Origin of the sequence: Streptomyces sp. Da 82-17, from assembly GCF_046098215.1 — a bacterium.
Lineage (GTDB): Bacteria > Actinomycetota > Actinomycetes > Streptomycetales > Streptomycetaceae > Streptomyces.
Genome location: NZ_JBJURH010000005.1, coordinates 279,549 through 388,335, shown reverse-complemented (window position 1 = coordinate 388,335; position 108,787 = coordinate 279,549). Strand labels below are relative to the sequence as shown.

Here is a 108,787-nt window from a genome sequence, read left to right as displayed (position 1 = left end):
CCTGCGGGTCGTCCTTCAGGAAGCGCACGGCGGCGCTGGTCGCCTCGGGTTCCCAGATGACGGAGTAGGTCACGGACGCAGCCCCAGCATGCGGCCGACTTCCTCGTGCGGGACCCCCTCGCCCAGCGTTCCCTCAGCCTTGCGCCGCTCGTACTCGGCGACTGCGAGTGCGTCCTCGAGATCCTCGATGACCTGGGGCGACACCAGGAGTGCGGCGACATGGCCGTGGTCCGTGAGCGCGATGCTCTCCCGGTTGTGCGCGGCACGACGTACGAGATCGCCGAGCTCGGAGCGTGCTCTGCTGATGGAGATCTGAGTCATGCCCACACGATGGCACAAGATTAACCTTCTGTCATCATGTGGCTCCCTGTCGCCCGGCGCGGGACGGGGTGACGGTACGCCGATCAGCCGGCCGACTGCTCGATGGCCTCGAAGACGTCCGCGTCGGTCTCCTGCTGCCACTTCGGCAGATCGGCCCAGTCGGCTACGTAACGGGCTTCGGGTCCTCGAAGTGGTGGTACATCTGCGCGGTCCAACACGTTGCGACGAAGCGGCTCTTCTGCTCGCGTGACAGTCGTGAGGCGTGACCACCACTCAACTCCAGGAACTGCCGCACCTGTTCGTACACCGCGCCCGCGGCCCGCCGCTCCCACTCGGGGGTGTCCTCCCACGGCGTCACGTAGCCGGCCTTCGGTTCGCCGGGGAAGTGCTCATGTACTCCTGCGATCCACGCCTCGCGGAAGAGCCGGGCGCCTTCGGCGACGCGGCCCTACGTGCCGCGCGCGGGCCCGTCTGCCGAACGACAGGGCCTAGACCGGTCGGCCGCGGCTCCACAGCTCTTCGGAGGACTCCGTGAAGCGGTCGAACATGCCGCCTGCGTCCGCCCTGCGCAGGTGCAGCAGCGGGGAGTCGTGGCCCACCAGACGTGCCAGATGAGGCGTCACCAGGGCGTCGTTGTCGAAACGGAACGTCGACAGGCTCACGTGGTTCACGGCGTCTTCTGCGGCGCTGAACCGCACCTCGAGGTTGGCCAACGGACCGATCCGCGCCACTTCGTCCAGCGTCATGCGGATGCGTGTGGAGACGGTCAGCGCCACGGCTTCGATGGTTTCCCGGTCCCGCGTGGTCTGACTACTCCGGGTCGCCCAGCAGGAGACGGATGCGGCAGCCTGCCGCGGATTTCTCGCGAAGTGTGTCGTTGAAGTGGGGCTGTTGGGTCCAGAAGAAATAGTTCGTGTACCCCGCCAAGAAGAGGTCGGACTGTGCGCCGGCCACCAGCTCGCCCCATAGCGTCGAGGGTGCCGCCGATCGGTACGGGTAGGTCCGGATGATCTCCCGGTCTGCCCCCGTCTTGATGCGGTCGGTCACCGCTTGAGGCCACAACATCTCTTCGTCCACTCCCAGTGCCCGCGCGGCGTCTACTCGGCTCTGGCGGTGTGGCTGAGCTTCGTCGTCCAGCCAACGCTTGACCGTCTTCGGGGAAACCCCGATTCTCCGAGCCAGGCGCTGAGGAGTCATCCGGGCTTCCGCCATAGCCGACTCTAGTCGCTCATTCAAGACAACCCCCGTGGACACTTTGGACATTGTCAGCCGAGCGCGTGTCCGTCCCAACTACCCCTGAATGGTGGGCGCTTGTGGCCTTTGTGCTGGGCCAGTATCCAGCAGCATGGACAGCGAGCGAGAGGGGCAGCGCGATGCGTTACGGGCTGGATGACGTGGTCATGGACGTGGAGCGCTGCCTGGTGGGTCAGGTCAAGGGCTTCGACAACGACGAAGTGATGTTGGAGCGTCCGAGCGGGATCCGCTGGTTCCAGCTGAGAGGGCATGTGCGGACAGCGAGCCGTGAAGAGGCCCAGACACTCAGCGTTCGCACTGCGCTTCAGACTCTGAGTGCCTGGTGCGACTCGTGAAGCCCGCGTGTAAAGACGGCACGGCAGCCGGCGCGGTACTGGGCTTCATCCCCAAGACACCCTGAGCGCTGGGCTTCGAGCCAGGCGCTGAGGGTGAACCAAGAGCCCCACCCCGAACGGTGACTCCTTGCCCGGAACACTCCGGTTCGTCGCTGCCTGCTCCCGCAACCCCGGCGTGGGGCTCGCCCCGTCGCGAATCGTGGATGAGGGGTGGCACGCCTTACTCCTGCACAGCGCGGTGTACGCGGACTTGTGCGCCTCTCTCGGCGGGGCGTTCGTCCACCACCACCCGGGGTACGACCCGACGAACTACGACCCGGAGATCCTGAACCGCACTCGCGCCGCCATCACTGCCATGGGATGGGACCCGGAGGAATGGACCAACCCGCGCTACGCGGAACTGGTCGCAGCCTGGAGGCGCGCGCAGCGTCCGGAATCGCGTGACCCCGAGCCCAAGCCGGTACGAGGATTCGTCGTCCCGTCCAAGGGCTGAGTAGCGCGACCCCTGAGGCCCCGTTCGGATCTGATCCGGGCAGGGCTTCTGCATGGGCCTCCGGTCCGCCCACCGTCAGCCGCGACTCCCCAAAACCCGCCCCATCCGCCCCAAAGCCTCCCGCAGGATGCGTGGGGACGTTGCGAAGGAGAGGCGTACGTGGCCTTCGCCGCCGGGGCCGAAGGCGGGGCCCGGCATCAGGGCCACGGCTGTCTCGTCGAGGAGCCACTGCGTGAACGCCGTCGCGTCGGGGAAGTCCGTTCCGGTGATGTCGGCGAAGGCGTAGAACGCGCCGTCCGGGGGTGAACAGGTCACTCCGGCAAGGGAGTTGAGGCCGTCCACCACCAGGTCGCGGCGGGCCGCGTAGGCGCGGGTCATCTCCTGGACCGGTTCCTGCGGGCCCGTGAGGGCCGCGACGCCGGCGCGCTGCACGAACGAGCCCGCGCAGCCGACCGTGTGCTGCGCCACCTTGAGGAGCTCGGCCATCAGGTCGGTGGGGCCGGCCGCGTAGCCGAGGCGCCAGCCGGTCATCGCGTAGCCCTTGGAGAAGCCGTTGACCGTGATCGTGCGGTCGGCGCAGGACGGAAGGGAGGCCAGGCTGAGGTGTTCTGCGCCGTCGTACAGGATCTTCTCGTAGATCTCGTCGGCGACGAGGAGGACGTCGTGCTCGGCGGCGAACTGGCTGACGGCGCGGGCCTCTTCACGGGTGAGGGCCCGGCCGGTGGGGTTGTTCGGGGAGTTCACCAGGAGGGCCTTGGTGCGCGGCGACACGTGCCGTTCGAGCAGTTCCCGGGTGATCCGGAAGCCGTTCGCGCCGTCGAGGGCGACCTGCACGGGCCGGGCGCCGATCAGCCGGGCCATCGCGGTGTAGCTGACCCAGCTCGGCGTCGGCACGAGGAGTTCGTCGCCGGGGTCGAGGACCGTCAGCAGGGCGGCGTACAGGGCGTGCTTCGCGGACGGCGTGACCACGATGTCGCTCGCCGGGTCGACCAGCACGCCGTTGTCCTTGGCGAGCTTGTCGGCGACGGCCCGGAGCAGCTCGGGCACGCCGCGGCTCGGGGTGTAGTGCGTGAACCCGTCGTGCAGCGCGCCCACGGCCGCGTCCACGATGTGCTCGGGGGTGTCGAAGTCGGGTTCGCCGCCGCCCAGGTCGAGTACGTCCACGCCCTGTGCGCGCAGTTCGGCGACCCGGTCGAAGACGGCGTACGTCGCGGACGCGCCGACGGCGCCGAAGCGGGATGCGGCCCGGTTGGCCATGAGGGTTCAACTTCCTTTTTGGATAGGGGAGTTATGGCGTGGGAGGGGGCGTGGTCAGTGGGGCTTCGGCAGCGCGTCCTCGACCGTCGTCACCGTGGCGATCCGCGCCAGCACCTTCAGCGCCGCCTCGTGGATCTCCGCGTCCCCCGCGAGCGTCGCGTCCTGAAGGACCTGCACCCGGAAGTCCAGGTCGTGCCCGGCCTGCGCGGTCGTCAGGACCACCAGCTCGGTCGAGACGCCGGTGAGCAGCAGCGTGTCGATCTCCCGCGTACGCAGCAGGAGTTCGAGGTTCGTGCCGTGGAACGGGCTGATGCGGTGCTTGGCGACCACCGGCTCCCCGGGCTCGGGCGCCAGCGCGTCGTGCACCTGCGTCGCCCACGTGCCGAGTTGCAGCCGACCGTCGGGCCTGGCCTTCTCGAAGACCGGGGAACCGGCGGGCCACTCGGCGTAGTTCGCGCTGAAGCCGACGACGACGTAGATCACCGGGATGTCCGCCGCGCGGGCCCGGGCGATCGCCTCGGCGGTCCGCTCCAGGACGCCCCGGTCGCGGGCCTGCGCGAAGTAGCCGTCCGCCGCGTACTTTCCGTCGGGGTGCACGATCTCGTTGATGAGGTCCAGGACCAGAAGCGCCGGGCGCCGGCTGCCGTTCCCGGTGACGCTGCCACTGTTCGTGCTCATTTCTTCTTACCTCTTCCTGCGCTCGCGGAAATTGCATGAAGAACACTCATGCAATGCATCAATAAAGCTGTCTTGAACTGCAGATACAGCGATCCGTATCTTTCTGGTGCGGTGAGACGGATACCGCCTACCGAAAGGTGCAGATAAATGAAGGTGGCAATAGTCGGCAGTGGCCCCAGGGGACTTTCCGTCCTGGAGCGCATGGCCGCCCGCCTCGCCGAGAGCCCGGTCGACGAGGGCCTGGAGATCTATCTCATCGACTCCCACCAGGTCGGCAGCGGCCGTATCTGGCGCACCGACCAGCCGTCCTGGTTCCTGATGAACACGGTCGCCGACGAGGTGTCCGCGTTCTCCGGGCAGCCCGACGGCGGCCCGGCGCGACCGGGCGCGGGCCCCTCGCTCGCGCAGTGGTGGAGCAGTGTCGACCCGCACTATCCGGGGCCCAACAGCTATGCGCCGCGCGCCCTGCACGGACGCTACATGCAGTTCATTCTGCGGACCGTCGAGGAAAACCTCCCCGAGAAAGTCAGACTCATTCCGCTCAAGGCGACCGTGCATGCGCTGGAGCGCACCGGCGACGGATATCTGCTCGCCCTCGAAGAAGGCGCCCACCTCACCGTCGACAAGGTCGTCCTGACCACCGGGCACACCACGCCCGAACTCACCGGAACGCAGGCCCGCCTCGCCGCCTTCGCCGAGGAGCACCCGCACCTGCGCCACATCGCGGGCGACTCGGCGGCCGACATGCCGCTCGACGCCGTACCGGCCGGGTCGCCCGTCGGCGTCCTCGGGCTCGGCCTCTCCTTCTACGACGTGCTCGCCGCGTTCACCGAGGGCCGCGGCGGCGTCTTCGAGGACGACGGCGACGGCGGCCTCCGCTACCGGCCCAGCGGTCGCGAACCCGTGATCGTCGCCGGTTCGCGCAGCGGTATGCCGCTCCCGGCGCGCGGCCGCAACCAGAAGCACCACGACCACCGCTACGACCATGTGCTGTTCACGACCGAGCGCGTCCTCGCGCACAGCCGCCACGGTGCGATCTCCTTCGCCGACGACGCCCTGCCCTGGCTCCTCGCCGAGGTCGAACTCGTCTACTACGCCACGACCTTGACGCACCGTCACAGCCCGGGCCGGGCCGCCGCGTTCGAGGCCGAGGTGGTCGCCGCCGCCGAGGCCGGTGTGCCCGACGTGGTCGCGATCGCCGCCGGGTACGGGCTCGGCGACGTGCCGCGGATCGACCTGGACGAGCAGGCCCGCCCGTTCGCCGACCGGCACTTCGACAGCCCCGAGGAGTTCCGCCGGGCGCTGAGCGCGGCGATCGCCGACGACCTGGCGCACGCCGCGGCCGGAAACGTCGACGACCCGCTGAAGGCCGCGCTCGACGTCATCCGCGACTCCCGCGCCGTGATCCGGTCGCTCGTCGACTTCGGCGGCCTCACCCCGGACTCGCACCGCGAGGACTTCCTCGGCTGGTACGTGCAGCGCAGCTCGTTCCTCGCCGCCGGGCCGCCCCGCACCCGCCTGCGGCAGGTCCGCGCGCTCCTCGACTGCGGTGTGCTGCGCATCGCCGGCCCCGGCACCCGCTTCCTGCCGGACCCCGCATCGGGCCGCTTCGCCGTGCACTCGCCGTACGTGGCGGGCTCCCGGGTCCTCGTCGACACCGTCGTCGACGCCCGCGTGCCCACGCCCGACGTGCGCCTCGACCCGCACCCGCTGACCCGCAGCCTGCGCGAGCAGGGCATCTGGACCTCGTACGTCAACCACGGGGCGGACGGCGGCCGTTTCGACACCGGCGGGGTCGCCGTCACCGAGGCGCCCTTCCACCCGCTGGACCGCGCGGGACGGCCCGACAAGGGGCTGTACGTCCTCGGCATCCCCACCGAGCACACCCGCTGGTTCATGCAGGGCGGCAGCAGCAGGCCCGGGTTCTGGACGGACTTCGTGCAGAACGCGGACGCCATCGCCGCCGACGTGACCGCACCCGTCCTCGCCCGGACCTCCGAACTCGCCGCCTAGCAGCCCCAGTCGACCGAAGGCAGCCCCGCCGCTGTCGCCTCCCGCCGAAGCCTTCGACACAGGAAAGCGAGACCGCCCATGTCCGTCGTCACGAGACCGGCCGCCCCCGAGGCCGAGCCGCAGCAGCGCCATGTCACCGTCGTACGCGACATCTTCGACCCCGTCGGCCTGGACGCGCTGCGCTGGGAGCGCTGGCAGGAGCCCGGCCGCGCCGGCGTCGACGTGCACCGCCTGTACGTCACCGACGACGACGCCTCCGGCGCCGCGATGATCACGCGGATGGCCCCCGGCGCCCACGGCGACCTGCACGAACACCTCGGCTACGAGCTGATCCTCGTACTGGAGGGGGAGCTGTGCAACGACAACGGGGACCGGTACCGGGCCGGTGACCTCGTCGTCGAGGAGCCCGGCAGCGTGCACCGGGTCAGCACCGAGACCGGCTGCACGGTCCTCGGCGTGCGGCACGCGCCGACCCGCCCCGTCGTCTGACCCCCGCCCGGCGCCGTACGACCGCCGGGGGCCCGCGCAGCAGGACCGGCGGAGCCGCACCCCGCACGACGGACGGAGGAGCTGCCTAGCTCGCAACGGGCAGCCTCCTCCAGTCGTCGCGCAGCGCCAGCGACCGCGCCACGTCGATGAACGCCGCCACCACCGGGGAGTCCTGCGCCCCCGGGCGGGTGCCGATCCCCAGGTGCCGGACGACCGGCGGGGACAGCGGCACCAGGCGCACCTCGGGCAGCGCCGCCGGGAGCGCGAGGCGCGGCAGCACCGTCGTGCCGAGCCCGGCGGCGACCATGGCGAGCAGCGCGTTGACGTCCCGTACGTGATGGCTGATCGCCGGTTCCAGGCCCGCCGTGCGGAACGTCGCGCGGACCAGCGCCTCGATGCCGCCGACCGGCATCAGGAACGGCTCCCCGGCCAACTCGCCCACTTTCAGGGCCTGTTGGGCGGCCAGGGCGTGGCCGAGGGGCAGCACCGCGAACATCTCGTCCTGCAGCAGCGGCGCCGTGGCCAGGCCCCGCTTGGGCAGGCCCACGATGCCGATGTCGATGGCGCGGCCGTGCAGCCACCGGGCGATCTGGGTGTCGCTGCCCTCGCGCAGCTCGATCTCCAACAGCGGGTAGCGGGCCTGCAGTTCGGACATCAGGCCGGGCAGCAGCCGCGCCGCGAAGCTCTGACTGGTGCCGATGCGCACGGTCCCCTCGGGCTCCGAGCCCGCCCCGCGAGCCGCCTGCCGTACCCGTTCCGCCTCGGCCACCGTGGCGCGGGCCGGGTCGAGGGCGCGGCGCCCCGCGTCGGTGAGCTGCACGCCCGAGCGGTCCCGCACCATAAGCGTCACGCCCAGCTCCGCCTCAAGTCCTGCGATGGCGTGGCTCACGGCGGACTGGCTGATGCCGAGCGCGCGGGCGGCGTTGGTGAAGCTGCCGGTGTCCGCGATGGCGACGAACGCCGCGCACTGCGACAGCTTCATCGCACGGCCACCGGCGGCGCGGCCCGGTCGGCGGGCCGGGGGCTCGTACGGTCCCGGGTGACCGGCAGTGCGGGCCGCCGGGTCGCCTCGTACGCCGCGATGTCCGCCTCGAAGTGCAGGGTGTCGGCGATGGCGTCCAGGCCGCCGAGGAGGCGGCGCCGGGCGTCCTCGTCGAGGGTGAAGTCCTGCACGAGGCCGGCGCACCGCACCTGCAGCCGCTCCAGGTCGACGGTGACGGCCGCCGCCGGGTCGGCTTCCGTGAGCTCCCACAGGCGCTCCACCACGTCCTGCGGGACCACGACCGTGAGCAGGCCGTTCATCAGCGAGTTGCCGCGGAAGATGTCGCCGAAGCGGGGTGCGATCACGACCCGGAAGCCGTAGTCCTGCAGCGCCCACACCGCGTACTCGCGGGACGAGCCGGTGCCGAAGTCCTGGCCCGCGACCAGCACGGACGCGCCGCGCCGCTCCGGCCGCTCCAGGACGAAGCCGTCCTCGGCGCGCCAGTCGGCGAACAGGGCGTCGGCGTGGCCGCTGCGGCTCGTGCTGGCGCAGAACCGGACGGGGATGATCTGGTCGGTGTCGACGTCGGTGCGGCGCAGCGGGACGGCGGTCCCGGTGTGGACGGTGAACTTCTCCATGACGGGTCTCCGGTCTCCGGCTCACGGATCGGCGGTTCGGTGGTTCGGTGGTTCGGTGGGCGGCGGTTCGGTGTGCGGCGGTGCGGCGGGCGGCGGTCGCGGCGGGCGGCGGGCGCAGGCCCGGCGGTCACAGGGCGCTGCGGTTCACAGGTCCGCGGGCGAGGACAGCCGTCCGGTGACGGCCGTGGCCGCGGCGACCGCGGGCGACACGATGTGGGTGCGCGAGCCGCGGCCCTGCCGGCCCTCGAAGTTGCGGTTGTTGGTGGACGCGGCGCGCTGCCCGGGCAGCAGCCGGTCCTCGTTGAGCGCCGCGCACATCGAACAGCCCGCGCCCGCCCGGAAGTCGGCCCCGGCCTCGGCGAAGACCCGGTCGAGGCCCTCCTCGACGGCCTGCAGGCGGACGCGGGCGGAGCCGGGCACGATCATCAGGTGCAGCCCGTCGGCGACCTTGCGTCCGCGCAGCACGTCGGCGGCGGCCCGCAGGTCCTCGATCCGGCTGTTGGTGCAGGAGCCGAGGAACACGGTGTCGACGGCGACGTCCCGCAGCGGCGTGCCGGGCTTCAGGTCCATGTAGTCCAGGGCCCGTTCGGCCGCGGCCCGCTCGGCGGCGGTCGCGAAGTCGTCGGCGGCGGGCACCCGCCCGTCGAGCGGAACGCTCTGCGCCGGGTTGGTGCCCCAGGACACGTACGGGCTCAACTCCCGCGCGTCCAGGGTGACTTCGCGGTCGAAGCAGGCGTCGGCGTCGCTCGTGAGGCCGCGCCAGTACGCGACCTCCGCGTCCCACGCCGCGCCCTGCGGCATGCCGGGGCACCGGGCGAGATACGCGTACGTCGTCTCGTCCGGGGCGACCATCCCGGCCCGCGAACCGGCCTCGACGGTCATGTTGCAGAGCGTCATCCGGGCCTCCATCGACAGCGCCCGCACGCCCTCGCCGCGGTACTCGACGATGTGCCCCTGGCCGCCCGCCGTGCCGATCTTCGCGATCAGGGCGAGCACCAGGTCCTTGGCGCTGACGCCCGCCGGCAGGGTGCCGTCCACGTGCACGGCCATCGTCCGCAGCGGCCGCATCGGCAGGGTCTGGGTGGCGAGGACGTGCTCGACCTGGCTCGCGCCGATGCCGAAGGCGAGCGCGCCGAACGCGCCGAGGGTCGTGGTGTGCGAGTCGCAGCACACGATCGTCATCCCCGGCCGCACCAGGCCGAGTTCGGGGGCGATGACGTGCACGATGCCCTGCCCGGGATCGCCGAAGCGGTGCAGCGGGATGCCGAACTCGGCGCAGTTGGAGCGCATCAGCTCGGCCTGCCGGCGGCCCTCGCGGTCCTTGATGACCCGGTCGAGCGCCAGGGTGGGCGTGTTGTGGTCCTCGGTGCCGACGGTGAGGTCGGGGCGGCGCACCGTGCGGCCCGCGGCCCGCAGCCGGTCGAAGGCCTGCGGGGTGTTCACCTCGTGCAGCAGCTGCAGGTCGATGTAGAGCAGGTCGTCGCCGCCGTCCGTGCGCCGCACGACATGGGCGTCCCAGGTCTTCTGCGCCAGTGTCGTCCCCATGATCTCCCTCGACTCGCCGAGTACCGCTGCCCGTTGGGTACGTCGATCATCGACCGCTCGGGGCCCAGCTGCGGTGCTCGGCGGATGGCCTCGGCGGGCATGACCGGTCGCGGCCAGGCCGGGTGCGCGGGGCGGATGGGGAGCGGATCCGGAGTGGATCGGGAGCGGTTTACCGCGGTAAAACGCCGCCGCATAACGGGATTTGAGGGGACGAAACGCCGAAAAGAGGAAAGCCCCGCACGGCGCCGGGGTCTCTCGGCGCGGTGCGGGGCGGAACGGAAGGGCGGCCGCCAGGGGTCTCGGCGGGGCCCGGATCACCGGGTCGGTGACAGACCCGGTTCAGTGGGCCACGGTGGGCCCGGTTCAGCGGGCCGTGGTGGGCCCGGATCGGCGGGTCAGTGGTGGACCCGGCGGTTCTCCTCGGTCACGCGGTAGCGCACGTTCCACAGGCTGCGGCGCACGTACGTCCGCTGGAGCCAGCGGTCCTTGCCGTCGTAGCGCGCGGTGAACGTGGACCGGGCGTGCACGCCCTTGCGGTTGTTGATCAACAGGGCCTGGCCGGGCCGGAGTTCGACGCGGTGGGCGACCGCGCGGCACACCTCCTGCAGGATGTCCAGGGCCGCGCGGGCGCCGCTGGTCAGCGGATGCACACCGTTCGCGGAGATGGCGATCTCCGGGTAGTCGGCGTGCCCGTTGATCATCGGCACCGGCTCCGAGAGCACCTCCTGCCCGCCGGCCACGTCACGGACATAACTGCCCGGCGCGTTCAGGCGGAACAGCGGGCTGCGCAGCAGCTCCAGGGTCTCCGGCGGCAGCGCGGCCGAAATGTCCCGGGCGTCCGCGTAGAACGTGGAGGCGATGCCCTCGTGGTCCGGGCGCAGGCAGCTGAGCACCAGGAAGTCGGGGTTCGCCACGTCGTAGCGGCCGATGACGTCGTGCATGATGTCGCTGTGGAAGTTGAGGAAGACCTCTGACCCCTGGTTCGTCTGGGTCATCGAGCCGCCCTCGACCGGAATGACGTCGTGCACCAACTGCCCGGCCTTCTCGGTGAGGACGCCCATCGGCTCGCCGAGGAGACCGCTGAGCCCGAGCAGCACCCCCTCGGCGACGAAGGTCTTCTTGTCGGTGCTCGGCCCGCCGTCGGACGGGGTGTCCGGCAGCTGGGCGTCGACCGGCAGGTTGCTGACCAGGCTGACGCCGGGGGTGTCGATGTGCCGGCCGAAGTCCAGTATCTGCTGGAGCAGTTCGGTCGGCAGCTCCGCGAACAGCTGCAGCAGCCGGGTCGTCGAACGGTCGATGTCGATGTTGGGGTCGGGCAGCTGTGCCAGCTGGGCGCCGAGGGCGTCCCGCACGGCGTCGGGCAGGGCGATCTCGCGGAAGGTCTCCACGCCCGCCGCGGCGGGCACGGTGTGGTCGGTGGTCGCGGTCATCGCTGTCAGGCTCCTTGCATCTCTAGCAGTGGCGCGTTCGGGTCCACGTCCGCGCCGGGACGGTTCACGTAGTCGTGCAGACGCTGCGAGACGTGCAGCGCGTCCTCCTCGTCGGCCGCCAGCTGGGTCGCCACCTGGCTGCCGCGCACCGCGGTCACCGGCACGCCCGCGTACTCGCCCGGGGTGATGCCGTTGCGGCGCTGGAACTCCGGCAGGTCCACGAAGCCGCCCGTGATCGCCACCAGCGGGCCCGAGGTGAGGCGTACGACGTCGATGTTGGCGGCGTGGAACACCGCGAAGGCCTGGTCGGCGAGCTCGTCCGTCGGATAGCGCAACGCCGTGGAGCGCTGGTTGAGCACCACCGCGGCCACCGACGAACCCGCGCTGCCGATCACCGAACCGGTCGGGAACGGCGCCCTGTTGTAGCGGCACACGATCTCGATCCGGTTGCGCTGGGCGAGCCGCACCGCCCTTCGGTGCAGCACCTTCGCCCCGTACAGCGACATCAACGCGGCCGTGTTGTACGACACTTCGGTCAGCAGCTGGGCGCCCGTGATCAGGTGCGGGTCGGAGCTGTAGATGCCGTCGACGTCGGAGTGGATCTCGCAGGCGTCCGCGCCCACGGCCGCCGCGACCGCCACCGCCGACAGGTCCGAGCTGTTCTTGCCCAGCCACGTCGGCCGGCCCTGCTTGTCGGCCGCCTGCCCGCCCGGCACCACCACGACCTCGTTGTCGTGCAGTGCGGCGCGCAGCGGCTCCGGGTCGGTGTGCTCCAACCGGGCCCACATGAACGCCGAGTCGGTGACCAGGCCCAGCTGGTGCCCGGCGAGGACCGTCGCGGTGCGGCCCTCCCGGTGCAGTGCCGTCGCCAGGAGCTGCGCGCCGACCGTGTCGGCCAGGGTCAGCAGGCCCGCGACGGTCTCGTCCTCCGGGTGCCGGTTGACCTGGTTCAGGCGCTCCCGGAACTGCTCGGTCTCGCCCGGCTGGCCGCTCACCACGACCACCAGGCGCGTGCCGTCCTCGGCCACCCGCCGGCTCAGCGCCTCGGCCAACTGCCCGTACGAGGCCAGCGTGCGGAAGCTGGAACCGCCGAACTTCAGGACCGCGACCGGCCGCCGGTCCGCCGTCGGCGGGGAGCCCGTCACAGGGTCTCCCGGGCGATGAGCTCCTCGGCGATCTGGATCGCGTTGAGGGCGGCGCCGATGGTGAGGTTGTCGGCGACCAGCCACAGCCAGAAGGCGCGCGGGTTGTTGGGGTTCACCCGGACCCGGCCGACGTGCACCCGGTTCGGGTCGTCGATGGTGGCGGGCGTCGGGAACTCCCGTACGGCCTCACGGTCGTGGACCGTGACCTCGGGCAGCGCGGCGAGGACCTCGACGAGCTCCGTGCGGTCCACGACGCCCTGCGTCTCGATCCACACGGCCTCCGAGTGGCCGTTGACGACCGGCACGCGGACACAGGTGGTGGTGACGTCCAGGTGCGGGATGCCGAGGATCTTCCGGGACTCCTGGAGCATCTTCTGCTCCTCCAGGGTGAAGCCGGTGTCCAGGAAGCGGTCGATCTTCGGGATCACGTTGAACGCGAGGGACGGCGTGAACTCCTTGTTCGGGTACGCCTCCCCGGGGTGCTCCAGGGCCGCGCGGCTCGCGTCCTGCAGCTCCTCCACGCCGGGGTGGCCGAGGCCGGACGCGGCCTGGTAGGTGGAGACGACGGCCTGCCGCACGCCCCACCTCTCCTCGACGCCCTTGAGGAGACGGACCAGCGGGATGGTCGAGCAGTTGGGGTTGGCGATCACGCCGGACTTCGGGCGCCGGTCCAGCTCGTGCGCGTTGACCTGCGGCACGACCAGCGGGGTGTCCGGGTCCATGCGGAACGCGATGGTGTTGTCGATGACGACGGCCCCCGCCGCCGTGGCCACCGGCACCCACCGCTCGCTTGCCTCGGTGCCGGCGGAGAAGAACGCCAGGTCGACGGTGGAGAAGTCGAACTCGTCGACGGCGTGCACCGGGTGGGCCACTCCGTCCACGGTCAGCTCGGTGCCCGCGGAGCGGGCCGAGGCGACCAGCTTGACGTCGCGGTAGCGCAGTCCGCGCTGCTCGATCAGGTTGATCAGGGTGTTGCCGACGGCGCCGGTCGCACCGACGATGGCGATGCGCGGGGCCTTGGGGTCGGTGACGAGGGTCATCGGGTGCCTCCGGACTTGATCTCGATCTTGGTTTCGGCCGCGGCGACGGGCTCACGGTCGGCGGACTCGGTCGACTCGGCGGCCGCCGGGTCCTTCGCCGCGGGCGCGGCGGGCGCGACCGCAGCCTTGCCCTTGCCCTTGAACGACCAGCCCAGGTTGATGCCCAGGCTCGCAGCCACGATCAGCGGGATGCCGAGCGCCTGCAGCAGGCTCACGCTGTGCCCGTACACGGCCCAGTCCATGAGCATCGCGACCGCCGGGTAGACGAACGCCAGCACGGCGATCTTCGGGGTCGGCAGCTTCTGGTACGCGGAGTACATCAGGACGTACATCACGCAGGTGTGGATCAGGCCGAGGCCCACCAGCCAGCCCCAGTCGGCGCCGAGGCCCTTGGTCTCGCTCAGCGCGGTGAACGGCAGCAGCAGGAAGATGCCGAGGACCAGCTGCACCAGCGCCACCAGGTGCGGCTTCACGCCCGTGACCCGCTTGGTGATGACGGTCGAGGCGCCGTAGAACACCGCGGCAAGGAGGGCGTAGCCGAGGCCCGCCAGGTAGGCGCTGTCACCGCCGCCGGTCAGGTCGGACGCGGACACCCCGGCGACCAGGATCAGGCCGACGAAGGCCACACCGAGCCAGCCGAACTTGGTGGCGGTGAGCTTGTCGCGGAACAGCAGGGCGCCGAGCAGCATCACGTAGAACGGCTGCGTGTGGTAGACGACCGTCGCCACCGAGATGGACGTGCCCTCGTACGACTCGAAGAGGAACGCCCAGTTGAACACGATGAACGCACCGCCGAGCGCGGCCAGGCCCAGCTTCTTCGGCGTGAAGCCGTGGTTCTTGAAGAACCCGCGCACCAGGCAGTAGAGGCCGAGGGCGGCGGCGCCGAACAGGCAGCGGAAGAACACCACGTTGAAGGGCGAGGTGCCGGACTCGATGACGAAGACGCCGAGCGTGCCGGAGAGCACCATGGCGGCGGTCAGCTCCACCGCGCCCTTCGTCTCACCGGCCGCGCGTGTGTCGGAACTCATGAGGAGGGGCCTTTCTCAGAAGGAGGGAAACAGATGTGACGGGGGATCAGTGCAGGGGCACGGCGTACTGCAGGCCGCCGCGGGTGAACAGCTCGTTGAGCCCCCGCGGCACGTTCAGTCCGGTGGCGGGGCCGAGGTTGCGCTCGTAGACGTCCGCGTACGTGCCGACCGCGGCGAGGACACGGGCCGCCCAGTCCTCGTCGAGGCCGATCGCCGGGCCGTGCGGGCCCGCCGCCTCGGCGGCCTGGGCGAGCGCCTTCTCCCGCTCGCCGACCTCCTCGACCTGGTGCTCGGCGGAGACGAGGAGTTGCAGCACCCAGCGGCACAGCCGGAACCAGGCCGCGTCGTCGTCGCGCACCGCGGCGGCCATCGGCTCCCGCGAGATGGCCGTGTCGAGGATCCGGTGCGCGCCCGGGTCCGCGAGCGCCGCCCGCTCCCCGGCGAGCGCCACCCGGTCCAGGACGTACGCGGCACACGCCCCGTCGGCGTACGCGGCGAGCGTCTCGGCCGGCGTGGGGAAGGCGACCGGCTCCACGGCGAGGCCCCGCTTGCCGTACCAGGACGCGAGGTTGGCGGCGCTGGTCGTGCCCGCCTGCACCGCGACCCGCTGCCCGGCGAGCTGCTCGGGCCCGGTGATGCCGCTGTCCGCGCGGACCAGGAAGCCCTCGCCGTCGTAGCAGGTCACACCGGCGAACAGCACCGGCACGGACGCCTCGCGGCCGAGCGTCCAGCTCACGTTGGACACCGTCAGCTCGGCCTCGCCGGCGACGAGCCGGGTGAGCCGGTCGGCCGGGTCGGCGGAGACCCACTCGACGGCCTCGCCGTCGCCGACGGCCGCGGCGGCCACCGCGCGGGCGACGTCGGTGTCGAGCCCGACCCAGCGGCCGTCGTCGCCGCGCAGCGACAGGCCGCGGATGCCGCGGCTGACGACGGCCCGCAGGGCGCCGCGGCCGCGCACGGCGTCGAGGGTGGGAGTGCTGGTCACGGAATGCTCCTCGGGTCGGAACGGAAGCTCTGGCAGAGGCTGTTGACGGCGCGGATGCGCAGGACGCGGATCCGGCGCAGGCTCAGCGACGGCACCGAGACGGGCGGCTGCACCGCCCCGTGCCGGCGCAGCCCGCTCACGGGCCGCCGTGCGCCCGGCCCGTGCGGGGACCGGGACGGCCTGCGCGGACGCCGGGTGTTCACGACAGGCCCCGGCGCGAGGCGCGCCCCGGGTACTGCAGGCCGCGCAGGTGGCCGTGGGTCAACTGCTCGCGGTCGAAGCGCTGTTCGTTGAAGCCGAGCATCGTAAGCAGGCCCTTCGCGCTGACCGGCCGCCGCGCCGCGCCCCGCTCGACCCGCAGCGGCATCCGCCCGGCCTCGGCCCACTGCAGCATCCCGGCCGGGTCGACGTACGCCCGCGACCGGTTGGCGTTGTCCTGGTGCAGGCAGTACGGCACGTCCAGGTGGCCGCGCTCGAACGCCCGGATCAGCGCCTCGCCGACGGTCGGCGCCAACTCCAGGGTGCTGTCCACGAGCAGGCGCGCCTCCTCGTAGATCCCGGACTCGGTGATCCCGAATTCGGCGGGCGTCGCCTCGGAGCCGCGGGCCGCCTCGTCGCGGGCGATGGACGCGGCGAACTCCAGGGCGTCCACGTTCTCGGCGATCGTCGGGATCCGGTGGGCCTCCGCCGGCGTCTTCACGATCAGCCGCTCGCTGCCGCTGCGCACCGCGAGCCGCACGCTCTCCTCGAGGATGCGGTACGACCCCACGGACGTACGTGGGAACACCCCCATGAACGTGTAGAGCACGATGTGCCAGTCGGCCTCCGCGAGCCGCTCGCCCGCGAGCCGCCGCAGCGCCGCGACCGCCTCCAGGTCCTGGCCCGGATGGGTCTGTTGGGCGTAGCTCAGCGAGATGTCGCTCAGCCCGTGCTCACGGAAGAACAGCCCCTCCAGGACGCTCAGGGCGACCAGCAGGCTCGGCGGGCACAACTGCCCGAGCATGCAGCCGCCGAAGCTCTCCAGATGCATCGGGTCGGGCTGCGCGGCGATCAGTTCGCAGCACTGCGCCCACGCCTTCACCGCCTCGCTGATCGGGGCCCGGCTGTACGGCAGGCAGTACGAGACGGGACCGCCCTCGGTCGCGTCGACGCCCGCCGCGGTCATCGCCTCGAACAGCGGGTACGGCAGCGCCGAACCGTGGCGCACCTGCACCGGGAAGCCGGGGCCCGACACCGAGTCGAGCAACTCCCTGGTGGCGCCGGGCCCGTGGGCCACCAGCGGGAACCCGTTCAGCTCGGCGCCCGTGCGCAGCGCCTGCCGGGCGGAGTCGTGGTCGTTGACGCGGGTGTAGCTGTCCAGGGTGATGGTCCCGGTCGCGGTGGCGTCGGCGCCCCGTACCGCGAGCAGGCCCTCGCGCATCGTCGCCAGGTCGGCGAAGCCCATGCGCGGCTGGACCACGAGCCGGCCCTCGGCGTGCGCCTGGTGCACATGGCGGGAGAACCGCCCCCGGGTGCGGGCGGCCACCGCGGCGCCCGACGTGCGTATCGGCGTATTCACGCGGCCACCCCCGCAGGGGCGAGCGCGGGCCGCTCGGACGAGCCGTCGAGCGTGCCCAGGAATTCCTGGAAACCCTCGATTCCGCCGTCCGCCTCGAACACCGCGTCATAACCGCTGAGCGCCAATTCCTCGGCGAACACGATGTTCTCCGCGCCGCGCACGCCGAGCTTTCCGCCGATCACCACGCGGAGATCGGCGAGTTCCGGGTCGTTGCGAATGCGGCGGATCAGCCGCAGGCCGTCCAGATGGCCGTGCCCGTTGACCGTGCTGATGACCAGCGCATCGGGCCGGGAACGCCGGCACTCCTCGATGATGAGGTCGTCGGGCACGCAGGCGCCCAGGTTGGTGACGTGTGCGCCCTGCTCCTCCAGGAGCAGCTGAAGAAAGACGAGATTCCACATATGGGCATCGGAAGACACGCTCGACACGACAAATCTTTTTGCCGGGAGCATGACCTGGGACATGGGGTTCTCCTTGTTCCTTTAACTGGGACTCCAAAAGTCTCCGCTGGAGTCGGGAGCGAAGTCCAGGAGATGCGTTCGGCTTGCCAGATGGGCGATATCGGAGCTGCCGATGGATGCGATGAATCCATTCATGCGCAGCATGCGGACCGCTCATGTGAACGTGTTTTCCGGGGTGGTGCGCGGTGGAGTTTCCGGATTCCAGGGCGATATCAGAGTTCCTGATACTCGTGGCTGAGGAAATCGATGACCTGCTCCACGAAGACCTGGCGCTCCCGGGACAGCGTGGAGCCCTTGCGCCACGCCAGCTGCGTGTAGAGCTCGAACGGCGGCTCCCAGGCGAGCGGCACGAGCGAGCCCGCGGCCAGCTCGTCGGTGACGGTCATCCGCGGCAGCAGGCTGATGCCGAGGCCCGCGCCGACGCCGCGCTTGATGGCCTCGATGTTGCCGAACTCCAGGAACGGCACCGGCTCGCCCGTACCGTCGTTCAACTCGGCCTCGAGCAGCTCCCGATAGGCGCAGCCGGCCTCGGGCGCGAGCACCGACTCCGAGCGCAGCTCGTCGGTGTCGACCTTGGCCGCGTCGGCCAGCCGGTGCCCCGGCGTCGCGACGATCACCAGGGGCTCCACGCCGAGGACTTCGCTGTGCACGCCGGAGTGCTGCGTCTCGGCCTCCATCAGGAAGCCCGCGTCGAACACGCCCTGCCGCAGCGCGTGCAGCGTCTCCGCGCACAGGCTCGGCCGCAGCGAGATCTGCAGGCGCGGGTAGCGGTGGTGGAAGTACTCCAGGACGGTCGGCATCCGGTACGAGGTGATGCTCTCCATCGTGCCGATCGTCAGCAGCCCCTCGGGCTGCGCGTCCGGCGAGGCCACCCCGCGTGCCTCGGTCGCGAGCGACAGCAGCTGCCCGGCGTACGGGAGCAGCCGGGTGCCGGCCGGGGTGAGCTTCACCTTCCCGGCGACCCGCTCGAACAACTCGCTGCCGAGGGACGCCTCCAGGCTCTTGATCTGCGCGGTCACGCTGGACTGCGCGTAGTTCAGCTCGGTGGCCGCCCGGGTGAAGCTCCCCAGCGATGCCACTCGGTGAAAGGTTCGAAGCTGCCGAATATCCATGGTTCTCTCTCCCGGTGGGGTGCGGGACGACGAAGCCCCGCAGAGGGGTCGGGCCATCGAGCCTGCCGACCCCACACCCCCCGACGGAACAGCAGAGGGCTGGCACACAGTGCCCGCGACCGGAATGTGCCGGGGGGTGTGGGGGGCCGGGGCGGGGCGCCCGTGGGAGGGTCCGGGCGGGGCAGTACGGGGTGACGCCGTGCGACGGGGACGACGCGGTACGGTCGCCCGTATGACGCGCCCGCCCTCACCAACTCGCGCCGCCGACCTGCGGGTTGACCCGGTGGACGCGGTCCTGCGCCGGGCGGGGGCCGCGCTGGGGGCGAAGCTGGACCGGTCGTCCGTCGTACGCAAGCGCCGCACGGTCGGCGCGCGGACGGACCGGGGCACGTGGGTGCGCGTGGAGCGGCGCGGCCTGGACAGGATCGGCGCGCAGGGGTGGAACGGGACCGAGTGCGCCGCGCTCCTGAAGGGGGTCTCTCAACCCGAGTGGCACGGCTGCGTCGTCTGGCAGGACCCGGACGAGCCGGTGATGTGGCGGGCCGACGAGACGTCCCTGCTGCCGGCGCCGCCGATCGGCACGGCCGTGCTGGGCGAGGCACCGACGTGCCTGACCGACGTGTGGTGGCGTGCGCTCAACGCCACCCTCGACGCGCTTGCGGGGCAGACCACCCGGCGCATCGCGACGCCGGACACGGCCACGATCACGCAGGCCGTCGTCACGGACACCCTCCGCAGCGTGTTCCCGGGCGACTTCGACACGACCGTCGAGTCCTGGCTTCCCGCCCACGCGGACCTGAACTGGGCCAACGTCACCGGCCCGGGGTTCTGCCTCTTCGACTGGGAGGACTGGGGCAACGCGCCCCGCGGCCTCGACTCGGCCTCACTTTGGGCGAGTTCGCTCGCGGTCCCGGCCTTGGCCGACCGTGTACTGCAAGAGCGGCAGCACGACTTCGAGAGCCGGGACGGCAAGCTGATGACGCTTTTCGCGGCGTCGAAGATCCTGGGACCGCACGCGCATCCAGGGGACCCGGGGGTCGGGCCGGCCCGGCGGGCAGCGGAGCGGGTCTTGGCGGAGCTTCAGGCCGACGGCGGTACGGTCAGGTCCTGTACTCCAACTCCGTCTGGGCGTCCTTGATGATGTCCGGGGCCATCTCGTACAGGTCGAGACCCTGCACGTACTGCACCAACGCCTCGCGCACGTAGGCGAGTTGCTGCACCAGGCTCTCGCCGCAGAGCTGGTACGGGCGGACGATGCGACGGAATGCCTCCTGCTCGATGGCTCCGGCGAGGAGCTTCTCGGCGAGCCACATCCGCGTGCGCTCGCGGATCGCGAAGGTCAGGTGGATGCTGTGTTGTCCGGATGCGAGTACGTGAGGGTTGTGAACCCACCCGCGCGGGAGCAGGAGCGACTGGCCGGCCTTGAGGTCGATCTCCATGTCCGGGCCGACCGCTTCCCACGTGGGGATGTACTCGTCCTTCCAGACGCGGAAGCTCTCGTTGTACTCGCGCATCGGTGCTGTGACCGGTGGCCGCCAGAGCTGCCAGCGTTTCGTCCCGGCGATCTGGACGATCACGGCCATCTGCTGGTCCCAGTGGTGGCGGAGTCCTTGGTGGCCGGGCGGGGTCAGGAAGGCGTGGATGTAGTTCGAGTAGCCGGTCTCGGTCTGGATCGCCTCGGAGATTCCGGCCAGGGCGGGGACGACGCGTTGGAGGTTGCCGAGGCGGATGGTGTAGCCCTGCTCGTACAGGCGCACCAGCTTCGCGCGGTCGGTCCGACCGTCCGTCATGTATGCGTTCTGGCTCAGCGACGGGTTCGGCGCCTTAACGGCTGCGATCTCGTGGGCCGGGGCGGTGCCCATGTAGAGGTAGCCCCGGACGGATTCCGCGGAAACGACCTCGTCGAGTGCCGGCTGGCCACGGTCGTACACACGGGGCTCGTCCGGCCAGGAGGTCAGCAGTTCGGTGACGCCTTCCTCTGGCAGCAACAGGCGCAGCGACATGGCGTCGACTCCTTATGACGGCGGGAGCGGGCAGGCGATCTCGGGGTGGAACCGGTTGGGGCAGCACACGATGGAGAACGAGATGAGGCGTTCCGACGGCGTGTAGTACACCCAGCTCACGTCAACACCACGTGGCAGGACGTCAGTTGCGTAGTCGAGCTTGGTGTCCAGGGTGCTGTACGCCTGGCGCCCGTCCGGCCTCTCGAAAGGCAGGTTGGCTTCGTACTGCTTCGTCAGCCAGGCAAGGACGATGCCGAGGTCCGACCAGGTGCGGTCGCTGGCGACCTGGTTCTTCTTCTGGAGCCAGTAGCCGGTCATCGTGGGCGGCACGTTGCCGGTGGTGAACTCGGATGCGGCTTCGCGGTACCGGTCGAGGACGGCCTGCTGCTTCTTGTCCTCAGGATCGAGCACGGAAGGCGGGCCGTTGGGGTGGGCAGGCCGTCGGCCTCCCTCTTTTCCGTACACCGCTGACGGTCCGATCCACGGACCGTATCCATGCCAGTGCCCTGACCAGCTCATTTGGGTGCCCTTCTGGAGGTGCAGGGCCGCCCCGCCGAAGCAGGGTGGCCCATTTTTTCCTGGATGAGGGAGCGTCAGGCTAGAGCGTCAAGCCCCGCTTCCTGGCCCAGCCACGGGCGAAGTCGTCGACCTCGGCGCCGGTGACGCGGAGCTTCTCGCCGGTGCCCTCGGGCTTCGAGTCCCGCAGCTCGAACGCCTCCACGGCGCCGGGGATGGCGGCGACGTCGATGCACGACTCGTGCTCGCCGCCCAGGTTGCCGCCGCAGAAGTTCTCGAACGCGCCGTCGTCGACAGCGGGGAGGGTGTAGAGGTTCTGCACGGGGTGTTCCTCCTTGCGTGTGTGCTGTGCGGAGATTCGGTCTCCGCGCCGTTCTGCAGGTCGCGGCGGAAGCAGGAGAGGCGTGCCGCGGCCGCGAAGCTCGTCACCCGGCGTGCTGGGGTGTCTCGCCGGGGGCGCCGGACGGCCGCGTGAAATGGTTGCGCCTGCCGTGGTGGGAGCGGATCTCCGCAGCGGCGGCGCACATCGCCCTCTGGTCGCCGCGCTTCTCGGATTCCTTGAACTGCTTGTCGAGCGCGACGCAGACCTCACAGCCCTGGCGGAGTTGATACCCGTACAGCCAGGGCTCAATGGGAAGTTCGACGGGTTCCGTGAGGTATCGCTGCGTGTCGGCCACGGGACAAGCGTCGTCCCGAGGGCGACGCGTCTCTAGCCTGTTTCCTGTTGCCGCAAAAGCTGATTCCGGATGCCCACAAGAAAGGGCGTCAACTCGTCTCCGGAAACGGAGTGCTGGGCGAAACCGTCGTACTTCTCCACGTACAGAGTGACGTCACGGGGGTCGGTCACAACGATCTCGGCGTGCGTGGTCTCCACTCGTGCCGCGGTGTGGTCGTGGACGACGAACGGATGGTTGGGGATGTCGTGCTTGGGCCCAGCTTGCGGGACGACGCGTATCTCAACGTTGGGAAGCCGTGCCATGGAAACGAGTTGGTCGATCTGGCCGGCGAGCACGAGCGGGGGAACGATCTCCCAGGTGAGGACCTTTTCCGTGATGACGAACCCGAACGATCGGGACGGGTCGTAGAGAGCCTCCTGTCGTTCCAGGCGAGCGCTCACGGTGCGGCGGACGGTCTCGTCCGAGAGGTCCTTGTGTCGGGACAGGACGGCGCGTGCGTACTGGTGTGTCTGCAAGAGGCCTGGAATCAGAGACGGCTGAAAGACTCGTAGCTTCTGCGTGCGGGCCTCGAGCTCCCGCAGACGAGCCTGGGCCTTGTCGAGGCCTGCACGCTGGACGAGCCGCCACGCCGTGGCCTCTGTGGCAACGGCCCTTGCAACGGCCATGTACTCGGCCGCGACCTTCTCGGAGACGCCGATGGCGGTGAGGATGCGGTGCACGTCGTCGGCATTGGGGGCGAGTTTCCCAGTCTCGATCTTGCTCAGCTTGCTGGGAGACATGACCGCGCTGCGGGCCACTGCTTTGGCCTCCTTCCCGGAGGTGTCCCGCAGTGCCCGCAGCGCAGCCCCGAGTTGCGAACGGTTCACGTGCTGTGCTTCGCCCACCAATCAGCGAACGGCACGGCGCGCGCCAGGGCTGTGTCGCGGTACGCGACGTACTCCGCCCGCTGCTCGTCGGGCAGCACGTCGGCGCCGATGAACCTGCCGTCGGGGCTGTAGTGCATCGGCGCGGCCGTGGTGGAGTCGAAGAGCCAGAAGTCCCCGACTCCGTGGGGCAGTGGGCTCGGCTGGTCTGTCACGTCGAGGATGAAGAACTCCTCGCCGGCGGTGGCGTTGGTGACGTACCCCCAGCCCAACTCGAAGCGCAGGTACGGGGTGAGAGGCCGGGAGAGTATGTGGACGCGGTACATGCGCCGACCGGCCTCGACGTGTGCGCGTACGTCGGCCAGCCAGTCGGCGTTGTAGTCGGCGGGCTTGTCGAGCCCGTCGAGGAACAGCCGGTAGGCGTCGACGCTGCCGGACCTGCTGTAGTCGTCCAGGGTCTCCAGCCGGAACGCCTCGTGCTCAAAGGCGTCGAACATGCTCCCCAAAGTGCGGTCAGGCACGGGCCGAGTCTCCGAACGCCTTCTGGATCAGCTCGATCGGGATCTCGACGAGGGATTCGTGAGCGGGAAGGTCGAGCCCGTGACCGGTGGGTGTCTCGCCCTGGACGAGGATCGTGCCCCGATCCGTCTTGTAGATCGTGGGGCAGTCCGACTTGTCGCATGTGGTGGCGAGCATCTCTACCTTCATGAGCGTTCCCCTTCCGCGGCCTCGGGCGTCCACCCGATCATCCTGGCAGGCCGCGGAGGAGGGCAAGGTGCGTCAGTTTCCGGAACGGGAAACCGGCTTCCCACCGAGACGGAGCGCGCGCTCGGCTCCGCTGCGTCCGCCTTGCCGAGGCCGGTGACACTCCGCAGCAGGAAGTCCCGGCTCTGACACCTATTCCGCGGCAGTCGGTCCGGCGGTCGCGGTGACCCAACGAAGGTACGCATCCGAACCGGCCACGATCGGGACAGCCGACACTTCTGGGTTGTTCCACGAGTGGTGTTCCAGGAGGTGTGCTTCCAATGCTGCGTAGCCATCGGCGCGGCTCATGAAGAGGAGCTGCCACTCCTCGCCGGTCCCGAACTCGCCGTCGTGCCAGAACGCGGAGAGTACGGGGCCGATGATCTGCGCCCCGGCTGCAAGGCGGCCTGTCACCACGGATCGGGCCAGTTCTACGGCTTGCTCGCGCGTCTCCGTAGCCGTGGAGACCTGAAGGAAGTCAGCCATGCGGGCGAGCGTAACCGCTACTCGGCTTGGCGTGTCCGGTGGGCCGTGACGGTTCGATCCTGCTGGTCGGACAGGAGCCGGGATGAGGAGGAGGACAAGGCCTACGCCGCCGACGCCACCGAGCTCTCCACAGGCGTTACCCCCACCCGATTCACCGCATCCGCCACCGGAAGCCCCCTCAACGCCAGGCGGACGGACTCTGCCGCCTGGACGCCGGCGCGTTCCTGGGCCTCGGTCGTGGAGGCGCCGAGGTGGGGGGTGCAGACGACCTGGGGGAGGGTGAACAGGGGGGAGTCCGTGCAGGGTTCGTGGGCGTAGACGTCGAGGCCCGCGCCCGCGACCCGGCCGGAGGTGAGGGCCGCGTACAGGGCCTGCTCGTCGACGATGCCGCCGCGGGCCGCGTTCACGATCCGCACTCCCGGCTTGACGCGGCGCAGCGCCTCCGCGCCGATGAGGCCGACGGTCTCCGGCGTGCGCGGCAGGTGCACCGTGATGACGTCCGACACCGCCAACAGGTCGTCCAGGGACAGGAGTTGCACGCCGTCCGTGCCGCGCACGTAGGGGTCGTGGGCCACCACGTGCATCCCGAACGCCGTCATGCGGTCCGCGACCAGCGTGCCGATGCGGCCGAGGCCCAGCACGCCGAGTGTCTTCCCGCTCAGCTCCGTGCCGGTGTGCTTGGACCGCTGCCACGCGCCGTTGCGCAGCGCGGCGTCCGCCTGCGGGATGTGGCGTGCGGTCGCGAGGATCAGGCCGCAGGCCAGCTCGGCGGCGCTGACGATGTTCGACGTCGGCGCGTTCGCCACCAGGACGCCCGCCCGGGCGGCCGCGGGCACGTCCACGTTGTCGAGGCCGACGCCCGCACGGGCCACCACCTTCAGGCGGGGCGCCGCGGCGAGCGCCTCGGCGTCGATGCGGGTCGCGGAGCGGATCAGCAGGGCGTCGGCGTCCGCCAGCGCCGCCGTCAGCGCACCGCGGTCCGCCCCGTCGCAGTGCCGTACGTCGAAGTCGGGGCCCAGGGTGTCGACGGCGGCGGGGGAGAGGGGTTCGGCGATCAGGACGACCGGCCTGGTGCCGAGTCTGCTCGGAGGCGTCGACATCAGGCGCCCACCCGGTACGTGCCCTCGCCGTGCAGCACCGTCGCGGCCCGGTCGTCCGCGCGGGTCCAGCGGACGGCGCCGGCGAGCAGGGTGTGGTCGTACAGCCGAACCGTGTCCGCCACCTCGCACACCATGCCCGCCGCGGCCGCGGAGAGGACGGGCACGCCGTGCTGCGGCTCCCAGCTGACTCCGGCGAACCGCTGGGCCGCGGTGCCGACCGCGAACTGCCCGGCCAACTGCCGCGCGGACCACGGCAGTACGTTCACGCCGAAGGCCCCGCTCGCCAGGATCTGCCGGAGCGTACGGCTGGCCGTGGACAGCGAGACCAGCAGCGACGGCGGGCGCAGGGACAGCGACATGACCGCGTTCGCCGTGCAGCCGACCGGGCCGTCCGGGCCGGTCGTCGTCACCACGCACACCCCCGTGGGGAGCCGCGCCATCGCGTGCCGGAAGCGATCCTCCGACACCACGGGTGGGGGCGGTGCGGGCAGCAGGCTTTCAGGGGACATGGGGCTCGCGGGAAACACAGGACTCATCAGGCTCACCTTCCGGCGTACTCGGCGGAGATCTTCGCGGTCACGGACTTGCGGTCGACCTTTCCGTTGGCGTTCAGCGGCAGCTCCTCGTACCGGCTGATGCCGCGCGGCACCATGTACGCGGGCAGGCGCAGCCGCAGTGCGGTGAGCAGCTCCTGCGGGTCGCCGCCCGGGCCGGTGCACACCGCCTCCAGGTCGCTCTCGCCGTCCGCGCCCGGCACGGCCACGACCAACGCGTCCCGCACGCCCGGCAGTTCGCGCAGCGCGGCCTCGATCTCGCCGAGCTCCACGCGGTAGCCGCGCACCTTGACCTGCTGGTCGAGGCGGCCCAGGTGGACGAGGCGGCCGTCCTGGCGGGCGACGCGGTCGCCGGTGCGGTACCAGAGGTCCTCGGGCACGGGCCCGGTGCCGGTGCTCTCGGCGTCCTCGGCGGGCCCGCCGCCCTCCTCGTACGCGACGAACCGGCCCGCGTTGTCCGCCGGGTCGAGGTAGCCGGGGAAGCGCTGCGGGCCGCGGACGCACAGTTCGCCGTCGTCGGCGGGGCGGCCGTCGGCGTCGAGGACGACGTGCTCAAGGCCCGGGTACAGCTCGCCGATCGGCACCGTCCCGTTGGCGGGGCGCGGCCAGTCCGCGCTGTCGGCCGGGAGCTCGAACTCGGCGCAGCTGATGGTGAGTTCGGTGGGGCCGTACAGGTTCTCGACGCGGCCGGCGGGGGCCGCGCGGCGCCACGCCTCGGCCTGCTGCAGGGTCAGCGGCTCGCCGCAGAACAGGCTCCACCGCAGCGTCGGCATGCATCCGGCCGTCAGGCTGCGCAGGCGCCGGGCCACCGACACCACGGACGGCACCGAGAACCAGTGCGTCAGCCGCTTCGCCGCCACGAACCGGGTGGGCGCCATCAGGTCCGCGCGGCCCGGCACGACGAGCGCGGCGCCGCTGCCCCAGGCGGCGAACATGTCGAACACCGACAGGTCGAAGGTCAGGTCGAAGGTCTGCGACACCCGGCTGCCGGGGCCCATGTCGTAGCGGGGTACGACGTGCCGCAGATACGCGTCGACGTTCCGGTGCCGGATCGGCACCCCCTTCGGCGTCCCGGTCGAGCCCGACGTGAACAGTACGTACGCGACCGCGTCCATCTCGCCCTCGTACGGGGGGAGTTGAGCGGCGGACGCAGACTCCGACGGGCGGGTGAGGGGGTGCACCGGAACCGGCAGTTCGGCAGCGGCGGACGCGTCCTCGGCGAGGACCAGGCCGAGCCCGCCCGCGCGGGCGACGGCCGCGTTGCGGGCCGCGGGGAACGCCGGGTTCAGCGGCACCACCGTCGCGCCCAGACGCTGCACCGCCAGATACCCGGCGAACCCGAGCACGCCGCGCTCGGCGAGCAGCCCCACCCGGCGCGGCAACTCCCCGCTCGCGGCGAGGAGTTCACCGGCCAGCCGGTCGACGAGCGCACCGAGCTCGCGGTACGTCAGCTGCTCCTCGCCCACCTCCAGGGCGAGGGCGTCGCCGTGCGCGGCGACGGAGGCGGCGAACCATTCGTACAAGGTCCAGCCGGTTCGGTCCGTGGTCATCCGTGGTCATCCTTCCTGCGGTGCGTCGGGTCCAAGTCGGCCTGGGCGGTGCGGAGTTGGTCGAGGGCGCGGTCGACCACCGTGGGCCGGGGCCGGCCGCGGGCCGCCGACTGGGCGGCGAACCGCAGGGCCTTCGGCAGCTCGCCCCACGCCGCCGCCGAGGCCGCCGCCCGCTCGGGGTTCAGGGCCCCGTCGTCGACCGCGCAGGCGAGGCGGTACGTGTGGTGCCGGGCGGCGGCCCACAGGTCGTCGACGTACCGGGGCAGGGCCTCGGGGTGGTCGCGGAAGACGGCCGCGATGTGCGTCAGGGAGTCGGCGAGGTCGTGGCTCCACGTGCCGGGGCCCGGGTCGTCGGTGGGCTCGCCCGGCCGGGTGTCCGCCGTCGGCTGCGTCGGCTGCGTCGGCTGCCAGGCGAGCCAGCGGTACGGGCCGGTGTCCGGGAGCGGGATCTCGCCGCCGAGGGCGAGCCGGTCGCGGCGGGAGACCTCCGGCGGCGGGTCCTCGACGAGAGTGAGGGCCGCGGCAAGGTCGGTGTCGGTGAGCCACCCGCGGTGGGGCCGCTGCTCGCCGTGCGGGGTGAGGGCGGCGAAGTGGTCGGCGACGAGCCACTGCCCGTCCCGGTGCCCGTGCAGGAGCAGCCAGTGCGGGGCATCGGACAGGCCGTACCCGGGCGCCCACGGCAGATGCCGCACGTTCCCCGCGGCCAACACCCGTCCGTCGTAGGCGAGTTGGTCGAGGAGCGCGGCGCGGGCGGTGGGCCAGTCGGCCGCGCCCCGGTAGGCCAGCTCGCGGCCGTCGGGGGTGCGGTCCAGGCGCGGGTGGTGCGAGAACGCCAGCTCGCCGGCGGGCAGGTCGAGCCGCACGGCCAGCCGTACGGACGCGCCGAGCCGTCGCCGTACGCCGGGCACTTCCGGGGCGAGGTGGGCAAGGAGGTTGGTGGTGTAGCAGCTGAGGTCGGGCCATGCGGCCGGGGGCCCGGTTGCTGCCCCTGCGTCGGTCGCCTCGGTCGGTGCTGTCGCTTCGGTCAGGGACACGGGGCCTCCAGAGCTGCGCCGCGTACGGGAAGATGCAGGTCACGGGGACGGGTGGCGGTGAACGCGCAGCTCAACGGCGTGCGGGAGCGGCCGCGCAGGCTGACCCAGGTGAACTCGCCCCAGCGGCCCAGGAGTTGGTGGGGCGGTACGTCGATCTGCCAGGGCCGGCCGGCCAGGCCCGTGCCCGCGGCCTTGACGCAGGCCTCCTGGGCGGTCCACACCCAGGCCAGCTCGGCGGCCCGCTGCCGCTCGGGCAGGTGCAGCACGGCGTCGGCGTGCCCGCCCAGGCAGCGGCGGAGCAGGCTCTCCGGGGCGCGGTCCTGGGGGAGTTGGACGTCGACGCCGACCGTGCGGTGCGGGGCGACGGCGACGGCGACGGCCTCGCCGTCGTGCGAGATGCTGATGCCCGTGTCCGGGTGCCCGTCGAGCACCGGGCGGCCGTCCGCGTCCGCGGTCACCGGCGCGTCGGCGAGGGCGGGCAGCGTGGTGGCGAGCAGCGCGCGCAGCAGGGCCCGGCTGGCGAGGAACTCCGCGGCCCGCCACGGCGGCAGGCCGTCCGCGGACTCCCGGTCGAGCGGATGCGGCGCGACCGCGGCCCAGCGCCGCCGCCCGCCGCGCGCCACCCACACGTCGGGGGCCACCTGCGTGACCAGCGGCGACGGCAGCGGAACCGTACGTCCCGCCGGACGCGGGGCGGCGAGCGTGGTCGTACGCGCGGCCGTGGGCGGAGCCGTACGCGAGGAGCGGGGCGGAGTGGGACTCGTACGCGCGGGCGCGTGAGGACTCGTACGCGCGGTCATGAGCGCAGCTCCTTCAGGACCTTGTCGGCGTGGTCGGCGACCGCGCCGAGGACCAGTTCGGTGACCCCGCCGCCGATGCCGAACACGGCGGCCTCGCTGCGCGTCTGCTGCACACCGCCGCGGCGGAACCCGTCGGCGCCCTGGAGTTGGGCGCAGGTCGCCAGAACCGGCTCGGCGGTCAGAGCAGCGGCGGACTTCAGCAGGGCGGCAGCCGCGAGGTCCTGGTGGTGGGCGACGCGTTCGCCGAGGCTGTCGCAGAGGGCGCGCAACTGGCGTACCTGCACGAGGCAGTCGGCGAAGCGGCGGCGCACCGAGGCGTCCTGCCACAGCGGCCGGCCGTCGATCTCGCGGAGGGCGAGCCGCATCTTCGTGTCGCTGAGGACCCGGCCGGTGAGGGCCACCGCCCACAGCGCGCCCGCGAGCCGCTCCGTGCCCATGTGCTGCGCGAAGCTCACCATGCCGCGGCCGGGCCGGCCCACGACGTGCGCGGCGGGCAGCCGGACGCCGGTGAACCGCACGTGCCCGACGCCGCCGCCCGTGAGCAGACCGCTGTCGGCGGCCTCGACGTCCACGCCGGGAGCGTCGGCCGGTACGAGGACCCAGGTGAAGCTGGTGAAGTGCCGGCCGGCCTTGTGCCGGGCCAGGACGAGGAAGTGGTCGGCGGCGCATGCCGTGGTGATCCAGCGCTTGCCGCCGTCCACCACCACCTCGTCCGGGCCGAGCGACACCTCGGTGCCGAGGCCGGCCAGGTCGGAGCCCGCGGCGGCCGCGTCGGTCGCGGCGAGCGCCACCGTGGCCGCGCCGCCGAGGACCTGCTCCAGCGCGTCGCGTACGGGGCCCGGGGGCGGGGCGGCCGCGGCGAGCACCGGCAGCGCGCTCGCCACCTGGACGAGGACGCTGAGCGTGACCCCGTTCTCGCCCCGCGCGTCCACGGCCCCGAGCAGCCAGGCGAGCCGACGCGGGTCGGGAGCGCCGAGAGCCGTGCCCGCCGGGCCGCCGGGGCCTATGTCGGCCGGGCTGCCGGAACCCGTGCCCGCCGGGTTGCCGGGGCCCGTGCCCGCCGGGCCGCCGGACCCCTCCGGCACGTACAGGTCCCGCAGGACGCCCGCCGTGCCGAGCGCCGCCCACACCCCGGCCAGCGGGGCGTGGGCGGGCAGCCCGGACAGGGCGACCTCGGCGCGCTCGCGATAGTCCGCGGCGAGGGGAGGCGGGGCCGCGCCGGGAGCCGCAGTGCGGGGAGGCGGGGCCGCGCGGGTCTCAGTCAAGGCGCACCTCCTGGTCGAGCAGGGCGAGCCGGCCGTCGACGAGGTGGAGGCGGTCGTTGCTGTAGTTGAGCGCCGCCGACCGCAGGTCGCGCAGGCTGTGCTCCAGGCGGGTCGGGGAGTCCTTCAGGTAGCCGTGCCGCATGCCGACGGCCTCCACCAGGCCGTCGACGGCGAGGTGGCACTCCTCGGCCGCGGTGATCTTCAGGGCGTTGAGCAGGAGTTGGATCCGCGGCGGGCTGAGGTCCTCGTGCGTGGCCACGACCCGCTGGGCCTGCGCCAGGAGCGCGTGCACCGTGTCGAGCCGCTGCCGGGCCCGGGAAAGCCGGGTCAGCAGCAGCTCCGAGCCGAGGTCGACGCGGCCCCGGCTCTGCGGCCCGCGCAGCATCTTCACGACGCGGGACAGCGCGCCCGCCGCCGTCCCGAGCCAGCAGGCCGACCAGCCGATGTGCGCCATCGGGCCGAACACGGCGGTCACCATGGACCGGAAGTCGCCGTGCTCGCCGACCACCTGGTGGCCGGGCAGGGTGCCCTTCAGGTGCAGGGCCACGCTGTGGCTGGCGCGCATGCCGAGCGGCTGCCAGTCGCCGGAGCGCTCCACGGTGAGCTGCTCGCGGTGCGCGTACACCAGGGACACCTGGTTCGGCGACGTCGACTCCGGGCTCTGCATGGTGACCAGGAACCCGTCCGCGTACTCGCCGCCCGTGACGATCGGCGCGAACCGGTCGAGGACCAGGCGGTCGTCGTCGCGGCCCAGCGCGGCAGCGGAGGTGAGCAGATGCCCGCCCTTGCCGGCCTCGGTGGTGACCGACGCGAGGTAGCGGCGGCCCGCGGCGATCTCGGGCAGCAGCTCCTCGCGCAGCCGCGCGTCGGCGTAGCGGACGAGGGCGGCGACCTGCTGGCAGTGCATCGCGAAGATCACGGCCACGGACATGTCGACCCGGCCGAGCGCGATGCTCGTCCGCACCATCGCGTCGGTGTCCCCGCCGAGGCCGCCGTAGCGGGTGGGGACGAGCAGGCCGAGCAGGCCCGTACGGCGCATCTCGGCCAGCGCCTCGACGGGGAACGACGCGTCCCGGTCGGTACGCGCCACATGCTCGGCGGCGACGGCCGCGACCTGGTCGGTGCGCTGCGCGAGAGCGGCACGGTCGATCGGCGGCGGCGCCGCCGCCGGGCGTGCGGGGGCGGGCGCGGGGGCGAGCGTCGGCGCGGTCATGCGGCCATCTCCTGCGCGCCGCCCGGCAGTTGGGCGTCGATCGCCGCGCTGACGACGGCCCACAGGCTGCCGGCGGTGGCGAAGGTCTCGTCGTTCATGTCGTCGTCCGGCAGGGTCACGCCGAAGGTGTCCTCGACGGCGAAGAGCACCTCGATGGCCTGCATCGAGTCGAGGCCGAGCTCACGCAGCGGCGAGTCGGCGGTCAGCTCCTGGTCGCCGAGGAACTTCAGGAACGGGGCGAGCAGTTCGGTCAGACGGGGGTCCATCGGAGTCCTTCCACGGAGGTCACCGGCTGTAGCCGGCGGGGGAATTGGATTCTTCGCTTCGCTGCGTGAGCAGCGCAGAGTCTGGCCTCGACCTGACCTGCGACCAATTTGGTAGCATTTTGGTTGTGGCCAGAGGGGATCGCCGGGAGTCGCTGAATCTTCGCGTTCCCCCGGACTTGAAACGACAGGTCGGGGAGTTCGCCGACGCGGCGGGTATCTCGATCAACGCTGCCGCGTGCATCCTCCTGGCTGAAGGCCTGCGGGCGGAGCGGAGGCGCAAGGCGTGATCCGCGCGTACAAATTCCTCCTCCGCCCCACAGCCCGGCAGGCGGCCGCTCTGGGCGAGATGCTGCGGGACCACTGCTCGTTGTACAACGCGGCGTTGCAGGAACGTCGGGACGCCTACCGGCACGTGTCGAAGACCACCGTCCGCTACGGGGACCAGTCCGTTCAACTCAAGGAGATCCGGGCCTTCGACCCGGAGCGTCAGGGCCGCTGGTCGTTCTCCTCCCAGCAGGCCACCTTGCGCCGCCTGGACAAGGCGTTCGCTGCCTTCTTCCGACGCGTCAAGGCAGGGCAGATCCCGGGCTACCCGAGGTTCAAGGGTGTCGGGCACTTCGACACCGTCACCTTCCCCAAGGACGGGGACGGCTGCCGCTGGGACTCCGCCCCGCGCGACCGCCAGACCCGCGTCCGCCTTCAAGGGGTCGGGCACGTCCGAGTGCACCAGCACCGGCCTGTGCAGGGCCGGGTCAAGACGGTCTCGGTGAAGCGCGAGGGGAATCGCTGGTACGTCGTCCTCTCCTGCGACGAGATCCCGGCCGAAGAGCTTTCGCCCACCGAGGCGATCGTCGGCATCGACATGGGCGTCGCCCACTTCCTGACCACTTCCGACGGCGAGCACATCGCCAACCCGCGCTTCCTCCAGGCGATGGCCGACGAACTGGCCGAAGCGCAGAGGCACCTCGCGACGTTCCCCCACCGGACTCGGCAACGCACCAAGCGCCACCGCGCGGCAGCCCGGAAGGTTGCCAAGCTGTACGCCAAGATCCGACGGCAGCGCGCTGACTTCCACCACAAGACCGCCCGTGAACTGGTCCGTGACTACGGCGTGATCGCGCATGAGAGCTTGAACACGGCGGGCATGACCAAGCGTCCTGCTCCCAAGCCCGACCCCGGCCGGCCCAGCAGCTTTCGGCCGAACGGCGCTGCCGCGAAGGCCGGGCTCAACTGCAGCATCCTCGACGCGGGTTGGGCGCAGTTCCTCGGAATCCTGGCGAACAAGGCTGAGAGTGCCGGTCGCCTCGTGGTCCCGGTGGATGCGCGCAACACCTCCCGAACGTGCCCCGAGTGCGGGCACGTCGCGAAGGAGAACCGAGTCACCCAAGCGAAGTTCGAGTGCGGCAGATGTGGGTTCGCGGCCAACGCGGACCACGTCGGCGCGACGAATGTCTTCAACAGGGCCGGGCTGGCCCTCTGCGCGGCGGCTTAGCCTCCGACGCAGGAAGCCCGCGCGACTAGGCGTGGGCGGAGTCACCACTTCACTCCTAGGTCGGCGGTGTCGCGGTCGGGGGCGGGGCGGTGCGGGGGTTCGGCGGGGTGGCGCTCGAAGGTCAGGCGGGTCAGGGCGGGGGCGGCGCCGGGACGGTCGCCGTCGACGACGGCCTCCACGGGCAGCGGATGGCCGAGGAACGCGACGAGGCTGGCGCTCAGCCCGTACGCGCCGACGTTGGGCACCGCGACCACGTCGCCGGGGCGCAGCGCGGGCAGCCGGGCGGACCGCGCCCAGGTGTCGAGGGGTGTGCAGAGCGGCCCGGCGACCAGGGCTTCGAGGCCTCCCTCGCGGTCCGGAGCGGGGCCTGTCACCAGGTGCGGGTTGAGGGCCGGGAGGCGGCGCAGGCCCGACATGCCGCCGAGGTGGTTGATGCCGGACTCCAGGACGACGACGTCCTTGCCGTGCGACCGCTTCACGTCGAGGACGGCCGAGAGCAGCACGCCCGCGGTGCCCACGAGGTAGCGGCCGGACTCGAAGACGACCTGCGGGCGGTCGGCGTCGGTGTCGTCCAACTCCCGGCCGAGCAGGGTGAGTTGCTCGTCGATCAGCGCCGTGAGGCCGGGCCGCAGTCCGGACAGGTCGATGCGCTCGCCCGCCGCCGCGAACGGCGCGCCGAAGCCGCCGCCCAGGTCCAGGACGCGGAGCCGTACGCCGTGCTCGGCGAGTGCCGCCGCGAGGGTGCGGGCGGTGCGCAGGGAGCGGGCGAACTGGCCGAGCAGCGCGTCGACCTGCCCGAGGTTGGTGCCCATGTACAGGTGCAGGCCGACGACTTCGGCGTGCGGGCGGCTCGCGAACCGGGCCGGCTCGTCGAGCACCCAGCGGGTGTCGGCGCCGAACTGCGAGGGCACACCGGTCATCGCCAGGCCCTGGCCCGGCACCGGCTGGTCGTCGTTGATCCGCAGCAGGCACCGCGCGTCGGCCCCGAGGCGTTCGGCGCGCGCGTCCAGCTGCTCGACGGCGTGCGCGGAGTCGACGGAGAAAAGCCGCACGCCTCGGCGCAGCGCGTCGTCGATCTCCTCGTCCCGCTTGCCGGGCCCGGTGTAGAGCACGTCCCCGGCGGGCCAGCCCGCGGCGAGGGCGGCGTCCAGCTCGCCGGTCGAGCACACCTCGGGCAGCGTGCCGCGCTCGCGCAGCGCGGTCAGGACGGCCGGGTGGGCGTTGGCCTTCAGCGAGTAGTAGAGGCCGGCCCCGGCGGGCAGCGCCCCGGTCAACGCCTCGTGGTTGCGGCGCACTTCGGCCAGGTCGTAGACGTACGCCGGGGTGGGTACGGACGCGAGCAGCTCGGGCGGAACGGGCAGCGGGTCACTGGGCTCGGACACGGTCCGCCTCCTGTGCCGTCGCGGCCAGCGCCTTGCGGTCGACCTTGCCGTTGCCGGTGAGCGGCAGGGCGTCGACGACCAGGCAGCGGCGGGGGATCTTGAACTCCTCGATCTGCTCCCGCATGCCGACGAGGACCTCGGCGGACGCCGCCTCGCCGACCGTGAACAGCAGGGCGGGCGCGCCGTCCTGCGGGGCCAGGACGGCGGCCTGGACGACGCCGGGCACGCGCCGGGCGGCGGCCTCGACCTCGGTGGCGCTGACGCGGAAGCCGTTCTCCTTGTAGATGTCGTCGCGCCGTCCGTCGAAGTACAGATAGCCCTCCTCGTCCACCCAGCCGTAGTCGCCGGTGTGCAGCTGCGGGAAGAGGCCGTCGGCGCGGTGGAAGCGCTGGGCGGTGAGTTCGGGGCGGCGCCAGTAGCCGGACATGACGTGCGGGCCGCGCACCACGATCTCGCCGATCTCGCCGGGCGGCCGGCGCCTGCCCTCGTCGTCGACGACGAACACCTCGGTGCCGGGCAGCGCGACGCCGCTGGAGCCGGGCCTGGCCAGGTCACCGTCGGGCGGCATGATCGTGGCGCGCTTGCACTCGGTCAGGCCGAACATCAGCTGCACCGAGAGGCCGGGCAGGGCCGCGCGCAGTGCCCGCAGCGTCTCGGCGGGCATCGCCGCGCCGGTGTTGGTGAGCAGCCGCAGCGGCGGCCGTTCCGTACGGGCCCTGCGAAGCAGCCGGGACAGGGCGTCCGCGACGGCCGGGACCGCCGCGAGGACGGTGGCGGAGGCGCGCACGAGGTTGCCGAGCAGCGCGGGCCCCACCTCGGCGGGGCGGCCGAGCCACAGCCGGGCGCCCGCGCGGGTCGACAGGAACAGCTGGTAGAGGCCGTAGTCGAAGGAGAGCGGCAGCGGGCTGTAGACGACGTCGTCGGGGCGGTAGGCGAGCACCGACTGGATGGCCTCGACGGCGAAGGCGAGCTGCTGGTGGGTGGTGACGACGGCCTTCGGCAGCGATGTGGTGCCCGAGGTGTAGATCAGGCACACCGGGTCCACGGCGAGCGGCGGGGCGGGGAGCGCGGCGGGCGCTTCGGGCGCGGGTCCGTCGGCGAAGGCGCAGGCCGCCACGGCGTCGACGGTCGCGGTCCGCACGCCCCGGCGCTGCGCCGCGGCCTGCGAGTCGGGGTCGTCGGTGACGAGCAGCGCGGGTTCGCAGTCGTCCAGTACGTGGTCGAGCTGGAGGCCGCGCACCTGCTCGTGCAGCAGCGAGAAGGCCACTCCCGCGCGGGAGGCCGCGTACACGAGGGCGGCGAGGGCGACGTGGCCGGGCGCGCAGATCACCAGGCGGTCGCCGCGTTCGATCCCGGCGGCGCGCAGCCAGGCCGCCAACTTGCGGGAGGCGGCGTCGAGTCGACGGTAGTCGAGGGTGTGCTCGCCGCTGGTGACCGCGGGCCGCTCGGGCCAGTGCGCGGCGGCCCGGTCGAGCAGGTCGTGCAGCAGCGTGGGGTGCGTGGACATCAGTTCCCTCCGGTGCGGGCGACGGTGCGGGTGCCGGTGCGGGCGTCGGCGGCCGTCGACGCGGAGCGGGCGCGCAGGACGATGCGGCAGAGGCCGTCGACGTGGTGCAGGTTCTCCGGTACGAGGTCGTCCGCGGCGAACTCCAGGGACAGTTCGCGTTCGAGCCGCTCGACGATCTCCACCACCCGGAACGAGGTGTAGCCGGGCATGTCCGCGAGCGCCCGCCCGTCGAGCAGCGCGGCGGGGTCGGCCCTGAGCACCGTGCCGGCGGCGGCCGCGACCTGCTCGCGGAGCGCGGCGGGGGCGGTGGCCGGGGCGGTCGGGGCGTCGGCGGCGGGCTCGGGCATGCGGACGGCCGCGGCGCCGAACACGTCCAGGTCCCGGTCGAGCCGGTCGGCCAGGCGTACGTACAGGTCGCGCGGTTCCGGACGGCCGCGCTCGGCCCGGCGGTAGCCGACGTACACGCTCTCGGCGAGGGACTCCCAGGCCCGGACGTGGTCCTCGGCGCCCTCGGGCAGCGTGCCGGTGCGGGCGCGGAACGCGGCGTGCAGCCTGCGGGAGCGGGCGAGCAGCCAGGTCTCCAGGGTGAGCCGGTCCAGGGCGGCGACCCGGTCGTCGTGCTCGGCGTACGCCGCGACGTAACGGGCCCTCGACTCGGCGTCCGCGAAGTCGAGTTCGGGCTCAGCGCCGGCCGGGGCGGCGGCGGGGGCGAGGGTGACGGCGAGGGCGCCCGCGGGTACGGCCGCCGCCAGGTCGTCGGCGCTGATCGGGCGGCGGACCGGGCGGGCGCTGCCCCACGGGGTCTCGTTGTGGTAGCCGTCGACGACGACGGCGCCGCCGTCCGCCGGTTCGAGCAGGAAGCTGTGGTCCATGTGCCGGTGCCCGAAGTACGGCACCCACGGCAGGTGCCACGCGTCGGCCACCACATAGCGGCCCTCCGCCGCGGTGAGCTCCTCGCCCGGTCCGACGCCGTGCCGGTCGCGTACGACGAGGCCGAGCGCGCGGGCCGTCCGGTCGAGCTGGCCGGACGTGGGCTCCTCCACCGTGGGCAGCCCGCCGGGGCCCGGCACGGGACGGAACCGCAGTGCGGCGCCCGCGTACAGGGAGGTCCCGGGGCCGTGCCAACGGTCCGCGAGGAGCGCCAGGTTGACCTGGATGCAGTCGAAGAGCCGGCAGTCGACCGCGCCGGAGTCCGGGCCCGCGTCCGTGTGCACCGCGCCTGAGTCCGTCAGGGTGTCAGCGGCCATGACCGGCTCCCGCCCCCGTGAGCTGCCGCGCCCCGTCGACCGGGTCCAGGCCGCCCATCGCTAGGCGCAGCGCCTGCGGGTCGGGGGCCTCGTCGGTCAACTCGCCGTCCAGGAGCTGCTGGTAGGCGCCCAGGTCGAGATAGCCGTGGCCGCTGACGCACACCACGACGCCCTTCTCGGCGCGCAGCAGGCCGTTGCTGCCCTCGGCGCCGCCGCCCGCGAGGCTCGCCGCGGCGGCCAGGGCGTGCCCCGACTCCGGTGCGGGCAGCACCATCTCGCCGCGCGTGAACAGCCGCCCCGCGTCCAGGGCCTGGACCTGCCCGACGGCCGTGGCGGCGATCTCGTCCCGGTGCCGCATCGCGGACAGCACCTTGGCCGCGCCGTGGAAGCGCAGGCCCGCCGAGTGCGAGTCGGGGATCGGGTACGAGCTGCCGATGGTGTACATCGCCTCCATCGGCCCGGTGCCGGTGGCGTCCGTACGGTCGTAGGCGTACGTGCCGCGTGTGAGCTTCGGCGTCGTGCTGGACTCGGCGGCGACCAGGAGCGGCGGCTCGGTGCCCGCCTCGGCGGCGGACGCGAAGAACGGCAGGGCGATCCCGCCGAAGTTGGAGCCCGCGCCGACACAGCCGACGACCGCGTCGAACTCGGCGTCCAGGGCGGCGAGTTGGTCGGCGGCCTCCAGGCCGATCACCGACTGGTGCAGGATGCTGTACGTCTCGCCGCTGCCGATGCAGAACGCGGCGCCCTCGGTGCGGGACGCGTACTCCACGGCCTCGCCGATCGCCAGGGACAGGCTGTTGACCCCGGCCTCCGCCTGCTTGGCGACCTCCGTCAGGGTGGTCGGGCTGGCGTGCACGGTGGCGCCGAGGGTGCGCATCAGGGTGCCCCGGTACGGCTTGCGGCGCAGGCTGTTGCCGACCATGAACACCGTGCACTTCATGCCGAACAGCGCGCACGCCGCCGCGAGGGCGGTGCCCCACTGCCCGGCGCCGGTGCCGCTGACCAGCTCCTTCACGCCGGCCCGCGCGTAGTAGTAGGCCTGCGCGAGTGCGGTGTTGAGCTTGTGGCTGCCGGAGATGTTGCCGCCCTCGTACTTCACGTACACCGGCACGCGGGCGCCGACCGCGCGCTCGAAGCCCTTCGCGCGCCACAGCGGCGTGGGCCGGAACGCCCGGTAGGCGTCGACGACCTCGGCGGGGATGTCCCAGAACTCCTTCGGCCGTACGCTCTGCCGCACCAGCTCCATCGGCAGGTTGACCTGCACGCCCGAGCCGGACGCGGTCTGCGGGGTGTGGTCGGGCGGCAGCGGCTCGGCCAGGTGCGGCAGCACGCTCCGCCAGCGGTCGGGCACGCCGGCCGGGCTCATCGGGCCGCCTCCGCCCCGGCGTGTACGACCTCGGTCAGGTCGGCCACGGTGCGGAAGCTGCGGCCGACGAACAGGTCGTCGGGCAGGACGACGTCCAGCTCGTCCTCCAGGCGCACCAGCATGCCCACGAAACCGAGCGAGTTGACCCGCAGCAGCTCCCCGTCGAGCGGCTCGTGGTCGTCGATGTCGGACGGCTGCAGCGACAGCCGGGACTCGGCGATGACCACGCGCTTGACGCTCTCGGCGACGGCGGCTCGGTCGAGGCCGGTGATCATGTGCTCCTCCAGGGAAGGTCGGGTTCAGGACTGCCGTGCGGGAACGGAGCTGCGCAGCGTGCCGTGCGCCTCGACGACCCAGCTGTGGGTGACGAGCGCGCCGAGCGTGACCGGACCCCGCACGTGCATGCGCCCGGTGCTGATGGAGATCTCGGAGCCGAGCCCGAGCGTGGGCCCGTCGTGCAGCCGCAGCGAGCCGTTGACGACGATCGCGGCGGCGTCGACGCGGCGGGTGAACTCCTCGGCCACGGCCGGGTCCTCGGCGAGCACGCCCTCGGTGTGCGCCGAGCCGTGCCGGCGGATGTGCGCGACCGCCTCGTCCAGGCCGTCGACCGGGCACACGCCGATGGTGGCGTCGAGGAACTCCCGGCCGAAGTCGTGCTCCTGGAGCTCCGCGATCCGCCATGGCCGGTCCTCGCCCGCGCCTTCGGGGCGCGGCACACGCCGGTCGAGTCGTATCGTCACCGGCCGGTCGTCGCGCTCGGCGGCGGCGGTCACCTCGGCCACGAAGGCGGCCGCGACGTCCGCGTCGACGAGCATCAGCTCGGCGGTGTTGCAGGCCGTCGGCTCCGGCAGCTTGCTGTCGAGGGCGACCTCCGCGGCGAGCGCGAGGTCGGCGCTGCGGTGCACGTACACGTGGTTGACGCCGCCGCCGCTGGCGATCACCGGGATCGAACTGGCGCTGCGGCAGTGGTCGATGAGGGACGGGCTGCCGCGCGGCACGAGCACGTCGATGGCGTCGGGCCGCTTCAGCAGCGCCCGCAGCTGCGCCCGGTCCGGGTCGTCGAGCACGGTGACCAGCTCCGCGGGCAGCCCGGCCGCCTCCAGCGCCTCCCGCGCCACACCGGCCAGGGCCGCGTTCGTACGGGCGATCTCCTTGCCGCCGCGCAGCAGCACGGCGTTGCCGACGGCGACGGGCAGCAGCGCGCCCTCCACGGTCACGGTGGGCCGGGCCTCGTACACCATGAACACCACGCCGAGCGGTTTGGGCGCGCGGCGGCGCACGCCCCACCCGGCGACGGGCACGGCCTCGCCGGGCCCGGTCACGGCGGGGAGTTCACCGAGCACGGCCTCGGTGAGGCGGCGCAGCTGGTCCAGGTGGGCGTCGGTCAGGCGGAGCCGGTCGAGCAGCACGGGCGGCAGGCCCCGCTGTTCGGCCTGCGCGACGTCGTCGGCGTTGGCCTTGAGGACCGTGGGCCAGTGGTCGGCGAGGCGGGCGGCGAGCTCGTGGCAGTAGCGGGTGTACGCCGGGTCGCCGGTCGGGGGAGCGGCTGCGAGGGCAGCGCGCGCGGAGGTCAGTATCTGCTCGGTCATGGGTCTCCTACCACATGAACTGGCCGCCGTCGACGATCAGTTTCTGGCCGGTGACGTAGGCGCTGAGCGGGCCGACGAGGTACTCCAGGGCGTCGGCGACGTCCTCGGTGGAACCGATGCGTCGTTGCGGGATCTCGGACAGCACGGCGGCGCGGTGCTGCGGTTCGTTCAGCCGGAACCGGGTGACGAGCTCCTCGGTCTCGGTCATGCCGGGGATCAGGCAGTTGACCCGGACGGTGGGCGCCAGCTCGGTCGCGAGGCACTTGGTGAGCTGGAGCAGCCCCGCCTTGGCGGCGGCGTAGTTGACGCCGTTGGCACGGGGCCGGATGCCGGTGGTGGCGCCGACGTTGACGACGGTGCCGCCGCCCGCGTCGAGCATCGCCGGGGCGAACGCCTGGGTGAGGTGGAACGGGCCGGACAGGTTGGTGTCCAGGACGCGCTGCCAGTCGGACTCGGTGAGGTCGAGGAAGGGCCGGTCGATGTTGATGCCGGCGTTGTTCACCAGGACCCGCGGGGCGCCGTGCGCGTCGAGGATCGCCCGCGCCGTGGCCCGTACCGCGCCCGGGTCGCCGATGTCGGTGCGGACGGCGGTGAACCCGTGCTCGGCGGCCGCCTCCTCGGCGGCGTCCTTGTCGGAGCGGTAGAGGGCGACCGTGCGGTGCCCGAGCCGGACGAGCCGCCGCGACAGGGCGAGCCCGATGCCGCGGGTGCCGCCGGTGACGACGGCGAGAGGCAGCCGCTGCTCGGCGGTCATGACTTGTCCTTCCGGGGTACGGCGGTGAGTTCGGCCCCGGGTACGGCTTCGGGCACCTCGGGTCCGGCGGTGAGCTCGGCGAGGAACGCGTCCACGTGGCCGAGGAGGGCCGGCTGGTGGGCGGGCTCGAACACGTCGAAGTGCCCGCAGTCCAGGGCGCGTACGGTCAGCCGGTCCGCCAACTCGCCCCAGCGCGCGACCTGTTGCTCCCGGTACGGGCTCGCGCAGGCGACCAGGAGCGCCGGGCCCGAGCCGCGGACGCGGGTGCGGTGCGCGGTGCTCGCGGTGACGTGCGCCTCGGCGGTCGCGCGGGCGCGGGCGATGTCGGGGCCGCTGCCCAGGGTGCTCACGGACTGCTCGATCGCTTCCCGGAACCCGGCCCGCTCACCCGCGTCGAACACGTCGTGGGCGGCGAAGCTGTCGACGAGGGCGACGGCGGGCGCCGGCCCGTCCGCGGCGAGCCGTGCCGCCAACTCCCAGGCCAGGACGCCGCCGAGGGACCAGCCGGCGAGCAGCCGGGGCCGCTCCGGCAGGGCCTCGATCAGCCGCAGGTAGGCGTCCGTCATCGCGGCGACGCTGTCCTGCGGCTCCTCGTCGGGCAGCAGTCCGGCGGCGCGGATGCCGTGCACGGCGCCGTGCCGGGCGAGCCGCCCCGCGAGCGCGAGGTACTGGCCGAGTCCGCCGCCCGCCGGGTGGATCAGCACGGCGGGCAGCGGGCCCGGCCGCTGGGCGAGCGGGATCAGCAGCGGGGTGCGCTGCACGGCGGCGGTCACCGGGCGGGCCCGGCCGGTACGAGCAACGAGCCCAGCCATTCCTGCAGTTCGCCGACCGTGCGGACGGCGGCCAGGCCCGAGGGGTCGATCTCGGCGTCCGGATCGGGAATGATTTCCCCGGCGATCCGCAGGACGGACAGGGAGTCGATTCCCGCCTCGGCGAGCGACGAGGACGCGGTGAACGGCACGCGCACATGCCTGCTGATCACGGAGACGACGTGCCTGTCGGTGGTTTCGTCCGTACGGCTCATTGCGAAGAATCCCCTCCGGGAGCTGCCACGTTGCTGACGCCCGAGAGATGATTCAGGAATTGCGGAAGAACGGTCAACGGCGGAATTGAGCGCCTATTCGTGAAGTTGATGACCGCCGGTGAGAGAAATTCGGAAAACCCGATGGCGAGCATCGGGAAAGGGAATTGCAAAAGGAGAACCCGGGTCGGCGACCCGGGTTCCGGTTCCTCGTACGCGCCCGTCGGTCACTCGTCGTCGAAGACCTCCGCGAGGGCCGCCGGGGTGACCATGCGGAGGAACGGCACGACGGTCAGGGCGGTCGCCGCGGCGAACACCAGGAACGCCGTGCGCATGCCGAACCACTCGGCGAGCAGCCCGATCAGGCCCGCGCCGATCGGCATGGCGCCCCAACTGAACAGCCGGGCCACGGCGTTGTAGCGGCCGAGCATGTCGTCGGGCACGAGCCGCTGCCCGATGGTGCGGGCGTTCACGGCCCACACCGTGCCGCCCATGCCGCCCGCGAACGCCGCCGCGGTGACCGCCCACAGCTGGGTGGTCAGGGCGGGCACGGCCATCATCCCGAAGGTGCCGACGAGGTCGGCGAACATCACCCAGCGGCGGCTGAAGGCCCGGTTCAGCCAGGTGACCGCGACCGCGCCGAGCAGGCCGCCGATGCCCAACGCGCTGAGCACAGTGCCGTACTGATGCGACGTCAGGTGCATGGCCTGCGTGGCGAACAGCGGCAGCAGGGCGAGCCAGGCGCCCCAGCAGGCGCAGAGCACGGTCAGGATCAGCGCCATGGTGCGCAGCATCCGCTGCTGCCAGAGGTAGCGCAGGCCGCCGCGGATCTGCTGGTTGACGCTCTCCCGCGGCTGCGGCACGCCGCTCCCGCCGTCGCCGCTCCCGCCGTCGTCACCGTCGCTGTGCTGTCGTACGGCCCGGAAGCGGCCGGTGAGGAGGACCAGGACGAGGGCCGCGGCGAGGTAGGCCACCCAGGTCGTGCCGAGGGCGATGCCGGTGCCGGCGGCGAGGAGCAGGCCGCCGAAGAACGGTCCGCAGAACTCGTTGCAGACCGTCTCGGCGCCGGTGATCCAGGCGTTGGCGCGCTCCCGTCCGGCGGGCGGGACGACGGAGGGGATCAGGGCGGAGGCCGCGGTGAGGGCGACGACCTCAGCGACGCCGAGGGTGGCGCCGACGGCGCAGAGCACGCCGATGGTGATGCCGTCGGACAGGGCGACCTGGATCAGCGCGCCGATCGCGAGCAGCCGCAGCGCGTTCGCCCCCCACAGCAGCCGGCGGCGGTCGACGCGGTCGACGAGGACGCCGACGTGCAGCGCCACCAGGAGCCACGGCAGCGACAGGGTGAGCGACACGGAGGTGACCTGCGCGGGCGAGCCGGACGCGGCGGTGGCGAGCAGCGGCAGCACGACCTTGGTGACGCCGTCCGCGAGGTTGGTGACGGCCGTGAAGACCAGCAGGACCACGGAGTTGCGGGTGCCGCGCCCGCCCTCCCGTAACGACGTCTTCGACGTCTTCGACGTCTGCGCCGCGGCCGGTGGCGGTGGGGGAGCCGGGGACGGGGACGGGGTGGGCGCCGCGGCGGGGGCGGGCGCCTCCGCGGTCTGCACGGCCTGGTCGCTCATCGCAGTCTCCTGACTGGCCAACGGACTTGCTGACTAACTGGCTAACGCGTTTGGTGGTGAGGTCTTCGGGCTGAGTCTGGCACGGTTCGGCCCCGTCTCGCTACCCGGCAAACTGGATAGCCGGTTACGGCGGGTGTAGCCTGGGCGCAGACGAGGAGGTGGCGCATGATCGACGCCCCGGCATCGGCGCGACTGGTGGAGGCCTTCGCCAACACGGTCGACGTCGAGCTCGGCACCGACGAACTGGACACGGCGAGCAAGCTCTCCGCCTGGCTGACCGCACAGGAACTCCTCGACCGCGGCCGCCGCGTGACCGCCGAGGACCACGCCCTGTGCCTGCGGCTGCGCGCGGGCATCCGCGAGGAACTGGGCGCCAACGTCGGGGACGCCGCCGACCCGGCCCACCTGACCGCCGCCGACGAGGCGCTGCGCGCGCTCCCGGTGTTCGTCACCGTCGGCTCGGGCGGCTCGGGCGGCTCGGGCGGCTCCGTCGGATCCGCCGGCCGCACCGGCGCCCTCACCCCCGACCCGGCCCTCACCCCGGTCCGGCGCGCCCTCGCCTCCATCGCCGTCGCCTGGAGCGAGCTGGTCGTCACGGGGGAGGCCGCCCGCCTCAAGCGGTGCGCCGAGCACGCCTGCGCCTGGGTGTTCTGGGACGTGTCCAAGAACCGCAGCCGCCGCTGGTGCTCGATGCGCGTCTGCGGCAACCGCAACAAGGCCAGGCGGTACGCGGCCCGCCAGACCGCCACGACGACGACCCGCCCCTGACACACCCGCCCTAACCGGCCCTCCGCAGCGCCGGTTCCGTACGGCGGACGGGCTCCGTGCGGCGGACCTCCGTACGACGCGCCGGTTCCGTACGACGGGCCGGGCGGGGGCTCTCGTACGCCTCCTCGAAGCCGTCCTGTTCGGTCATCACCTGGCGGGCCGTCGTGAGGACCGTGCGGAACAGCGCGTCGTCGTCGAGGCCCGGGCGCCACACGCACTGCGCGAACACCTCGAACGACGGCTGCCAGGCGACCCGGCGCAGCTGGCCGAGCAGCAGCTCGTCCGCGACCGTCACCTCCGGCAGCAGCGCCATCCCGATGCCCTCGGCGACGCTCCGCTTCACCGCGTCGACCGAGCCGAGGCACAGCACTCCGCCCGGCCGCGCGCCCACGGCGGCCAGCTCGTCCTCGAAGGCCTGCTGGTAGCCGCTGCAGCGGTGCGCGCAGGCGAGGGTGTGCCCGGCCAGGTCGCGGGCCGAGCGGATCGGCACGCCGGTCAGCGGATGCTCCGGGTGCGCCACCAGGGCGAGCCGCTCCGGACGCAGCACGCCGAGCCGGACCCCCGGCCCCGCCGTGCGCGGGTCGGCGCGCGGCCCGATGAAGAAGGCGCAGTCGGCCCGTTCGTCCCGGACGAGCGACACCGGGTCGTCGTCCAGGGCCCGCAGGGTCAGCTCCAGGGCCGGGTGGCGCAGATGCAGATGCTCGATCAGCGGCAGCAGCCGGTACGTGGTGACGCACTCGCCCGCGCCGATCACCAGGGACGGCTTGTCCTCCGGGGAGTCGCACACGCACTCCTCGGCGAGCCGGCTGAGGTGCACGATGCGCTGCGCGTACTGCTGCAGCCTGCGGCCCGCAGGAGTGAGGCTCGCGCCCTCCGCGGTGCGGTTCAACAGCGAGGTGTCCAGGGACTGTTCGAGCGACTTGATGCGGGTCGTGACGGTCGGCTGGGCGAGCCCGAGCAGGTGTGCGGCCCGGGTGAAACTGCGGGCCTCGGCCACTGCGAGGAAGGCACTGAGATGCTTGATGTTCATCTTTCAGGCCCAGGTGCGCGCGTCTTGTACGAGCGCGTCGGCCACGGGAGATCCGGGTGGGAAACGAAGCATGGCAACCCTCGATCCTGGGTGAGGCCGGGTGGTCAGCCCGACGCTGCTGTCGTCGACCCGATTCTGCGCGCGGGTGCGCCCCGCGACGCCGGGTCGGACGTGTCCGCAACGTGCCGTGTCCCCGATGTGCCGCACCCGCCGCGGCCCGCCTGCCGCCCGTTCCCGGCCCGTTTCCGGCCCGCCTCAGCCGATTCAGCCGATGCGCAGGCTCCGCTCGATGCGCCGGATGCGGGCGCGGTCGCACAGCACCAGGTCCCGGTCGGGCGAGGCGAGGATCACCCGGCCGAGGACCGAGAACACGTCCGACGTGCGCGCGACGATCCCGTCCGCGGGCACCTCGACCGTGGACCGGGCAGCCGTGGGCAGCCGGTCGAGGCTCGCCAGGACCTCCGGGTTCTCCAGGACGCCCGAGCGGGGCGCGGTGACGAACACCGACATCACGTGCCGGCGCAGCTCGTACCCCGCGGAGCGCTCCGCGTCGCCGCCGAAGTGGCCGGTCAGCCGGTCGAGTTGACTGCGTCCGGTGGCGAGGCGGGACAGGAACGGCATCTGCCCGCCGGCCATGCGCGCGTTCAGCTCGATGAGCACCGGGCCGTCCTCGCGCAGCATGATCTCGGCGTGCATGGGCCCGAACCGGACGCCGAGCGCGTCGAGCACCCGCCGCGCGTAGCCGACGAGTCCGGCGCACACCGGGTCGTCCAGGCCGAGGAACTCCACCGACTCGTAGATGCCGACGACTTGCCCGGCGGACCGTTTCGCGTACCGCGTCACGCCGCACACGTCGTGCACCCCGTCGACCGAGAACGTGTCCACGCTGTACTCGGTGCCCACCGCGTACTCCTGGACCAGCGCCTCCCGTTCGACCTCGCCGAGCGCGTTGCGGCGGCCCACCGTCGCGGCGAAACCCGCCCGCAGCTCCGGGCCGGGGCGCAGCCGGCGGACGGCGTCCGTGCCGGCGCTGCGCGCGGGCTTCACGATCACCGCGTCGGCCCGGTCGAGCCCGGTGGCGGCCAGCCACTCCTCGACCCGGGCGAAGTCGGCCGTGCGCACCTGCCGCAGATGCGGCAGCCCCGCCGCGGCGAGCGCCTCGTGCGTGCGGGCCTTGTCCCGCCGGGCGTCGGCGAGTTCGGGCAGGTTGCCCCGGCCGGGGAACAGCCGGGCGCACAACCGGTCCGCGAGCGGGCCGCCGGTCTCCAGGCCCGTCACCACCCCGGCCACGCGCAGCGCCCGCAGCTCCCGGCCGAGGGCCGCGTCGTCACCGTCGTACGCGAGGACCGTGTCGAAGTCCCCGGCCCGCCAGGTGTGCGCGAGCACGGGCGGCGGCCCGGCGGTCGTGGTGACGGCGACGCACGACCAGCCGAGCCGCCGGAACGCGGGCGCGATGAGCGCGCCCGGACCGAACGGATCGACAACGGCCAGGCGGCGCACCGGAGTTGATGTCGCGGTGGTCATGGCGGCAGACGTCGTGGTGGTCATGGCGTCAGATCGCGGCGCGGTCGAAGTAGGTGCGGCGGGCGCGGATGCGGCCGTCCGGCGCCAGGGTGTGGACGTCGCAGAAGCCCTCGTCGAGGACGGCGCCGGTGCGGCTCAGCCCGCGGAACCGGCCCCGGCACACGATCGACTCCCCCTCGGCGACGACCTGTTCGACGTCGTGGCGGCCCGAGGCGATGACGCGTTCCACGCGGTAGAACCGTTCGATCCGCTCCAGGCCGACGAACGGCTCGTAGCCCGGCCGCCGGTACACGCAGTTGTCGGCGAAGACCCGGCCGAGGTCGTCCCAGCGGCGCCCGTCGACGATGTCGAACAGGGCGGTGACCAGCTCCCGCGCCGACTGTGCGGGCGGGGCGGCGAGCATCACGTCCACGACACCACGGTCCTCTCGTCGATGAAGCCGAGCAGCCCGGACAGCGTGGTCCGCCGGGCCGCGGGATCCCGTTCCGGTTCGACGGCGTGCACGTGCGCGCCGTTGAAGAAGTAGACGTCGCCGGGCCCGACGTCGAGCGTGCAGCTCTCGACCCCGTCGAGCTCCGCCATCGGGTACGGCGAGCCGGTGTACGTGAGGCCGAGCCGGTCCCGCAGCGCGTCGTCCGGCTCCAGGTCCCAGACCCGCAGCCGCCCGCCCGTGCCGTTCTCCAGGCACAGGTTCATCGCGCCGACCGGCCGGTCCGCGATCCGCTGGATCTCGAAGTCCGCCTGCCGCGGCTCCCGGCACTGCGCCCGGTCCTCGTGCGGGGCGAGGGCGAACGCGCCGCGCCCGTGCCAGGACCGGATCAGCGCGAGGCCCGCCTCGCGGCCCGCGTGCCGCGCCGTCCGGAACGTCACGCCGTCCTCGGCGAGCACCCGGCCGAGCTGGGCGCGGATCCGGGCGAGCGGGTCGTCGGGCAGGTCGAGGACACGCGTCAGCGCGGCCCGGGCGGCGGCGGACTCGTCGAGGTAGCCCTCGGTGGTCTTGTGGTAGTGGTACGCGCCCAGATAGTGGCCCGGCGCGTCGGAGCCGCGGACCCGCAGGGCGGGGCTCGACCGGAAGCGCTCCGCGAGCGTCGCGCACACCTCGGCGGACACCGCCTGCCGGAACACCACGCCGAGCAGGTCGCCGCGCAGCACGTCGACGACCGCGTCGGCGCGGAACGTCCCGTACTCCTGGAATCTGAAGTAGTCGGCCATGTCGTCAACTCCCGGAGGTGGAAAGGGCCGTGGCGCCCGCACCCGCGACAGCAGCCGCACTTGCGCCGGAGGTCGGGCGGTCGGGGCCGGGGCCGTCGGGCAGCGGCACCGTCCTGATGCGTACGGTGTCGAGCGCCCGCGCGCACGCGGCCTCGGCGGCGGCCACGTCCACGCCCTCGGCCAGGACGTAGGCGCCGGTCCGGTCGCGGGTCACCCCGTCGACGACGGGCCCGACGACGTCGCCGACCCGGGGCGAGATCCGTACGCGCAGTTCCGGGCGGGCGTCCGCCTCCTCCGCGCCGTCGATCGCCACGATGCGGCCGGGCGCGGGCAGGAAGTGCCGGATCGCCGCGCCCCGCGAGGGCAGGCCGGACAGCCGCGGCAGCGGTTCGATGCCGAGCGGCACCGTGACGGAGAGGCGGGTCAGGTCGAGGCCGAACGCCATCTCCATGAGCTCGTGGAGGCGTTCGCCGCCCATCCGGTTGTGGGACTCGATGATGCGCGGCCCGGACGGGGTGATCCGCACCTCGGAGTGGGTCGGGCCCTCGGTGAGGCCGACCGCGTCGATCAGCTCGGCGACGGCCTCGTGGATCCGCCCGGTCACGTCGGCGGGCAGCTCGGCGGGCATGGAGTGGCCCAGCTCGTAGAAGTCGTCGCCGAGCAGGGTGTTGGTGATGGCGACGACATGGTGCCGGCCCTGCCACACGAAGCCCTCGACGCTGTACTCCGGGCCCTCCAGGAACTCCTCGGCCAGCGCCTCCGCCCGCCCCAGGGCCCGCAGCCGCGCCCAGCCGTCCCTGATCTCGTCCGCGGACGCCGCCCGGAACACCCCGATGCTGCCCGCCGAGTCCGTGGGCTTCACGAACACCGGCCCGCCCAACTCCTCCCAGAACTCGAAGAGTTCGCCGCGGCTGCGCACCACCCGGTGGCGTACGGCCGTGTGCGGTACGCGCTCGGCGAGCCTGCGCCGCATCGCCGCCTTGTCCTTCAACAGCCGCACGGATTCCACCGAGTTGCCGCCGAGGCCGAGCAGCGCGTTGATCCGGGCGGCCGGGACGAGGCCGTTCTCCGTGAGCGAGAAGACCCGGTCGAAGGGGCGCTCGCGGTGCCGCTCCACGAGGAGCCGCTCCACCGTCTCGTAGTCGTGCTTGAAGTCGGCCTCCAGGATCTCCGAGCAGTACCGCTCCGAGCCGGGTGCGGCCCCGCCGGGGGTGTGCACCAGGACCACGTCGAGGCCCACGGCGTGCGCCGCCTGGAGGATCTCGACGATGCCGCCGATGACCGCGATGCGTCCTGACCTGCGTTCCGTCATGACCGTCGTCCTCCCCCTGTCCGTCGCTCTCCGGCGGCCCGTCGCCCTCCGGCTGTGCGTCCTGCCGTACGCAGGAACTCCTCGACGCGGGCCGCGAGTTCGGGCAGGTCGAGGAGCGCCGCGTCGTGGCCGGCGTCCGTGCCCGTCTCGTGGTGGTGCACGGGGGCGAAGCCGCGTTCGGCGAGCCCGCGGGCGATCGCCTCCGAGTGCTCCCGGCCGAACCGCCGGTCCCCGCGCAGGCTGGCGAGCAGCACGCCCGGCGGCTCGGAGAACGGGCCGAGCGCGGTCGGCGCGGCGAACGCGTCGAAGCGGTCCATCGCGTCGAGCAGCGTCAGATACGCGTTGGCGTCGAACCGGCCGACGAACTTGCCGCCCTGGTGGTCCAGATACGGCGCGATCGCCGCGGGCCCCGAGCGCGGCCCCGCCCGCCCGTGGCCGAACCGCCGCTCCAGCTCGGGCTCCGAGAGGTAGGTGAGGTGCCCGATCATCCGGGCCGTCGCCAGACCGGACCGGGGCCCCGCCCCCGGCGCGTACCGGCCGCCGTGGAACTCCGCGTCGCCCAGGACGGCGGCGCGGGCCACGGCGTTCCAGCAGCGGTTGTCCGCGGAGGGCCGGGCCGTCGCGGCGACGGCGACGAACGCGGCGGCGTCGCCGGGGTGGGCGAGGAGCCACTGCAGCACCTGGCTGCCGCCCATCGACGGGCCGACCACCGCCCGCAGCCGCCCCACGCCGAGCCGCCGCAGCAGCCTGCGGTGCACCTCGACCATGTCCGCGATGCCGACGGCCGGGAAGTCCGGCCCCCACGGCCGGACTTCCCGGCCGGAGGCATCCGACCTGGGCGAGGCGGGGCCGGTCGTGCCGGAGCAGCCGCCGAGGACGTTGGCGCAGACGACGAAGTAGCGGTCGGTGTCGACGGCCCGCCCCGGCCCGACCAGCGTGTCCCACCAGCCGGGCCGGTCGCCGAGCCCGTGCGCGGCGACATGCGCGTCGCAGGTCAGCGGGTGGCAGACGAACACCGCGTTGGCGCCGTCGTAGGTCCCGTACGTCTCGTACGCGACGTCCACGTGGTCCAGGCGGGCCCCGGAGCGCAGCAGCAGCGGCTCGCCCGGGTCGGCGACCCGCAGCAGCTGTCCGGAGCGCGGGCGCGAGGCCGTCGGCAGGGTGGCCGGCGAAGTGGTCAGCGTGGTGCTCATCCGCCCGCCACCTCTGCCGCGGACCGGATGCGGGCGGCCATCGCCGCGACCGTCGGGCTGCGGAAGAACGACCTGAGCGGAATCTCCGCGCCGTGCTCCTCGCGCACCCGGGACAGCGCGGTGAACACCATCAGGGAGTGCGCGCCGAGTTCGAGCAGCGACACCTCCCGGCCCACGGTCGGCACGGCCAGCAACTCGGCCCACATCGCGGCGAGTCGACGCTCGGTCTCGTCGGCGTACGACTCCTCGGCGCCGTCCTCGGGTGTGCGGGCGGCGGTGAACCGGTCGGCGTACCGGGTGAGCAGCGCGGCCCGGTCGACCTTGCCGTTCGGCGTCATCGGCACGGTGTCGGCGCGCACGGTCCAGCGCGGCACCATGTAGTCGGGCAGGCGGGCCGCGAGCACCTCGCCGACCTCGGCGAGCACCCGCTCCGCCCGCGCCCCGTCCGCCGCCACGTCGTCCGACACGACGAGGAACAGGGCGAGTTCGGGCCCCGACGCGGTGTCCTTCACCGCCGCGACGGCCTTGCCGACCCCGCCGACGGCGAGCGCGGTCGTCTCGACCTCGCCGAGCTCCACCCGGTACCCGCGGATCTTCACCTGCTCGTCGGTACGGCCCAGGAAGTGCAGCACGCCGTGCGCGTCCCGCACGACCTGGTCGCCGGTCCGGTAGACCCGGCCGCCCGGCGTCCACGGGTCCGCGACGAAGCTGCGGGCCGTCAGCTCCGGTGCGCCCAGGTAGCCCTTCGCCGGGCACACGCCGCCCAACTGCAGCTCCCCGCGCACCCCGACGGGCGCGCGGCGGCCCGTGGCGTCCACGACGTACCCCCGCACCCCGCTGATCGGCAGGCCGATCGGGGCGTGCGCGGGCCAGTCGGTGCCGGCGGCCATGCGGTGCGTGGTGACGGCGTGCGTCTCGGTGGGGCCGTACAGGTTGATCAGGTCCAGGTGCGGCCGGGACCGGAAGAAGTCCCGCACCAGGTCGTCGACGAAGAGCTGCTCGCCGGAGACGCACACGTGCCGCAGACGGGAGAGGTCCGCGCCCCGGTCGACGGCGGTCCGCACGAACGGCCGCAGCGCCGCCACCGGCAGATACACATGGCTGACGTCGGCCTCCTCGACCCGCGCCACCAGCTCCGCGAAGTCCCGGCGGTCGGCGTCGCCCCGGGACACCACCGTGCCGCCCGCAGCCAGGGTCGGGAAGATCTCCTGGAACGACACGTCGAAGCCGAGCGGCGCGTACTGCAGGAAGCGCGTCGAGGCGTCCATGCCGAGCGCGTCGATCTGCCAGGCCGTCAGGTTGAGCAGCGGCCCCTCGCCCATGTCGATCGCCTTGGGGCGGCCGGTCGAGCCGGAGGAGAACATCACGTACACCGACCGCTCGTCGGCCCCGGCACCCGGCTCCGGCACGGGCGGCGCGTCGTCCGTATCGAGCGCGTCGGCCCCGAGCAAGTCTAGCCGGGCCGGGGACACCGCGCGTACGCCGAAGACCTCGCCCAACCCGCCCTCGGAAGCCGGGAGTTGGCCGGAACCGGACCCGGCCGCACGCTCCGGGGCGTCCTCCGACACGACGAGGCGGCACGCGGCGGCCTGCAGCATGTACGTGATGCGGTCCTCGGGGAGGGCGCTGTCGAACGGCAGGTACACCGCGCCCGCCCGCAGGATCGCCAGGATCGCGGGAATCGTGTGCAGCGCGCTGCCGGACGCGATCCCGACGATCTCGCCGGGCCGCACCCCGAGCCGGGCGAGGCCCGCGGCCGAGCGGGCGACCGCCGCCTCCAACTCCCCGTGCGTCAGGCGCCCTTCGGGCGCGTCCAGCGCGACGGCGCAGGGAGTCGTCAGCGCGGGCCGCCGCACCCACTCGGTCAGGGAAGGCGCCCCGGCCGCCGCGGAGCCTTCCGGTACGGGGGCCGACTCGGCGCCGTCGTCGAAGAGTTCGGACAGCGGGGCGGACGGGGTGCGGGCCGCGCGGGTGAGCGCGGTGCGCAGCGAGGCGACCAGGCCGTCCGCGACCGCCTCCGGGATCAGCTCCGTGTCGTACTCCAGCTCCAGCCGCCGCTCCGCGCCGACCGGCGTCACCCCGAGCCACAGGTCGAACTTGGCGGTCCCGTTGCCGTGTTCGCGTACCGCGGTGACGCGGCCGCCCGGCGCGGGGGACAGATCGTCCTGCATGGCGAGCATGCAGGAGAAGACGGGGTTGCGGTTGCTCGACCGGTCCGTCCCGGTGTGCGCGACGATCTGGTTGAAGCTCACCGCCGTACGCGACCGGGCCGCCGCCACCGCCGGCCGGACCGTGTCGGACGCGTACGCCGCGAACGGCTGCTCCCAGTCGACGGTCAGCGCCAGCGGCAGGGTGTTGACGAAGAAGCCGCACAGGTCGAGCGAGCCGACCGTCCGGCGCGCCGAGAACGGGCTGCCGATCACCGTGGACGTGGTGGCCGCGTGCCGGGCGACGACCGCTCCGTACACCGCGAGCAGCAACTCGTACTCGGTGAGCTGGAGTTCGGCCGCCGTCCGCGTGAGGGCCGCCGACTCGGCCGGGCCGAGCAGCCACTCGCGGCGGGCGCCGGTGAACGACGTCTCGGCGGGGCGGTGCGGCAGCGGGTTGAGGACCGTCTCGCCGCCCGGCAGCTCCTCGGCCCAGGCCCGCGCCGCGTCCGTCGTGCCCGGCTCGGCGGACACCCGCGTCTGCACCTCGGCCTCCCGCACGAGCGCCCGGGTCCTGCGCTCGGCGAGCGCCGCCGCGTCCTTTGGGGAGGTGCGCCCGGCGAGCGCCGCTTCGAGGTCCTGCACGAAGGGGCGTACGGACACGGCGTCGAAGACGAGGTGGTGCACCACGAACACCAGCACCGTGCGGGCCGACGGGGCTTCCGCGCCGCCGCCGAGCAGCGCGAAGCGGTACAGCGGGCCCCGCGCCAGGTCCCAGGTGTGCGCGCCCAGCTTCGCCACGGCCTCGGCGACCGCCGCGTCCGACGCGTCCGCGCCGGTCTCCAGCGGCAGCTCCCACGGCTCCGGTACGGGCGCGATGCGGGCGTGCGGCTCGGGCGCGCCGTGGAACGTCAGTCGCAGCGCGGGCTGCACGGCGAGCACCGAGGCGAGCGCGGCCCGCACCTCGTCCGGGCCGGTGCCCGGCGCCAACTCCAGCTCGAAGACGCTGTTGTAGAGGTGGCCCACGGGCACGAGCTGGTCGACGACGAGCAGGCTGCGCTGCGACTCGGTGACCGGCAGCCGCTGCGGGCACATCACAGCGGTGGAGCGTGCCGGAACGGAGGTCTGGTCACTGGGCTGGTCCACGGGAGTCTCCAAGTCGTCGGCCGGCCGTGCCGTCAGGCCGGTGTCCGGTCGGGAGCGGAAGGGGGAGCGGAAGAGGAGGCGGTGGGCACGGCGGAGGGGGCGGGCGGGGCGACAGCGGCGAGCGGCCGGCCGGGCTCCCTCGCCAGGGCGGCGGTCAGCTCCGTCAGTTCGCGCATCCAGCGGCGCATCGTCTCGGGCCGGAACAGCGCGCTGCGGTACAGCGCGAAGCCGTCGATCCCGTCGTCGGACTCGGTCAGGTTGAGGACCAGGTCCGTCAGCGCCACGTGCACCGACTCGTGGTGCAGCCGGGCCGTGGCGCCGGGCAGTTCGGCGACCTTCTCGAAGCCGAAGGTCTGCATCGCCACGGCCGCGCACGGCGGGCGCGGGGTGGTCCAGCCGTCCTCGGCCACCAGGGTGTCGAGGAGGTCCATCACCGGGAGCGCGGTGTGCTCCAGACCGTCGAAGAACCGGTCGGCCGTCCGCTCCACCAGCTCCTTGAACGTCTCCTCCGCCCGCACCTCGACCAGGAGCAGCAGCGGCCCCGACAGGCAGGTGACGGCCCGGTCGTCGGCCGCCGAGCGGTTGAAGAACGGCACGGAGAGCACCAGGTCGCGCTGGCCGGTCAGGCGGGACAGGAACACGCCGACCGCCGACGCGACGGCCACGAACACGGTCGCCCCGCACTCGGCGGCGGTCCTCCGCAGCGCCTGGTACACCTCGGGCCCGATACGGACCGGCTCGGTGGCGCCGGCCCCGATGAACTGCCCGGTGCGCGGCCCGTCCAGCGGAAAGTCGAGGACGTGGGTGTGGCCGCGCAGCACGTCACGCCACCAGGCGATGTTCTCCTCGGCCCGGCGCACGGCCGCGTCGTCGAGCTGCCGGCGCGCGCAGTCCGCGCTCTGCACGGGCTCGGGCAGCGCCCGCGGCTCCCCGCCGAGGCCGTTCGCGTACAGCACCGAGAGCTCCTCCAGGAGCACCCGCAGCGCCCAGCCGTCCACGGCGATGTGGTGGTAGGCGAGGTACAGCTGCCACTCGTCGGCGCCGGTGCGCAGCAGCGCCGTACGCAGCAGCCGGCCCGCCGTGACGTCGAACGGCTCCCGGTTCAGCCGGTCCGCCAACTCCCGTGCGGCCTCGGCGCGTTGGGGCTCCGGCAGGTCCGTGACGTCGATCAGCTCGAAGGTCGCGGGGCGCGGCGCGTCGACCAGCTGCACCGGCCGCCCCTCGGGCCCGTCGACGAAGCGGCTGCGCAGCGTGTGGTGCCGCACGACCAGCTCGTCGAGCGCCGCCCGCAGCACCTCTGGCCGCACGTCCCCGGTCAGTTCGAGGCGTACGACGGTGGTGTACGAGGTGGGGTACGGGCTGTCGTGCATGCGCCGCAGCATCTGCCGCTGCTCGTTGGTGAGGGGCAGGGCCTCGCCCTCGTACGCGAAGGCGGCGGGGGTTTGGCCGGTCGGGGCCTGGTGCGTCATCGGGCCTTCTCCTGAACATCCGTGGGGGCGGGGCCGGTTGGGCCCGGTTCGCTGTCCGGCGCCCGGCCGAGGTCGGTGAAGATCTCGTCGAGCAGGCGCGGCGTCAGCGTCCTGAGGAACGGGACGACGAGCAGCGCGATCGGCGGCGCGAACAGCGCGAGCGCCGCCCGCGGCCCGATCAGCTCACCCAGGCCGCCCGCCACCGCGGCGCCCACGGGCATCGCGCCGAGCGAGAAGACCCGCGCGGTGGCGCTGAACCGGCCGCGCATGCCGTCCGGCACCAGGTACTGGCTGATGGTGCGGGCGTTCACCGACCACAGGACACCGCCGAAGCCGCCGGCGAACGCGGCCGCGCCGAGCAGCCACACCGCGTCGGTGAGCAGCGGCGCCGCCACCATCGCGAAGGTGCCGACCAGGTCGGAGAACATCACCCAGCGCCGGTTGCCGAGCCGGTTGAGCCACGCCACGCACGCCGCCCCGGCGAGCCCGCCGACGCCGAGGAGGCTGAGCAGCAGCCCGTACTCCTCGGAGCTGAGCCGCAGTTCGTGCACGGCGATCACCGGCATCAGGGCGAGCCAGGCGCCCCAGCACGCGCACAGCACCGTGAGCACGGTCGAGGTGAGCCGGAGCGTCCGCTGCCGCCACAGGAACTGCAGGCCCTCGACGATCTGCCGCCGCACCGGCTCGGTGTGCGCCCCGGACCGCGGCGGCCTGGTCGACCCGGCCAGGACCAGCACGGTCAGCGCCGCGAACACGTAGGCCGCGCCGGTCGTGCCCACGGCGACGCTCGTGCCGGTCGCGACGAGCAGGCCGCCGACGACCGGGCCGCAGAACTCCTGCGCCACCGTCTCGATCCCGGTGACCCACGCGTTGGTGCGCTCCCAGCCGGACTTGGGGACGACGGCCGGGATCAGCGCGCTGATCGCCGTCGCCGCCGTCACGTCGGCCACGCCCAGGACGAACCCGAGGCCGTACAGGACGGGCAGGCTCGCGGTCCCGCTCAGCGCGTACGCGAGCAGCGCGCCCAGGCAGCCGACCCGGACGGCGTTGGAGAGCAGCAGCAGGGTGCGCCGGTCGTACCGGTCGACGAGGACGCCGACGTGGAACGACAGCAGCAGCGTCGGCAGCATCAGCATCACCGACAGCGTGCTGAGCGCCATGGGCGAGGAGGTGAGCCCCGCGCCCATCAGCGGGATGACGACCTTGAGCACGCCGTCCGCGAGGTTCGTCACGGCCGTGAAGGCCAGGACGGCGAGGGCGTTGAGTCGGTCGCGGCGCACGGGCGGGCTGCTCACAGGGCGGCGAGGCGCTTGCCCGCGTTCTCGACCAGCTGGAACATCCGGTCCTTGACGATGCTCTCCTGCCAGGTGGGCAGCGCGGTGAGCGCGTCGTACGACTCGGTGGCCCGGTCGAGCATCGACTGCGTCGAGCCGTGCAGCCGGTACTCCAACCCGTCCTGCAGACCGTGCCGGTGACGCCACGTCAGGACCTCGGTGGCGACGAGCAGGCTGTGCACGACGGCGGGCAGGGTGCGCTCGTCCTTGCGGATGGCGGACCGCAGCAGCACCTGGTCGGCGCCGGCCTGGAAGTGGCCCTTGGCGCGCTCATCGAGGAAGAGCGCGGTGTGCGTGAACTCGTGCACGTAGGCCTCGGCGACGTCGTTGATGTGCCAGCGCTCGTCCGGGACGATCAGGGTCGCGCCGATCGCGTTGCGCTCGGACATGGAGCCGGTCCAGGCGGCGGACATCGTGAAGACCGTGTGGGTCAACAGCTGCATGAGGGAAGCGAGTTCGGGGTCCCGCTCGGCGATGAAGTCGGCGCCGGCCCGGCACTTCTCCAGCTGCCATCCGGGGCTGGCCGGACGGTTCGCGTCCGCGTGCCCGAAGACCTCCGCGAGGGCGTCCGTCGACGGCGCCGTGTCCGTGTAGCGGGTGACGGGCGGCCCGTCCACCGGGTCCGTGGACAGCCGGCCGCGCAGGTATTCCGCGTACGCGCCGTCCGGGGCCAGCGAGACGAGCAGTTTCAGGTACGCCGTGCGCAGCGACTGCTGGGTCACCGATCCCGTGCCGTCGAGATACGAATGGCTGAGCACGGCGCAGTTCCGCAGAACTTCCTGACTTCCCTCGAGGTAGTACATCGAAATCCCTTTCTGGGGCGGTTCGGTGGCGTCGGCCTACGACGTAATGTCCGTGAGCCGCTTGCGGCAGAGTTCGAGAATCTCGATCGGCCGGGGCTGCAGGAGCTTTTCCAGGGGAAGTTCGAATACCTCGTCGAGGCTCGCGGCGACACCGTCACGGAGTTCACCGCTCTGCGGGTGCAGGCTCAGCTCGCTCGTGTCGTACCCGGGAACCCGGTTCTCCTGGCGGGCCAGGAGCACTTCCATTCCGACGACGATGCTGTGCAGCACCTTGTCGAGCGGGCGCCGGTCCTTGCGAATGGCCGACCGGGTCAGATACCGGTCCTCCATCAGCATGTCCATGTTCCGGTAGAAGCCGAAACGGCGCTCCTCCAGGAACAGCGTGTGGTGAATGAACTCGTGCAGCAGGAATTCCTGTACGTCGATGCTGTTCCAGTGCTCCTTGGGCGCGAGCCACAGGACGCCGAGCACCGTGCTGGACGTGCCGCCGGCGAGGCCGCCGTCGGGCGCGTAGAGCAGGACGGGCACGAGGAGTTCGTACAGGGCGCGGAACTCGGGCCAGTTCTCGCCGATCACGTCGAGGGCGGCGGTGATCCGGCCGCGCTTGAGCTCCAGTTCGTCGGCGCCGAAGACCTGCTGGTCGCGGAAGATGTCGTAGTCGACCGACGCCTCCTCCGCGATGCCCTTGAGGAAGGCGTTCCGCAGCCCCTCGTGCGACGGGCCGTCGATCACGGGCACGGGGTACGCGGCGGCGGCCGGGAGGACGTCGCGCAGCACCGGCTGCATGTCGCTGATCATGAGGTGGTACCCGGCGCGGAGAGCCTCGAACTGGCTCTTCCCCGACGGAATCTGCTGCCCCGTCCTCCGGGCGTGGGCCGAAGAGACCACGTAGGCAGTCTCCACAACACTCTGCGGGCCTTTCAGGGAAATCATCGAGATTGTCCTCGTGGTCGTGGACGGCGAAACTGAGCAGGCCCCGTGCGGCCCGGCCGGAATTTCTGTGAACCCGGCCGAGCCGCACCGGAACCAGGGATCAGGCCTGGGCGTCGAGAGCGAACATCTGGACCGGACCGAAGGTCATGCGGTCCTCCTCCAGGTTCGCGGAGACGGCGGCGGCCTCGGTGACGTCCTCGGTCGAGATCTGGCCGATGACGGAGTCGACGATCTCGTCCATCTTGAGAGAGCCCATAACAATTCTCCTTGGTTTATTCCGAGTTGATTCTCGGAGGTGCTTTCCGGAGTCGCCCTTTCGAGCTGAGAGGACAGTAGCGCGCACCAAGGAATGTAAATGTGACCCAGGTCACACTGAATGAGAGCGCATAGAGTTTCCCAATATCCGCTCTACAGAGGCTCTTTCGCTCCGGGCCCGGATCTGCGCCGAAGGCCCTGGCGTACGATGATCGAAACCAGCCGCAGCCGTGCCGGCGGTACGGCGCCGTGTGACGGAGACGCTCGTGCTGATCACCCTCGCGGACATCGAAGCCGCAGCCGCGCACATCGACGGACACGTCGTGCACACCCCGACCGTGTCCAGCCCGGGACTGTCCGCGCTCCTCGGCGCCCCGGTCACCGCCAAACTCGAACTCCTGCAGCGCACCGGCTCGTTCAAGGCGCGCGGCGCCACTGCCAAGCTGCTCTCCCTGACCGACGCGGAGCGCGCCGCCGGGGTCGTCGCCGTCAGCGGCGGCAACCACGGCATCGCCACCGCGGTCATGGCCGGCGCGCTCGGCATCGCGGCGACCGTCGTCATGCCCCGCACCGCGCCCCGCCGCGCCGTCGAGACCGCCGAGGCCGCGGGCGCCCAGGTCGACCTCGCCGACTCCATGGACACCGCGTTCGCCCGCGTGGAGGAGCTCCGTACGAAGGGCCTCACCCTCGTCCACCCCTTCGACGACCCGGTGGTCATCGCTGCCCAGGGCACCGTCGGCCTCGAACTCGCCGCGGACGCGGGGGAGTTGACCGACGTGATCGTCAGCATCGGCGGCGGCGGACTCATCTCCGGCATCGCCGCCGCCCTGCACGCCCGCCGCCCCGGAATCCGCGTCTGGGGCGTGGAGACGGAGGGGGCCCAGGCCATGACGGCGGCCCTCGCCGCGGGCGGCCCCGTACCCGTCGAGCTCTCCTCGATCGTCACCACGCTCAGCGCACCGAGCGCCTCACACCTCACCTACGACCACGTCTCGGCGTACGTCACCGACGTCCTCACCGTCACCGACGCCGAGGCCGTCCAGGGCGTCCTCGACCTCGCCGAGCACGCCAAGCTCTGGACCGAACCCGCCGCCGGCTGCGCCCTCGCCGCCGCCCCCCAGGTCCTCGACCGCGTCGGCCCGGACGCCAGGCTGGGCCTGATCGTCTGCGGCGGCAACGCGACGACATCAGACGTACAGGCGTGGGCGGAGGGGTTCGGCCTCGGCTGAGACCGGCTCAGATCAGTGGACGACGTCGAAGACGTTGAGCTGCATCCCGTTCGCGTACGCCGCGTGCTCGACGAGCTGCAGCTTCTGGGCGTCCTTGTCGGTGTCGCTGAACAGCCGCTTGCCGGCGCCGAGGAGGAGCGGGAAGACGAGCAGGTGGTACCGGTCGATCAGGCCGGCGTCGGACAGCGCGCGGTTCAGCGTCGCACTGCCGTGCATGATGATCGGGCCGCCCTCGGTCTCCTTCAGCGCGGCCACCTCGTCGAGGGAGCGGAGGATCGTCTGCTCGCCCCAGCCGGTGACCAGTTGGTCCTCGGAGAGCGTGGTGGAGACGACGTACTTCGGCATCGGCTTGTAGTCGGTGAACTCCTCCATGTCCGGCCACACGGGGCTGAACGCCTCGTAGCTGGTGCGGCCCATGATCATGGCGGAGGCCTCCTTCTGCTCGCGGCCCTTGATCTCGTACGCCTCGGGCAGGAAGTCGACGTTCTTGAACGTCCAGCCGGAGTTGCGGTAGCCGGGCTCGCCCCCGGGGGCCTCCACGACGCCGTCGAGCGAGACGAAAGCGGTGCTGATCAGGGTGCGCATGGAAGTTCCTCTGTGTCGGATCTCGTGTTTACGCGATCTAGGACCGGCCCCGATCGCAGAACTCATCGGTGCCGGTCGGAGTTTCTCCGACTGCCGTACGCAGGCGCATCCTTCAGCGTGCTGACCTTCGGCATCGTCGCGGGCGGCGGCTTCCTCTACTAACGAACAGGAACGCGCCCCAGCTCAGGTACCAGTGCTGCGGGCCCGTCGCGTTGTAGACCTCCGCGCGCGGCCACGCCAAGTTGAGGGACATCGCGGCGCCCCACAGGACCGCCAGGACGTTGATCGGCAGGCCCCAGCGGCCGAGGGAGAACTTGCCCTCGGCCGGACGCCACTGGCCGCGCAGCCGCTTGACCACCGTCGAGAAGCGACACCATCGTCGCCGTCATCATCATCCAGCCGCCGAGCCGGCCCACGTGCGGGCCGCCCAGCGTCTTCGCCCAGTTGTAGACCGAGCCCGCCACCGGGTAGCGGGCCGCCAGCTCGCAGAGTTGCCGAGCGTCCGCTTGAGTTCGGGCTTGTAGCCGAGCTCGCCGAGCGCGTCGTCGTCGTGCTCGCCCTGGCTCTTGTGCGGTCCGGCCGGACCCGGCCCCTGGCCGGCGGCATCGCTCACTCGAACCACCTCTGCGGGGTCGGGGACAGGTTGCGCCACACGTGCTTGGCCTCCTGGTACTCGGCCAGGCCCGCCGGGCCCAGTTCCCGCCCGAACCCGGACTGCTTGTAGCCGCCCCACTCGGCCTGCGGCACGTACGGGTGGAAGTCGTTGATCCACACCGTGCCCGCGCGCAGCCGCCCCGCCACCCGCTGCGCCCGGCCGATGTCGCCGGACCAGACGGCCCCGGCGAGCCCGTACACCGTGTCGTTGGCGAGCGCGACCGCCTCCTCCTCGTCGCGGAACCGCTCCACCGTCAGCACCGGGCCGAACGACTCGTCCCTGACGACCGACATGCCGGGCGCGCACTCGTCGAGGACGGTCGGCAGGTAGAAGTAGCCGTCCCTGAGCGCCGGGTCGTCCGGCCGGGCCCCGCCGCAGCGCAGCACCGCACCCTCCGCGAGCCCCGCCGCCACGTACGCCTCGACCTTGTCCCGGTGCGCCGCCGAGATCAGCGGGCCGGTCCGCGCGTCCTCGTCGAACGGCCCGCCCAGCGGGATCCGCCGCGCCCGCTCGACGACGGCGTCCACGAACCTGTCGTGCAGCTCGTCCTGGACGAGGAGGCGCGCCCCGGCCGAGCAGACCTGGCCGGAGTGCAGGAACACCGCCATCAGCGCGTAGTCGACGGCCGCGTCGAAGTCGGCGTCCGCGAACACGATGTTGGGGTTCTTGCCGCCCAGCTCCAGGGCGACCTTCTTCACCGTCGGCGCCGCGGCCGCCATGATCCGCCGCCCGGTCACGAGCCCGCCGGTGAACGACACCAGGTCGACCCGCGGGTCCTCGCTGAGCGGGGCGCCCGCCGCAGGCCCCGAGCCCAGGATCAGATTCGCGACCCCGTCCGGCAGCCCGGCCTCGGTGAGCAGCCGCATCAGCAGGATCGCCGTGTGCGGGGTGAGCTCGCTGGGCTTCAGGACGAAGGTGTTGCCGGCGCCGAGCGCGGGCGCGACCTTCCACGCGGTCTGAAGGAGCGGGTAGTTCCACGGCGTGATCAGCGCGCACACCCCGACCGGCTCGTGCACCACCCGGCTGTCCACGTCGTCGCTGCCCGCGTCGACGATCCGGTCGGTGCCGCCCGCCGCCGTCAGGTTGCCGAAGTAGCGGAAGCAGTTCGCGATGTCGTCCATGTCGTACTGGCTCTCCACGAACCGCTTCCCCGTGTCCAGGGACTCGGCCCGCGCGAGGACGTCCTTGTCGCGTTCGAGCAGTTCGGCCACGCGCAGCAGCAGCGCCCCGCGCTCGGCGGCCGGGGTGTCCGGCCACGGGCCGCTGTCGAACGCCTCACGGGCGGCGGCGATCGCCGCGGCGGCGTCCTTCGGACCGGCCTCGTCGACGGTCGCGACCAGCGTGTTGTCGGCGGGGCAGCGGATCTCGCGTACCTGCCCGTCCTGGGCTGCGGTCCACTTCCCGCCGATGAACAACTCCGGCATGACGGCTCCTCCGGGTCGGATGCGCGGAGCCGAACGTCAGCAGTACGAACTCCATCGCTGACGATAAGGACCGTGTACCGCACCCGCACGGCAAAGACGCCCGACCGGCGGCACGCCCCTACCCGGCGCCCGTCCCGTCCCAGCGGTACAGCTCGTCCACCGACACCTTGACCGGCTCCTGCGTGGTCCGCGCGATCACCACCACCGCCGGCACCTCCGGGTCCGGGTTCTCCTCCCGGTGCGGGACGAACGGCGGTACGAGGAAGAAGTCGCCGGGGCTGCCGGGCAGCCGCACCTCCTTCTCCCCGTCGTGGAACACGAACACGGGGTGTCCGCTCACCACGTAGATCCCCGCCTCCGAGTCGCCGTGGTGGTGGTTGTCCGTGGAGCTCAGCGGCGGGTTCTCCACCCTGCCCATCCACAGCCGCTTCGAGCCGACGGTGCCGCCGCTGATCGCCGCGAACCCGTCGAGCTCCCCGGAACGGACGAGGTGCACACGATCGTTCGGGGGCGTCACGGGCACGTCCCCGCCGGACCCGTCCCGTACCTCTGCGTGCTTGTCACGCGCGTCGCGAGCCGTCATCGTGCAGCCTCCCGGAGTCGTCGACCGAAGCGGCCATCAGGCTGCCCCCGCCGTCCCGGAGGGCTCAAGTCCCCTTGCTGTTACGGCAAGTTGGGGAGGGCATGGGGCACGCGGGGATCAGTCGAGGAGGCCCGCGTGGTGGGCGAGGATGGCCGCCTGCACCCGGTTGGTGAGCGACAGCTTGGTGAGGATGCGGCTGATGTGGGTCTTCGCGGTGGCCTCGCTGACATGGAGAGCCGCCGCGATGTCGGTGTTGGAGAGCCCCCCGCCCAGGGCGATCAGCACCTCGCGCTCCTTCTCCGTCAGCGCCCGCAGCCGCTCCCGCGCGCGGGCCCGCCGCTGCTGCTGCTCCGCCCCCGGGCCCTGCTCGTCCTCGGTGAACTGGCGCAGCAGCCGCCGGGTCACCCGGGGCGAGAGCATGGCGTCGCCGCGGGCCGCGCTGCGCACCGCGGCGATCATGTCGTCCGCGGTGGCGTCCTTCAGGAGGAAGCCGACCGCGCCGTGCCTGAGGGCCGTACGCACGTACTCGTCCAGGTCGAACGTGGTGAGCACGACGACGTGCGGAGGGCGGGCCGAACGGGTCAGCTGCGCGGTGGCCGTCAGGCCGTCGGAGCGGGGCATCCGGATGTCCATCAGGACGACGTCCGGCTCCAGGGCCGCGGCCATGCTCACCGCCGTGGCGCCGTCGGACGCCTCGCCCACCACGGTGATGTCCGCGGTGGACTCCATGATGGTGCGCAGCATGGAGCGCACCATCCACTCGTCGTCGACGATCAGCACCCGGGTCGGCGCTCCGTTCGGCGCTCCGGTCGTCGTGCCCGTCGTCTCGGTCATCACACGGCTTCCGTCGTCAGGGACACGTCGGGGACGTCGTCCAGGGGGATCTCTGCGCTGATCTCGAACCCGCCGTTCAGGGTCGGCCCCGAGTCGAGCCGGCCGCCGACGAGCCGGATGCGTTCGGCGATCCCGAGCAGGCCGTGGCCGCCGCTCGGCAGTACGGGGGCGCCGCGGCCGGTGCCGTGCTCGTTCTGCACGGAGAGGCGGAGCAGCCGGGGCGTGTGCGCGACCCGGACCCGGGTCCGGGCGTCGCCCGCGTGCTTGTGCACGTTGGTCAGGGCCTCCTGGACGACCCGGTAGACGGCGTGCTCGATCAGGGCGGGCAGCGGCGGCGGCCGGTCGCCGGTCTCCGCGGACAGGTCCAGGGTCACCGGCATACCGGTGCGGCGGGAGTCGTCGATCAGCGTCTCCAGCTCGGCCAGACCGGGCTGCGGGGCCAGCGGCGCCTCCGCCTCGGTGCGCAACACCCCGACCAGGGAACGGAGTTCGGTCAGGGCCTCACGCCCGATGGTGCCGATCTGGCGGCCGATGTCCACGGCGGCCGCGCCCTTGGCCGCCTCCAGCGCGGTGGCGTGCAGCACGATCAGGGACACCCGGTGGGTGACCACGTCGTGCATGTCCCGGGCGATCTGGGCGCGTTCGTCGCTACGGGCCTGCATCACGCGCTGCTGCTGCTCCCGTTCGGCCCGCTCGGCCCGCTCCCGCAGCTCGACGAGCAGCTCGCGGCGGGCGCCGACGTACAGCCCCAGCAGGGCGGGCACGACACAGATGCCGAGAGTCAGCGGGGTGCTGGCGTCCAGCCCGCCCAGCCGCCAGATCGGCACGGCGACCACGGCGACGGAGACGAGCGTGGCAGCCGTGACCCGGCGCCAGGACGTGCTGCGCTCCGCCAGCGTGTACTGCGCGAGCATCACCGCCACCCACGCCGAGAGCGCCACGAACGCGGCCAGCGCGATCAGCAGGAACAGCTCGGGACGGCGGTCCCGCCGCCAGGCGGCCGCGCCCACGACGATGCCGACCGGGACGGCCAGATACGGCGACGGGTCGGGGACGAAGTAGTGGAAGGTGGCGGACCGGCCGTCCTGCGAGGCCGTCGCCACGGCGACGGCGACAGCGACGAGCACGCGGATCAGCGGACGGGCGCGCTCCAGGACGGCCGTGATGCGGTTGCCCCGTTTCATGACCACGAGGCTAGCCGCGGCAGTTGGGGCCGGCATCGATCGATAGTTGTACGTCACCGGGGCCGGCCCGCGACTTTCCGCCGAGACGGCGCGCGAGGATCGGCGGATGCCGCACGCGGGTGCGGCTCGCGAAGCTGCGGTCATGCCTACACGAACCCACTCCACGACCGCCCCCGGCCACCCGGCGCCCACCGCCCCCAACCACGGCCGCCGACCCGCCCCTGACACCGACCCCGGGCCTGCGCCCCGAACCCCACCTACGCCGCGCCCCGACGCCGACCCGGGACCCGACGCCGACCCGGGACCGGGGGCCGCGACCGGGGCCGGGTCCGGGTCCGGGACTGGTTCTGCGCCCGGGGCCAGGGGTGGGGCTGGGGCCGGGCCTGGTTCTGCGACCAGCACCGCATCCGAGTCCGTGCCTGCAGCCGGGGGCGTGGGTGGTGTGGGGGTGCTGGTTCGGCGTGGGGTGCTGGGGTGGGGGCAGTTCCTCTTCGGGGTGTTCTGTGTTGCCGCCGCGGTGGTTCTGGGGCTGCGGGACGAGGGTGTGTTCGCCGGGCTGCAGACGGCCGGCGTGGTCGGGTATGCCCTGGCCGGGCCGGTCGTGGCCGCCGCCGGGTGGGCCCTCGGCAGGCCGGGGCTCGCCGCGCGGGCGCGCACCGCGCTGATCGTCTTCCATCTCGCGTTCGTGCCCCTCCAGTTCCTGTTCAGCTTCGGCAACTTCGAACCGCTGGCGGGGATGGTCCTCTCGACGGTGTTCCTGGTCCTGCTGAAGCCGCGCTTCCCGCGACTGAGCCGTCGTACGCGCAAGATCTGGCTCGCGGTGCACATCGGCGCCGCCGTCAGTTGGCTCGGGCTGTCCCTGGCGATGACCGTGATGGCGATCGCCGGTCTCACCACGGACACGCACGCGGTGCGGCACGGTGCGTACGAGCTGATGCATCTGTTCGACCTCGCGCTCGTCATCCCCGGCATGGCGCTGGCCGTCGTCTCCGGGATCGTGCTGTCGCTCGGGACGCCGTGGGGTCTGGTGAAGCACTGGTGGGTCCTGGTGAAGCTGGTGATCGCGCTGGCCCTGCCGGTGTTCGCGGCGTTCGCCGAGAGCAAGTGGATCAGGGAGCTGCAGCGGACGACGCAGGACCCGGCCGCCGAGCCGGGCGGCACCGGGGTCGCCCTCGTCGTCTGCCTGGCCACGTTCACGGTGCTGCTGGGGGCCGCGGTGGTCCTGTCCGTCTTCAAGCCCGGCGGCAGGACGCCCGCAGGCCGCAGGGCCGAGCACAGGACCGAGCACAGGACTGAGCGCTGGGGCGAGCGGACGACCGAGCACAAGGTCGAGCACAAGGCCGAGCGCGCCGCCGAGCGTGGTGCCCGCCCCGCGCGGACCGCCCCCGTCGTCTCCGCCACCCGCGCGACCCCCGCCTCGCCCGCTGCCGCCGTCTCGCCCACGGCTCCCGCCGTTCCGGCCGGTGGCCGTTCCTCCTGGACCCCGGTCGTCGTGGGCGAGGTGCGTGAACTCGCCGACCGTGTCGTCGAGTTGGAGCTGTGGCGCGCCGAGGCCGGCCGCCTGCCCGCCTGGCAGCCCGGCGCCCACATCGACCTGGCCCTGCCGTCGGGGAAGGTGCGCCAGTACTCCCTCTGCGGAGACCCCGGCGCCGACGACGCCACGGACGTGTACCGGATCGCGGTCCTCCGCGAGGAGGACGGCCGCGGCGGCTCCGCCGAAGTGCACGCCCTGCGCACCGGGGCGGCCGTCGAGATCCGCGGCCCGCGCAACAACTTCCCGCTGGTGGACGCCCCTTCGTACCTCTTCGTCGCGGGCGGCATCGGCGTCACCCCGTTCCTGCCGATGATCCGCCGCCTCGAGTCCGAGGGCGCCCCGTGGCGCCTCTACTACCGGGGCCGGACCCGCGCCGCGATGGCGTTCGCCGACGAGCTCGTCGAGACGTACCCGGGCCGCGTCATCGTCACCGCGTCGGACACCCACCCGCGGGCGTCCCTCGACGGGCTGCTCCGTGCCACCGCCCCGGGCGTCGCCGTGTACTGCTGCGGCCCCGGCCCGATGCAGGCCGATGTCGCGGCGGCCGTCCGCGCGTCCTGCCCGCACGGCCGGCTGTACGTGGAGCGCTTCGTGCCCGGCGACCGCGCGGACGCGGGCCCGGACCGGGCTTTCGAGGCCGAACTGCGGCGCAGCGGCGGCGTGGTGCGGGTGGCGGCCGACGAGAGCCTCCTCGACGCGCTCTCCGAGGCGGCGCCCGCCCTGGACTTCTCCTGCACGAACGGGATCTGCGGCAGCTGCGAGACACGGGTCCTCGACGGCACGCCCGACCACCGCGACGACGTGCTCCAGGAACACGAGCGGAACCGCCACGACGTGATCTACCCGTGCGTCTCCCGCGCGCGCGGCGACCGCATCGCCCTCGACCTCTGAGCCACCGGCCCCGTCTCCGCCACCGGCCCCCGTCTCCGCCCACCGGCCCCGACTCCGCCCACCGGCCCTTTTTCCCTCGGTCGTCCCTCCGACCGCAACCGACTCCGCCCCCGACCCCCGCCGTTCGCCGCCCCGTCGGCGGACCGGCCCGTAGAACCCACTGGAGCCCTCATGCAACCGGCCCCCGCACCGCCCGCAGCCCGCGCCGTCGGCCTCACCAAGGCCTACGGCAGCGGCGAGGCCCGCGTCACCGCGCTCGACGACGTCAGCACCGACATCCCCGCCGGACTGCTCACCGCGGTCATGGGCCCGTCCGGCTCCGGCAAGTCCACCCTCATGCACTGCCTCGCCGGGCTCGACCGGCCGGACAGCGGCCGGGTGCTGCTCGGCGACACCGAGCTGCACACCCTCCCGGACGACGCGCTCACCGAACTCCGGCGCTCCCGCATCGGCTTCGTGTTCCAGTCCTTCAACCTGGTGCCCTCGCTCACCGCGTACGAGAACGTCGTACTGCCGCAGCGCATCGCCGGGGCCGTGCCCGCGGCGGACCGGGTGGCGGGGCTCGCGGACGCGCTCGGCATCGGGGACCGGCTCGGGCACCGGCCGCACGAGCTGTCCGGCGGCCAGCAGCAACGGGTCGCCATCGCACGGGCGTTGATCACCGAACCGGACGTGGTGTTCGCCGACGAGCCCACCGGCAACCTCGACTCCCGCAGCAGCGCCCAGATCCTGCAGCTGCTCCGCCGGGCCGTCGAGGAACTCGGCCGCACCGTCGTCCTGGTGACCCACGACCCGACCGCAGCCACCTACGCGGACCAGGTGCTGTTCCTCGCCGACGGGCGGATCGCGGACCGCATCGAGAGCCCCACGGCCGCGGCGGTCACCGACCGGCTGCACACGCTCGGCACCGCCGAGCCCGCCCTGCCGGGACGGGTGTGACATGTGGCGTGCGACCTGGGCCAACCTGCGGGCCGAAGGGGCCCGCCTGGTGCTCACCCTCACGATGGTGCTCATCGGCACCGGATTCGTCTCGGCCGCCCTGGTGTTCTCCGAGAGCCTGGCGCAGGGCCGGGCCTCGCTGCCCCGCGACCTCGCCGTCCTGGTCGCACCGGCCGGCGGGCGGGCCGGCCAGGACGAGGGCGGCCTCAGCCAGGGCGGCCAGAACGCCAGAACCCTCGCCCCCGGCGAACTCGGCGCGCTCGCCCGCGTCGACGGCGTACGGAGCGCCCACGGCGTGGTGGACGGCTACGCCGCGCTCGTCGGCCCCGACGGCGAGGTCGTCGTACCGCCCGGCTTCGACCAGCGCATGTCCGCCACCAACTGGACCGGCGGCGACCGGCTGCGGCTCGCCTCGGGGAGCGTGCCCGAAGGCCGGGACCGGGTGGCGATCTCCAGGGCCGTGGCGGCGGAGTCGGGCCTCGGCGCCGGGGACACGGCGACCGTGCTGCACGGCGCCGGAACGGTCCGGGTGACCGTCAGCGGCGTCTTCGACCACCGGCCGACCGGCCGTGAGACGTCCAGCGCGCCCGGCCTCGCCTTCGACACGCGCACCGCGCTCGGCCTGCTCGGCACCCGAGGGACCTACACCTCGGCCCAGTTGACGGCCGACCCCGGGACGAGCCCGGCGGCGCTCGGCCGACGCGCCGGCGGGGTCCTGCCGGGCGGGTTCGAGGCGGTGGACCGCGGACGTCTCGCCGCCGAGCAGGCGGCGGGGGCACGCGGCCTGACCACCTCGGTGCGGACCACGGCCCTGACCTTCGCCGTGATCTCCCTGGTCGTCGCCGCCACGCTGATCACCAACACGTTCTCCATGCTGGTGGCGCGCCGCTCCCGGGAGTTGGCGCTGCTGCGGGCCGTCGGCGCCACCCGCCGGCAGCTGCGCCGGGCGGTCCTCGCCGAGTCGGCGGCGGTGGGGCTCGTCGGCTCGCTGCTCGGCTTCGGCCTCGGGCTGCTCATGGCCTGGCCGGCCCTCGGGTACGCCGCCGGGTTCGACCCCGGGCTCAGCGGTGAACTCCTCGTCAGCCCGCTGTCGTTCGGCCTGACCGTCGCCGCGGGCACTGCCCTCACCGTGCTCGCCGCCTGGCTGCCCGCCCGCCGCGCCGCGACCGTCGCCCCGGCCGCCGCGCTCGTCGACGCGCCCGTCGTCGGCCAACAGCCGGCGCGGCTGCGGCGCCGGATCGGCCTGGCCGTCTCCGTGCCCGCGGTGCTGCTGCTCGCCGCCGCCTGCACCGGCACGTCCGGCGGCCAGGCGGCGGCCGGGCTGTTCGGGGCGCTGCTGCTGTTCCTCGCCGTGCTGCTGCTCGTGCCGAGCATCGTGGGGCGGCTGACCGGCCCCCTCGCGGAGCGGCTGCGGCGCCGGCCGGTCGCGGGGCTCGCCGTCGAGAACGTCCGGCGGCATCCGCGGCGCACCGCCGCGACCACCAGCGCCCTGATGATCGGGGTGGCCCTGGCCGGGGCCGTCTCCGTCTTCGCCGCGTCGATCACCGACCGCAGCGTGAAGGACCTCGGCGCGGTGCTCGGCGGCGACCATGTCGTCGTCAACCTCGTGGGCGGCCAGGTCGGTTCGGCCACCGAGCGGAAGATCCGCGACCTGCCGGGCGTGGCCCGTACGACGACACTGCGCACCGACGCCCTGACCGTCGACGGCGCCCGGGTCGAGGCGGGCGCCGTCGACCCGGCGGCCGTGCGGGGCGCCGCGCCGCTGGTGCGCCTCGACCTGGTGGAGGGGAGGGCGGGCGACCTCGCGAAGGGCGTGTTCGTGACGAGGTCGGCGGCGCGGCAGCACGGCTGGGCGCTCGGCGACCGCCTCACCGTGAGCTCGCCCCGCGGCGGGAGCCGGGCCGTCGAGGTGACCGGGGTGGTGACCGACGCCCCGCTGACGAGGTCGCTGATCCTGCCCGACGAGCTGGCCGACCGGCACTTCCGGCCCGGCAACGGGAATCCGCTGCTCGTCGCCGCGGCCCCGGGAGCCGACCGGCAGGAACTCGAAGCGGTCCTCGGCAGGGCCGTCGCCGACCGCCCCGACCTGCGGGTGCAGGACAACGAGGCGTACGTACGCGGTCTGATCACCGAGATCGACGCCTTCCTCGGGGTGACCGGCGGGCTGCTCGGCCTCTCCGTCCTCATCGCGTTCCTCGGCATCCTCAACACCCTGGCCCTGTCGGTGTCCGAACGGACCAGGGAGCTCGGCCTGTTGCGGGCCGTGGGCATGACGCGGCGGCAGATCCGCCGGACGGTCAGCGCCGAGTCGGTGCTGCTCGCGCTGGTCGGCGGGGTGCTCGGGGCCGTGGTCGGGATCGTGGGCGGGGCGATGTTCCAGCACGCCGTGGTGGGGCAGCCGGTGTTCGCGCTGACCGTCCCGCTGGACACGGTCGCCCTCGCCCTCCTGGTCTGCCTGCTCGGCGGGCTGCTCGCGGCGGCACTGCCCGCGCGGCGGGCGGCGCGGGTGCCGGTCCTCGAAGCCGTCGCCGCCGACTGAACCCGCCGCCGCACGCCGACGCCCGCCCGCCCGTGCGCAGACGCCCGCCCACCCGTGCGCAGACGCCCGCCCCGTCCCCGTACGCACGCGCCCGCCTCCGCCCGTACGACCGGGACCCGCCGTCCGCTCACACGCCCAGCTTGCGGGTGAGCGGGTGGCGGGCGAGGACCAGGGCCCCGCCGATGAGCAGCGCGACGGCGCCGACGGACAGGAAGTACCCGGCGCCCGGGGCCTGTTCGCCGGAGACCTTGAGGGCGTTGCCGCCGAGGCCGCCGCCGAGGGCGCCCGCGAGCCAGAACAGCGCGACCATCTGGCTGACGAACGTGGCCGGGGCGATCGCGGTGGTGGCGCTCATGCCGACCGGGCCGAACGACACCTCACCGCAGGCCAGCAGCAGGAACGACACCACCAGCCACAGCGGCGAGACCGGCTCGCCGGTGCGGGCGACGAGCACCGCGGCCGCCGCGAGCACCAGATAGGCCGCGCCGGTGCAGCCCATGCCGACGGCGAACTTGACGGCCGTGTCGAGGCGTTCACCGGCCCGCTGCCAGGCGCGGGCGAAGAGCGGGGCGACGAGCAGCACGAACAGCGGGACGGCGGACTGGAACCAGCTCGCCGGCACGGTGAAGCCGAGCACGTCCCGGTCGGTGGAGTCCTTCGCGAACAGCGCGAAGACCGAGCCGCCCTGCAGGAACAGGCCCCAGAACACGGCCGATACGAGGAACAGCCAGATGTACGTCCGCACCCGGCTGCGGTCGGCGGCCGTCAGCAGCGGGTTGCGGATGAGCCGCCAGAACGCGGCCGCGGGCGCGACCACGCAGAGCAGCCCGACCAGGGCCATCACATGGCCGATCGTGAAGGTGCCGAGCGCGGCGTCGACGCCGTAGCCGACGGCCACCAGGCCCGTGGCGGCCCCGCTCCAGCGCAGCACCGCAGCCCGCTGGGCGGGGTCGGCCGCACGCGCGGGCGCCCGGCCGGTGGCGCCGAAGTGGCGGGCGCCGCGCACGTACTGGACCAGGCCGAGCGCCATGCCGGCGGCGGCGAGTCCGAAGCCGAGGTGCCAGTCGACGGCCTCGCCGACCGTGCCCACGACGAGGGGGGCGACGAGCGCGCTGACCTGCACGCTCATATAGAAGACGGCGAACCCGGCGTCCCGGCCTGAGCGGTCCTCCGGGGCGTAGAACGCGCTCAGCAGGTTGGCCATGTTGGGCTTCAGCAGTCCCGTGCCGAGGGCCACGAGCAGCAGGCCCGGATAGAAGAAGGCCTCCGACGGCACGGCCAGGGTGAGGTGCCCGAGCCCGATGACGACACCGCCGTGCAGGACGGCGCGGTACGGGCCGAGCAGCCGGTCGCCGATCCAGCCGCCGGGCACGGAGGCGAGGAACACGGCGGCCATGTAGCTGCCGAACAGCAGCGCGGCGTCGTCGGGGGTCAGGCCGAGGCCGCCCGCGGACACCGGCTCGGAGGCGTAGAGCACGAGGATCGCGGACATCCCGTAGAAGCTGAACCGCTCCCACACGTCCGTGCCGAACAGGGTGGTGAACCAGCGCGGCCGGCCCAGGAGGCCGGTCTCCTCGGGCTGTTCGTCGCGGTGGCCTGCGGTGACGGGCTCGGTGGCCATGGGCACTCCTCTGTCCGGCGGTACGGGGGGAGCGGACCGCACGAGGCTCGCCAAGACGCATCGGGCGCCGGTCGAGAACGGCTCGGACGCGGCGGAGCCGGTGACCCGCACGCGGTGCTCCAGCCGGAGTCGAGCGGAAATCCACGCCCGGCGCGTACGGTGCGGGCCGGCTCGGTGACGGGACGGGAGGCGGACGGATGCGCGCGAATACCGGAAGGCCCGGCCCCTCGCAGGGAGGCCGGGCCTTCCGCCGCGCGCCGCAACTGCCCGCGGGGGACGGGAACAGCAGGTGCGACGGCGCGGTCTCGGGGTGCCCTACGCGGCTCGGCCGCGGTCGGGCACGGGTGTCACCGGGACGCGGCTCCGGTGTGTCACTCGGGCTTGTTGCCGGCGTGGCCGCCGATCTCGTACGGCGTGGTGACGTTGTCGTACGCCAGGTGCATCACCATGCCGAGCGCCGTGTGCTGGAAGTTGTGGCAGTGGTCCATCCAGATGCCGGGGTTGTCGGCCTTGAACGCGACCTGGATCCGTTCGCCGGGCTTCACGTTCACCGTGTCCTTCCACACCGGGCTGCCCGAGACGTCCTTGCCGTCCTTGTTGAGCACCAGCATGTGGTGGCCGTGCAGATGCATCGGGTGGTCCTCGTTGCCGCGGTTGACGAAGGTGGCGCGAGCCAGGTCGCCCTCCTTGATCATCAGCATCGGGGCGTCCGGGAAGACCCGGCCGTTGATGGTCTGCTTCAGTCCGAAGCGGCCGTCGTAGAAGCCCAGCCACTCGTCGAAGACGAGCTCGTAGTCCCGGTCGTACTCGGTGTCCGGGCCGAACTCGGTCTTCTTCGGGCTGCCGTAGGAGTACGGGTCGAACTCCTCGCCGGACAGGTCGGGTTCGATCGTGCCCTTGCCGTCGGGCGAGTAGACGATGCCCGCGTCGGGCGCGCTGCCGTCGGTGACCCGGACCGGGCCGTCGGGCATGGTGAATTCGACGTCCATCCGGTTGGCGCCGCCGAGCACCAGCTTCTTGCCCTTGATCTCGGTCGGCTCGTTGACGTCCGTGCCGTCCAGGGCGGTCACCTTGTACGGCACCCCGTCGACGGCGAACTCCCGGGTGAAGCTGCTGGTGTTGACCAGGCGCAGCCGCACCTTCTCGCCCGGCTCGGCGCGGCGCCGCTCCAGCTGGTCGGAGTCGCCGATGGCGGGAACGGGCAGCCCCTCGCCGGTGTCCCACTCGTGGCTGACGACGGTGACGTCCTTGTCGACCGGCCGGGTCTGCTTCTTCGGCTCGATCACGAGGGCGCCGAACAGTCCCTTGTCGACCTGCTCGGAGGCCGCCTGGTGGGAGTGGTACCAGCGGGTGCCGGACTCCTCCACCCGGAAGCGGTACGTGAACGTCTCGCCGGGCTGCACGGCGTCCTGGGTGGCGCCGGCGACGCCGTCCTCCCCGTTGGGCACGTCCACGCCGTGCCAGTGGATGGTCACCGGGGTCTTGCCGGGCAGCTCGTTCCGCAGCTTGATCTCCACCAGGTCGCCCTCGGTGACCCGCAGTTCGGGCCCGGGGATCTGCCCGTTGTACGTCCACGCGTCGACGGTCTTCCCGGAGGCCAGCTTCACCTTCTTCGCCTGCGCGGTGAGCGTGAAGCTGCGGTCCGCCGCACCCTCCTTCGGGCCGCGCAGATCGTCGACGCTCACCTGCCCGGCCGCGGCGGCGCCCGGCGTCATGTGGTGGCCGCCGGCCATGTCGTGTCCGCCGGCCATGTGCGTACCGGCGGGGCCGCCGCCCCAGTCGGCGCTGCCCTTCATCATCGAGAAGGTGTGCGGGAACGCGCTGCTGCTGATCCCGTAGTTGACCAGGCCGAACGCGACACCGGCGGTCACCGCGACGGTGCCGAGGCGCAGGCCCCAGGCCCGGCCGCGACGGCGCGGGGCGTCCCCGGCCGCGGCGAGACGGCGCAGCCGGGCCTTCGCACGCCATACCAGGAGCCCGGCGACGGCGGCGGTGACCAGCACGTACACCAGCAGGTTGAGCGGCAGCGAGCGGTGCGGCGGCAGGAAGGTCTGCGCGAAGCAGGCGAACCCGCCGAAGGCCGCGAGCCGGGGCGGCACCACATGGCGCACCGCCCGCGCCCGTGCCTGCTCCTCCAGGGGCACCGGCGCGTTCGGGTCGTCGGGCTTGGCACGGGCGGCGGCCAGCAGCCACGGCACCGTCCACACGGCGGTGGCGAGGACGGCCGGGAGCAGCATCACGAAGGTCGTGAAGAGCCGCCGGTCGCCGACGAACACCCAGCCGAACGAGGCGAGTTGGGTGTACGCCACCAGCCTGGCCACGGTCACGAGCAGCCCGAGGCCCACGGCCGCCAGGACGATGCGGGACATCCGGCGCATCCGTCCGGCCGTTCTGCGGCCGGGCTGCAGGCCCACCAGCACGGCGGCGAGGAGCCAGACGGGTAGCAGGATGATGCCCAGGGTGAATTCGAGTCCTGCTGCGGTCAGATACATGGAACTTTCTCCAGAGGGAACGGTCTTGCCCGGTTCATGGCCGGGCGGCTCACGGCCGGTCGACCCACGCCGGTCGACTCACGCCGGTCGACTCACGCCGGTCGACTCATGGCCGGTCGACGGTGAAGGCGCTCACGCCGCCCACGACTTCGATCTCGTATCGGTCCTCCGCCTGCTCGTACGCCTGGTCGCTGAGGGTCAGGCCGCCGCCGACCGCGGCCAGGTACTGGTCGTCGAAGGTCAGCCGGGAGGCGCCGCCGGTGACCCGGAGCCGGGCCGCGGCACCGGCCGGGCGGCGCAGGCTGATGTCGCTGGCGCCGCCGGACACCCGCACCCGGACCGTGCCCTTCGGCTGCGGCAGGGCGACCGAGACATGGCTGGCGCCGCCGGTCAGGCTCATCCCGCGCAGCGGGAGCGCGGCGAGGTCGGCGGTGACCCGGCCCGCCCCGCCGGTGATCTCCACCGACCAGGGCAGGCGGGCGTCGACCGTCATCCAGCCGCTGTGCCGGCGCAGCGGGAACGGGTGCGGATGGCGCGGGTAGCGGACCGTCACGGCGCCGCCGGCCGCGGTCACCGTGGGCACCAGGCCGTCGAACCGCGCCCGGTACAGCGCGTCGTCGTCCAACTCGGCCGCGCCCAGGGTCAGTTCGGACGCGCCGCCGGTGAACTTCAGCATTCCGGTGACGACCGAGCCGCGTGGTGCGGTGAACTCCTCCTGCCGGTCCCGGCTCTTGACCATGCCGCGCACTCCTCTCCGTACTGCCGTGCCGTGGGCGGGGGTTGTCGTGCTCGCCGACGCGGTCCGGCACCCCCGGGGCCGGCCGTTCGGGAGGGCCCGCGGCCCGTGGGCGCGGCAGGCGCCACCCGGGCTGCGGGCCCGATGCGGTCAGGCCCGGTCGAGCACCTGGCCGAGGACCCGCTCCAGCTCCTGCTGGGCGTGGTCGGCGGCGCCGGTGGCGCGCCAGGCGACGACGCCGTCCGGGCGGACCAGCACCGCGCCGTCCGCGCCGACGCCGTACCGCTCCGTCCAGGCGGCCGTGGCGTCCTCGGCGGCCGGGGCGAAGTCGCCGCCGACGCGGTGCACTTCGAGGTCGATGCCGAGCCGCTGGGCGGTCGGCCCGGCGGCGTGCTCCCAGGCCGCGCCCGCCGGCCCCGCGAGCAGCACGGGGGCCGCGTCGACCAGGTCGAGGGCGGACAGCTCCTTGCCGTCGAGGCGGCCGGCGAGGTGCGGGGCGCGGGTGCCGGGGCGGCCGAGGCGGCGCGGGTCGACGGCGGGCGGTGCGCTCTCGTCGCCGGGCTCGGCGAGCACCGCGCCGGAGGTGTAGCGGTGGCCGAGGACGACGGAGGCGTAGCTGAGCGCGCCCTCGTCCTGGCCCTCGGCGGAGCGGCCCTGCATCTCGGCCATCGCGTAGCCCGTGGTGACCTCGGCGACGGGGCGGCGCTCGGCCTCGTAGGAGTCGAGCAGCGCCTCGCCGGCAGTGCGGTCGAGGACGGCGGCGAGTTTCCAGGCGAGGTTGTGCGCGTCCTGGATGCCGGTGCTGGCGCCGAACGCGCCGGTGGGCGGCGTCGCGTGGGCGGCGTCACCGGCGAGGAAGACCCGGCCGTCGCGGTAGCGGGCGGCCAGCTGCGCGGCGATCTCGAAGCCGAGGATCTTCTGCCCGGTCTTCTCGATCTGCACCTCCAACTCCTCGACCCGCAGCTCCGGTACGCCGGCCGCGGCCCGGATCGCCGCGACGCAGCGGGCCTCGTCCCAGTCCTCGATCCGGTCGCCCTGCTCGGGGTGGTACGGGGTGTAGAAGACCCAGCGGTCGTCGTCGAGCGGGATGAGGAGGGTGCCCGACTCGGGCTTGTCGAGGTAGCCGAGGCCGATGTCCCGGCCGCGCAGCGGCTCGCTCAGGTCGGCCCGGAAGACCACGCTGACGGTGTTGACGAGGGTGCCGGGTCCCTCGGCGGGTATGCCGAGGAGCCGTCGTACGGTGCTGCGGGTGCCGTCGGCGCCGATCACGTAGTCGGCGCGGACCGTGCGCTCGGCGCCGTCGGGACCGTGCAGCACCGCGCTGACGCCGTCCGCGTGCTGGTCGAGGGCGACCAGTTCGGTGGCCCAGTCGATCCGCGCGCCGAGCTCCGCGGCCCGCTCGGTGATGATGCCCTCCGCCTTGTCCTGGTCGATGGAGCACCAGGTGCAGGGGGTGACGTCGGCGGTCAGCTCGGGCGCCTCGTCCTGCAGCGGGGTGGAGAAGAACTCCGGGCCCGCGAGGGTCTCGGCGCGCACCATCAGCTTGGTGCTCATCTCGGAGCTGAGGTTGAGCTCGCTGAAGAGCGCCTCCTCCAGGCCCGCCTGCCGGTAGATCTCGACGGTCCTCGGGTTGAGGACCCGCGCGCGGGGGTGGCGCAGGGTGGACGGCTGGCGCTCGACCACCAGGGTGCGGATGCCCTTGCGGGCCAGGAACAGGGCGGCGGACAGGCCGACTATGGCGCCGCCGACGACGAGTACCTGGACGTCTTCGGTGTGCTGCTCGGACATGGGGGGAGACACTCTCCTCAAGGCTCGGGCGTGCGGTGCCCCGTGGGCACGGGGGCCGTCCTTCGGTGCTTCGGTGCTGACTCAGTTGGCGCCGGTTCGCTCGGGGCCTGCTCGGGGTCCGCTCGCGGCTCCCTCAGGACGCGCTCTGCGGATCGGTGGCGGAAGGGATACGGGGACCGGGCGCGGCGGCCCGGTGGCTCCCGGCGCCGGGGGTCCCGTCGGCGGCGCCGTCCTCGGCCCGCTCGTGTCCCGGCCGGTCGGCGTCGGCGCCGTGGCCGTCGTCCTCGCCGCCGCCCCACTCCTGGTGCCGCAGCTTGCGCGGCAGCAGCAGAAGCAGGCCGAACACGCAGGCGGTCAGGGCGACTTGGGCGATGACGGTGCGCTGCAGGGCGGTGCCGAACGCCTCGCGCCGGGCGTCCGCGTCGGCCGCGGCGACGGCTGCCGCGACCGGCGCCGGCCCCTCGGTGAGCGAGCCGCAGCCGGGCGGTACGGCGGTCGGATCCGTGGCGGTCGTACGGTCCGTGAAGCAGCGCTGGAACGTGGCGGTGATCTCCCGCGCCTCGGCGGGCGCGACCCGGGCCTCGGCCAGTTCGGCGCGGAGCTTCGGGGCGGCGTCCTGGGCTGCGGTGGCGGCGCCGGAGCCGAGCAGGCCGAAGAAGACCGCGCCGATCACGGCGACTCCGACGGCGCCGCCGACCTGCTGCACGGCGTTGACGATGCCGGACCCGGACCCGGCGCTCTGCGGCGGCACCGCGGACAGGATGAAGTCCAGGACCGGGGCGACGATGAAGCCCATGCCGAGCCCGGCGACGAACAGCGCGGGCAGCATCGACCAGGAGCCGATGTCCTCGCCGCGCCAGCCGATGGTCAGGGCGAGCCCGGTGAGGCCGGTGGCGAGCAGGACGGCGCCGATGAGCAGCGCCTTGCGGCCGATCCGTGCCGTCAGGAGCGCGGACGAGATGCCCGCGCCGATGCTGGTGCCGAACGACCAGGGCAGCCCGGTGAGTCCGGCGCGGAGCGGGGAGAAGCCGAGGCCGTTCTGCAGGAAGATGATGAAGATCAGGAAGTGGCCGGTGACCACCACGAAGAAGATCAGGTTGGCCGCGATGCCGCCGGTGAACGAGCGGTTGCGGAACAGCCCGGGTTCGACCAGGGAGGCTCCCTGCACCTTGCCGCGCCTGCGCTGGTGCAGCGCGAAGAGCAGCAGCACCGGCAGCGACAGCGCGAGCGACACGAACGACCAGGCGGGCCAGCCGGCTTCGCGCCCCTGCACCAGCGGGAAGAGCAGCAGCAGCAGGCCCAGGGTGACCAGTGCGGTGCCCGCCACGTCGAGCTTCACGGGCCACGGCGACTTGGACTCGGGCACCAGCTTGACCGCGAAGTACAGCAGGACGACGCCGACGGGGACGTTGAGCAGGAAGATGGACCGCCAGCCCAGGCCCCACAGGTCCGCGTCGATCAGTACGGAGCTGACGATCGGCCCGCCGACGGTGGCCAGGCCGGCGACGGCGCCGAAGGCCCCGAAGGCGGCGCCGCGCTCCTGCGGCGGGAAGATCGCGGTGATGATGGAGAGCACCTGCGGCACCATCAGGGCGGCGGACGCGCCCTGCAACGCCCGCAGGGCGACGAGCAGTTCGGGTTCGTGCGCGATGCCGCAGGCCAGCGAGGTGAGGGTGAAGGCCGCGATGCCGAGCAGGAACATCTTCTTGCGGCCGAACATGTCGCCGAGCCGCCCGCCCAGGATCAGCAGCACCGCGAAGGCGAGCAGGTACGCGGCGACGACCCACTGCACGGCCGCGTAGCCCGCGTCCAGGTCGTGCTGGATGGAGGGGAGGGCGATGTTGACGATCGTGGAGTCCAGCAGGTCCATGAAGGCCGCGAAGAGCACCACGAACAGCGCCTTCTTGCGTCGTGGGTCGGGCTCGGCCCCGTGCGTCCCGGCTGACGCCATGGCTGTGTCGGACATGTCGACCTTCCCTAGATCTCCGAGTGGGTGGGGACCGGCCCAGCGGTACGATGCACCAGGAAGCTGAGCAAGTGAGTACGTAAGAAGCTCAGGAACTGATTGGCTTAGCTACGGATTAGCTTAGCTTCTAAGTTAATGACGTGCTGAGGGTACGACGAGAGGCGCCATAGATGTCAAGAGCGGAACGTGAGAGCCGGCTGGGCGCGCTCGAACAGGAGCTGCGGAATCTGACGACGAGCTCGGTCTTCTTCCACCAGGCCGTGGCCGACCAGCTGAAGATGAGCGTGCTCGACCTGAACTGCCTGAACGCCCTCGTCACCCAGGGCCCGATGACCGCCGGCCGGCTCACCGAGGTCAACGGCGTCACGACCGGGGCGATCACCGGCGTGGTCGACCGCCTGGAGAAGGCCGGCTTCGTCCGCCGGGACCGCGACCCGAACGACCGCCGGCGCGTCATCGTGACCCCGCTGCCCAACCTCGAGGCGCAGATCTTCCCGCTCTTCGCGGGCCTCTCGGAGGCACTGTCGGAGCTGGCGGAGAAGTACAGCGACGAGGAGCTGGCGGTGATCGTCGACTTCGTACGGGCGGCGGGCCCGATCACGCACGAGCAGATCGCCCGGCTGCGGGCGGACCGGAAGGGCGGCAGCCGGGGGAAGAAGTGAGCGGACCGGTGCGCCGGCGCCCGGGGACGCCGGCGCACCGGCTCAGTCCGCCCGCACCGCCTCGAGCAGGACCATCGGCGCCCGCTCCAGACCGACCAGCGGCAGGCGGCGCGGCGCGGTGAACCCCGCGTCCCGCAGCAGCGACTCGTACTCGGCCCTGCTCCGGGTCCGGCCCCCGGTCAGCACCATGAACTCCACGTCGTTCGCGTGCACATGCGACGACTGGTCGGTGTGCTCCCAGTCCAGGACCACGATCCGGCCGCCCGGCGGCGTCGACTTGGCGCAGTTCGCGAGGAGCCGGGCCGCGCGCTCGTCGTCCAGGTCGCACAGGATGTGCTTGAGGAGGCAGAGGTCGGCCCCCGCCGGGACCTCGGCGAAGAAGTCACCGGCGACGAGCTCGGCCCGGTCCGCGACCCCCGCGGCGGTCAGGGTCTCGCGGGCGAACGGCACCGCCCACTCCAGGTCGAGCAGCACCCCGCGCGCCGCGGGCAGCGCCCGGAGCAGCGCGGCCAGCATGGTGCCGGGGCTGCCGCCCACGTCCAGCACCGAGGCGACGCCGTCGAGCCGGAGGCTTCGTACCAGCGACTCGGCCGCCTCCTGCGACAGGGACGCGGAGTGCTCGCAGTAGTGCCGCCCCTCCTCGGGGTGCGCCGCGTAGTACTCCCAGTGGTCCATGCCCCACACGGCGCGCGTGGCGGGCTCGCCGGTGCGGACCACGTCGGCGATGCGCTCCCAAGGGCGGGTCATGCCGGGCGCGTTGACGGCGATCGAGAAGCCGTGCAGGGACGGTACGTCGGTGCGCAGCAGCTCGCCCGCCTCCGTGAGGGCCCAGCGGTCCGGGACGACCGGCTCGATCAGGCCGTGCAGTTCGCACACCCGCAGAAACCGCGTGAGGCTCGGCGGATGCGCGTCGATCGCCGCCGCGATCTCCGCGTCGGAGCGCGGGCCCGCCGCCAGCCGGTCGGCGATCCGCAGCTCCGCCATGCCGCGGATCACCAGGCCCGCCGACCAGTGGTACGGGTTGAGGCGACGCAGCGCGCCCAGCGGGGAGAAGGGCTCCTGCCGCCCGGCCGCCGCCGCGGCAGGCACCTGTGGAGAAGCAGTCATGGACCGATGACCTCTCTGTACACCCGGATCTGACGGTCGCACTGTCACCGGAACCGGTCGCGCCGCACTCGTGCGGCACTTGGGCCGCGCCCCCTCCCGTACCGCCGTGCGGGGCCCGGGTCCGGTGGCACTCCAGAGCCCTTCGAGTCCGCCCTCCCATAGTGCGGGCGGCCCGAACGACGTGTTCCGCGAGGCCACACCGTGGTGAAGGGGTTTGGATGACGACCGAAGAAGCAGTGCTGCCGTTCCCGTTCGACCCGCCGGAGGGCTTCGAGCCCCCGGAGGAGTTCCGGCGCTTGCGTGAACAGGCCCCGGTGAGCCGGGTGACCCTGCCGACCGGAGACCGGGCGTGGCTGCTCACCCGGTACAAGGACGTGCGGGACGCCCTGGCCGACCCCCGGCTCAGCCGGGCCGCCGCCGAACTGCCCGGGGCGCCGCGCATGGGCAACACCAGCCCGGGCCCGAAGACGATCCTCGGCATGGACGCCCCCGACCACTCCCGGCTCCGCCGCCTGGTGATGAAGGCGTTCACCGCCCGCCGGGTGGAGGCACTGCGCCCGCGGGTGCAGCAACTGGCCGACGAGCAGATCGACTTGGTGCTGTACGCGCCGAAGCCGGTGGACCTGATGTCCTGCTTCGCGCTCAGCCTCCCGATCAAGGTGATCTTCGAGCTGCTCGGCGTCCCGCACGAGGACTCCGACGAGCTGCACGCCTGGAGCGAGGTCATCTTCGCCCTCGGCGGCCACACCAAGGAGGAGGTCGTCGAGGCCCGCGGCAACATCATCGCGTACCTGCGCGGGCTCATCGAGACCCGGCGCCGGGAGGCCGCCGACGACCTGCTGTCCGTCCTGGTGCACGCCCGCGACGAGGGCGAGAAGCTGTCCGAGGAGGAGCTCCTCGACTTCGCGATGATCCTGATGACGGTGGGACACCAGTCCACCTCCAACTCCCTCGGGATCGCGCTGTTCACGCTGCTCCAGCACCCCGAGCAGATGGAGCTGCTGCGCAGGAAGCCGGAGCTCGTGCCCGCCGCCGTCGAGGAGCTGCTGCGCTTCAACCCCTTCGTGTTCACCGGGACGCAACTGCGGGTGGCCACCGAGGACCTGGAGATCGGCGGCGTCACCATCCGCAGGGGCGAGGCCGTGATCGCCGCGCTCGGCTCCGCCAACCACGACGAGGAGAACTTCGACGACCCGGAGAAGTTCGACGTGCAGCGCGGCGCCAACCAGCACCTCGCCTTCGGCTACGGCATCCACCACTGCCTGGGCGCCCAACTCGCCCGCCTGGAGATGCAGATCGCCCTGGCGACGCTGATCCGCAAGGTCCCCGAGACCCTGCGGCTCGCCGTGCCGGTGGAGTGGCTCACCTGGAAGACCGGCCTGACCGCCCGCGCCGTCGCGGACCTCCCGGTGACCTGGTGAGCGGCCGGCAGCGGACGGCCGGCCCTGGCCCGGACACCGCGCGGACGACCGGGGCCGCCGGCCCGCAGCAGTGGCGGGTCACCGTGGACCGCGCCTGCCGGCGCACCGGGATCTGCACGGCGTCGGCGCCCCGCTACTTCACCGCCGACGAGCAGAACCGGACCCGAGTGGTCAGCGAACTGGTCGCCCCCGACGAGGACTTGCTCGCAGTGGCCGAGAGCTGCCCGGCCGAGGCCATCTCGGTGACCGACCGGCACACCGGACTCCCGGTCACCGACGACGACTGACCTCGCCGACGACGTACGACACCCCGAGAACAAGGAGACGCTGGATGTGCGGCATCGCCGGCTGGGCGGATTTCACCCGCGATCTACGACAAGAGGTCACCGTCGCCGAGGCGATGACCCGGACCATGGCACTGCGCGGCCCCGACGCCGGTGACGTGTGGGTCACCGAGCACGCCGCCCTGGGCCACCGCAGGCTGTCCATCATCGACCTGGAGGGCGGCCGCCAGCCCATGGTGGCCGAGGAGAACGGCAAGGTCCTCGCCACCCTCGTCTACAGCGGCGAGGTCTACAACTTCCGGGAGCTGCGCGAGGAACTGGCCGCGCTCGGCCACACGTTCCGCACCCGCAGCGACACCGAGGTGGTCCTGCGCGCCTACCTGCAGTGGGGCGAGTTCTGCGCGGAGCGGCTCAACGGCATGTTCGCCTTCGCCGTCTGGGACAACCGCAGCGAGGAACTGGTCCTGGTCCGGGACCGGGTGGGCATCAAGCCGCTCTACTACCAGCCCCTGGCGGGCGGAGTCCTCTTCGGCTCCGAACCCAAGGCGATCCTCGCCAACCCGCTGGCCTCCCGCACCGTGGACGCCGACGGTGTACGGGAGTTGATCGCCGGAGTGAAGGCGCCCGGCGCAGGCGTCATCCGGAACATGCCGGAGCTCGCGCCCGGCCATGTCCTCACCGTCGGCCGCTTCGGCAGCCGGCTGCGCCGCTACTGGAAGCTGGAGGCCCGCGAGCACGAGGACGACCTGCCGACCACCATCCGCACCGTGCGGGAGCTCCTCGAGGACATCGTCGCCCGGCAGCTGGTCTCCGACGTGCCGCTGGCCACCATGCTCTCCGGCGGCCTCGACTCCAGCACCCTGACCGCACTCGCCGCCCGCGCCAACCAGAAGGAGGGCAAGGGCAGGGTCCGCTCGTTCTCGGTGGACTTCATCGGGTACGAGGACAACTTCGAGCCGGACATCACCCGGCAGGTCCTCGACGCCCCGTACGTGAAGGCCGCCGCCGAGCACATCGGCTCGGACCACACCGACATCGTGCTCACCAACAACGACATGATCGAACCGTCGGTGCGCTCCGCGGTGATCCGCGCGATGGACTGGCCGATCCTGGTGGCCGGCTCCGGCTCCATGGACATCTCGCTGTTCCTGCTGTTCCGGGCGATCCGCGAGCAGTGCACGGTCGCCCTGACCGGCGAGTCGGCGGACGAACTCTTCGGCGGCTACCCCTGGTTCCACCACCCGGAGTTCACCTACCCCGGCACGCTGCCGTGGAGCCTCGCCCAGAACATGGGCCTGTCCACGCTGTTCGGCCCGGTCTCGGCGCGCCTCGGCATCCACGACTACCAGCGCGACCACTTCCGGCAGGCCGTCGCCGAAGTGCCGCGGATCCCGGGGGAGTCGGGCAAGGAGAAGCAGTTCAGGGAGTACACCTACTTCTTCCTGACCCGCTTCATGCGCACCCTCCTGGACCGCAAGGACCGCCTGTCCATGGCGCAGGGCCTGGAGGTACGGGTGCCGTTCTGCGACCACCGCCTCCAGGAGTACGTCTACAACGTGCCGTACAAGTTCAAGTACTTCGACGGCCAGTGGAAGAGCCTGCTGCGGGCGGCCGCCGCCGACCTGCTGCCGGAGTCCGTGCTCAAACGCCCGAAGAGCGGCTACCCGATCTCCAACGACCAGGCCTACGACGCCTACGTCCAGGAGCGGTTCGCCAAGGTCGTCGCGGACGACGACGCCCGGATCATGCCGCTGCTCAACCCGACGGCAGTGGCGGACATCCGCCGCGACCCGGCCTCGGCGGGCCGGCTCACCCGGACCGAGCTCGACATGACCCTGCACGTCAACGAGTGGCTCACCACGTACGACCTGACGCTCGACGTCTGAGCGCGAGCGGTACGCACGGCTGTGCCCCGGCCCTCGGGCCGGGGCACAGCCGTGCGCGGGTCACCAGGCGACAGGCAGCGTCTCCGGCCGCTTGAAGGCCATGCCGCGCACCCAGACCAGCTCGTCCACGGGCACCGCGAGCCGCAGACCGGGGAAGCGGTCGAGCATCTCCTCCAGCGCCACCTGCAGCTCGATCCGGCCGAGTTGGGCGCCCAGGCAGTGGTGCAGGCCGTGCCCGAAGGTGAGGTGCGGATTGTGCTCGCGGGTCAGGTCGACCTCCTCCGGCCGGTCGAAGGCGTCCGGGTCCCGGTTGGCCGACGTGATCGCGGGCAGCACCGCGTCCCCCTTGCGGATCCGGGCGCCGCCCAGCTCCAGGTCCTCCGTGGCGATGCGCATCGCGCCGGCCCCGCCGCCCGCGAGGGAGAACCGCAGCAGCTCCTCCACCGCGCCGGGCACGAGGGAACGGTCGGCGCGCAGCTGCTCCCACAGCTCCGGCTTGCGAAGGAGCGTGATCAGGGCGCCGGTGATCTCGCCGGTGGTGGCGTGGTAGCCCGCGACGAGAAGGGTGTGCCCGAAGGCGAGGAGCTCCTCCTCCGACAGCCGGTCGCCCTCCTCCCGCGCCTCGATCAGCACCGTCAGCAGATCGTCCGCGGGCTCCTTCCGCTTCGCCGCGATCAGCTCCGTCAGATAGGCGTTGAGGCTGACCCGGGCCTCCATCACGGTCTCGTGGGAGTGCGCGGACACGCTCAGCATCACATCGGTCCAGACCCGGAACCGCTCGTGGTCCTCGTACGGCACCCCGAGCAGCTTGCAGATCACGGTGATCGGCAGCGGCTGCGCCAGGTGCCGGATCAGGTCGCCGGGCGAACCCTCGGCGGCCATGGTGTCGAGCAGCCGCGCGCCGACCTCGGCGACCTCGGGCCGCAGCCGGTCGATACGGCGCACCGTGAACGCCTTCGTGACCAGCTTGCGCAGCCGGGTGTGCTCCGGCGGGTCCATCGTGAAGATCGACTTGGAGCCCTTGGCGATCGGCAGCAGCCGCGGCGCGTCGGGCTCGGTCAGCGCGGCCTTGCTGAACCTCGGGTCGGCCAGGACCGTGCGGACGTCCTCGTGCCGGGTGACGACCCAGGCGCGGTGCCCGTCCGGCAGGGTCAGCGGCGCGACCGGCTCCGCGGAGCGCAACTTCGCGTATTCCGGGGAGGGTTCGAGGGGGTCGGGGGCCGGCAGGGGGAAGGTGCGGGTGACCTCGGAGGCCATCGGGTGACTCCTTGTCGTACGGGTGGAGGGGCAGGTCACCAGTCGATGACCTGCCCGCTGCGGAAGAAGGCCCCGGTCGGGGCGGTGTCGGGGAGGGTGGCGACGTGCACGACGTCCGCGGCGGCCTCCTCGGGCGGCGTCGTGGCGTGCGGCATCATCCGGGTCCTGGTCAGGCCCGGGTTGACCGCGTTGACGAGGACGCCCGTGCCCTCGGTCTCCTTGGCGAGCAGCACCGTCGCCGCGTTCAGCCCGGCCTTGGACGCCGAGTACGCCGGCGTCTTGGGGAACAGCCCGTTGGCGAAGGAGCCGGTGCCGCTGGAGACCATCACCACCCGCCCCCAGCCGCGCTCCACCATGCCGGGCAGGAACGCCTGCGCCACCCGCCAGGAGCCCAGCACGTTCACCGCCAGGGTGTCCCGCACCACGGAGAGCGGCACCCGGGTCGGCGGCGCGCCGTCGTCGAGCAGCGTGCCCGCGTTGTTGACCAGGACGTCGACCGGGCCGACCCGGGCCGCCGCGCGGGCGACGGAGGTGTCGTCGGTGACGTCCAGGGCGACGGAGCCCGCGCCCTCGCCGAGCGTGCGGGCGGCCACGGCCACCGCGTCGCCGTCCCGGCCCGCGAGCACCACGTGGAACCCGGCCTTGTGCAGCAGCGCGGCCGTCGCCCGACCGAGCCCCCGGTTGGCGCCGGTGACCAGGGCGGTACGCGGGCGGGGCGCGGATGTCGTCATGTTCCTGCCTTCCGTGGGCGGTTCCTGCGCGGGTCAGAACACGGCATCGGCGAGCAGCTCCAGCTGTTCGGGGCCGCTGCCGCAGGGCACGAAGACGATCTCGTCGCAGCCCGCCGTCCCGTACTCCTCGACCGCGGTCCGCAGCCGCTCCGGGTCGGTGAACGCCATGCCGACGACGGACTCGGCGCGGCCGCTGAACGCGTAGTAGTCGAGCAGGTAGTCCCGGGCCTGCCGCGGGCCCCGCGGGCCGAGCGAGAAGTAGAGCAGGGTCATCAGATGCGGCCGGTCGGTGCGGCCCGCCCGCGCCCAGGCGGCCCGCACCCGCTCGGCGTTGGCCTGGAACCCGGACGGCGAACTGCCGCCCGCGATCCAGCCCTTGCCGACCGCGGCGGCCCGCCGGAAGGCCGCGTCGGAGGTGCCGCCGAGGATCAGCGGCAGCCCGGCCGGCGCCCCGGCCCGGGGCGCGGGCGCGAGAGCGGCCCCGTCCTTCCCGTCCCGCCAGATCCGGGCCAGCTCCGACAGCTGGTCGTCGAGCAACCGGCCCCGCTCGGCGTGCGGGACGCCGGACACCTCGAAGTCGTCCGGCCGGTTGCCCGCGGCCACGCCGAGGGTGAGCCGGCCGCCGGACATCCGGTCGACCGACGCCAACTGCTTGGCCAGCAGAGGGGTGTTGTTGCGGTACGGCGTGGTGAGCACGGTCGTCGCCAGGCCGATCCGCTCGGTCACCGCGGCCGCGGCGGCGAGGGCGGTCAGCGGCTCGTAGTTGTCGTACACGAGCCGGTCGAGCACGCCGAGGGTGGAGAAGCCGTACCGGTCGGCGTCCCGCGCCCAGGTGGTGATGCGCCGGCCGTCCGTGCCGGGGACGGTGGCGGGCAGGGCCACTCCGATCTGCATCAGCGTGCTCCTTCCGCGGCGTCCAGACCGGCCCGGCGGACCAGGGGGCCCACCAGGTCGGCGGGGGCCGGCCGGGCCGCGATCTCCGCCCGGACCTCGCGGGCGGCCTTCGCGTACGAGGGGGTGTCGATCAGGTCCTGCACGGCCGCGCGGAGGGCCTCGGGGGCTTCGCGGGCCGTGTCCTTGTCGAGCACCGTGCCCGCGCCGGTGGCCGCGAACTGCCGGGCGTTGAAGGTGTGGTCGACGAGTTGCGGGACGACCAGCTGCGGCAGCCCGCAGGCGAGGCCGGTGAGGAGGGTGCCCGCGCCGCCGTGCCCGACGACCGCGTCGCAGTGCGGCAGCACGGCGTGCAGCGGAACGGACTCCATGACCTTGACCCGGTCCGGCAACGTGCCGAGCAGGCGGCGCTGTTCGCGGGCCACGGCGACGACGATGCCCACGTCGAGCGGGTCGAGCGCCTCGACCACCCGGGGCAGCAGGAACATCTCCTCGTCGAGCCGCCCCACCGTCGTGCCCCAGGTGACGCACACCCGGGGCCTGGCCCGCTCGGCCGGGGGCAGCGGCACGGGCAGCGTGCCCGCGCCGTTGTACGGGACGTAGCGCACGGGCAGCCGCTCGACCGGGCGGCCGGCCGGGACCTGCATCGCCGTCGGGCAGGCGTCGATCGTCAGGTCGCCGAGCAGGTCGACCCCGGGCAGGCCGAACCGCTCGCACAGCGGGGCCATCACCTCGCGTTCGAGGTCGACGGCGGCCGCGTGGTACATCAGGTCGGCGCCCCACGGGAAGCGCGCCGCGGGCACGCCGAGCACCGCGGCCGCCAACGGGCCCGCGTACGCGGTCGGTTCGTGCACGACGAGGTCGGGGCGCCACTGCCGGCCGAAGGCCACCAGGTCGTCCGCCATCGCCGCGGCGAGATCGGCGAACAGGGACACGGCGCGCGGGCCCCGGGCCCCGGTCGCCGGGGCGGCCGGGGCCGGGACGCGGCCCGGGATGTAGTCGCGGATCCGCGCCACCGCGTCCACGCCGTCGTGCCCGACGGCGACGGCGGGGATCCCCGATGCGGCGACGACCCCGGTGAGCGACGGCGGCACGGCCGCCCGCACGTCGTGGCCCGCCGCCCGCAGCGCCCAGGCGAGCGGCACCATGTGGTGGTAGTGCGTGGGCCAGGCCCAGCTTGTGAACAGCACGCGCATCCGCGTCGGTTCCTTCCTGATGGTGAGGGGCGCACTGCGCCCCGTACCCCGGTTGTCATTCGGCTGCGGCACCGTCGTGGCCGCTCGCGCCCGCGGCGGAGCCGCCAGCGGCGCAGGCCCGCGCCCCTGTTCGGGGCGCCGCCCTGACCCGGCCTCTCGTGCTCACGGGCTCACACCAGGCCGCGCGCTCAGCCGTCGAGCCCCGCCTTCCGGTGCGCCTCGGCCGCGACCCGGAGCGTGGCGAGGCGTGCCTGGAGGCTCGGGGCGTACGGGGAGATGCCGAGCGTCGTGACGCCCGCCGCCGCGAAGTCCGCCATCTTGCGGGCGATCCGGTCGGCGGGGCCGAGCAGCGAGGTGCTGTCGATGAAGTCGACCGGCACGGCCGCCGCGGCCCCCGCGGCGTCGCCCGCCCTGAACCGCTCGTGCACCTCGTCGGCCGCCTCGCCGTGCCCCATGCTCGTGGCCAGGCGGTGGTAGAAGTTGTGCTCGCGCTCGCCGAGGCTCATGAAGCGGGCGACGTAGTGGCTGATCGGGGCGGCCGCGGCCCGGATGTCGTCCTCGACCACCATCGGCGCCGACACGAACGCGTCGAAGCCGTCCAGGCCGGCGCCCGCCCGCCGACGGCCGGTCCGCAGCTCCGCCACGGCCCGCTCGACCTGCTCGGGGGAGCAGAACACCCCGACCCAGCCGTCGGCGATCTCCCCGGTGAGCCGGAGGCTGCGCGGGCCCACCGCCGCCAGGTAGACCGGCAGGCGGGGCTGCGCGGGCTCGGTGGTGAGCCGGTACGCGCCGCCCTGGGAACCGGGCAGCGGTAGCCGGAAATGCTCACCCTCGTACACGACTTCGGCCCGGTCCAGGGTGCGCCGCACCACCTCCACGTACTCGCGGGTGCGGGCGAGGGGCGCCGCGAACGGGGTGCCGTGCCAGCCTTCCGTGACGTGGGCGTTGGAGATGCCGAGGCCCAGCTGGAACCGGCCGCCGGACAGGTTGTCCAGGGTGTCGGCGGTGAGCGCCATGCTGACCGGCGAGCGGGCCGGGATCTGGATGACGGTGGAGAGCAGCCGGATGCGGCTGGTCCGCGCGGCCACCCAGGACAGCACGGAGACGGCGTCGTTGCGGAACCCCTCGGGCGCCGCGGCGACCGCGAAGCCGAGCCGCTCCGCCTCCAGGGCCGTCTCCGCGCACTCCTGCGGGACGAGGTTGACCCCGAGTCGCATCCGCTCACGCGTCCTTGTAGCCGATGACGAGGGAGTCGGTCGCGCTCAGCGTCTTCGCCTCGGTCCTGGCGAAGCCGGCGGTACGCATCCACCCGGCGCACTTGGCCGTCGAGTACTCGGAGCCGCCGTGGGTGACGAGCAGCATGTCCAGGCTGATCAGCAGGTTGACCAGGTCGGTGGGCTGCTCGGCGACCATCCGGTCGTACACGAGGAGCGCACCGCCCGGGCGGACCGCCCGGTAGGCCTTCTCGACCAGGCCCTGGCGCTGCCCGTCGTCCCAGTTGTGCAGGACGTGGCCCATGACCAGGACGTCGCCCTCGGGCATCGGGTCGTCGCTGAAGAAGTCGCCGCCGACGAACGACACCCGGTCCTCGGTGCCGAGCTTCGCCATCAGCTCCGCGAACGGCTCGGCCATGTGCGGCAGGTCGAAGACCGTGGCCTTCGGCTTCGGGTGGTCCTTGAGCAGCAGCGCGGCCAGGTTGCCGCGGGCGCCGCCGACGTCGACGAAGGTGTCGTACGCGTCGAAGTCGAAGGCGGCCGACAGCTTGGGCGCGACCAGGCTGTTGAGGGAGTCCATCATCGTGAGGAACTGGCGCAGGTGCTCCGGGTCGTCGGCCATCTGCCCGACGATGTCGCCCTCCTTGCCCTTCACCTGCGGCTCGCCGGTCCGCAGGGCCTCGGTGAGGTGCGTCCAGGCCGGGTACAGCATGCTGTTGGCGCGCTCCAGAAAGCCGCCGGCGTAGCTCTGCTTGTTGCGGTCGAGGAAGCGGTCGGCCTCGGCGCTGTTGCGGTAGCGGCCGTCGCTCTTCTCCAGGACGCCGAGAGTCACGAGCGCGGTGAGGAAGTCGCCGGCGCCGCGCGGGTGCAGGCCGAGCTTCCCGGACAGCTCCTCGTGGTCGGCCGGACCGGCGGCCAGGGTGGAGAAGACGTCCAGCTCCAGGGCGCTCAGCAGGATCTTCGCGTCGCAGAAGGCAGTGCCGAGCCGGATCAGCTTCTCGGGGCTGGCGGGAGTGTGCGTCGTCACGGACGGACCTCTTTCCTGGTTCTCCTGGGTGCCGCGCGGCGGCCGGACTTGACGCTCCGGATGCTGGTCCACGCTCCTTGAGAACCGGCCGGGCCCGGCTCGAAGCGCCGTGAGCGGTACGGGAGTTCCCCGCGGACACGACGGCGCCCCGCCCGGAGGACCGGACGGGGCGCACGTGGGGGGCGTTCAGGCGGGCGGCAGTCGGTGCACCGGCTCCGTGACCGCCATGTCGCCGGCGCGGCGGTACGGCTGGAGGCGGCGCCGGTTCTGCACATGCCGTTCGCTCGTCTCGAAGGCCCGGAACTCCGCTTCGCTCGACCAGTCGGTGACGACGTAGTAGACGCCCTCCTCCTCCAGCGAACGGACCAGGGACTGGCCCCGGTTGGCCGGTTCCCCGGCGATGGACTCGCCGATCGCGAGCCAGGTCCGCTCGAACTCCGCGGTCTTCCCGGGGAAGATCTCCATCCGCAGGATCACCGTGCAGTGCGCCTCAGCCGCCATCGCGGGCCTCCCTCGTCCCGTGCGTCTCCCGCGTCCCCTGTGCCGTCTCCTGCGCCGGGTGCTCGACGAGTACGGACGCGTCCTTGTCCCCGTCGCCGGCCGCGACGACCGCCGCGAAGCGTTCGCGCACCGCGTCGAGCACGGGCATGGCGGCCCCCTGCCCGGCCGCCGCCTCCAGCGCGATCCGGATGTCCTTCTCCATCAACTCGCTGCGGAAGAACGCCGGTTCGTACGTCTGCCGGCGCATCAGGTCCGCCCGGAAGCGCAGCACCATCGAGCTGAAGCCGCTCTCGGTGACCGAGGTCAGCAGCCGGTCCCGGTCGAGGCCCGCGGCGACGCCGTACGAGAGTCCTTCGGCGAGGGCGGCGACCTGGGCACCGAGCAGCAGATTCAGGATCAGCTTCATCGCCGCCGCGGTGCCCGGCGCACCGAGGTGGACGATCTCGCTGCCGAGCGCCTCGTGCACCGGCCGCACCTCGGCCAGATCCGCCTCCTCGCCCGCGGTGAACACCCGCAGCTCGCCCTTGCGGGCCTGCAGCGGGTTGCCGACGACGCAGGTCTCCACCCGGTGCAGCCCCGCGTCGGCGAGCCGGGCGGCGGCCGTGCGGGCGTAGCCCGGAGAGACGGTGGAGGTGTCCACGATGTACGAGCCGGGCGCGAGCACCGGGACCACCCGGTCGAACAGCACCTCCTCGACGGCCCGTTCGTCGCTGAGGCTGAGCGCCACGACCCGGTGCCCGCGGGCCGCCTCCTCGGGCGCGTCCGCGCGCAGCGCCCCGGCCTCGACCAGCCGGTCCGCCTTGGCCGCGGTCCGGTTGTACACGGTCAGGGCGTATCCCTGCTCCTGCAGGCGCGCGGCCATCCCGCCGCCCATGGCGCCGAGGCCGATGAACGCCAACTGACGTTCCTTCACGGTGCGTTGCTCCTCTCTCGTCGGACGCCGGACGCTCAGTAGGAGGCGTCGACCTCGTACAGGGCGAACGGGGCGGCGGTGCGGGTGTCGCGGTACGGGCGCAGTGGCGCCGTGTCCTCGCGGTGCTCCGCGCCCCGCTCCCACTCCTGGAAGGCGGCCAGGGAGGCCCACCGGCTCATCACCACCAGGGCGGTCGGGTCGTGCGGGCTGCGCAGCAACTCGTTGCCGAGCATCCCGGGCACGCCCGCGAGCCGCTTGCTCACCACGTGGTACGCGTCCCTGACCGCCGCGAACTCCGTCTCGTCGTACGCGGCCTGGTACACCAGGACCCGCACCTCGCCCGTGCTGTCACCGGCCATCGGCCACCGCCGCGCCCTCGATGTGGGCGACCACCTCCATCACGTGGAAGGACCCTCCCTTGCGGTACGGGTGCAGGGTGGCCCGGTGCTCCAGGTGTGCGGGACTCTCCTCGAACTCGCGGAACCGCGGCTCGTCCACCCAGTCGCTGACGATCACATAGGTGCTGCCGTCCGTGCCCGCCTCGCGCGACAGGGACTGGCCCAGGTTGGCGGGGTGCCCGGTGACCGCGGCGGTGCCGTCGTGCCAGGCCTTCTCGAACTCGGCCTCCTTGCCCGGCACGATCTCCATGCGCAGCATGATCCGGAACGTCATCAGGAGATGCCCCCGTCGACGCCGATCTGGTTGCCGGTGACGTACCGGGACAGGTCGCTGGCCAGCCACAGCACCGCGCCCGCCACCTCGTCCGGGGTGCCGAGGCGGCCCAGGGCGGTCTTGGCGCCGTACCGCTCGGCCATCAGCTTCTTCTGGTCCTCGGGCATGGCGTGGAACTTCTCGGTCTCGATGACGCCGAGCACGAGGACGTTGAAGCGGATGCCCTGCGGCCCGAACTCCTTGGCGAGGGACCGGTTCAGGCCGACGAGCGCCGACTTCGTCGCCGTGTAGTGCGCGCGCAGCGGCACCCCCGCGTCCGAGGCGCGGGAACCGATGGACACCACCGACGAGCCCTCGCCGAGCAGCGGCAGGGCGTTCTGGATGACCAGGTGGGCGCCGGTCACGTTGGTGGCGAGGATGCGGCCCCACTCCTCCACGGACAGCTCCGCGTACGGGATGTGGCTGATGGCGCCGGCGTTGTTCACGACCAGGTCGAGGCGGCCGTACCGCTCACCGACCTTGCCGAGCAGCCCGGCGACCTCCTCGGGCTGCGACAGGTCGGCGCGCAGCACGTGGTGGTCGCCGCCGGTCTCCTTCAACTCCCGCTCCAGGGAGCCGACATGCTCGCTGTCGTTCTGGTAGCAGGTGACGACGTCGACGCCGGCGCGGGCGAGCGCCAGGACGATGCCCCGGCCGACCCCGCGGGTGCCGCCGGTGATCAGGGCCTTCTTGCCCCGGAGTTCGAGATCCATGAGTCCTCCAGTGGTGGTCGGTGCGGCCGGTGTCAGAGCAGCACCGCGAGCGCCGCGCAGTTCACGACGAGGGCGGCGATGGTGAGGGCGCTGCGCAGCCGGTTCCAGGCGCCCCAGGACGGCCGCGGGTCCCTGGCCGCGAAGTCGGCGGGCAGGTCGTCCGGGTCGAGGGTGCGCATCCAGCGGTTGACGGGTGCGTTCTTGGTGAGGGAGATGACCGCGGTGGCGAGGGCGAGCAGCCCGGCGAGCCCGAACAGCCCCCGGGCGGCGGCCTGTTCGGCGACCAGCACCAGGGCCAGGTCGCCGACGACCGTGCCGACGAGGCAGAGCGGCATCGCCGGGTCGTAGCGCTGCCCGTGGTACGCGTGGGCGTGGACGTACTGCCCCGCGGGGAGCGAGGCCAGATAGGGGAAGCCGCCGAGCAGCGTGCCGAAGAGGACGCCCGCCGCCAGGCCGTTGAGCAGCAGGACGAGAGGGACGAGGGCTGTCTGCACCGGAGCTCTCCTCAGCGCGCGGCGCGCGCGGCGGCCTCGACCTTGTCCTTGATGAGCGCCATCTGGACCTTGGTGTTGCGGTTGAGGTGTGCGGTCATGCCGGCGTCGTCGACGGGCGCGGCGGGCTTCATGTGGAAGTCCTGGACCCAGCGCATCCGCACGCCGCCGGTCGGCTCCTCGGTGTACTCCCAGAAGATCTTCATGTACTCGAAGGGCCCGGTCTCGACCCGCTCGGCACGTGCCGTGCGGGCCTTCCTGTCGCCGGTCCGCCGCGACACCCAGCTCCAGACGTTGCCGTCCTCGTCGGGGTGCATGGTGAGCCGGAACGTGACGGTGTCGCCGTCCCGCTCCAGGACCTCCGCGGAGGCGTACTCGCTGAACAGGTCCGGCCAGTTGGGTACGTCGTTGGTCATCTCCCACACCACGTCGAAGGGCGCGTCGATGACGATCTCGTTGTCGGTGTGACCAGCCATGAGCCGTCTTCCTTGTCTGTCGGGGCTCGGTGTCTTGCGGGCTCTCGTGTCGGGCCGCCGGGCTCTCGTGTCGGGCCGCCGGGCTGCGTGCCGGGCGCTCAGGCGCCGAGCACCAGGGCCGAGGTGAAGCCGCCGTGGCCGCGGGCCAGCACCAGGGCGTGCCGCAACGGGAGTTCGCGCGGCGACCCGGTGACGAGGTCGAGCCGGTCCGCGGCCACGGGTGCGCCGACCCCGGCGGTGTGCGGGATCACGCCGTGGCGCAGGGCGAGCAGGGCGGTGGCGACGTCGAGCGGCGCGCCCCCGCCGTACAGCCGTCCCGTGAGGCTCTTCGGGGCGGTGACGGGCACGCCGTGCGGGCCGAACACGGCGGCGATCGCGGCGGCCTCGTCGCGGTCGTCCTCGGGCACCCCGGAGGCGTCCGCGAACACGACGTCGATGTCGGACGGGTCGAGCCCGGCGTCCGCGACCGCCCGGGCCGCGACCCGGCGCAGCACCCGCGGCCGCCCGGAGCCGGGCACCGGGTCGAAGCCGGAGGCGTGCCCGAGGACCCGCCCGTAGCCGGAGCCGGCGCCGCGTTCCGCCGCGGCCGCGGCGCTCTCCAGGACCAGGATCGCGCCGCCCTCGCCCGGCAGATGACCGCTCGCCGCCGCGTCGAACGGCAGATACGCGCCCGCCGGGTCCTCCGCCGTGCTCAGCCTGCCGTTGGACAGCTGCGCGGTCAGGCCGTACGGGCACAGGGAGGCGTCCGTGCCGCCGGTGAGCACGAGCCGCGACCCGGTGCCGGTGAGCCGCCGCGCCTGCGCGATCACGTCGAGGCCGCCGGCCTGCTCGCAGGCGAGCACCCCGCACGGGCCGCGCATCTTGTGCCGGATGGAGAGCTGCCCGGTGGTGGCCGCGTAGAACCAGGCGATGGACTGGTACGCGCCCACATGCGACGGGTCGTTCCGGTACAGCGCGGTCATCTCGTTCTGGCCGAACTCCGTGCCGCCCGAGGACGACGAGGTGACCACGGCCATCTCGTACTCCGGCAGGTCCGCCGGGTCCACGCCCGCGTCGGCGAGCGCGGCCTCGCCGGCGTGCAGCGCCAGGTGCGTCCAGTGGTCGGTCTGCGAGATCAGCCGGCCGGCCACCCGCTCCTGGGCCCGGAACCCCGGGACCTGGCCGGCGAACCGCACCGGGTAACCGGACGCGTCGAAGCGGTCGATGGGCCCGATGCCGGACTTCCCGGCGAGCACCGCGGACCAGTGCGCCTCGACGCCGATCCCGGTCGGCGCGACGATGCCGAGACCGGTGATCACCGGCGCCGCGGAGCGGTCACGGGCGGTTGCGGCCGTCATGGCGTGTCCCTTCCGGCGGCCGCCGCGGCGGAGCCCGGCCGGGCCAGCAGCATCGCGGTCTGGAAGCCGCCGAAGCCGCTGCCCACGCTCAGCACGGCGTCCATCCTGTGCTCGCGCGCGTGCAGCGGCACATAGTCCAGGTCGCACAGCGGGTCGGGGGTGTGCAGATTGGCGGTGGGCGGCACCACCTGACGGTCGAGGGCCAGCGCGCAGGCGGCCACCTCGATGGAGCCGATCGCGCCCAGGGAGTGCCCGACCATCGACTTGATGGAGCTGACCGGCACGTCGTAGGCGTGTCCGCCGAGGCTGCGTTTGAACGCCGCGGTCTCGTGCCGGTCGTTCTGCTTGGTGCCGGAGCCGTGCGCGTTGATGTAGTCGACGGCGGTCGGATCGAGCTTCGACCGGTCGAGCGCCACCGTGATCGCCTCGGCCATCTCCCGCCCGTCCGGCTTGAGTCCGGTCATGTGGTACGCGTTGCTGCGGCCCGCGAACCCGGTGATCTCGGCGTAGATCCGCGCGCCCCGGTCGAGTGCCGCCTGCCGCTCCTCGACGACCATGACGGCCGCGCCCTCCGCGAGCACGAAGCCGTCCCGGGTCCCGTCGAAGGGGCGCGAGGCGTGCTCCGGGTCGTCGTTGCGCGGCGTGGTTGCCTTGATCGCGTCGAAGCAGGCCGAGGTGATCGGCGACAGCGGCGCGTCGGTGGCGCCGGCCACCGCCACGTCCGCCGAGCCCTCCTCGATCAACTGCACGGCGTGGCCCAGGGAGTCGAGCCCCGAGGTGCAGCCGGTGGAGATCAGCGCCACCGGCCCCTCGGCGCCGACCTCCCAGGCCACCTCGGTGGCGAGGGTGGACGGCACCATGTAGCCGTACAGGTGGGGCGTCCCGTACTCGTGGTCGACGAGCCACTTCCGGCCGCTGTCGCTGAGGACGACGTACTCCTCCTCCAGGCCCATCGTGCAGCCCACGGCCGAGCCGATCGCGACGGTCAGGCGCTCCGGCGGCAGCGCCGCCAGGTCGATGCCGCTGTCGGCCACCGCCTCCCGCGCGGAGACCACCGCGAACTGCGCGGCCCGGTCCATCCGCCGGACCTGCCGCGGGGTGAGCCCCGCGGCGATCGGGTCGAAGTCCGCCTCGGCCGCGACCTGGGAGCGGAACTTCGACGGGTCGAAGAGCGTGATCCGCCTCGTGGCGGTCCGCCCGTCGGCGAGCAGCTGCCAGAACGCCTCCCGGCCCACCCCGCCCGGCGCGATCACGCCGACCCCGGTGATGACGGCCCGACGGCTCACCGCGCCCCACCCACGTCCGGGTTCGGGGCCTGCGGGCGCTGCGCCTGCTCGGTGTCCACGTGGCCGAGCTCGGGCCGGGGCGCGAGCGGCGACAGGTGGAAGGCGCAACTCGCCGTCACCGCACCGGTGTTGACCAGCCGGTGCCGCACCCCGATCGGCACGAGCAGCGAGTCGCCCGCGGCCAGCGGAACCTCGGTGCCGTCCAGGGTCATCGTCAGGTCGCCGGCGACGACGTGCAGGAACTCCTCGGAGTACGGGTGGTAGTGCTCGGTGACGAAGTCGCCCGGCTCCAGGGTCAGCACACCGCCGAAGCCGGAGGTGCAGCCGACCGTCTTGGGGCTGAGGGTGACGCGCAGGTCACCGCCGCGCCGGGTGTTGGCGTCGACCTCGTCGGCGGCCACCTTCACGGTGCGGGAAATGGCCGAAGTCACTGGACTCGCCCTCCGTCCTTGGTCCATACGTAGAAGGGCTGCGCCATGGCGTCCTTGGGCTCCTTCCAGTTCGGGTCGTACGGCTCGACGCACTCGGCGAGCCGGGTGTTGATGTCGTCGTAGAGCGGGTGGCTGCGGGCCCGGTAGAGGTTGGGCGCGATGTCCTCGTCGGCCTCCACCAGGTGGAAGTAGAGGCCGTGGAACCGGAAGAGCGTCCGGCGGCTGACGCCGATCATGTGCGGCAGGTCCGTGGAGTCGGAGTCCTCGAAGATCCGCGCGATGTCCTCGGCCTTGTCCGGCCGGAGCTTGGCGACGATGAGTGTGCGGTGCACGAGTGGGTGCCTCCTGCGTGGCCCGGGGACGGAACAGCGGATCGGAAGTTCTCACCGGGCCCTTGACACCCGCTCGAATCCGGCTGCAGGAGCGCGCTGCAGCGGAACTCGAGCCGCCGCCGACCGGAGTGCAGTGCGCTGCGCCCGACGACCGTCAGTGAGCCGATCGCAGGGGAGGGGCCCGTATGCCGTTCGCGGCCATCACGTACGACATCAAGCCCGGGCACGAGAAGGAACTCACCGAGATCTTCGGGAACTTCAAGCGGGTGCGGAGCAGCAAGGTCGAGGACGACGCCGGGCGGGCGGCCGGCACGATCCTCGCGACCGCCGTGTTCCTGCGCGACGACACGCTCGTCCGCGTCATCGAGTACACCGGCGACCTGGAGGCCGTGGCCCGGCACATGGCCGCACAGCCGGGGGTGCGGGAGGTCGAGGCGAAGCTGAAGCCGTACCTGAGCCGCCCCCGGGACACGGACACCGTGGAGGGCTTCGTGGCGACGTTCAAGCGCAGCCTGCTGACCACGGTGGCGCAGATCTCCGTACGGGACCTGCCTGCCGCCCCCTGACTGGCGGCGGTGAGCGTGGGTGGCCCGGCACCGGTCCAGGTGCCGGGCCACCCGTCGTCGTGCCGGGCGGGGCGCCGGTCAGAGCAGCAGCACCGCCCACGCCGTGACCCCGAGGGCGAGCACCGCGAGGGTGGTGCGCAGCAGGTGCCAGCGCTGCCACAGCGGCCGCGGGTCCTCCCAGTCGGCGGGCAGCTGAGACGGGTCGGCGATCGCCTTCACCCGCCGGTTGATGGGAACGTTGGCCAGGTGCGAGACGCCCGAGACGCCGAGCAGCAGCACGGCGGCGGCCCCGAACAGCGGCTGTGCCCCGCCCCCGCCCTCGCTGAGCACGGCGAGGACGCCGGTGGCGAGGCAGCTGCCGAGCACGATGACCGGCATCGTCGGATCCCAGTTGCGGCCGAGCAGCTGGTGCGCGTGGACATAGGTGCCGGGTTCCATCGCGAAGAGCGCGGGCAGCACGCTCAACGCGACGGCGAACAGCACTCCCGCGGTCACGCCGCTGCCCAACAGGGCGACGACGGCGAGGAGTTCGGTCATGCCGTCGGTGCCCCCGAGACCGGGTGGGTGTCGACGGTCAGCTCGGACACCCGCCGCATCACCGCGTTGCGGAAGTACGCGGCGAACGCCTGCGGGGTGCTGGTGTCCCGCTCCTCGGCCAGGTAGGGCGCCAGCTTCTCCTCCAGCAGGTGCACGCCCTTCTGGGCCGCCATGTGCCGGCCGACGGCCGCGAACTCGCCCTCGTAGTGGATGACCCGGACCAGCATGTCGTCCCGTACGAACACCGCGGTGCCGAGCAGCCGCCCGGCCGCCGAGCCGTCCGCGTCGGCGTACTCGGGGGTGTCGACCCGCTGGAACCCGGCGAAGATGTCGGCGATCTCGTCCTCGTGTCCCGGCTTGATCCGGTACGTGATGGCTGCGTAGGGCATCAGATTCCTCCGTCGACTTCGATGGTGGTGCCGGTGACGTAGCGGGAGGTGTCACCGGCCAGGTACAGCACCGCTCCGGCCACGTCCTCGGGTCTGCCGAGGCGGCCGAGGGCGGTCATCGCGGTCAGCCGCTGCACCAGCGGCGGCGGCAGTTCCTCGCCCGGCGGCGGCTCGGTCACGCCGGGCGCCACGGTGTTGACGCGGATGCCGCGGGCGCCGAACTCCTTGGCGAGGGCGCGGCCGAAGCCGATCAGGGCCGCCTTCGACGCGCTGTAGTGCACCCCGCCCGGGCGGCCGCGCAACGCCACGGACGCGCCGACGTTGACGACCGACGCGCCCTCGACGAGCAGCCCGGTCAGGGCGTGCGTGACCAGATACGCCGAGGTCGTGTTGTGGCCGAGGACGCGGTGCCACTCGTCCTCGGTGAGCTCGGCGAACGACACGTGCGCGTCCACCCCGACGTTGTTGACGAGCACGTCGAGCCCGCCGAACCGCTCCCGGACCGCGTCGGCCGCCTCCGCCGCGCCCGACGCCTCGGTCACGTCGGCCCGGACCAGGGCGAAGTCCGCGTCCAGCGCCTTGAGTTCCTCGGTCAGCAGCTCGGCGTTGGCCCCGGCCGTGCGGTGCCCGGCGATCACCCGGGCGCCGGCCCGGGCGAAGGCGAGCACCGTCGCCCGGCCGATGCCGCGGGTGCCGCCGGTGACCAGGACGCGCTTGCCGGCCAGGCCCGGGTCGAGCGCCGTCAACGGACCGCACCCGCCTGCGGGGCGGAGTTGACGATCTCCAGGAGCCGGCGCGGGGTGTCGGCCTCGGCGACCGCGTCGTCGTCCAGGACGAGGCCGTAGTTGCGGCTGATCAGGCCGGTGAGCTGGAGCAGGGCCAGGGAGTCGTAGCCGAACTCCATGAAGGTGGTGTCCAGGGCCTGTTCGCCCTCCATGACCATCCCGTCGTCGGGGGCGCCGACGCATTCGAGGAGCAGCGCGCCGAGGTCCTTCAGGGTGATCTCGCTCATGACGGTCCTTTCGGTGGGTGGATGGGGCGGATGGGGCGGGTCGGGCGGACGCGGGCCGGTGTGCGGTCAGTTGGCCCGCGCGAGCGTCGGCACGTGGTCCGGGAGCGACCCGTCGAGGACCAGGTGCGGGGAGGAGTCGAGGACCGCCCGGTGCAGGTACTCGATGCCGGGCGAGGGGTCGAGGCCGAGCCCTTCCTTGAGCGAGGCGCGCAGCCGGTGGTACACGCTCAGGGCGTCCCCGCGGCGCCCCGCCCGGTACAGGGCGATCATCAGCTGCTCGTGGAAGTCCTCGTACAGCGGATGTCTGGTGGTGAGCGCGGAGAGTTCGCCGATCAGCGCGTGGTGCCGGCCGAGCCGCAGCCCGGCCTCGATCTGCCCGTGCAGCGCGCTCATCCGGGACTCGTCGAGACGTACCGCCTCGGCCTCCAGGAGCACCCCGCACTGCACGTCGGTGAGAGCGGGGCCGCGCCACAGGGCGAGGGCCTTGCCGAAGTGGGCGGCGGCGGCCTGCCAGTCGCCCTGCTCGGAGGCCTTGTGCCCGGCGTCGGCCAGGGCGTGGAACTCCTGGGCGTCGATCAGGCCGCCCTGGGTGTCGAGCCGGTAGCCGCCCGGCTCGGTGACGAGGATGCTCTTCGCGCCGCCCGGCGGGGCGTCGGCGCCGTCGCCGAGCGCGGTGCCGATGAGGTTGCGCAGCTGCAGGATGTACGTCTGCAGGGTGGTGTGCACGCTGCGCGGCGGCCGCTCCCCCCACACCTCCTCGACCAGGGCGGGCACCGGCACGAGCCGGTTGGCCTGGAGGGCCAGCAGCGCGAACACCTTGCGGGGCTTCACGGCGGTGAGGTGCAGCGGCACACCGTCCTGGGTGGCCCTGAAAGGACCGAGTACGCAGATGTCCATCCGATCTCCTTCGCAGCGGATTCCGGCACGGCCGGAGTGGGAGAGATGCGTCCCTCGCCGCGGCGCGGCCGCGTGCGACATGCGTCGTGGACCGCGGTGTGCCGTGCGAGGGCGGCAGGCCGGGGCCCGGCCGCGGCGACGCTCCGGCCCGCTGCCGCGGGTGGGTCCCGCGGTACGGACGGACACGGAGGCGTCGGGCGAGCCGGGCGGCCCGGGAGCCGGCGGAGCTGGTGGGTGGGCGCGGGTGCGGGTGGGCGGCGGCCTACCCCGCGGGAACGGGTGGGGCGGCGGGCACGGCGCCGCGCAGCAAGTCGCCGATCCGGTGCGGGAGTTCACGGCCGCGCACGAAGAAGTGCGCACCGGGCACCGAGTCGAGGCGGAACTCCCCGCTCGTGCAGTGCCGCCACGCCCGCACCTGTGCGGCGGACACCAGCCGGTCGTCGCGCCCGGCGAAGGCCCGCAGGCCGACCGCCAGCGGGTCGGCGGGCGCGGCCCGCAGACTGCGGGCGAGCAGCAGGTCGGCGCGGAGGGTGGCCAGGGTGTGCGCGAGCCGGCCGGGCCTGCGGCGCAGCGTCTCGGGCAGCGACTGCTCGTCGCCGAAGGCCACCAGCAGTTCCTCGTCGGTGAGTTGGGCGGGGTCCCGGGCGTCGAGCAGGGCGAGCGGCAGCTGCGGTGCGGGGCAGGCGCCGACGAGCAGCAGCCGCGGCGGCCGCAGTCCGGCCCGCGCCCGGTGCAGGGCGAGACGGTAGGCGACGAGCGCGCCCAGGCTGTGCCCGTAGAAGGCGTGCGGGGTGGGGGAGTCGAGCAACGGGGCGAACTGGCGCTGCAGTTCGGACACCAGGCGGTCGGCGTCGACGATCGGCTCCTCCCGGAGCAGCGCCTCCCGGCCCGGCAGCCGTACGGGCAGGACATCGATGTCGCGGCCCACGCGCGGCTGCCACCCGGCGAAGGCCATGGCTCCGGCACCGGCGTGATGGAAGCAGAACAACCGCGGTCTGCCTCCGTCGGCCGGTGGCCGTACTGCCAGAAAACGGTGCACCTCTGTCCCCCTCGCAGATGTGGCCGCGGCAGCCCGCGGCCCTCGACGCGGAACCAGGGTCGCCATGGGCCCTATAAGGCGGCTCGACTCCGGCTCGGGCGCGGCCGCGCGGGAGTTCCCGTCACGCCGTCAGGGCCGGGCCGCGCGGGCAGTGCAGGGCCACGCCCAGCACATGGACGCCCACCCGCACGCTGTGGAAGGTCCAGCCCGGAACCTCCGCAGGCGTCCCGTCCGGCAGCAGCATCCGCACCGGACTCCCGGGCGGTCCGCCGTCGAAGCCGAACTCCGTGAACCGCAGCCGCAACCCCTGCCCGGTCGCCTTGCTGTAGGCCTCCTTGAGCGTCCACAGCCGCACCAGCTCACGGTCCCGGCCCTCCTCGGGCACGGACCGCAGGGCCTGCAGCTCGTACGGCGTGCAGGCGTGCCGTTCGGTGCCGAGCGCGGTCATCCTGCGCTCCGCCCGCTCGACGTCCACGCCGATCCGGCCGAGCCGGGACACCCCGACGGCCAGCAGGTCCCCGGTGTGGCCGATGCTGACGTCGAGCCCGTCGACCCCGCGCAGGTACGGACGGCCGCCCGGCGCGCGGGCCACCTCCACCTCTTCGGGCGGCGCCAGGAGCAGCGCCCCGGCCACCGACCTGAGCAGCAGCCGGGACGCGGCGGACCGGTCCCGGGCCCGGCCCGGGCGGGCGGGCCCGCCGCCCGCCCCGGACGCCCGCCCGCCCGGCAGCAGGGCGCCGACCCGCGCGTGCACGACGACGGCGCCCTCCCGCACGAACGCCGCGCGCACCTCCTCCCACCCGCTGTGCGGCCCGGGGCACCGCAGGGCCGGTACGGAGGCCGTGTTCATCCGCCGACCGGGCCGGCGTAGAGGTCGAAGCTGCGGGCGTCGTCGTACCGGTGCAGCAGTTCGTCGAGCAGGACGGCGTCCGGCGCGTCCGGAGCTCCGGTCTGCGCCGCGCCGAGGCGGGCGGTGACCCGGCGCAGGGCGGCGGCCGCCCAGTCCGGCGCGCCGAGGAAGCCCTCGCCCCGCTGCTCCCGCCAGACGCCGAGGCAGGCGGCGCCCGCGCAGAGCAGCGCGTAGCGGTCGGCCAGGGCGCGGGCGCGCGGCCCGGCCCGGTCGCCGGGCGGCAGCGCGGCGCGGTCCGCGTGGAAGCGTCCGAGCTCCGCGTCGAGCTGCGCGGCTGCGGCGGCGAGCCGGTCGGCCGCGGGCCCGACGGCCCCCGCCACCGCGCGCAGCGACCCCGGCAGCGAGCCGAGCAGCACGTCCCCCGCGGCGGCCGCGTCCGCGGGGCCGGGCGCCTGGAAGTCCCCCTGGTGCGGCCGGAACAGAGCCGCCGGAGCCCGCTCCGCGCCGGCCTCCGGAAGGGCGGCCGCCACCGTCGACCGTGCCGCCGCGGGCCCCCGCAGCACCGCCAGGTCCCGCGCGGCCTTGGCGAAGGCGCCGTGGCCCGCCCCGTCCGCGTACGCCTCCGGGCCGAGCAGCGCGGACAGGTCGTACACCAGGTCCAGGAGCACGGCCGGCAGCAGGCAGGCCGCCGCGGCGGCGGGCAGCGCGCCGTCCCCCGGCAGCAGCTGGACCGTGCGGGCGGCGGCGAGCGCGAGGCTGTCGCACAGCAGCAGGTCCGCGAAGGCCGCGCCGAGCACGGCCCGCACCCGTGGCCGGCCCAGCGACGAACGGCCGTGCGCGGGCCGGGACTTGACGTGGGCGACGGCGGCACGGAGGGCAGTGTCGGCACACCCCAGGGCCATCGACGGGGCGAGCGCACGGAGCGCCGGACGGGCCCGCGCGGCCACCGCCGCCCCGGCCCCCGGCGGCCCGACCCGCTGCCCCGGGCCGATCCGGTGGCCGTCGAAGACGACGCCGCGCACCTCGCAGCCCCGCACCCCGCTGGCGGCTAGGCCCGAGCGCAGCCGTACGCCCGGGCCGTCCCGCAGCGGCCCGTCGAGCAGGAACGCGTCGTACGCGTACAAGGCGTGCCCCGCCGGGACGTCGCTGCGGCGGTGGCCGTCCCGGCAGGGGGCGAGGGCGCGGGCGAACAGCAGCACGGCCTGCGCCCCGGCCGCGTTGTCCAGGGCGTCGAGGCGGCCGTCGAGCCGCCAACTGGAGCCGCGTTCAAGGGCGGTGAGCGGAAGCGGACGGCTGCCGTACGCGTCGGATGCCGGGTAGGCGCACGTGGCCCGACCGGAGTCGAGCAGCAGCCGGGCCGTCGCCCGCCGCTGCTGTGCCGAGCCGTCCGCCCACACGGCGGCCGCGGCCCGGAACGGCAGGGTGGCGCAGACCAGGCCGAGCGCCGCGTCGCGCCGGTACACGGCACGCCCCACCCGGGCCAGGGCGTCCAGGTCCGCGAAGCGGCCGCCGAGCTCGGTGGGCACCAGCTCGGCGCCCAGGCCGAACTCCGCGAGCGCCCGCTCGCCCGCCGGGAGCAGCCGCCGCTTCGCGTCCGCGGTCACGAACTGCCGTACGCCCGCAGGGTTTCCGGGGTGGTCCGGATCGCCGAGGGCGTGTTCGAGGCGGGCGAGCCGGGCCCGCAGGGCCTTCTCCTCCGGGCCGGGCCCGGTCAGCGCCTTGGTCACCCGCGCACGCTGACCGACCCGGCTCGCCGGTGCCTCGAACGCCGCTCGACCTCTCAGTGCGCGCCGTGCGCCCCGTCGAGCCGCAGCTTGCGGGGCGCCTGTTCCTCGGTGCCCGGCTCGACGACCAGGAACTGGCCCATCATGCCGTCGTCCTCGTGCCGCAGGACATGGCAGTGGTACATGTACGGCCTCTCGGTGTCGGTGAGGGTGTCGAACCGGACGGCCAGGCGGACCGTGCCGAGCGCCGGCAGATAGGCGGTGTCCTTGGGGCCCGTCATGTACGCCGGGGGTTTGTCGCCGTCGACCGAGAGGACGTTGAAGGTGCAGCCGTGCACATGAACGGCGTGGATCATGTCGTCGGCCCGCGAGATCTCCCAGATCTCGGTGGCCCCCGCGGGGACGACCTCGTCCACCCGGGCCATGTCCATCACCTTGTTGTTGATCGCCACGCCGCTGAACTCGAACGTCCGGACCCGCGCGTCCTGCGGCACCTCGATCGGCCGCGGGGCGCCGGCGAAGCGGGCGGGGAGTTCCGGTGACGTCCTGAGCCGGTTCGCGGCCCGCAGCGCCAGGATGTCGAACACGTCGTCGCCGCCGAGGAACCGGTCCGACGAGACTCCGGTCTCCGGCTTGAAACTGCGCAGCAGCGCCTCGTCGCCCGGCTCGAACGCCACGACGACCTCGGCCCGTTCACCGGGCGCGAGGCGCAGCCGGTGCAGCTCCACGGGCCGTTGCAGCAGCCCGTTCTCGGCGGCGACCAGGTGGAAGGGCCGGTCGTCGGTGAAGCCCAGCTGGTAGATGCGGGCGTTGGACGCGTTGAGCAGCCGCAGCCGCACCCGCTCGGTGGTGACCGGGACGTACGGGTCGTGGACGCCGTTGACCAGGATGGTGTCGCCGAGCACGCCCCGGTTGTCGACTCCGGCGAGGTCGTCGCTGAGGCTCGTCTCGGTGAAGTCGAGCGCGCCGTCGTCGTGGAAGTTCTTGTCCTGGATGATCACCGGCAGGTCGTCGACGCCGTAACTGCCGGGCAGCCCGGACGACTTGGAGTGCTCGTCGTCCACGATGATCATCCCGGCGAGGCCCCGGTACACGTGCCGGCCCGTGGTGCCGTGCGGATGCGGGTGGTACCAGAGGGTGGCGGCGGGCTGGTGCACGGTCCAGTGCGGGCGCCAGGTGTCCCCGCGCTCGATCATCTGGTGCGGGCCGCCGTCCATCGCCGGCGGCAGATGCATGCCGTGCCAGTGGAGTGTGGTCCGCTCCGGCAGCCGGTTGGTGACGGTCAGGGCGACCCGGTCGCCGTCGCGCATCCGCAGAGTGGGGGCGAGGTGGGGGCCGTTGGCGCCCCAGGTGTCGGTCTTCCGGCCCGGCAGCAGCGCGGTGCGGCCGGGGGCGAGGTGCAGCGCGTAGTGCCGGCGGCCGTCGGCCACGGTGTCGGGGTCGAGCAGATCGGGGAACTTCAGGCGGTTACGGAAACCGAGCTCGCCGACGTTGGTCTGTTCGTACCGGCGGTACGCGGTCAGATAGTTCACTCCCAGGCCCGCGCCGCCCACGAGGGCGACACCCCCCACGGTCAGGAGGATCCGGCGGCGGACTGATGCCATGACGTGTGCTCCGTAAGCGAGTTGAATGTCCCCCGCTCCATGATCCGCTCCCGCGCTGGAGGGAGGCTCGAGTTCCGGTCGTTTCCGCGCGACCGGAGAACGCCGCCGGCCGCCGGGGCGCACGGGCCTGTCGAGCCGCCCCCGACCCCCCTTCGAGAGGCGGCCCGCACGCTGCCGCCATGGACGAACCGCTCCGTCTCACCGTGCTCCGCGGCCACCCCGACCCGGCCGAGCTCGCCGCGGTCGTGACCGTGCTCCTCGCCGTACTGCGGGCCGCCGGCCCGGAAGAGGAGGTGAACGGGGCGCCGCGGGCCGGCTGGGGCAGGACGGGACCGTACCGCTCCCCGGTCGCCTGGAAGGCCCGCTGACGCCCCCGGCCGCTCCCGGGCACGCCGCCGCGCATCCGACCACGGGTCAAGTCCGCCTCAAGAGAAGGTGCATATTTTCTTGACCTCGCAGGAACAGGGTCGTCCATGGGGGAGCCAGTGGTCATGTACCGGACGTTCACCGAACTCATGACGGACAGAGCGCAGGGGCGGGCCGGTCACCCCGCGCTGCTGCTGCCACCGGAGAACACCGGCGCGGGCCCGGACGTGACCGTCTCGTACCGGGAACTGCACGACGCCGCCTGCGAACTCGCGGGCTGGCTGCAGGAGCGGGGCGTGCACGGCGAGCGGGTCCTCGTCATGCACCGCTCCCCGCGCCAGTTCACCGTCAGCTTTCTCGCCTGCCTCTACGCGGGCGCCGTGGCCGTGCCCGTGCCGCCCGTCGAGGGCCACGGCCACCAGGAGGAGCGGGTCGGCGGCATCCTCCGGGACGCGGCGCCGTGCGCGGCCCTCACCGACGCCCGGCTGGCCCCGGACCTCTCCCGGCTGCTCGCCGCACGCGGCCGCGGCTCGATGCCCTGCCTGGCCGCCGACACCGTGCACGGCCGGTCCTCCTGGACGCCGCCGCGGCAGGACCCGGACGCCCCGGCGTACCTGCAGTACACCTCGGGCTCGACCGGGTCCCCGCGCGGCGTGGTCGTCAGCCACGCCAACCTGCTCGCCAACCAGCAGGTGATCCGCGACGCCCTGCACACCGGGCCCGACGACCGGATCGGCGGCTGGCTCCCGCTGCACCACGACATGGGCCTGGTCGGCCAGTTGCTGCACCCGCTGTGGCTCGGCGGCACCTCGGTCCCGCTCGCCCCCGAATGGTTCGCCCGGCGTCCGGCGCGCTGGCTGGAGGCGGTCTCCGAGCACGGCATCACCGTCACCGCCGCCCCCGACTTCGCCTACGACCTGTGCGTGCAGCGGGTCACCGACGAGGAGTCGGCGGGGCTCGACCTGTCCGGCCTGCGGGTCGCGGTCAGCGGC

At 73.1% G+C, this 108,787-nt stretch carries 111 protein-coding genes and 4 pseudogenes (2 of these 115 only partly in view); 19 read left to right on the top strand and 96 right to left on the bottom strand.

What is annotated here, in order from left to right:
• The 6 genes and pseudogenes from ACIDOF_RS11660 to ACIDOF_RS11635 form a co-directional block, all read right to left on the bottom strand.
• Positions 1 to 73 carry the 5' end (the start) of a type II toxin-antitoxin system RelE family toxin gene (locus ACIDOF_RS11660; protein WP_409005723.1) on the bottom strand. It extends 173 nt beyond the left edge of the window, so only the first 73 of its 246 coding nucleotides appear in the window; its start codon is at positions 71 to 73; its stop codon lies beyond the left edge, outside the window.
• Positions 70 to 321, bottom strand: coding sequence for a type II toxin-antitoxin system Phd/YefM family antitoxin (locus ACIDOF_RS11655; RefSeq protein ID WP_409005722.1), 252 nt, complete (start codon positions 319 to 321; stop codon positions 70 to 72). Before ACIDOF_RS11655 ends, ACIDOF_RS11660 begins: the two co-directional genes overlap by 4 nt.
• 83 nt (positions 322 to 404) lie before the next feature.
• Positions 405 to 727, bottom strand: a pseudogene (locus tag ACIDOF_RS11650) (hypothetical protein).
• A gap of 82 nt (positions 728 to 809) precedes the next feature.
• Positions 810 to 1,097 (bottom strand): hypothetical protein, encoded by a 288-nt coding sequence (locus ACIDOF_RS11645; protein WP_409005721.1) that lies wholly within the window; start codon positions 1,095 to 1,097, stop codon positions 810 to 812.
• A gap of 34 nt (positions 1,098 to 1,131) precedes the next feature.
• Positions 1,132 to 1,368: a hypothetical protein gene (locus tag ACIDOF_RS11640; protein ID WP_409005754.1), complete on the bottom strand. Its 237-nt coding sequence runs from the start codon at positions 1,366 to 1,368 to the stop codon at positions 1,132 to 1,134.
• 75 nt (positions 1,369 to 1,443) lie between these two features.
• Positions 1,444 to 1,518 (bottom strand): annotated as a pseudogene (locus ACIDOF_RS11635) (hypothetical protein); the annotation flags it as partial.
• Between the two features lie 116 nt (positions 1,519 to 1,634).
• On the opposite strand from ACIDOF_RS11635, the gene ACIDOF_RS11630 reads away from it, so the two are divergent.
• Together ACIDOF_RS11630 and ACIDOF_RS11625 are read left to right on the top strand one after the other, a co-directional pair.
• Entirely contained in the window at positions 1,635 to 1,910 is a 276-nt protein-coding gene (locus tag ACIDOF_RS11630) for a hypothetical protein (RefSeq protein WP_409005720.1), read from the top strand.
• A gap of 127 nt (positions 1,911 to 2,037) precedes the next feature.
• Positions 2,038 to 2,403 carry a hypothetical protein gene (locus ACIDOF_RS11625; protein WP_409005719.1) on the top strand — a complete coding sequence of 122 codons (366 nt, stop codon included), beginning with the start codon at positions 2,038 to 2,040 and terminating at the stop codon, positions 2,401 to 2,403.
• A 75-nt stretch (positions 2,404 to 2,478) separates the two neighbouring features.
• Here ACIDOF_RS11625 and ACIDOF_RS11620 read toward each other — a convergent pair whose 3' ends face one another.
• Together ACIDOF_RS11620 and ACIDOF_RS11615 are read right to left on the bottom strand one after the other, a co-directional pair.
• The gene (locus tag ACIDOF_RS11620; protein ID WP_409005718.1) at positions 2,479 to 3,660 is read right to left on the bottom strand and encodes a pyridoxal phosphate-dependent aminotransferase; all 1,182 of its coding nucleotides are present in this window, start codon (positions 3,658 to 3,660) and stop codon (positions 2,479 to 2,481) included.
• Between the two features lie 54 nt (positions 3,661 to 3,714).
• A complete protein-coding gene (locus ACIDOF_RS11615) occupies positions 3,715 to 4,338 on the bottom strand; it encodes a cysteine hydrolase family protein (protein ID WP_409005717.1) in 624 nt (207 codons plus the stop codon).
• Between the two features lie 147 nt (positions 4,339 to 4,485).
• On the opposite strand from ACIDOF_RS11615, the gene ACIDOF_RS11610 reads away from it, so the two are divergent.
• Both ACIDOF_RS11610 and ACIDOF_RS11605 read left to right on the top strand, forming a co-directional pair.
• Positions 4,486 to 6,351, top strand: a complete 1,866-nt coding sequence (locus ACIDOF_RS11610) for an FAD/NAD(P)-binding protein (RefSeq protein ID WP_409005716.1) — start codon at positions 4,486 to 4,488, stop codon at positions 6,349 to 6,351.
• Positions 6,352 to 6,429: 78 nt separating this feature from the next.
• On the top strand, positions 6,430 to 6,840 hold the full coding sequence (locus ACIDOF_RS11605) for a cupin domain-containing protein (RefSeq protein WP_409005715.1): 411 nt from the start codon (positions 6,430 to 6,432) through the stop codon (positions 6,838 to 6,840).
• A gap of 85 nt (positions 6,841 to 6,925) precedes the next feature.
• On the opposite strand, the gene ACIDOF_RS11600 is transcribed toward ACIDOF_RS11605, so the two are convergent.
• The 12 genes from ACIDOF_RS11600 to ACIDOF_RS11545 form a co-directional block, all read right to left on the bottom strand.
• Positions 6,926 to 7,822, bottom strand: a complete 897-nt coding sequence (locus ACIDOF_RS11600; RefSeq protein WP_409005714.1) for a LysR family transcriptional regulator — start codon at positions 7,820 to 7,822, stop codon at positions 6,926 to 6,928.
• The gene (gene leuD / locus ACIDOF_RS11595) at positions 7,819 to 8,460 is read right to left on the bottom strand and encodes a 3-isopropylmalate dehydratase small subunit (RefSeq protein ID WP_409005713.1); all 642 of its coding nucleotides are present in this window, start codon (positions 8,458 to 8,460) and stop codon (positions 7,819 to 7,821) included. The genes ACIDOF_RS11600 and leuD overlap by 4 nt, the downstream gene beginning before the upstream one ends.
• A gap of 144 nt (positions 8,461 to 8,604) precedes the next feature.
• Positions 8,605 to 10,005 carry a 3-isopropylmalate dehydratase large subunit gene (leuC, locus tag ACIDOF_RS11590; RefSeq protein ID WP_409005712.1) on the bottom strand — a complete coding sequence of 467 codons (1,401 nt, stop codon included), beginning with the start codon at positions 10,003 to 10,005 and terminating at the stop codon, positions 8,605 to 8,607.
• Between the two features lie 395 nt (positions 10,006 to 10,400).
• Positions 10,401 to 11,435, bottom strand: coding sequence for a TauD/TfdA family dioxygenase (locus ACIDOF_RS11585; protein ID WP_409005711.1), 1,035 nt, complete (start codon positions 11,433 to 11,435; stop codon positions 10,401 to 10,403).
• Positions 11,436 to 11,440: 5 nt separating this feature from the next.
• A complete protein-coding gene (locus tag ACIDOF_RS11580) occupies positions 11,441 to 12,580 on the bottom strand; it encodes an aspartate kinase (RefSeq protein ID WP_409005710.1) in 1,140 nt (379 codons plus the stop codon).
• Entirely contained in the window at positions 12,577 to 13,620 is a 1,044-nt protein-coding gene (locus ACIDOF_RS11575) for an aspartate-semialdehyde dehydrogenase (RefSeq protein ID WP_409005709.1), read from the bottom strand. The genes ACIDOF_RS11580 and ACIDOF_RS11575 overlap by 4 nt, the downstream gene beginning before the upstream one ends.
• The gene (locus ACIDOF_RS11570; protein WP_409005708.1) at positions 13,617 to 14,648 is read right to left on the bottom strand and encodes a DMT family transporter; all 1,032 of its coding nucleotides are present in this window, start codon (positions 14,646 to 14,648) and stop codon (positions 13,617 to 13,619) included. Before ACIDOF_RS11570 ends, ACIDOF_RS11575 begins: the two co-directional genes overlap by 4 nt.
• A gap of 46 nt (positions 14,649 to 14,694) precedes the next feature.
• Positions 14,695 to 15,633, bottom strand: a complete 939-nt coding sequence (locus ACIDOF_RS11565; protein WP_409005707.1) for a transporter substrate-binding domain-containing protein — start codon at positions 15,631 to 15,633, stop codon at positions 14,695 to 14,697.
• Entirely contained in the window at positions 15,630 to 15,773 is a 144-nt protein-coding gene (locus ACIDOF_RS11560; RefSeq protein ID WP_409005706.1) for a hypothetical protein, read from the bottom strand. The genes ACIDOF_RS11565 and ACIDOF_RS11560 overlap by 4 nt, the downstream gene beginning before the upstream one ends.
• Before the next feature lie 59 nt (positions 15,774 to 15,832).
• Positions 15,833 to 17,191, bottom strand: a complete 1,359-nt coding sequence (locus tag ACIDOF_RS11555) for a methylaspartate mutase (RefSeq protein ID WP_409005705.1) — start codon at positions 17,189 to 17,191, stop codon at positions 15,833 to 15,835.
• Positions 17,188 to 17,655, bottom strand: coding sequence for a cobalamin B12-binding domain-containing protein (locus ACIDOF_RS11550; RefSeq protein WP_409005704.1), 468 nt, complete (start codon positions 17,653 to 17,655; stop codon positions 17,188 to 17,190). Before ACIDOF_RS11550 ends, ACIDOF_RS11555 begins: the two co-directional genes overlap by 4 nt.
• A gap of 209 nt (positions 17,656 to 17,864) precedes the next feature.
• Positions 17,865 to 18,764 (bottom strand): LysR family transcriptional regulator, encoded by a 900-nt coding sequence (locus tag ACIDOF_RS11545; RefSeq protein ID WP_409005703.1) that lies wholly within the window; start codon positions 18,762 to 18,764, stop codon positions 17,865 to 17,867.
• A 232-nt stretch (positions 18,765 to 18,996) separates the two neighbouring features.
• Between ACIDOF_RS11545 and ACIDOF_RS11540 the strand changes: the two genes are divergently transcribed.
• Positions 18,997 to 19,902 (top strand): hypothetical protein, encoded by a 906-nt coding sequence (locus tag ACIDOF_RS11540; protein WP_409005702.1) that lies wholly within the window; start codon positions 18,997 to 18,999, stop codon positions 19,900 to 19,902.
• Here the strand turns inward: ACIDOF_RS11540 and ACIDOF_RS11535 are convergent.
• From ACIDOF_RS11535 to ACIDOF_RS11460, 16 genes and pseudogenes are all read right to left on the bottom strand, one after another.
• Positions 19,865 to 20,767 carry a JmjC domain-containing protein gene (locus tag ACIDOF_RS11535; RefSeq protein ID WP_409005701.1) on the bottom strand — a complete coding sequence of 301 codons (903 nt, stop codon included), beginning with the start codon at positions 20,765 to 20,767 and terminating at the stop codon, positions 19,865 to 19,867. The genes ACIDOF_RS11540 and ACIDOF_RS11535 overlap by 38 nt on opposite strands.
• A 12-nt stretch (positions 20,768 to 20,779) precedes the next feature.
• Positions 20,780 to 21,178 (bottom strand): hypothetical protein, encoded by a 399-nt coding sequence (locus tag ACIDOF_RS11530; RefSeq protein WP_409005700.1) that lies wholly within the window; start codon positions 21,176 to 21,178, stop codon positions 20,780 to 20,782.
• 187 nt (positions 21,179 to 21,365) lie between these two features.
• Positions 21,366 to 21,605 (bottom strand): DUF397 domain-containing protein, encoded by a 240-nt coding sequence (locus tag ACIDOF_RS11525; protein WP_409005699.1) that lies wholly within the window; start codon positions 21,603 to 21,605, stop codon positions 21,366 to 21,368.
• 103 nt (positions 21,606 to 21,708) lie between these two features.
• Complete coding sequence (locus ACIDOF_RS11520) at positions 21,709 to 21,960, bottom strand: hypothetical protein (RefSeq protein ID WP_409005698.1); 252 nt, start codon at positions 21,958 to 21,960, stop codon at positions 21,709 to 21,711.
• 32 nt (positions 21,961 to 21,992) lie between these two features.
• The gene (locus ACIDOF_RS11515; protein WP_409005697.1) at positions 21,993 to 22,826 is read right to left on the bottom strand and encodes a helix-turn-helix domain-containing protein; all 834 of its coding nucleotides are present in this window, start codon (positions 22,824 to 22,826) and stop codon (positions 21,993 to 21,995) included.
• Positions 22,823 to 23,320: a DUF6879 family protein gene (locus ACIDOF_RS11510; RefSeq protein ID WP_409005696.1), complete on the bottom strand. Its 498-nt coding sequence runs from the start codon at positions 23,318 to 23,320 to the stop codon at positions 22,823 to 22,825. Before ACIDOF_RS11510 ends, ACIDOF_RS11515 begins: the two co-directional genes overlap by 4 nt.
• A 16-nt stretch (positions 23,321 to 23,336) precedes the next feature.
• Positions 23,337 to 23,531: a hypothetical protein gene (locus ACIDOF_RS11505; RefSeq protein WP_409005695.1), complete on the bottom strand. Its 195-nt coding sequence runs from the start codon at positions 23,529 to 23,531 to the stop codon at positions 23,337 to 23,339.
• Positions 23,532 to 23,720: 189 nt separating this feature from the next.
• Positions 23,721 to 24,053 carry a divalent-cation tolerance protein CutA gene (gene cutA / locus ACIDOF_RS11500; protein ID WP_409005694.1) on the bottom strand — a complete coding sequence of 111 codons (333 nt, stop codon included), beginning with the start codon at positions 24,051 to 24,053 and terminating at the stop codon, positions 23,721 to 23,723.
• Between the two features lie 140 nt (positions 24,054 to 24,193).
• Positions 24,194 to 25,153, bottom strand: a pseudogene (locus ACIDOF_RS11495) (hydroxyacid dehydrogenase); the annotation flags it as partial.
• Complete coding sequence (locus tag ACIDOF_RS11490) at positions 25,153 to 25,689, bottom strand: flavin reductase family protein (RefSeq protein WP_409005693.1); 537 nt, start codon at positions 25,687 to 25,689, stop codon at positions 25,153 to 25,155. The gene ACIDOF_RS11490 and the pseudogene ACIDOF_RS11495, both read right to left, overlap by 1 nt.
• 5 nt (positions 25,690 to 25,694) lie before the next feature.
• Positions 25,695 to 27,257 (bottom strand): amino acid adenylation domain-containing protein, encoded by a 1,563-nt coding sequence (locus tag ACIDOF_RS11485; protein WP_409005692.1) that lies wholly within the window; start codon positions 27,255 to 27,257, stop codon positions 25,695 to 25,697.
• Positions 27,254 to 28,291, bottom strand: a complete 1,038-nt coding sequence (locus ACIDOF_RS11480; protein ID WP_409005691.1) for a hypothetical protein — start codon at positions 28,289 to 28,291, stop codon at positions 27,254 to 27,256. The genes ACIDOF_RS11485 and ACIDOF_RS11480 overlap by 4 nt, the downstream gene beginning before the upstream one ends.
• On the bottom strand, positions 28,282 to 29,091 hold the full coding sequence (locus tag ACIDOF_RS11475; RefSeq protein WP_409005690.1) for a 4'-phosphopantetheinyl transferase family protein: 810 nt from the start codon (positions 29,089 to 29,091) through the stop codon (positions 28,282 to 28,284). The genes ACIDOF_RS11480 and ACIDOF_RS11475 overlap by 10 nt, the downstream gene beginning before the upstream one ends.
• Positions 29,088 to 30,356 (bottom strand): acyl-CoA dehydrogenase family protein, encoded by a 1,269-nt coding sequence (locus tag ACIDOF_RS11470; RefSeq protein WP_409005689.1) that lies wholly within the window; start codon positions 30,354 to 30,356, stop codon positions 29,088 to 29,090. The genes ACIDOF_RS11475 and ACIDOF_RS11470 overlap by 4 nt, the downstream gene beginning before the upstream one ends.
• On the bottom strand, positions 30,349 to 31,569 hold the full coding sequence (locus ACIDOF_RS11465) for an acyl-CoA dehydrogenase family protein (protein ID WP_409005688.1): 1,221 nt from the start codon (positions 31,567 to 31,569) through the stop codon (positions 30,349 to 30,351). Before ACIDOF_RS11465 ends, ACIDOF_RS11470 begins: the two co-directional genes overlap by 8 nt.
• The gene (locus tag ACIDOF_RS11460; RefSeq protein ID WP_409005687.1) at positions 31,566 to 31,835 is read right to left on the bottom strand and encodes an acyl carrier protein; all 270 of its coding nucleotides are present in this window, start codon (positions 31,833 to 31,835) and stop codon (positions 31,566 to 31,568) included. The genes ACIDOF_RS11465 and ACIDOF_RS11460 overlap by 4 nt, the downstream gene beginning before the upstream one ends.
• A gap of 65 nt (positions 31,836 to 31,900) precedes the next feature.
• Between ACIDOF_RS11460 and ACIDOF_RS11455 the strand changes: the two genes are divergently transcribed.
• Both ACIDOF_RS11455 and ACIDOF_RS11450 read left to right on the top strand, forming a co-directional pair.
• On the top strand, positions 31,901 to 32,122 hold the full coding sequence (locus ACIDOF_RS11455; RefSeq protein ID WP_409005686.1) for a hypothetical protein: 222 nt from the start codon (positions 31,901 to 31,903) through the stop codon (positions 32,120 to 32,122).
• The gene (locus ACIDOF_RS11450) at positions 32,119 to 33,327 is read left to right on the top strand and encodes an RNA-guided endonuclease InsQ/TnpB family protein (protein ID WP_409005685.1); all 1,209 of its coding nucleotides are present in this window, start codon (positions 32,119 to 32,121) and stop codon (positions 33,325 to 33,327) included. The genes ACIDOF_RS11455 and ACIDOF_RS11450 overlap by 4 nt, the downstream gene beginning before the upstream one ends.
• Before the next feature lie 41 nt (positions 33,328 to 33,368).
• On the opposite strand, the gene ACIDOF_RS11445 is transcribed toward ACIDOF_RS11450, so the two are convergent.
• The 10 genes from ACIDOF_RS11445 to ACIDOF_RS11400 all read right to left on the bottom strand — a co-directional run bounded on the left by ACIDOF_RS11445 (position 33,369) and on the right by ACIDOF_RS11400 (position 43,818).
• Positions 33,369 to 34,709, bottom strand: coding sequence for a type III PLP-dependent enzyme (locus tag ACIDOF_RS11445; RefSeq protein ID WP_409005684.1), 1,341 nt, complete (start codon positions 34,707 to 34,709; stop codon positions 33,369 to 33,371).
• Entirely contained in the window at positions 34,693 to 36,216 is a 1,524-nt protein-coding gene (locus ACIDOF_RS11440) for a class I adenylate-forming enzyme family protein (RefSeq protein WP_409005683.1), read from the bottom strand. Before ACIDOF_RS11440 ends, ACIDOF_RS11445 begins: the two co-directional genes overlap by 17 nt.
• Positions 36,216 to 37,463 (bottom strand): acyl carrier protein, encoded by a 1,248-nt coding sequence (locus tag ACIDOF_RS11435; RefSeq protein WP_409005682.1) that lies wholly within the window; start codon positions 37,461 to 37,463, stop codon positions 36,216 to 36,218. Before ACIDOF_RS11435 ends, ACIDOF_RS11440 begins: the two co-directional genes overlap by 1 nt.
• A complete protein-coding gene (locus ACIDOF_RS11430; protein WP_409005681.1) occupies positions 37,453 to 38,829 on the bottom strand; it encodes a TrpB-like pyridoxal phosphate-dependent enzyme in 1,377 nt (458 codons plus the stop codon). Before ACIDOF_RS11430 ends, ACIDOF_RS11435 begins: the two co-directional genes overlap by 11 nt.
• Complete coding sequence (locus ACIDOF_RS11425) at positions 38,826 to 39,104, bottom strand: acyl carrier protein (RefSeq protein WP_409005680.1); 279 nt, start codon at positions 39,102 to 39,104, stop codon at positions 38,826 to 38,828. The genes ACIDOF_RS11430 and ACIDOF_RS11425 overlap by 4 nt, the downstream gene beginning before the upstream one ends.
• A 24-nt stretch (positions 39,105 to 39,128) precedes the next feature.
• Entirely contained in the window at positions 39,129 to 40,418 is a 1,290-nt protein-coding gene (locus ACIDOF_RS11420) for a glutamate-5-semialdehyde dehydrogenase (RefSeq protein ID WP_409005679.1), read from the bottom strand.
• 7 nt (positions 40,419 to 40,425) lie between these two features.
• Positions 40,426 to 41,172, bottom strand: a complete 747-nt coding sequence (locus tag ACIDOF_RS11415) for an SDR family NAD(P)-dependent oxidoreductase (protein WP_409005678.1) — start codon at positions 41,170 to 41,172, stop codon at positions 40,426 to 40,428.
• Positions 41,169 to 41,984: a thioesterase domain-containing protein gene (locus ACIDOF_RS11410; protein ID WP_409005677.1), complete on the bottom strand. Its 816-nt coding sequence runs from the start codon at positions 41,982 to 41,984 to the stop codon at positions 41,169 to 41,171. Before ACIDOF_RS11410 ends, ACIDOF_RS11415 begins: the two co-directional genes overlap by 4 nt.
• Positions 41,942 to 42,196 carry a phosphopantetheine-binding protein gene (locus tag ACIDOF_RS11405; protein ID WP_409005676.1) on the bottom strand — a complete coding sequence of 85 codons (255 nt, stop codon included), beginning with the start codon at positions 42,194 to 42,196 and terminating at the stop codon, positions 41,942 to 41,944. Before ACIDOF_RS11405 ends, ACIDOF_RS11410 begins: the two co-directional genes overlap by 43 nt.
• A 224-nt stretch (positions 42,197 to 42,420) precedes the next feature.
• Positions 42,421 to 43,818, bottom strand: a complete 1,398-nt coding sequence (locus tag ACIDOF_RS11400; RefSeq protein ID WP_409005675.1) for an MFS transporter — start codon at positions 43,816 to 43,818, stop codon at positions 42,421 to 42,423.
• A 165-nt stretch (positions 43,819 to 43,983) separates the two neighbouring features.
• Between ACIDOF_RS11400 and ACIDOF_RS11395 the strand changes: the two genes are divergently transcribed.
• The gene (locus tag ACIDOF_RS11395; protein ID WP_409005674.1) at positions 43,984 to 44,586 is read left to right on the top strand and encodes a CGNR zinc finger domain-containing protein; all 603 of its coding nucleotides are present in this window, start codon (positions 43,984 to 43,986) and stop codon (positions 44,584 to 44,586) included.
• Between the two features lie 10 nt (positions 44,587 to 44,596).
• Here ACIDOF_RS11395 and ACIDOF_RS11390 read toward each other — a convergent pair whose 3' ends face one another.
• The 12 genes from ACIDOF_RS11390 to ACIDOF_RS11335 all read right to left on the bottom strand — a co-directional run bounded on the left by ACIDOF_RS11390 (position 44,597) and on the right by ACIDOF_RS11335 (position 58,945).
• A complete protein-coding gene (locus ACIDOF_RS11390) occupies positions 44,597 to 45,616 on the bottom strand; it encodes a LysR family transcriptional regulator (protein ID WP_409005673.1) in 1,020 nt (339 codons plus the stop codon).
• 264 nt (positions 45,617 to 45,880) lie between these two features.
• Positions 45,881 to 47,164, bottom strand: coding sequence for an ATP-grasp domain-containing protein (locus tag ACIDOF_RS11385; protein ID WP_409005672.1), 1,284 nt, complete (start codon positions 47,162 to 47,164; stop codon positions 45,881 to 45,883).
• A 4-nt stretch (positions 47,165 to 47,168) separates the two neighbouring features.
• Positions 47,169 to 47,543 carry a nuclear transport factor 2 family protein gene (locus ACIDOF_RS11380; RefSeq protein ID WP_409005752.1) on the bottom strand — a complete coding sequence of 125 codons (375 nt, stop codon included), beginning with the start codon at positions 47,541 to 47,543 and terminating at the stop codon, positions 47,169 to 47,171.
• On the bottom strand, positions 47,543 to 48,352 hold the full coding sequence (locus ACIDOF_RS11375) for a hypothetical protein (RefSeq protein WP_409005671.1): 810 nt from the start codon (positions 48,350 to 48,352) through the stop codon (positions 47,543 to 47,545). The genes ACIDOF_RS11380 and ACIDOF_RS11375 overlap by 1 nt, the downstream gene beginning before the upstream one ends.
• Positions 48,353 to 48,356: 4 nt before the next feature.
• Positions 48,357 to 49,664 carry an acetyl-CoA carboxylase biotin carboxylase subunit family protein gene (locus ACIDOF_RS11370; protein WP_409005670.1) on the bottom strand — a complete coding sequence of 436 codons (1,308 nt, stop codon included), beginning with the start codon at positions 49,662 to 49,664 and terminating at the stop codon, positions 48,357 to 48,359.
• Positions 49,661 to 50,857 (bottom strand): homoserine O-acetyltransferase, encoded by a 1,197-nt coding sequence (locus ACIDOF_RS11365; protein WP_409005669.1) that lies wholly within the window; start codon positions 50,855 to 50,857, stop codon positions 49,661 to 49,663. Before ACIDOF_RS11365 ends, ACIDOF_RS11370 begins: the two co-directional genes overlap by 4 nt.
• A complete protein-coding gene (locus tag ACIDOF_RS11360) occupies positions 50,854 to 54,150 on the bottom strand; it encodes a non-ribosomal peptide synthetase (protein WP_409005668.1) in 3,297 nt (1,098 codons plus the stop codon). The genes ACIDOF_RS11365 and ACIDOF_RS11360 overlap by 4 nt, the downstream gene beginning before the upstream one ends.
• 32 nt (positions 54,151 to 54,182) lie before the next feature.
• Complete coding sequence (locus ACIDOF_RS11355; protein ID WP_409005667.1) at positions 54,183 to 55,619, bottom strand: condensation domain-containing protein; 1,437 nt, start codon at positions 55,617 to 55,619, stop codon at positions 54,183 to 54,185.
• A complete protein-coding gene (locus ACIDOF_RS11350; protein ID WP_409005666.1) occupies positions 55,616 to 56,899 on the bottom strand; it encodes an MFS transporter in 1,284 nt (427 codons plus the stop codon). The genes ACIDOF_RS11355 and ACIDOF_RS11350 overlap by 4 nt, the downstream gene beginning before the upstream one ends.
• Positions 56,900 to 56,910: 11 nt before the next feature.
• A complete protein-coding gene (locus ACIDOF_RS11345; RefSeq protein WP_409005665.1) occupies positions 56,911 to 57,756 on the bottom strand; it encodes an aKG-HExxH-type peptide beta-hydroxylase in 846 nt (281 codons plus the stop codon).
• Between the two features lie 36 nt (positions 57,757 to 57,792).
• Positions 57,793 to 58,554 carry an aKG-HExxH-type peptide beta-hydroxylase gene (locus ACIDOF_RS11340; protein ID WP_409005664.1) on the bottom strand — a complete coding sequence of 254 codons (762 nt, stop codon included), beginning with the start codon at positions 58,552 to 58,554 and terminating at the stop codon, positions 57,793 to 57,795.
• A 235-nt stretch (positions 58,555 to 58,789) separates the two neighbouring features.
• On the bottom strand, positions 58,790 to 58,945 hold the full coding sequence (locus ACIDOF_RS11335) for a hypothetical protein (RefSeq protein WP_409005663.1): 156 nt from the start codon (positions 58,943 to 58,945) through the stop codon (positions 58,790 to 58,792).
• Between the two features lie 268 nt (positions 58,946 to 59,213).
• Between ACIDOF_RS11335 and ACIDOF_RS11330 the strand changes: the two genes are divergently transcribed.
• The gene (locus ACIDOF_RS11330) at positions 59,214 to 60,173 is read left to right on the top strand and encodes a pyridoxal-phosphate dependent enzyme (protein WP_409005751.1); all 960 of its coding nucleotides are present in this window, start codon (positions 59,214 to 59,216) and stop codon (positions 60,171 to 60,173) included.
• A 12-nt stretch (positions 60,174 to 60,185) separates the two neighbouring features.
• On the opposite strand, the gene ACIDOF_RS11325 is transcribed toward ACIDOF_RS11330, so the two are convergent.
• The 6 genes and pseudogenes from ACIDOF_RS11325 to ACIDOF_RS11300 all read right to left on the bottom strand — a co-directional run bounded on the left by ACIDOF_RS11325 (position 60,186) and on the right by ACIDOF_RS11300 (position 65,438).
• Entirely contained in the window at positions 60,186 to 60,758 is a 573-nt protein-coding gene (locus tag ACIDOF_RS11325) for a dihydrofolate reductase family protein (RefSeq protein WP_409005662.1), read from the bottom strand.
• Between the two features lie 160 nt (positions 60,759 to 60,918).
• A pseudogene (locus ACIDOF_RS11320) lies at positions 60,919 to 61,116 on the bottom strand (amino acid permease); the annotation flags it as partial.
• Positions 61,117 to 61,367: 251 nt separating this feature from the next.
• Positions 61,368 to 62,837, bottom strand: a complete 1,470-nt coding sequence (locus tag ACIDOF_RS11315) for an aldehyde dehydrogenase family protein (protein ID WP_409005661.1) — start codon at positions 62,835 to 62,837, stop codon at positions 61,368 to 61,370.
• Positions 62,838 to 62,955: 118 nt separating this feature from the next.
• Positions 62,956 to 63,420 carry a cupin domain-containing protein gene (locus ACIDOF_RS11310; protein ID WP_409005660.1) on the bottom strand — a complete coding sequence of 155 codons (465 nt, stop codon included), beginning with the start codon at positions 63,418 to 63,420 and terminating at the stop codon, positions 62,956 to 62,958.
• Between the two features lie 117 nt (positions 63,421 to 63,537).
• A complete protein-coding gene (locus tag ACIDOF_RS11305) occupies positions 63,538 to 64,254 on the bottom strand; it encodes a response regulator (RefSeq protein WP_409005659.1) in 717 nt (238 codons plus the stop codon).
• Entirely contained in the window at positions 64,254 to 65,438 is a 1,185-nt protein-coding gene (locus ACIDOF_RS11300) for a sensor histidine kinase (RefSeq protein WP_409005658.1), read from the bottom strand. The genes ACIDOF_RS11305 and ACIDOF_RS11300 overlap by 1 nt, the downstream gene beginning before the upstream one ends.
• A 448-nt stretch (positions 65,439 to 65,886) precedes the next feature.
• Here ACIDOF_RS11300 and ACIDOF_RS11295 point away from each other — a divergent pair, with 448 nt between their 5' ends.
• The 3 genes from ACIDOF_RS11295 to ACIDOF_RS11285 all read left to right on the top strand — a co-directional run bounded on the left by ACIDOF_RS11295 (position 65,887) and on the right by ACIDOF_RS11285 (position 71,341).
• A complete protein-coding gene (locus ACIDOF_RS11295) occupies positions 65,887 to 67,863 on the top strand; it encodes a 2Fe-2S iron-sulfur cluster-binding protein (protein WP_409005657.1) in 1,977 nt (658 codons plus the stop codon).
• A gap of 171 nt (positions 67,864 to 68,034) precedes the next feature.
• Positions 68,035 to 68,802, top strand: a complete 768-nt coding sequence (locus tag ACIDOF_RS11290; RefSeq protein WP_409005656.1) for an ABC transporter ATP-binding protein — start codon at positions 68,035 to 68,037, stop codon at positions 68,800 to 68,802.
• 1 nt (position 68,803) lies between these two features.
• A complete protein-coding gene (locus ACIDOF_RS11285; protein WP_409005655.1) occupies positions 68,804 to 71,341 on the top strand; it encodes an FtsX-like permease family protein in 2,538 nt (845 codons plus the stop codon).
• A gap of 127 nt (positions 71,342 to 71,468) precedes the next feature.
• Here the strand turns inward: ACIDOF_RS11285 and ACIDOF_RS11280 are convergent, their stop codons facing one another.
• The 5 genes from ACIDOF_RS11280 to ACIDOF_RS11260 form a co-directional block, all read right to left on the bottom strand.
• Positions 71,469 to 72,962 carry a peptide MFS transporter gene (locus tag ACIDOF_RS11280; protein WP_409005654.1) on the bottom strand — a complete coding sequence of 498 codons (1,494 nt, stop codon included), beginning with the start codon at positions 72,960 to 72,962 and terminating at the stop codon, positions 71,469 to 71,471.
• A 371-nt stretch (positions 72,963 to 73,333) separates the two neighbouring features.
• A complete protein-coding gene (locus ACIDOF_RS11275) occupies positions 73,334 to 75,454 on the bottom strand; it encodes a multicopper oxidase domain-containing protein (protein ID WP_409005653.1) in 2,121 nt (706 codons plus the stop codon).
• 106 nt (positions 75,455 to 75,560) lie between these two features.
• The gene (locus tag ACIDOF_RS11270; protein ID WP_409005652.1) at positions 75,561 to 76,193 is read right to left on the bottom strand and encodes a hypothetical protein; all 633 of its coding nucleotides are present in this window, start codon (positions 76,191 to 76,193) and stop codon (positions 75,561 to 75,563) included.
• 147 nt (positions 76,194 to 76,340) lie between these two features.
• Positions 76,341 to 77,978, bottom strand: a complete 1,638-nt coding sequence (locus ACIDOF_RS11265) for an FAD-dependent monooxygenase (RefSeq protein ID WP_409005651.1) — start codon at positions 77,976 to 77,978, stop codon at positions 76,341 to 76,343.
• Positions 77,979 to 78,111: 133 nt separating this feature from the next.
• On the bottom strand, positions 78,112 to 79,944 hold the full coding sequence (locus ACIDOF_RS11260; protein ID WP_409005650.1) for an MFS transporter: 1,833 nt from the start codon (positions 79,942 to 79,944) through the stop codon (positions 78,112 to 78,114).
• A gap of 170 nt (positions 79,945 to 80,114) precedes the next feature.
• Here ACIDOF_RS11260 and ACIDOF_RS11255 point away from each other — a divergent pair, with 170 nt between their 5' ends.
• On the top strand, positions 80,115 to 80,606 hold the full coding sequence (locus tag ACIDOF_RS11255; RefSeq protein ID WP_409005649.1) for a MarR family transcriptional regulator: 492 nt from the start codon (positions 80,115 to 80,117) through the stop codon (positions 80,604 to 80,606).
• Positions 80,607 to 80,648: 42 nt separating this feature from the next.
• On the opposite strand, the gene ACIDOF_RS11250 is transcribed toward ACIDOF_RS11255, so the two are convergent.
• Entirely contained in the window at positions 80,649 to 81,713 is a 1,065-nt protein-coding gene (locus tag ACIDOF_RS11250; protein WP_409005648.1) for a methyltransferase, read from the bottom strand.
• A 218-nt stretch (positions 81,714 to 81,931) separates the two neighbouring features.
• Here ACIDOF_RS11250 and ACIDOF_RS11245 point away from each other — a divergent pair, with 218 nt between their 5' ends.
• Genes ACIDOF_RS11245 through asnB form a run of 3 tightly spaced genes read left to right on the top strand, consistent with a single transcriptional unit; the run spans position 81,932 to position 85,304 of the window.
• Positions 81,932 to 83,134 (top strand): cytochrome P450, encoded by a 1,203-nt coding sequence (locus tag ACIDOF_RS11245; protein WP_409005647.1) that lies wholly within the window; start codon positions 81,932 to 81,934, stop codon positions 83,132 to 83,134.
• The gene (locus ACIDOF_RS11240) at positions 83,131 to 83,421 is read left to right on the top strand and encodes a ferredoxin (protein WP_409005646.1); all 291 of its coding nucleotides are present in this window, start codon (positions 83,131 to 83,133) and stop codon (positions 83,419 to 83,421) included. The genes ACIDOF_RS11245 and ACIDOF_RS11240 overlap by 4 nt, the downstream gene beginning before the upstream one ends.
• A gap of 44 nt (positions 83,422 to 83,465) precedes the next feature.
• Positions 83,466 to 85,304 carry an asparagine synthase (glutamine-hydrolyzing) gene (gene asnB / locus ACIDOF_RS11235; RefSeq protein ID WP_409005645.1) on the top strand — a complete coding sequence of 613 codons (1,839 nt, stop codon included), beginning with the start codon at positions 83,466 to 83,468 and terminating at the stop codon, positions 85,302 to 85,304.
• Between the two features lie 60 nt (positions 85,305 to 85,364).
• Here asnB and ACIDOF_RS11230 read toward each other — a convergent pair whose 3' ends face one another.
• The 17 genes from ACIDOF_RS11230 to ACIDOF_RS11150 form a co-directional block, all read right to left on the bottom strand.
• On the bottom strand, positions 85,365 to 86,561 hold the full coding sequence (locus tag ACIDOF_RS11230) for a cytochrome P450 (protein WP_409005644.1): 1,197 nt from the start codon (positions 86,559 to 86,561) through the stop codon (positions 85,365 to 85,367).
• Between the two features lie 35 nt (positions 86,562 to 86,596).
• Positions 86,597 to 87,292, bottom strand: coding sequence for an SDR family NAD(P)-dependent oxidoreductase (locus tag ACIDOF_RS11225; protein WP_409005643.1), 696 nt, complete (start codon positions 87,290 to 87,292; stop codon positions 86,597 to 86,599).
• Positions 87,293 to 87,325: 33 nt separating this feature from the next.
• On the bottom strand, positions 87,326 to 88,186 hold the full coding sequence (locus ACIDOF_RS11220) for an LLM class flavin-dependent oxidoreductase (protein ID WP_409005642.1): 861 nt from the start codon (positions 88,184 to 88,186) through the stop codon (positions 87,326 to 87,328).
• Entirely contained in the window at positions 88,186 to 89,379 is a 1,194-nt protein-coding gene (locus tag ACIDOF_RS11215) for a nucleotide disphospho-sugar-binding domain-containing protein (RefSeq protein WP_409005641.1), read from the bottom strand. The genes ACIDOF_RS11220 and ACIDOF_RS11215 overlap by 1 nt, the downstream gene beginning before the upstream one ends.
• Positions 89,380 to 89,567: 188 nt before the next feature.
• A complete protein-coding gene (locus ACIDOF_RS11210) occupies positions 89,568 to 90,596 on the bottom strand; it encodes an LLM class flavin-dependent oxidoreductase (protein WP_409005640.1) in 1,029 nt (342 codons plus the stop codon).
• A gap of 4 nt (positions 90,597 to 90,600) precedes the next feature.
• Positions 90,601 to 91,620 carry a methyltransferase gene (locus ACIDOF_RS11205; protein WP_409005639.1) on the bottom strand — a complete coding sequence of 340 codons (1,020 nt, stop codon included), beginning with the start codon at positions 91,618 to 91,620 and terminating at the stop codon, positions 90,601 to 90,603.
• A 186-nt stretch (positions 91,621 to 91,806) separates the two neighbouring features.
• Positions 91,807 to 92,121, bottom strand: a complete 315-nt coding sequence (locus ACIDOF_RS11200; RefSeq protein ID WP_409005638.1) for an antibiotic biosynthesis monooxygenase family protein — start codon at positions 92,119 to 92,121, stop codon at positions 91,807 to 91,809.
• Positions 92,111 to 93,034 carry an NAD(P)-dependent oxidoreductase gene (locus tag ACIDOF_RS11195; RefSeq protein ID WP_409005637.1) on the bottom strand — a complete coding sequence of 308 codons (924 nt, stop codon included), beginning with the start codon at positions 93,032 to 93,034 and terminating at the stop codon, positions 92,111 to 92,113. The genes ACIDOF_RS11200 and ACIDOF_RS11195 overlap by 11 nt, the downstream gene beginning before the upstream one ends.
• A gap of 35 nt (positions 93,035 to 93,069) precedes the next feature.
• Positions 93,070 to 93,393 (bottom strand): antibiotic biosynthesis monooxygenase family protein, encoded by a 324-nt coding sequence (locus tag ACIDOF_RS11190; RefSeq protein ID WP_409005636.1) that lies wholly within the window; start codon positions 93,391 to 93,393, stop codon positions 93,070 to 93,072.
• Positions 93,383 to 93,706, bottom strand: coding sequence for an antibiotic biosynthesis monooxygenase family protein (locus ACIDOF_RS11185; protein ID WP_409005635.1), 324 nt, complete (start codon positions 93,704 to 93,706; stop codon positions 93,383 to 93,385). Before ACIDOF_RS11185 ends, ACIDOF_RS11190 begins: the two co-directional genes overlap by 11 nt.
• Positions 93,706 to 94,458: an SDR family NAD(P)-dependent oxidoreductase gene (locus tag ACIDOF_RS11180; protein ID WP_409005634.1), complete on the bottom strand. Its 753-nt coding sequence runs from the start codon at positions 94,456 to 94,458 to the stop codon at positions 93,706 to 93,708. The genes ACIDOF_RS11185 and ACIDOF_RS11180 overlap by 1 nt, the downstream gene beginning before the upstream one ends.
• A gap of 32 nt (positions 94,459 to 94,490) precedes the next feature.
• A complete protein-coding gene (locus ACIDOF_RS11175; protein WP_409005633.1) occupies positions 94,491 to 94,952 on the bottom strand; it encodes an anthrone oxygenase family protein in 462 nt (153 codons plus the stop codon).
• A gap of 11 nt (positions 94,953 to 94,963) precedes the next feature.
• Positions 94,964 to 95,425: an SRPBCC family protein gene (locus ACIDOF_RS11170; RefSeq protein WP_409005632.1), complete on the bottom strand. Its 462-nt coding sequence runs from the start codon at positions 95,423 to 95,425 to the stop codon at positions 94,964 to 94,966.
• Between the two features lie 98 nt (positions 95,426 to 95,523).
• A complete protein-coding gene (locus ACIDOF_RS11165; protein WP_409005631.1) occupies positions 95,524 to 96,762 on the bottom strand; it encodes a ketosynthase chain-length factor in 1,239 nt (412 codons plus the stop codon).
• Positions 96,759 to 98,048, bottom strand: coding sequence for a beta-ketoacyl-[acyl-carrier-protein] synthase family protein (locus ACIDOF_RS11160; RefSeq protein WP_409005630.1), 1,290 nt, complete (start codon positions 98,046 to 98,048; stop codon positions 96,759 to 96,761). Before ACIDOF_RS11160 ends, ACIDOF_RS11165 begins: the two co-directional genes overlap by 4 nt.
• On the bottom strand, positions 98,045 to 98,479 hold the full coding sequence (locus ACIDOF_RS11155) for a cupin domain-containing protein (RefSeq protein WP_409005629.1): 435 nt from the start codon (positions 98,477 to 98,479) through the stop codon (positions 98,045 to 98,047). The genes ACIDOF_RS11160 and ACIDOF_RS11155 overlap by 4 nt, the downstream gene beginning before the upstream one ends.
• A complete protein-coding gene (locus ACIDOF_RS11150) occupies positions 98,476 to 98,811 on the bottom strand; it encodes a TcmI family type II polyketide cyclase (RefSeq protein ID WP_409005628.1) in 336 nt (111 codons plus the stop codon). Before ACIDOF_RS11150 ends, ACIDOF_RS11155 begins: the two co-directional genes overlap by 4 nt.
• A 185-nt stretch (positions 98,812 to 98,996) precedes the next feature.
• Between ACIDOF_RS11150 and ACIDOF_RS11145 the strand changes: the two genes are divergently transcribed.
• Positions 98,997 to 99,377, top strand: coding sequence for a SchA/CurD-like domain-containing protein (locus ACIDOF_RS11145; protein ID WP_409005627.1), 381 nt, complete (start codon positions 98,997 to 98,999; stop codon positions 99,375 to 99,377).
• Between the two features lie 78 nt (positions 99,378 to 99,455).
• Here the strand turns inward: ACIDOF_RS11145 and ACIDOF_RS11140 are convergent, their stop codons facing one another.
• The 9 genes from ACIDOF_RS11140 to ACIDOF_RS11100 form a co-directional block, all read right to left on the bottom strand.
• Positions 99,456 to 99,914 (bottom strand): DUF1772 domain-containing protein, encoded by a 459-nt coding sequence (locus ACIDOF_RS11140; protein WP_409005626.1) that lies wholly within the window; start codon positions 99,912 to 99,914, stop codon positions 99,456 to 99,458.
• Positions 99,911 to 100,303 (bottom strand): SchA/CurD-like domain-containing protein, encoded by a 393-nt coding sequence (locus ACIDOF_RS11135; protein WP_409005625.1) that lies wholly within the window; start codon positions 100,301 to 100,303, stop codon positions 99,911 to 99,913. The genes ACIDOF_RS11140 and ACIDOF_RS11135 overlap by 4 nt, the downstream gene beginning before the upstream one ends.
• Entirely contained in the window at positions 100,303 to 101,049 is a 747-nt protein-coding gene (locus ACIDOF_RS11130; protein ID WP_409005624.1) for an SDR family NAD(P)-dependent oxidoreductase, read from the bottom strand. The genes ACIDOF_RS11135 and ACIDOF_RS11130 overlap by 1 nt, the downstream gene beginning before the upstream one ends.
• Entirely contained in the window at positions 101,046 to 101,315 is a 270-nt protein-coding gene (locus ACIDOF_RS11125) for an acyl carrier protein (RefSeq protein WP_409005623.1), read from the bottom strand. Before ACIDOF_RS11125 ends, ACIDOF_RS11130 begins: the two co-directional genes overlap by 4 nt.
• A gap of 66 nt (positions 101,316 to 101,381) precedes the next feature.
• Complete coding sequence (locus ACIDOF_RS11120) at positions 101,382 to 102,212, bottom strand: BTAD domain-containing putative transcriptional regulator (RefSeq protein ID WP_409005622.1); 831 nt, start codon at positions 102,210 to 102,212, stop codon at positions 101,382 to 101,384.
• Positions 102,213 to 102,474: 262 nt separating this feature from the next.
• A complete protein-coding gene (locus ACIDOF_RS11115; RefSeq protein WP_409005621.1) occupies positions 102,475 to 103,317 on the bottom strand; it encodes a thioesterase II family protein in 843 nt (280 codons plus the stop codon).
• A 55-nt stretch (positions 103,318 to 103,372) separates the two neighbouring features.
• A complete protein-coding gene (locus ACIDOF_RS11110; protein WP_409005620.1) occupies positions 103,373 to 104,101 on the bottom strand; it encodes a 4'-phosphopantetheinyl transferase family protein in 729 nt (242 codons plus the stop codon).
• Positions 104,098 to 105,828, bottom strand: a complete 1,731-nt coding sequence (locus ACIDOF_RS11105; RefSeq protein ID WP_409005619.1) for an acyl-CoA dehydrogenase — start codon at positions 105,826 to 105,828, stop codon at positions 104,098 to 104,100. The genes ACIDOF_RS11110 and ACIDOF_RS11105 overlap by 4 nt, the downstream gene beginning before the upstream one ends.
• Before the next feature lie 53 nt (positions 105,829 to 105,881).
• Positions 105,882 to 107,429 carry a multicopper oxidase family protein gene (locus ACIDOF_RS11100; protein WP_409005618.1) on the bottom strand — a complete coding sequence of 516 codons (1,548 nt, stop codon included), beginning with the start codon at positions 107,427 to 107,429 and terminating at the stop codon, positions 105,882 to 105,884.
• Between the two features lie 179 nt (positions 107,430 to 107,608).
• Between ACIDOF_RS11100 and ACIDOF_RS11095 the strand changes: the two genes are divergently transcribed.
• Both ACIDOF_RS11095 and ACIDOF_RS11090 read left to right on the top strand, forming a co-directional pair.
• Positions 107,609 to 107,797, top strand: coding sequence for an acyl-CoA carboxylase subunit epsilon (locus ACIDOF_RS11095; protein ID WP_409005617.1), 189 nt, complete (start codon positions 107,609 to 107,611; stop codon positions 107,795 to 107,797).
• A 105-nt stretch (positions 107,798 to 107,902) separates the two neighbouring features.
• Positions 107,903 to 108,787 carry the 5' portion of a fatty acyl-AMP ligase gene (locus tag ACIDOF_RS11090; protein WP_409005616.1) on the top strand. Its footprint extends 882 nt past the window's final position, so the window shows 885 of its 1,767 coding nt (coding positions 1-885); its start codon is at positions 107,903 to 107,905; its stop codon lies off the right edge, out of view.

What these genes read in the sequence shown, in the direction of transcription:
- ACIDOF_RS11345 (WP_409005665.1), bottom strand. Translation starts at nt 57,756, where the DNA reads ATGTACTACCTCGAGGGAAGTCAGGAAGTTCTGCGGAACTGCGCCGTG.
- ACIDOF_RS11440 (WP_409005683.1), bottom strand. Translation starts at nt 36,216, where the DNA reads ATGTCCACGCACCCCACGCTGCTGCACGACCTGCTCGACCGGGCCGCC.
- ACIDOF_RS11340 (WP_409005664.1), bottom strand. Translation starts at nt 58,554, where the DNA reads ATGATCAGCGACATGCAGCCGGTGCTGCGCGACGTCCTCCCGGCCGCC.
- ACIDOF_RS11430 (WP_409005681.1), bottom strand. Translation starts at nt 38,829, where the DNA reads ATGAGCCCGGCCGGCGTGCCCGACCGCTGGCGGAGCGTGCTGCCGCAC.
- ACIDOF_RS11215 (WP_409005641.1), bottom strand. Translation starts at nt 89,379, where the DNA reads ATGCGCGTGCTGTTCACAAGCTGGGCCTGGCCCACGCACTACCACCAC.
- ACIDOF_RS11290 (WP_409005656.1), top strand. Translation starts at nt 68,035, where the DNA reads ATGCAACCGGCCCCCGCACCGCCCGCAGCCCGCGCCGTCGGCCTCACC.
- ACIDOF_RS11190 (WP_409005636.1), bottom strand. Translation starts at nt 93,393, where the DNA reads ATGGCCGGTGACAGCACGGGCGAGGTGCGGGTCCTGGTGTACCAGGCC.
- ACIDOF_RS11385 (WP_409005672.1), bottom strand. Translation starts at nt 47,164, where the DNA reads ATGACCACCACGACGTCTGCCGCCATGACCACCGCGACATCAACTCCG.
- ACIDOF_RS11405 (WP_409005676.1), bottom strand. Translation starts at nt 42,196, where the DNA reads ATGAGCCGTACGGACGAAACCACCGACAGGCACGTCGTCTCCGTGATC.
- ACIDOF_RS11335 (WP_409005663.1), bottom strand. Translation starts at nt 58,945, where the DNA reads ATGGGCTCTCTCAAGATGGACGAGATCGTCGACTCCGTCATCGGCCAG.
- ACIDOF_RS11485 (WP_409005692.1), bottom strand. Translation starts at nt 27,257, where the DNA reads ATGACCACGGACCGAACCGGCTGGACCTTGTACGAATGGTTCGCCGCC.
- ACIDOF_RS11605 (WP_409005715.1), top strand. Translation starts at nt 6,430, where the DNA reads ATGTCCGTCGTCACGAGACCGGCCGCCCCCGAGGCCGAGCCGCAGCAG.
- ACIDOF_RS11125 (WP_409005623.1), bottom strand. Translation starts at nt 101,315, where the DNA reads ATGAGCGAGATCACCCTGAAGGACCTCGGCGCGCTGCTCCTCGAATGC.
- ACIDOF_RS11655 (WP_409005722.1), bottom strand. Translation starts at nt 321, where the DNA reads ATGACTCAGATCTCCATCAGCAGAGCACGCTCCGAGCTCGGCGATCTC.
- ACIDOF_RS11270 (WP_409005652.1), bottom strand. Translation starts at nt 76,193, where the DNA reads ATGGTCAAGAGCCGGGACCGGCAGGAGGAGTTCACCGCACCACGCGGC.
- ACIDOF_RS11365 (WP_409005669.1), bottom strand. Translation starts at nt 50,857, where the DNA reads ATGAGCACCACGCTGACCACTTCGCCGGCCACCCTGCCGACGGCCTCG.
- ACIDOF_RS11460 (WP_409005687.1), bottom strand. Translation starts at nt 31,835, where the DNA reads ATGGACCCCCGTCTGACCGAACTGCTCGCCCCGTTCCTGAAGTTCCTC.
- ACIDOF_RS11575 (WP_409005709.1), bottom strand. Translation starts at nt 13,620, where the DNA reads ATGACCCTCGTCACCGACCCCAAGGCCCCGCGCATCGCCATCGTCGGT.
- ACIDOF_RS11275 (WP_409005653.1), bottom strand. Translation starts at nt 75,454, where the DNA reads ATGTATCTGACCGCAGCAGGACTCGAATTCACCCTGGGCATCATCCTG.
- ACIDOF_RS11305 (WP_409005659.1), bottom strand. Translation starts at nt 64,254, where the DNA reads ATGACCGAGACGACGGGCACGACGACCGGAGCGCCGAACGGAGCGCCG.
- ACIDOF_RS11145 (WP_409005627.1), top strand. Translation starts at nt 98,997, where the DNA reads ATGCCGTTCGCGGCCATCACGTACGACATCAAGCCCGGGCACGAGAAG.
- ACIDOF_RS11185 (WP_409005635.1), bottom strand. Translation starts at nt 93,706, where the DNA reads ATGACGTTCCGGATCATGCTGCGCATGGAGATCGTGCCGGGCAAGGAG.
- ACIDOF_RS11400 (WP_409005675.1), bottom strand. Translation starts at nt 43,818, where the DNA reads ATGAGCGACCAGGCCGTGCAGACCGCGGAGGCGCCCGCCCCCGCCGCG.
- ACIDOF_RS11210 (WP_409005640.1), bottom strand. Translation starts at nt 90,596, where the DNA reads ATGCGACTCGGGGTCAACCTCGTCCCGCAGGAGTGCGCGGAGACGGCC.
- leuD (WP_409005713.1), bottom strand. Translation starts at nt 8,460, where the DNA reads ATGGAGAAGTTCACCGTCCACACCGGGACCGCCGTCCCGCTGCGCCGC.
- ACIDOF_RS11570 (WP_409005708.1), bottom strand. Translation starts at nt 14,648, where the DNA reads ATGAGTTCCGACACACGCGCGGCCGGTGAGACGAAGGGCGCGGTGGAG.
- ACIDOF_RS11510 (WP_409005696.1), bottom strand. Translation starts at nt 23,320, where the DNA reads ATGTTCGACGCCTTTGAGCACGAGGCGTTCCGGCTGGAGACCCTGGAC.
- ACIDOF_RS11585 (WP_409005711.1), bottom strand. Translation starts at nt 11,435, where the DNA reads ATGACCGCGACCACCGACCACACCGTGCCCGCCGCGGCGGGCGTGGAG.
- ACIDOF_RS11415 (WP_409005678.1), bottom strand. Translation starts at nt 41,172, where the DNA reads ATGACCGCCGAGCAGCGGCTGCCTCTCGCCGTCGTCACCGGCGGCACC.
- ACIDOF_RS11420 (WP_409005679.1), bottom strand. Translation starts at nt 40,418, where the DNA reads ATGACCGAGCAGATACTGACCTCCGCGCGCGCTGCCCTCGCAGCCGCT.
- ACIDOF_RS11425 (WP_409005680.1), bottom strand. Translation starts at nt 39,104, where the DNA reads ATGATCACCGGCCTCGACCGAGCCGCCGTCGCCGAGAGCGTCAAGCGC.
- ACIDOF_RS11220 (WP_409005642.1), bottom strand. Translation starts at nt 88,186, where the DNA reads ATGCAGATCGGAGTGGCCCTGCCCGCCACCGTCCCCGGCACGGACGGC.
- ACIDOF_RS11165 (WP_409005631.1), bottom strand. Translation starts at nt 96,762, where the DNA reads ATGACGGCCGCAACCGCCCGTGACCGCTCCGCGGCGCCGGTGATCACC.
- ACIDOF_RS11260 (WP_409005650.1), bottom strand. Translation starts at nt 79,944, where the DNA reads ATGTCCGACACAGCCATGGCGTCAGCCGGGACGCACGGGGCCGAGCCC.
- ACIDOF_RS11100 (WP_409005618.1), bottom strand. Translation starts at nt 107,429, where the DNA reads ATGGCATCAGTCCGCCGCCGGATCCTCCTGACCGTGGGGGGTGTCGCC.
- ACIDOF_RS11370 (WP_409005670.1), bottom strand. Translation starts at nt 49,664, where the DNA reads ATGACGGAACGCAGGTCAGGACGCATCGCGGTCATCGGCGGCATCGTC.
- ACIDOF_RS11310 (WP_409005660.1), bottom strand. Translation starts at nt 63,420, where the DNA reads ATGACGGCTCGCGACGCGCGTGACAAGCACGCAGAGGTACGGGACGGG.
- ACIDOF_RS11170 (WP_409005632.1), bottom strand. Translation starts at nt 95,425, where the DNA reads ATGGCTGGTCACACCGACAACGAGATCGTCATCGACGCGCCCTTCGAC.
- ACIDOF_RS11280 (WP_409005654.1), bottom strand. Translation starts at nt 72,962, where the DNA reads ATGGCCACCGAGCCCGTCACCGCAGGCCACCGCGACGAACAGCCCGAG.
- ACIDOF_RS11435 (WP_409005682.1), bottom strand. Translation starts at nt 37,463, where the DNA reads ATGGCCGCTGACACCCTGACGGACTCAGGCGCGGTGCACACGGACGCG.
- ACIDOF_RS11620 (WP_409005718.1), bottom strand. Translation starts at nt 3,660, where the DNA reads ATGGCCAACCGGGCCGCATCCCGCTTCGGCGCCGTCGGCGCGTCCGCG.
- ACIDOF_RS11255 (WP_409005649.1), top strand. Translation starts at nt 80,115, where the DNA reads ATGTCAAGAGCGGAACGTGAGAGCCGGCTGGGCGCGCTCGAACAGGAG.
- ACIDOF_RS11230 (WP_409005644.1), bottom strand. Translation starts at nt 86,561, where the DNA reads ATGGCCTCCGAGGTCACCCGCACCTTCCCCCTGCCGGCCCCCGACCCC.
- ACIDOF_RS11505 (WP_409005695.1), bottom strand. Translation starts at nt 23,531, where the DNA reads ATGAAGGTAGAGATGCTCGCCACCACATGCGACAAGTCGGACTGCCCC.
- ACIDOF_RS11355 (WP_409005667.1), bottom strand. Translation starts at nt 55,619, where the DNA reads ATGACGCACCAGGCCCCGACCGGCCAAACCCCCGCCGCCTTCGCGTAC.
- ACIDOF_RS11265 (WP_409005651.1), bottom strand. Translation starts at nt 77,978, where the DNA reads ATGTCCGAGCAGCACACCGAAGACGTCCAGGTACTCGTCGTCGGCGGC.
- ACIDOF_RS11375 (WP_409005671.1), bottom strand. Translation starts at nt 48,352, where the DNA reads ATGGCCGACTACTTCAGATTCCAGGAGTACGGGACGTTCCGCGCCGAC.
- ACIDOF_RS11225 (WP_409005643.1), bottom strand. Translation starts at nt 87,292, where the DNA reads ATGACGACATCCGCGCCCCGCCCGCGTACCGCCCTGGTCACCGGCGCC.
- ACIDOF_RS11110 (WP_409005620.1), bottom strand. Translation starts at nt 104,101, where the DNA reads ATGAACACGGCCTCCGTACCGGCCCTGCGGTGCCCCGGGCCGCACAGC.
- ACIDOF_RS11180 (WP_409005634.1), bottom strand. Translation starts at nt 94,458, where the DNA reads ATGGATCTCGAACTCCGGGGCAAGAAGGCCCTGATCACCGGCGGCACC.
- ACIDOF_RS11300 (WP_409005658.1), bottom strand. Translation starts at nt 65,438, where the DNA reads ATGAAACGGGGCAACCGCATCACGGCCGTCCTGGAGCGCGCCCGTCCG.
- ACIDOF_RS11610 (WP_409005716.1), top strand. Translation starts at nt 4,486, where the DNA reads ATGAAGGTGGCAATAGTCGGCAGTGGCCCCAGGGGACTTTCCGTCCTG.
- ACIDOF_RS11550 (WP_409005704.1), bottom strand. Translation starts at nt 17,655, where the DNA reads ATGTCCCAGGTCATGCTCCCGGCAAAAAGATTTGTCGTGTCGAGCGTG.
- ACIDOF_RS11285 (WP_409005655.1), top strand. Translation starts at nt 68,804, where the DNA reads ATGTGGCGTGCGACCTGGGCCAACCTGCGGGCCGAAGGGGCCCGCCTG.
- cutA (WP_409005694.1), bottom strand. Translation starts at nt 24,053, where the DNA reads ATGGCTGACTTCCTTCAGGTCTCCACGGCTACGGAGACGCGCGAGCAA.
- ACIDOF_RS11465 (WP_409005688.1), bottom strand. Translation starts at nt 31,569, where the DNA reads ATGACCGCGCCGACGCTCGCCCCCGCGCCCGCCCCCGCACGCCCGGCG.
- ACIDOF_RS11135 (WP_409005625.1), bottom strand. Translation starts at nt 100,303, where the DNA reads ATGCCCTACGCAGCCATCACGTACCGGATCAAGCCGGGACACGAGGAC.
- ACIDOF_RS11615 (WP_409005717.1), bottom strand. Translation starts at nt 4,338, where the DNA reads ATGAGCACGAACAGTGGCAGCGTCACCGGGAACGGCAGCCGGCGCCCG.
- asnB (WP_409005645.1), top strand. Translation starts at nt 83,466, where the DNA reads ATGTGCGGCATCGCCGGCTGGGCGGATTTCACCCGCGATCTACGACAA.
- ACIDOF_RS11395 (WP_409005674.1), top strand. Translation starts at nt 43,984, where the DNA reads ATGATCGACGCCCCGGCATCGGCGCGACTGGTGGAGGCCTTCGCCAAC.
- ACIDOF_RS11250 (WP_409005648.1), bottom strand. Translation starts at nt 81,713, where the DNA reads ATGACTGCTTCTCCACAGGTGCCTGCCGCGGCGGCGGCCGGGCGGCAG.
- ACIDOF_RS11315 (WP_409005661.1), bottom strand. Translation starts at nt 62,837, where the DNA reads ATGCCGGAGTTGTTCATCGGCGGGAAGTGGACCGCAGCCCAGGACGGG.
- ACIDOF_RS11410 (WP_409005677.1), bottom strand. Translation starts at nt 41,984, where the DNA reads ATGGCTGGGCTCGTTGCTCGTACCGGCCGGGCCCGCCCGGTGACCGCC.
- ACIDOF_RS11490 (WP_409005693.1), bottom strand. Translation starts at nt 25,689, where the DNA reads ATGAGTCCTGTGTTTCCCGCGAGCCCCATGTCCCCTGAAAGCCTGCTG.
- leuC (WP_409005712.1), bottom strand. Translation starts at nt 10,005, where the DNA reads ATGGGGACGACACTGGCGCAGAAGACCTGGGACGCCCATGTCGTGCGG.
- ACIDOF_RS11245 (WP_409005647.1), top strand. Translation starts at nt 81,932, where the DNA reads ATGACGACCGAAGAAGCAGTGCTGCCGTTCCCGTTCGACCCGCCGGAG.
- ACIDOF_RS11095 (WP_409005617.1), top strand. Translation starts at nt 107,609, where the DNA reads ATGGACGAACCGCTCCGTCTCACCGTGCTCCGCGGCCACCCCGACCCG.
- ACIDOF_RS11475 (WP_409005690.1), bottom strand. Translation starts at nt 29,091, where the DNA reads ATGACCGCGCGTACGAGTCCTCACGCGCCCGCGCGTACGAGTCCCACT.
- ACIDOF_RS11390 (WP_409005673.1), bottom strand. Translation starts at nt 45,616, where the DNA reads ATGAACATCAAGCATCTCAGTGCCTTCCTCGCAGTGGCCGAGGCCCGC.
- ACIDOF_RS11600 (WP_409005714.1), bottom strand. Translation starts at nt 7,822, where the DNA reads ATGAAGCTGTCGCAGTGCGCGGCGTTCGTCGCCATCGCGGACACCGGC.
- ACIDOF_RS11540 (WP_409005702.1), top strand. Translation starts at nt 18,997, where the DNA reads ATGACGCGCCCGCCCTCACCAACTCGCGCCGCCGACCTGCGGGTTGAC.
- ACIDOF_RS11200 (WP_409005638.1), bottom strand. Translation starts at nt 92,121, where the DNA reads ATGGCGGCTGAGGCGCACTGCACGGTGATCCTGCGGATGGAGATCTTC.
- ACIDOF_RS11545 (WP_409005703.1), bottom strand. Translation starts at nt 18,764, where the DNA reads ATGGATATTCGGCAGCTTCGAACCTTTCACCGAGTGGCATCGCTGGGG.
- ACIDOF_RS11380 (WP_409005752.1), bottom strand. Translation starts at nt 47,543, where the DNA reads ATGCTCGCCGCCCCGCCCGCACAGTCGGCGCGGGAGCTGGTCACCGCC.
- ACIDOF_RS11535 (WP_409005701.1), bottom strand. Translation starts at nt 20,767, where the DNA reads ATGTCGCTGCGCCTGTTGCTGCCAGAGGAAGGCGTCACCGAACTGCTG.
- ACIDOF_RS11115 (WP_409005621.1), bottom strand. Translation starts at nt 103,317, where the DNA reads ATGGCGACCCTGGTTCCGCGTCGAGGGCCGCGGGCTGCCGCGGCCACA.
- ACIDOF_RS11120 (WP_409005622.1), bottom strand. Translation starts at nt 102,212, where the DNA reads ATGGACATCTGCGTACTCGGTCCTTTCAGGGCCACCCAGGACGGTGTG.
- ACIDOF_RS11140 (WP_409005626.1), bottom strand. Translation starts at nt 99,914, where the DNA reads ATGACCGAACTCCTCGCCGTCGTCGCCCTGTTGGGCAGCGGCGTGACC.
- ACIDOF_RS11325 (WP_409005662.1), bottom strand. Translation starts at nt 60,758, where the DNA reads ATGCGCACCCTGATCAGCACCGCTTTCGTCTCGCTCGACGGCGTCGTG.